Annotated in this window: 147 protein-coding genes, 13 tRNA genes and 1 pseudogene (1 of these 161 cut by a window edge); 19 read left to right on the top strand and 142 right to left on the bottom strand. The window is 34.0% G+C overall.

From position 1 onward, the window contains the following. Positions 1-615: 615 nt before the first annotated feature. The 5 genes from CACET_RS07790 to CACET_RS07770 all read right to left on the bottom strand — a co-directional run bounded on the left by CACET_RS07790 (position 616) and on the right by CACET_RS07770 (position 3,430). Entirely contained in the window at positions 616-1,188 is a 573-nt protein-coding gene (locus CACET_RS07790; protein WP_044823789.1) for a hypothetical protein, read from the bottom strand. Positions 1,189-1,267: 79 nt separating this feature from the next. Beyond that, positions 1,268-1,561: a hypothetical protein gene (locus CACET_RS07785; protein WP_044823788.1), complete on the bottom strand. Its 294-nt coding sequence runs from the start codon at positions 1,559-1,561 to the stop codon at positions 1,268-1,270. A gap of 189 nt (positions 1,562-1,750) precedes the next feature. Beyond that, positions 1,751-2,410, bottom strand: coding sequence for a CPBP family intramembrane glutamic endopeptidase (locus tag CACET_RS07780; protein WP_044823787.1), 660 nt, complete (start codon positions 2,408-2,410; stop codon positions 1,751-1,753). 244 nt (positions 2,411-2,654) lie between these two features. Further along, positions 2,655-2,813: a hypothetical protein gene (locus CACET_RS20705; RefSeq protein ID WP_169747285.1), complete on the bottom strand. Its 159-nt coding sequence runs from the start codon at positions 2,811-2,813 to the stop codon at positions 2,655-2,657. A 266-nt stretch (positions 2,814-3,079) separates the two neighbouring features. After that, a complete protein-coding gene (locus CACET_RS07770) occupies positions 3,080-3,430 on the bottom strand; it encodes a hypothetical protein (protein WP_144414742.1) in 351 nt (116 codons plus the stop codon). A gap of 18 nt (positions 3,431-3,448) precedes the next feature. Here CACET_RS07770 and CACET_RS07765 point away from each other — a divergent pair, with 18 nt between their 5' ends. Next, positions 3,449-3,769: a hypothetical protein gene (locus tag CACET_RS07765; protein WP_044823784.1), complete on the top strand. Its 321-nt coding sequence runs from the start codon at positions 3,449-3,451 to the stop codon at positions 3,767-3,769. 807 nt (positions 3,770-4,576) lie between these two features. Here CACET_RS07765 and yunB read toward each other — a convergent pair. The 57 genes from yunB to CACET_RS07510 form a co-directional block, all read right to left on the bottom strand. Beyond that, the gene (gene yunB / locus CACET_RS07760) at positions 4,577-4,990 is read right to left on the bottom strand and encodes a sporulation protein YunB (RefSeq protein ID WP_278287101.1); all 414 of its coding nucleotides are present in this window, start codon (positions 4,988-4,990) and stop codon (positions 4,577-4,579) included. Positions 4,991-5,122: 132 nt separating this feature from the next. Beyond that, positions 5,123-5,887, bottom strand: a complete 765-nt coding sequence (locus tag CACET_RS07755; protein ID WP_044823783.1) for a DNA adenine methylase — start codon at positions 5,885-5,887, stop codon at positions 5,123-5,125. A 62-nt stretch (positions 5,888-5,949) separates the two neighbouring features. Then, complete coding sequence (locus tag CACET_RS07750; protein ID WP_044823782.1) at positions 5,950-6,207, bottom strand: DUF5659 domain-containing protein; 258 nt, start codon at positions 6,205-6,207, stop codon at positions 5,950-5,952. 6 nt (positions 6,208-6,213) lie between these two features. Continuing rightward, positions 6,214-6,456, bottom strand: a complete 243-nt coding sequence (locus tag CACET_RS07745; RefSeq protein WP_044823781.1) for a hypothetical protein — start codon at positions 6,454-6,456, stop codon at positions 6,214-6,216. Between the two features lie 199 nt (positions 6,457-6,655). Next, complete coding sequence (locus CACET_RS07740; RefSeq protein ID WP_044823780.1) at positions 6,656-7,972, bottom strand: hypothetical protein; 1,317 nt, start codon at positions 7,970-7,972, stop codon at positions 6,656-6,658. A gap of 356 nt (positions 7,973-8,328) precedes the next feature. Then, positions 8,329-8,940 carry a hypothetical protein gene (locus tag CACET_RS07735; RefSeq protein WP_044823779.1) on the bottom strand — a complete coding sequence of 204 codons (612 nt, stop codon included), beginning with the start codon at positions 8,938-8,940 and terminating at the stop codon, positions 8,329-8,331. A gap of 101 nt (positions 8,941-9,041) precedes the next feature. Then, the gene (locus tag CACET_RS07730) at positions 9,042-9,329 is read right to left on the bottom strand and encodes a phage holin family protein (RefSeq protein ID WP_044823778.1); all 288 of its coding nucleotides are present in this window, start codon (positions 9,327-9,329) and stop codon (positions 9,042-9,044) included. 11 nt (positions 9,330-9,340) lie between these two features. Continuing rightward, on the bottom strand, positions 9,341-9,571 hold the full coding sequence (locus CACET_RS19835; RefSeq protein WP_158386017.1) for a copper amine oxidase N-terminal domain-containing protein: 231 nt from the start codon (positions 9,569-9,571) through the stop codon (positions 9,341-9,343). After that, positions 9,502-10,119, bottom strand: coding sequence for a C1 family peptidase (locus CACET_RS20455; protein WP_044823777.1), 618 nt, complete (start codon positions 10,117-10,119; stop codon positions 9,502-9,504). Before CACET_RS20455 ends, CACET_RS19835 begins: the two co-directional genes overlap by 70 nt. After that, positions 10,061-10,387, bottom strand: coding sequence for a hypothetical protein (locus CACET_RS07720; protein WP_044823776.1), 327 nt, complete (start codon positions 10,385-10,387; stop codon positions 10,061-10,063). The genes CACET_RS20455 and CACET_RS07720 overlap by 59 nt, the downstream gene beginning before the upstream one ends. Positions 10,388-10,389: 2 nt before the next feature. Further along, the gene (locus CACET_RS07715) at positions 10,390-11,169 is read right to left on the bottom strand and encodes an N-acetylmuramoyl-L-alanine amidase family protein (RefSeq protein WP_052661260.1); all 780 of its coding nucleotides are present in this window, start codon (positions 11,167-11,169) and stop codon (positions 10,390-10,392) included. Between the two features lie 13 nt (positions 11,170-11,182). Beyond that, complete coding sequence (locus tag CACET_RS07710) at positions 11,183-11,386, bottom strand: BhlA/UviB family holin-like peptide (protein WP_044823775.1); 204 nt, start codon at positions 11,384-11,386, stop codon at positions 11,183-11,185. Positions 11,387-11,527: 141 nt separating this feature from the next. Beyond that, positions 11,528-12,184, bottom strand: coding sequence for a HEPN domain-containing protein (locus tag CACET_RS07705; protein ID WP_044823774.1), 657 nt, complete (start codon positions 12,182-12,184; stop codon positions 11,528-11,530). Between the two features lie 75 nt (positions 12,185-12,259). Beyond that, the gene (locus CACET_RS21105; RefSeq protein WP_278287099.1) at positions 12,260-12,385 is read right to left on the bottom strand and encodes a hypothetical protein; all 126 of its coding nucleotides are present in this window, start codon (positions 12,383-12,385) and stop codon (positions 12,260-12,262) included. A gap of 1 nt (position 12,386) precedes the next feature. Continuing rightward, a complete protein-coding gene (locus tag CACET_RS07700) occupies positions 12,387-12,689 on the bottom strand; it encodes a hypothetical protein (RefSeq protein ID WP_044823773.1) in 303 nt (100 codons plus the stop codon). A gap of 11 nt (positions 12,690-12,700) precedes the next feature. After that, entirely contained in the window at positions 12,701-13,699 is a 999-nt protein-coding gene (locus CACET_RS19430) for a phage tail-collar fiber domain-containing protein (RefSeq protein WP_052661259.1), read from the bottom strand. A 1-nt stretch (position 13,700) separates the two neighbouring features. Then, positions 13,701-14,354: a phage tail protein I gene (locus CACET_RS07690; RefSeq protein WP_052661258.1), complete on the bottom strand. Its 654-nt coding sequence runs from the start codon at positions 14,352-14,354 to the stop codon at positions 13,701-13,703. Then, positions 14,347-15,492, bottom strand: coding sequence for a baseplate assembly protein (locus CACET_RS07685; protein ID WP_044823772.1), 1,146 nt, complete (start codon positions 15,490-15,492; stop codon positions 14,347-14,349). Before CACET_RS07685 ends, CACET_RS07690 begins: the two co-directional genes overlap by 8 nt. Then, positions 15,479-15,778 (bottom strand): GPW/gp25 family protein, encoded by a 300-nt coding sequence (locus CACET_RS07680; RefSeq protein WP_044823771.1) that lies wholly within the window; start codon positions 15,776-15,778, stop codon positions 15,479-15,481. The genes CACET_RS07685 and CACET_RS07680 overlap by 14 nt, the downstream gene beginning before the upstream one ends. A gap of 18 nt (positions 15,779-15,796) precedes the next feature. Beyond that, positions 15,797-16,429, bottom strand: a complete 633-nt coding sequence (locus CACET_RS19425) for a phage tail protein (RefSeq protein ID WP_052661257.1) — start codon at positions 16,427-16,429, stop codon at positions 15,797-15,799. A gap of 20 nt (positions 16,430-16,449) precedes the next feature. Beyond that, entirely contained in the window at positions 16,450-16,941 is a 492-nt protein-coding gene (locus tag CACET_RS07670) for a phage baseplate assembly protein V (RefSeq protein ID WP_044823770.1), read from the bottom strand. After that, entirely contained in the window at positions 16,941-17,963 is a 1,023-nt protein-coding gene (locus CACET_RS07665; RefSeq protein WP_052661256.1) for a phage late control D family protein, read from the bottom strand. The genes CACET_RS07670 and CACET_RS07665 overlap by 1 nt, the downstream gene beginning before the upstream one ends. Further along, positions 17,950-18,174: a tail protein X gene (locus CACET_RS07660; protein WP_044823769.1), complete on the bottom strand. Its 225-nt coding sequence runs from the start codon at positions 18,172-18,174 to the stop codon at positions 17,950-17,952. Before CACET_RS07660 ends, CACET_RS07665 begins: the two co-directional genes overlap by 14 nt. 15 nt (positions 18,175-18,189) lie before the next feature. Further along, positions 18,190-20,406, bottom strand: coding sequence for a phage tail tape measure protein (locus CACET_RS19420; RefSeq protein WP_052661255.1), 2,217 nt, complete (start codon positions 20,404-20,406; stop codon positions 18,190-18,192). Next, positions 20,396-20,527, bottom strand: coding sequence for a hypothetical protein (locus CACET_RS21100; RefSeq protein WP_278287098.1), 132 nt, complete (start codon positions 20,525-20,527; stop codon positions 20,396-20,398). Before CACET_RS21100 ends, CACET_RS19420 begins: the two co-directional genes overlap by 11 nt. A 23-nt stretch (positions 20,528-20,550) precedes the next feature. Then, positions 20,551-20,856: a phage tail assembly protein gene (locus CACET_RS07650; protein ID WP_044823768.1), complete on the bottom strand. Its 306-nt coding sequence runs from the start codon at positions 20,854-20,856 to the stop codon at positions 20,551-20,553. A gap of 15 nt (positions 20,857-20,871) precedes the next feature. Continuing rightward, complete coding sequence (locus tag CACET_RS07645) at positions 20,872-21,393, bottom strand: phage major tail tube protein (protein WP_044823767.1); 522 nt, start codon at positions 21,391-21,393, stop codon at positions 20,872-20,874. Beyond that, a complete protein-coding gene (locus CACET_RS07640; protein ID WP_044823766.1) occupies positions 21,393-22,856 on the bottom strand; it encodes a phage tail sheath family protein in 1,464 nt (487 codons plus the stop codon). Before CACET_RS07640 ends, CACET_RS07645 begins: the two co-directional genes overlap by 1 nt. Continuing rightward, a complete protein-coding gene (locus tag CACET_RS07635; RefSeq protein WP_044823765.1) occupies positions 22,856-23,134 on the bottom strand; it encodes a hypothetical protein in 279 nt (92 codons plus the stop codon). Before CACET_RS07635 ends, CACET_RS07640 begins: the two co-directional genes overlap by 1 nt. Continuing rightward, entirely contained in the window at positions 23,131-23,601 is a 471-nt protein-coding gene (locus CACET_RS07630; RefSeq protein WP_044823764.1) for a hypothetical protein, read from the bottom strand. Before CACET_RS07630 ends, CACET_RS07635 begins: the two co-directional genes overlap by 4 nt. After that, positions 23,598-24,152 (bottom strand): phage tail protein, encoded by a 555-nt coding sequence (locus CACET_RS07625; RefSeq protein ID WP_044823763.1) that lies wholly within the window; start codon positions 24,150-24,152, stop codon positions 23,598-23,600. The genes CACET_RS07630 and CACET_RS07625 overlap by 4 nt, the downstream gene beginning before the upstream one ends. Further along, entirely contained in the window at positions 24,149-24,481 is a 333-nt protein-coding gene (locus CACET_RS07620; protein WP_044823762.1) for a hypothetical protein, read from the bottom strand. Before CACET_RS07620 ends, CACET_RS07625 begins: the two co-directional genes overlap by 4 nt. A 51-nt stretch (positions 24,482-24,532) precedes the next feature. Continuing rightward, on the bottom strand, positions 24,533-24,715 hold the full coding sequence (locus CACET_RS07615) for a hypothetical protein (protein WP_044823761.1): 183 nt from the start codon (positions 24,713-24,715) through the stop codon (positions 24,533-24,535). Between the two features lie 13 nt (positions 24,716-24,728). Then, positions 24,729-25,754, bottom strand: a complete 1,026-nt coding sequence (locus CACET_RS07610; RefSeq protein ID WP_044823760.1) for a major capsid protein — start codon at positions 25,752-25,754, stop codon at positions 24,729-24,731. A 28-nt stretch (positions 25,755-25,782) separates the two neighbouring features. Then, entirely contained in the window at positions 25,783-26,145 is a 363-nt protein-coding gene (locus CACET_RS07605) for a head decoration protein (RefSeq protein ID WP_044823759.1), read from the bottom strand. Then, positions 26,145-27,191, bottom strand: coding sequence for a head maturation protease, ClpP-related (locus tag CACET_RS07600; RefSeq protein WP_082058115.1), 1,047 nt, complete (start codon positions 27,189-27,191; stop codon positions 26,145-26,147). Before CACET_RS07600 ends, CACET_RS07605 begins: the two co-directional genes overlap by 1 nt. Positions 27,192-27,221: 30 nt before the next feature. Further along, entirely contained in the window at positions 27,222-28,781 is a 1,560-nt protein-coding gene (locus tag CACET_RS07595) for a phage portal protein (protein WP_044823758.1), read from the bottom strand. A 17-nt stretch (positions 28,782-28,798) separates the two neighbouring features. Then, the gene (locus CACET_RS07590) at positions 28,799-29,029 is read right to left on the bottom strand and encodes a DUF6148 family protein (RefSeq protein WP_044823757.1); all 231 of its coding nucleotides are present in this window, start codon (positions 29,027-29,029) and stop codon (positions 28,799-28,801) included. Between the two features lie 53 nt (positions 29,030-29,082). Next, positions 29,083-30,927 (bottom strand): phage terminase large subunit family protein, encoded by a 1,845-nt coding sequence (locus tag CACET_RS07585; protein WP_044823756.1) that lies wholly within the window; start codon positions 30,925-30,927, stop codon positions 29,083-29,085. Next, positions 30,893-31,510: a hypothetical protein gene (locus CACET_RS07580; protein WP_044823755.1), complete on the bottom strand. Its 618-nt coding sequence runs from the start codon at positions 31,508-31,510 to the stop codon at positions 30,893-30,895. The genes CACET_RS07585 and CACET_RS07580 overlap by 35 nt, the downstream gene beginning before the upstream one ends. A gap of 247 nt (positions 31,511-31,757) precedes the next feature. Continuing rightward, entirely contained in the window at positions 31,758-32,327 is a 570-nt protein-coding gene (locus CACET_RS07575; RefSeq protein WP_044823754.1) for a tyrosine-type recombinase/integrase, read from the bottom strand. Between the two features lie 58 nt (positions 32,328-32,385). Further along, positions 32,386-32,652, bottom strand: a complete 267-nt coding sequence (locus CACET_RS07570; protein ID WP_144414740.1) for a hypothetical protein — start codon at positions 32,650-32,652, stop codon at positions 32,386-32,388. 79 nt (positions 32,653-32,731) lie between these two features. Then, positions 32,732-32,953, bottom strand: coding sequence for a hypothetical protein (locus tag CACET_RS07565; protein WP_044823752.1), 222 nt, complete (start codon positions 32,951-32,953; stop codon positions 32,732-32,734). 527 nt (positions 32,954-33,480) lie between these two features. Then, positions 33,481-34,023 carry a LuxR C-terminal-related transcriptional regulator gene (locus CACET_RS07560; protein WP_044823751.1) on the bottom strand — a complete coding sequence of 181 codons (543 nt, stop codon included), beginning with the start codon at positions 34,021-34,023 and terminating at the stop codon, positions 33,481-33,483. Between the two features lie 40 nt (positions 34,024-34,063). Continuing rightward, the gene (locus CACET_RS20125; RefSeq protein ID WP_144414739.1) at positions 34,064-34,201 is read right to left on the bottom strand and encodes a Com family DNA-binding transcriptional regulator; all 138 of its coding nucleotides are present in this window, start codon (positions 34,199-34,201) and stop codon (positions 34,064-34,066) included. A gap of 660 nt (positions 34,202-34,861) precedes the next feature. Then, positions 34,862-35,026 (bottom strand): hypothetical protein, encoded by a 165-nt coding sequence (locus CACET_RS20450; RefSeq protein ID WP_158386015.1) that lies wholly within the window; start codon positions 35,024-35,026, stop codon positions 34,862-34,864. Between the two features lie 66 nt (positions 35,027-35,092). Beyond that, a complete protein-coding gene (locus CACET_RS19415) occupies positions 35,093-36,187 on the bottom strand; it encodes a replication protein (protein WP_052661254.1) in 1,095 nt (364 codons plus the stop codon). 14 nt (positions 36,188-36,201) lie between these two features. Then, positions 36,202-36,423: a hypothetical protein gene (locus tag CACET_RS07545; RefSeq protein WP_044823749.1), complete on the bottom strand. Its 222-nt coding sequence runs from the start codon at positions 36,421-36,423 to the stop codon at positions 36,202-36,204. Positions 36,424-36,449: 26 nt separating this feature from the next. After that, positions 36,450-37,199: a hypothetical protein gene (locus CACET_RS07540; protein ID WP_044823748.1), complete on the bottom strand. Its 750-nt coding sequence runs from the start codon at positions 37,197-37,199 to the stop codon at positions 36,450-36,452. Positions 37,200-37,296: 97 nt separating this feature from the next. After that, the gene (locus CACET_RS19410) at positions 37,297-37,842 is read right to left on the bottom strand and encodes a helix-turn-helix domain-containing protein (protein WP_052661253.1); all 546 of its coding nucleotides are present in this window, start codon (positions 37,840-37,842) and stop codon (positions 37,297-37,299) included. Between the two features lie 68 nt (positions 37,843-37,910). Beyond that, positions 37,911-38,039, bottom strand: coding sequence for a hypothetical protein (locus tag CACET_RS21095; protein WP_278287097.1), 129 nt, complete (start codon positions 38,037-38,039; stop codon positions 37,911-37,913). Between the two features lie 35 nt (positions 38,040-38,074). Further along, positions 38,075-38,254, bottom strand: coding sequence for a BC1881 family protein (locus CACET_RS07530; protein ID WP_044823747.1), 180 nt, complete (start codon positions 38,252-38,254; stop codon positions 38,075-38,077). A gap of 12 nt (positions 38,255-38,266) precedes the next feature. Next, a complete protein-coding gene (locus tag CACET_RS07525) occupies positions 38,267-38,584 on the bottom strand; it encodes a hypothetical protein (protein WP_044823746.1) in 318 nt (105 codons plus the stop codon). 67 nt (positions 38,585-38,651) lie between these two features. Then, on the bottom strand, positions 38,652-38,987 hold the full coding sequence (locus CACET_RS07520; RefSeq protein WP_044823745.1) for a hypothetical protein: 336 nt from the start codon (positions 38,985-38,987) through the stop codon (positions 38,652-38,654). Then, a complete protein-coding gene (locus CACET_RS07515; protein WP_044823744.1) occupies positions 38,984-39,295 on the bottom strand; it encodes a hypothetical protein in 312 nt (103 codons plus the stop codon). The genes CACET_RS07520 and CACET_RS07515 overlap by 4 nt, the downstream gene beginning before the upstream one ends. Positions 39,296-39,366: 71 nt before the next feature. After that, entirely contained in the window at positions 39,367-39,534 is a 168-nt protein-coding gene (locus CACET_RS20445) for a hypothetical protein (RefSeq protein WP_158386013.1), read from the bottom strand. 75 nt (positions 39,535-39,609) lie between these two features. Continuing rightward, positions 39,610-39,837, bottom strand: coding sequence for a hypothetical protein (locus tag CACET_RS07510; protein WP_044823743.1), 228 nt, complete (start codon positions 39,835-39,837; stop codon positions 39,610-39,612). A 165-nt stretch (positions 39,838-40,002) separates the two neighbouring features. Here CACET_RS07510 and CACET_RS07505 point away from each other — a divergent pair, with 165 nt between their 5' ends. Beyond that, entirely contained in the window at positions 40,003-40,398 is a 396-nt protein-coding gene (locus tag CACET_RS07505) for a helix-turn-helix domain-containing protein (RefSeq protein WP_044823742.1), read from the top strand. Between the two features lie 147 nt (positions 40,399-40,545). Here CACET_RS07505 and CACET_RS07500 read toward each other — a convergent pair whose 3' ends face one another. After that, the gene (locus CACET_RS07500) at positions 40,546-40,785 is read right to left on the bottom strand and encodes a helix-turn-helix transcriptional regulator (RefSeq protein WP_144414738.1); all 240 of its coding nucleotides are present in this window, start codon (positions 40,783-40,785) and stop codon (positions 40,546-40,548) included. 192 nt (positions 40,786-40,977) lie between these two features. On the opposite strand from CACET_RS07500, the gene CACET_RS07495 reads away from it, so the two are divergent. The 4 genes from CACET_RS07495 to CACET_RS07480 all read left to right on the top strand — a co-directional run bounded on the left by CACET_RS07495 (position 40,978) and on the right by CACET_RS07480 (position 42,626). Beyond that, positions 40,978-41,424, top strand: coding sequence for a helix-turn-helix domain-containing protein (locus CACET_RS07495; protein WP_044823741.1), 447 nt, complete (start codon positions 40,978-40,980; stop codon positions 41,422-41,424). Positions 41,425-41,429: 5 nt separating this feature from the next. Further along, complete coding sequence (locus CACET_RS07490) at positions 41,430-41,783, top strand: hypothetical protein (RefSeq protein WP_044823740.1); 354 nt, start codon at positions 41,430-41,432, stop codon at positions 41,781-41,783. A gap of 26 nt (positions 41,784-41,809) precedes the next feature. Beyond that, on the top strand, positions 41,810-41,980 hold the full coding sequence (locus CACET_RS20795) for a hypothetical protein (RefSeq protein ID WP_201774908.1): 171 nt from the start codon (positions 41,810-41,812) through the stop codon (positions 41,978-41,980). 211 nt (positions 41,981-42,191) lie between these two features. Continuing rightward, the gene (locus CACET_RS07480) at positions 42,192-42,626 is read left to right on the top strand and encodes an ImmA/IrrE family metallo-endopeptidase (protein WP_044823739.1); all 435 of its coding nucleotides are present in this window, start codon (positions 42,192-42,194) and stop codon (positions 42,624-42,626) included. A gap of 347 nt (positions 42,627-42,973) precedes the next feature. Here CACET_RS07480 and CACET_RS07475 read toward each other — a convergent pair whose 3' ends face one another. The 8 genes from CACET_RS07475 to CACET_RS07440 form a co-directional block, all read right to left on the bottom strand. Beyond that, a complete protein-coding gene (locus tag CACET_RS07475) occupies positions 42,974-43,942 on the bottom strand; it encodes a restriction endonuclease (RefSeq protein ID WP_044823738.1) in 969 nt (322 codons plus the stop codon). A 77-nt stretch (positions 43,943-44,019) separates the two neighbouring features. Beyond that, positions 44,020-44,559 carry a hypothetical protein gene (locus tag CACET_RS07470; protein WP_044823737.1) on the bottom strand — a complete coding sequence of 180 codons (540 nt, stop codon included), beginning with the start codon at positions 44,557-44,559 and terminating at the stop codon, positions 44,020-44,022. Between the two features lie 212 nt (positions 44,560-44,771). Continuing rightward, the gene (locus CACET_RS07465; RefSeq protein WP_201774907.1) at positions 44,772-46,793 is read right to left on the bottom strand and encodes a hypothetical protein; all 2,022 of its coding nucleotides are present in this window, start codon (positions 46,791-46,793) and stop codon (positions 44,772-44,774) included. Positions 46,794-46,949: 156 nt separating this feature from the next. Further along, positions 46,950-48,266: a dGTP triphosphohydrolase gene (gene dgt, locus CACET_RS07460; RefSeq protein ID WP_044823736.1), complete on the bottom strand. Its 1,317-nt coding sequence runs from the start codon at positions 48,264-48,266 to the stop codon at positions 46,950-46,952. 341 nt (positions 48,267-48,607) lie between these two features. After that, positions 48,608-49,423 carry a hypothetical protein gene (locus CACET_RS07455; RefSeq protein ID WP_044823735.1) on the bottom strand — a complete coding sequence of 272 codons (816 nt, stop codon included), beginning with the start codon at positions 49,421-49,423 and terminating at the stop codon, positions 48,608-48,610. 554 nt (positions 49,424-49,977) lie between these two features. After that, positions 49,978-50,358, bottom strand: coding sequence for a hypothetical protein (locus tag CACET_RS07450; RefSeq protein ID WP_044823734.1), 381 nt, complete (start codon positions 50,356-50,358; stop codon positions 49,978-49,980). Between the two features lie 135 nt (positions 50,359-50,493). Further along, positions 50,494-51,024, bottom strand: coding sequence for a hypothetical protein (locus CACET_RS07445; RefSeq protein WP_044823733.1), 531 nt, complete (start codon positions 51,022-51,024; stop codon positions 50,494-50,496). Between the two features lie 4 nt (positions 51,025-51,028). Then, positions 51,029-51,613, bottom strand: a complete 585-nt coding sequence (locus CACET_RS07440) for a ComF family protein (RefSeq protein ID WP_052661252.1) — start codon at positions 51,611-51,613, stop codon at positions 51,029-51,031. A gap of 537 nt (positions 51,614-52,150) precedes the next feature. Here CACET_RS07440 and CACET_RS07435 point away from each other — a divergent pair. Next, a complete protein-coding gene (locus CACET_RS07435; protein ID WP_044823732.1) occupies positions 52,151-53,734 on the top strand; it encodes a recombinase family protein in 1,584 nt (527 codons plus the stop codon). Between the two features lie 23 nt (positions 53,735-53,757). Here the strand turns inward: CACET_RS07435 and CACET_RS07430 are convergent, their stop codons facing one another. Beyond that, positions 53,758-54,057, bottom strand: a complete 300-nt coding sequence (locus tag CACET_RS07430) for a hypothetical protein (protein WP_052661251.1) — start codon at positions 54,055-54,057, stop codon at positions 53,758-53,760. Positions 54,058-54,344: 287 nt separating this feature from the next. Here CACET_RS07430 and CACET_RS07425 point away from each other — a divergent pair, with 287 nt between their 5' ends. Continuing rightward, positions 54,345-56,930 carry a transglycosylase domain-containing protein gene (locus CACET_RS07425; protein ID WP_052661250.1) on the top strand — a complete coding sequence of 862 codons (2,586 nt, stop codon included), beginning with the start codon at positions 54,345-54,347 and terminating at the stop codon, positions 56,928-56,930. 45 nt (positions 56,931-56,975) lie between these two features. Here CACET_RS07425 and spoVAEA read toward each other — a convergent pair whose 3' ends face one another. From spoVAEA to spoIIAA, 10 genes are all read right to left on the bottom strand, one after another. Continuing rightward, the gene (gene spoVAEA, locus CACET_RS07420) at positions 56,976-57,551 is read right to left on the bottom strand and encodes a stage V sporulation protein SpoVABEA (protein ID WP_044823731.1); all 576 of its coding nucleotides are present in this window, start codon (positions 57,549-57,551) and stop codon (positions 56,976-56,978) included. A 127-nt stretch (positions 57,552-57,678) separates the two neighbouring features. Further along, complete coding sequence (spoVAE, locus tag CACET_RS07415) at positions 57,679-58,035, bottom strand: stage V sporulation protein AE (RefSeq protein ID WP_044823730.1); 357 nt, start codon at positions 58,033-58,035, stop codon at positions 57,679-57,681. 11 nt (positions 58,036-58,046) lie between these two features. Continuing rightward, positions 58,047-59,072, bottom strand: coding sequence for a stage V sporulation protein AD (gene spoVAD, locus CACET_RS07410; RefSeq protein ID WP_044823729.1), 1,026 nt, complete (start codon positions 59,070-59,072; stop codon positions 58,047-58,049). Positions 59,073-59,086: 14 nt separating this feature from the next. Then, positions 59,087-59,542, bottom strand: a complete 456-nt coding sequence (gene spoVAC / locus CACET_RS07405; protein ID WP_044823728.1) for a stage V sporulation protein AC — start codon at positions 59,540-59,542, stop codon at positions 59,087-59,089. 48 nt (positions 59,543-59,590) lie between these two features. Continuing rightward, complete coding sequence (locus tag CACET_RS20440; RefSeq protein ID WP_158386011.1) at positions 59,591-59,749, bottom strand: hypothetical protein; 159 nt, start codon at positions 59,747-59,749, stop codon at positions 59,591-59,593. Positions 59,750-59,770: 21 nt separating this feature from the next. Further along, positions 59,771-60,181, bottom strand: a complete 411-nt coding sequence (locus CACET_RS07400; RefSeq protein ID WP_044823727.1) for a stage V sporulation protein AB — start codon at positions 60,179-60,181, stop codon at positions 59,771-59,773. An 11-nt stretch (positions 60,182-60,192) separates the two neighbouring features. Then, positions 60,193-60,822, bottom strand: coding sequence for a stage V sporulation protein AA (locus tag CACET_RS21090; protein ID WP_044823726.1), 630 nt, complete (start codon positions 60,820-60,822; stop codon positions 60,193-60,195). 297 nt (positions 60,823-61,119) lie between these two features. Further along, positions 61,120-61,890: an RNA polymerase sporulation sigma factor SigF gene (sigF, locus tag CACET_RS07390; RefSeq protein ID WP_044823725.1), complete on the bottom strand. Its 771-nt coding sequence runs from the start codon at positions 61,888-61,890 to the stop codon at positions 61,120-61,122. A gap of 12 nt (positions 61,891-61,902) precedes the next feature. After that, a complete protein-coding gene (gene spoIIAB / locus CACET_RS07385) occupies positions 61,903-62,340 on the bottom strand; it encodes an anti-sigma F factor (RefSeq protein ID WP_044823724.1) in 438 nt (145 codons plus the stop codon). A gap of 15 nt (positions 62,341-62,355) precedes the next feature. Beyond that, complete coding sequence (gene spoIIAA / locus CACET_RS07380) at positions 62,356-62,691, bottom strand: anti-sigma F factor antagonist (protein WP_044823723.1); 336 nt, start codon at positions 62,689-62,691, stop codon at positions 62,356-62,358. A gap of 241 nt (positions 62,692-62,932) precedes the next feature. Here spoIIAA and pflB point away from each other — a divergent pair, with 241 nt between their 5' ends. The 3 genes from pflB to CACET_RS07365 all read left to right on the top strand — a co-directional run bounded on the left by pflB (position 62,933) and on the right by CACET_RS07365 (position 66,675). Then, positions 62,933-65,149, top strand: coding sequence for a formate C-acetyltransferase (gene pflB / locus CACET_RS07375; RefSeq protein WP_048407564.1), 2,217 nt, complete (start codon positions 62,933-62,935; stop codon positions 65,147-65,149). A 26-nt stretch (positions 65,150-65,175) separates the two neighbouring features. After that, positions 65,176-65,916 (top strand): pyruvate formate-lyase-activating protein, encoded by a 741-nt coding sequence (gene pflA, locus CACET_RS07370; protein WP_044823722.1) that lies wholly within the window; start codon positions 65,176-65,178, stop codon positions 65,914-65,916. Positions 65,917-66,171: 255 nt separating this feature from the next. Further along, positions 66,172-66,675 carry a MogA/MoaB family molybdenum cofactor biosynthesis protein gene (locus CACET_RS07365; RefSeq protein ID WP_044823721.1) on the top strand — a complete coding sequence of 168 codons (504 nt, stop codon included), beginning with the start codon at positions 66,172-66,174 and terminating at the stop codon, positions 66,673-66,675. Between the two features lie 18 nt (positions 66,676-66,693). On the opposite strand, the gene moaC is transcribed toward CACET_RS07365, so the two are convergent. The 4 genes from moaC to CACET_RS07345 form a co-directional block, all read right to left on the bottom strand. Then, entirely contained in the window at positions 66,694-67,176 is a 483-nt protein-coding gene (gene moaC / locus CACET_RS07360; RefSeq protein ID WP_044823720.1) for a cyclic pyranopterin monophosphate synthase MoaC, read from the bottom strand. A 27-nt stretch (positions 67,177-67,203) separates the two neighbouring features. Then, on the bottom strand, positions 67,204-68,379 hold the full coding sequence (thiI, locus tag CACET_RS07355) for a tRNA uracil 4-sulfurtransferase ThiI (RefSeq protein WP_044823719.1): 1,176 nt from the start codon (positions 68,377-68,379) through the stop codon (positions 67,204-67,206). 7 nt (positions 68,380-68,386) lie between these two features. Next, the gene (locus CACET_RS07350) at positions 68,387-69,544 is read right to left on the bottom strand and encodes a cysteine desulfurase family protein (protein WP_044823718.1); all 1,158 of its coding nucleotides are present in this window, start codon (positions 69,542-69,544) and stop codon (positions 68,387-68,389) included. A gap of 225 nt (positions 69,545-69,769) precedes the next feature. Continuing rightward, positions 69,770-70,381, bottom strand: a complete 612-nt coding sequence (locus tag CACET_RS07345; protein WP_044823717.1) for a lactate utilization protein — start codon at positions 70,379-70,381, stop codon at positions 69,770-69,772. A 480-nt stretch (positions 70,382-70,861) separates the two neighbouring features. Between CACET_RS07345 and CACET_RS07340 the strand changes: the two genes are divergently transcribed. Further along, a complete protein-coding gene (locus CACET_RS07340) occupies positions 70,862-71,854 on the top strand; it encodes an asparaginase (protein WP_044823716.1) in 993 nt (330 codons plus the stop codon). A 72-nt stretch (positions 71,855-71,926) separates the two neighbouring features. Here CACET_RS07340 and CACET_RS07335 read toward each other — a convergent pair. From CACET_RS07335 to CACET_RS07285, 11 genes are all read right to left on the bottom strand, one after another. Beyond that, a tRNA-Phe gene (locus tag CACET_RS07335) sits at positions 71,927-72,002 on the bottom strand. Between the two features lie 8 nt (positions 72,003-72,010). Then, positions 72,011-72,087, bottom strand: a tRNA-Ile gene (locus CACET_RS07330). A gap of 46 nt (positions 72,088-72,133) precedes the next feature. Further along, positions 72,134-72,209 (bottom strand) — tRNA-Trp (locus tag CACET_RS07325). Between the two features lie 92 nt (positions 72,210-72,301). Then, positions 72,302-72,378, bottom strand: a tRNA-Ile gene (locus tag CACET_RS07320). 26 nt (positions 72,379-72,404) lie between these two features. Then, positions 72,405-72,481: transfer RNA gene (locus CACET_RS07315), tRNA-Pro, on the bottom strand. Positions 72,482-72,485: 4 nt separating this feature from the next. Further along, positions 72,486-72,577, bottom strand: a tRNA-Ser gene (locus tag CACET_RS07310). A gap of 123 nt (positions 72,578-72,700) precedes the next feature. Beyond that, a tRNA-Ser gene (locus tag CACET_RS07305) sits at positions 72,701-72,789 on the bottom strand. A 127-nt stretch (positions 72,790-72,916) separates the two neighbouring features. Further along, a tRNA-Lys gene (locus CACET_RS07300) sits at positions 72,917-72,992 on the bottom strand. 12 nt (positions 72,993-73,004) lie between these two features. Beyond that, positions 73,005-73,078: transfer RNA gene (locus CACET_RS07295), tRNA-Gly, on the bottom strand. Positions 73,079-73,086: 8 nt separating this feature from the next. Continuing rightward, a tRNA-Leu gene (locus CACET_RS07290) sits at positions 73,087-73,175 on the bottom strand. A gap of 8 nt (positions 73,176-73,183) precedes the next feature. Beyond that, positions 73,184-73,258, bottom strand: a tRNA-Asn gene (locus CACET_RS07285). A gap of 511 nt (positions 73,259-73,769) precedes the next feature. Between CACET_RS07285 and CACET_RS07280 the strand changes: the two genes are divergently transcribed. Continuing rightward, positions 73,770-74,507, top strand: coding sequence for a hypothetical protein (locus tag CACET_RS07280; protein ID WP_158386009.1), 738 nt, complete (start codon positions 73,770-73,772; stop codon positions 74,505-74,507). A gap of 479 nt (positions 74,508-74,986) precedes the next feature. After that, the gene (locus tag CACET_RS07275) at positions 74,987-75,478 is read left to right on the top strand and encodes an AmiS/UreI family transporter (protein WP_044823714.1); all 492 of its coding nucleotides are present in this window, start codon (positions 74,987-74,989) and stop codon (positions 75,476-75,478) included. 183 nt (positions 75,479-75,661) lie between these two features. Here CACET_RS07275 and CACET_RS07270 read toward each other — a convergent pair whose 3' ends face one another. Further along, positions 75,662-76,111 carry a YaiI/YqxD family protein gene (locus CACET_RS07270; protein ID WP_044823713.1) on the bottom strand — a complete coding sequence of 150 codons (450 nt, stop codon included), beginning with the start codon at positions 76,109-76,111 and terminating at the stop codon, positions 75,662-75,664. 57 nt (positions 76,112-76,168) lie between these two features. Further along, entirely contained in the window at positions 76,169-76,417 is a 249-nt protein-coding gene (locus CACET_RS07265; protein WP_044823712.1) for a hypothetical protein, read from the bottom strand. 364 nt (positions 76,418-76,781) lie between these two features. Between CACET_RS07265 and CACET_RS07255 the strand changes: the two genes are divergently transcribed. Next, positions 76,782-77,555, top strand: coding sequence for an IclR family transcriptional regulator (locus CACET_RS07255; RefSeq protein WP_044823710.1), 774 nt, complete (start codon positions 76,782-76,784; stop codon positions 77,553-77,555). A gap of 307 nt (positions 77,556-77,862) precedes the next feature. On the opposite strand, the gene CACET_RS07250 is transcribed toward CACET_RS07255, so the two are convergent. The 33 genes and pseudogenes from CACET_RS07250 to CACET_RS07130 form a co-directional block, all read right to left on the bottom strand. Beyond that, positions 77,863-78,777, bottom strand: coding sequence for a dihydrodipicolinate synthase family protein (locus CACET_RS07250; RefSeq protein ID WP_044823709.1), 915 nt, complete (start codon positions 78,775-78,777; stop codon positions 77,863-77,865). A gap of 170 nt (positions 78,778-78,947) precedes the next feature. Continuing rightward, positions 78,948-80,108 carry a UxaA family hydrolase gene (locus CACET_RS07245; protein ID WP_044823708.1) on the bottom strand — a complete coding sequence of 387 codons (1,161 nt, stop codon included), beginning with the start codon at positions 80,106-80,108 and terminating at the stop codon, positions 78,948-78,950. 34 nt (positions 80,109-80,142) lie between these two features. Beyond that, positions 80,143-80,424 (bottom strand): UxaA family hydrolase, encoded by a 282-nt coding sequence (locus tag CACET_RS07240; protein WP_044823707.1) that lies wholly within the window; start codon positions 80,422-80,424, stop codon positions 80,143-80,145. A gap of 81 nt (positions 80,425-80,505) precedes the next feature. Further along, on the bottom strand, positions 80,506-81,474 hold the full coding sequence (locus CACET_RS07235; protein ID WP_044823706.1) for a 2-keto-3-deoxygluconate permease: 969 nt from the start codon (positions 81,472-81,474) through the stop codon (positions 80,506-80,508). A gap of 897 nt (positions 81,475-82,371) precedes the next feature. Further along, positions 82,372-82,566, bottom strand: coding sequence for a YwbE family protein (locus tag CACET_RS07230; RefSeq protein ID WP_044823705.1), 195 nt, complete (start codon positions 82,564-82,566; stop codon positions 82,372-82,374). Between the two features lie 116 nt (positions 82,567-82,682). Continuing rightward, positions 82,683-84,806, bottom strand: coding sequence for an amino acid permease (locus tag CACET_RS07225; protein ID WP_048407533.1), 2,124 nt, complete (start codon positions 84,804-84,806; stop codon positions 82,683-82,685). 331 nt (positions 84,807-85,137) lie between these two features. Beyond that, positions 85,138-86,196 carry a recombinase family protein gene (locus tag CACET_RS20790; RefSeq protein WP_052661249.1) on the bottom strand — a complete coding sequence of 353 codons (1,059 nt, stop codon included), beginning with the start codon at positions 86,194-86,196 and terminating at the stop codon, positions 85,138-85,140. 67 nt (positions 86,197-86,263) lie between these two features. Then, positions 86,264-86,776, bottom strand: a complete 513-nt coding sequence (locus tag CACET_RS20785) for a recombinase family protein (protein WP_052661248.1) — start codon at positions 86,774-86,776, stop codon at positions 86,264-86,266. A 56-nt stretch (positions 86,777-86,832) separates the two neighbouring features. Then, on the bottom strand, positions 86,833-86,997 hold the full coding sequence (locus CACET_RS20700; protein WP_169747284.1) for an SHOCT domain-containing protein: 165 nt from the start codon (positions 86,995-86,997) through the stop codon (positions 86,833-86,835). A 64-nt stretch (positions 86,998-87,061) separates the two neighbouring features. Further along, complete coding sequence (locus tag CACET_RS07215) at positions 87,062-87,733, bottom strand: hypothetical protein (RefSeq protein WP_044823702.1); 672 nt, start codon at positions 87,731-87,733, stop codon at positions 87,062-87,064. 113 nt (positions 87,734-87,846) lie between these two features. Beyond that, on the bottom strand, positions 87,847-88,011 hold the full coding sequence (locus tag CACET_RS20435; protein WP_158386007.1) for a hypothetical protein: 165 nt from the start codon (positions 88,009-88,011) through the stop codon (positions 87,847-87,849). Positions 88,012-88,223: 212 nt separating this feature from the next. Beyond that, positions 88,224-88,391, bottom strand: a complete 168-nt coding sequence (locus CACET_RS20430) for a PF20097 family protein (protein WP_242846893.1) — start codon at positions 88,389-88,391, stop codon at positions 88,224-88,226. A gap of 127 nt (positions 88,392-88,518) precedes the next feature. Then, positions 88,519-88,752 carry a DUF6897 domain-containing protein gene (locus CACET_RS07210; protein ID WP_242849930.1) on the bottom strand — a complete coding sequence of 78 codons (234 nt, stop codon included), beginning with the start codon at positions 88,750-88,752 and terminating at the stop codon, positions 88,519-88,521. A 185-nt stretch (positions 88,753-88,937) separates the two neighbouring features. Beyond that, complete coding sequence (locus CACET_RS07205; protein ID WP_044824056.1) at positions 88,938-89,633, bottom strand: hypothetical protein; 696 nt, start codon at positions 89,631-89,633, stop codon at positions 88,938-88,940. 90 nt (positions 89,634-89,723) lie between these two features. Next, the gene (locus tag CACET_RS20425) at positions 89,724-89,888 is read right to left on the bottom strand and encodes a hypothetical protein (RefSeq protein WP_158386003.1); all 165 of its coding nucleotides are present in this window, start codon (positions 89,886-89,888) and stop codon (positions 89,724-89,726) included. Positions 89,889-90,009: 121 nt separating this feature from the next. Further along, positions 90,010-90,195: a hypothetical protein gene (locus CACET_RS07200; protein ID WP_044823701.1), complete on the bottom strand. Its 186-nt coding sequence runs from the start codon at positions 90,193-90,195 to the stop codon at positions 90,010-90,012. Between the two features lie 315 nt (positions 90,196-90,510). Then, positions 90,511-90,597, bottom strand: a pseudogene (locus tag CACET_RS20900) (IS3 family transposase); the annotation flags it as partial. Between the two features lie 410 nt (positions 90,598-91,007). Beyond that, entirely contained in the window at positions 91,008-91,745 is a 738-nt protein-coding gene (locus CACET_RS07195) for a tetratricopeptide repeat protein (RefSeq protein WP_044823700.1), read from the bottom strand. Positions 91,746-91,772: 27 nt separating this feature from the next. Then, the gene (locus tag CACET_RS07190) at positions 91,773-91,967 is read right to left on the bottom strand and encodes a hypothetical protein (protein ID WP_044823699.1); all 195 of its coding nucleotides are present in this window, start codon (positions 91,965-91,967) and stop codon (positions 91,773-91,775) included. Positions 91,968-92,037: 70 nt separating this feature from the next. Continuing rightward, complete coding sequence (locus CACET_RS07185) at positions 92,038-92,253, bottom strand: hypothetical protein (RefSeq protein ID WP_044823698.1); 216 nt, start codon at positions 92,251-92,253, stop codon at positions 92,038-92,040. 320 nt (positions 92,254-92,573) lie between these two features. Then, complete coding sequence (locus CACET_RS07180) at positions 92,574-93,626, bottom strand: hypothetical protein (RefSeq protein WP_044823697.1); 1,053 nt, start codon at positions 93,624-93,626, stop codon at positions 92,574-92,576. After that, on the bottom strand, positions 93,623-94,180 hold the full coding sequence (locus CACET_RS07175; RefSeq protein WP_341412210.1) for an RNA polymerase sigma factor: 558 nt from the start codon (positions 94,178-94,180) through the stop codon (positions 93,623-93,625). The genes CACET_RS07180 and CACET_RS07175 overlap by 4 nt, the downstream gene beginning before the upstream one ends. 539 nt (positions 94,181-94,719) lie before the next feature. Next, positions 94,720-94,914 carry a YwbE family protein gene (locus tag CACET_RS07170; protein WP_044823695.1) on the bottom strand — a complete coding sequence of 65 codons (195 nt, stop codon included), beginning with the start codon at positions 94,912-94,914 and terminating at the stop codon, positions 94,720-94,722. Positions 94,915-95,104: 190 nt separating this feature from the next. Further along, positions 95,105-95,189 (bottom strand) — tRNA-Leu (locus tag CACET_RS07165). Between the two features lie 237 nt (positions 95,190-95,426). Continuing rightward, on the bottom strand, positions 95,427-97,052 hold the full coding sequence (locus tag CACET_RS07160) for a peptide ABC transporter substrate-binding protein (RefSeq protein WP_044823694.1): 1,626 nt from the start codon (positions 97,050-97,052) through the stop codon (positions 95,427-95,429). A gap of 108 nt (positions 97,053-97,160) precedes the next feature. Beyond that, positions 97,161-97,733, bottom strand: a complete 573-nt coding sequence (locus CACET_RS07155; RefSeq protein WP_082058135.1) for a lytic transglycosylase domain-containing protein — start codon at positions 97,731-97,733, stop codon at positions 97,161-97,163. Positions 97,734-97,750: 17 nt separating this feature from the next. Further along, positions 97,751-98,350: a dephospho-CoA kinase gene (gene coaE, locus CACET_RS07150; protein WP_044823693.1), complete on the bottom strand. Its 600-nt coding sequence runs from the start codon at positions 98,348-98,350 to the stop codon at positions 97,751-97,753. 15 nt (positions 98,351-98,365) lie between these two features. After that, positions 98,366-101,056, bottom strand: a complete 2,691-nt coding sequence (gene polA, locus CACET_RS07145; protein WP_044823692.1) for a DNA polymerase I — start codon at positions 101,054-101,056, stop codon at positions 98,366-98,368. Beyond that, complete coding sequence (locus CACET_RS21085) at positions 101,029-101,157, bottom strand: hypothetical protein (protein ID WP_278287096.1); 129 nt, start codon at positions 101,155-101,157, stop codon at positions 101,029-101,031. The genes polA and CACET_RS21085 overlap by 28 nt, the downstream gene beginning before the upstream one ends. Before the next feature lie 25 nt (positions 101,158-101,182). Then, positions 101,183-102,442 carry a DUF4349 domain-containing protein gene (locus tag CACET_RS07140; protein WP_044823691.1) on the bottom strand — a complete coding sequence of 420 codons (1,260 nt, stop codon included), beginning with the start codon at positions 102,440-102,442 and terminating at the stop codon, positions 101,183-101,185. A gap of 13 nt (positions 102,443-102,455) precedes the next feature. Next, on the bottom strand, positions 102,456-102,695 hold the full coding sequence (locus tag CACET_RS21080; RefSeq protein ID WP_278287095.1) for a sigma-70 family RNA polymerase sigma factor: 240 nt from the start codon (positions 102,693-102,695) through the stop codon (positions 102,456-102,458). Further along, positions 102,692-103,030: an RNA polymerase sigma factor gene (locus CACET_RS21075; RefSeq protein WP_278287094.1), complete on the bottom strand. Its 339-nt coding sequence runs from the start codon at positions 103,028-103,030 to the stop codon at positions 102,692-102,694. Before CACET_RS21075 ends, CACET_RS21080 begins: the two co-directional genes overlap by 4 nt. Positions 103,031-103,147: 117 nt before the next feature. Further along, positions 103,148-104,107, bottom strand: coding sequence for a metal-dependent hydrolase (locus CACET_RS07130; protein ID WP_044823689.1), 960 nt, complete (start codon positions 104,105-104,107; stop codon positions 103,148-103,150). A 164-nt stretch (positions 104,108-104,271) separates the two neighbouring features. On the opposite strand from CACET_RS07130, the gene CACET_RS07125 reads away from it, so the two are divergent. Continuing rightward, positions 104,272-104,358 (top strand) — tRNA-Leu (locus CACET_RS07125). A gap of 13 nt (positions 104,359-104,371) precedes the next feature. On the opposite strand, the gene CACET_RS20420 is transcribed toward CACET_RS07125, so the two are convergent. The 3 genes from CACET_RS20420 to CACET_RS07115 all read right to left on the bottom strand — a co-directional run bounded on the left by CACET_RS20420 (position 104,372) and on the right by CACET_RS07115 (position 105,994). Next, positions 104,372-104,626, bottom strand: coding sequence for a hypothetical protein (locus tag CACET_RS20420; RefSeq protein ID WP_158386001.1), 255 nt, complete (start codon positions 104,624-104,626; stop codon positions 104,372-104,374). A gap of 2 nt (positions 104,627-104,628) precedes the next feature. Then, entirely contained in the window at positions 104,629-104,877 is a 249-nt protein-coding gene (locus CACET_RS20415; protein WP_158385999.1) for a site-specific integrase, read from the bottom strand. Between the two features lie 910 nt (positions 104,878-105,787). Next, positions 105,788-105,994: a hypothetical protein gene (locus CACET_RS07115; RefSeq protein WP_044823688.1), complete on the bottom strand. Its 207-nt coding sequence runs from the start codon at positions 105,992-105,994 to the stop codon at positions 105,788-105,790. Positions 105,995-106,196: 202 nt separating this feature from the next. On the opposite strand from CACET_RS07115, the gene CACET_RS20410 reads away from it, so the two are divergent. After that, positions 106,197-106,352 (top strand): hypothetical protein, encoded by a 156-nt coding sequence (locus CACET_RS20410; RefSeq protein ID WP_158385997.1) that lies wholly within the window; start codon positions 106,197-106,199, stop codon positions 106,350-106,352. 52 nt (positions 106,353-106,404) lie between these two features. Here the strand turns inward: CACET_RS20410 and CACET_RS07110 are convergent, their stop codons facing one another. After that, positions 106,405-106,854 (bottom strand): hypothetical protein, encoded by a 450-nt coding sequence (locus CACET_RS07110; RefSeq protein WP_044823687.1) that lies wholly within the window; start codon positions 106,852-106,854, stop codon positions 106,405-106,407. A gap of 142 nt (positions 106,855-106,996) precedes the next feature. On the opposite strand from CACET_RS07110, the gene CACET_RS07105 reads away from it, so the two are divergent. Then, complete coding sequence (locus CACET_RS07105; protein ID WP_044823686.1) at positions 106,997-107,923, top strand: cation diffusion facilitator family transporter; 927 nt, start codon at positions 106,997-106,999, stop codon at positions 107,921-107,923. 57 nt (positions 107,924-107,980) lie between these two features. Next, a complete protein-coding gene (locus tag CACET_RS07100) occupies positions 107,981-108,880 on the top strand; it encodes a selenium metabolism-associated LysR family transcriptional regulator (protein ID WP_044823685.1) in 900 nt (299 codons plus the stop codon). A gap of 43 nt (positions 108,881-108,923) precedes the next feature. Here CACET_RS07100 and CACET_RS07095 read toward each other — a convergent pair whose 3' ends face one another. The 6 genes from CACET_RS07095 to CACET_RS07075 all read right to left on the bottom strand — a co-directional run. Then, entirely contained in the window at positions 108,924-109,748 is an 825-nt protein-coding gene (locus CACET_RS07095) for a DegV family protein (protein ID WP_044823684.1), read from the bottom strand. A gap of 171 nt (positions 109,749-109,919) precedes the next feature. Continuing rightward, a complete protein-coding gene (locus CACET_RS07090) occupies positions 109,920-110,564 on the bottom strand; it encodes a response regulator (RefSeq protein ID WP_044823683.1) in 645 nt (214 codons plus the stop codon). Positions 110,565-110,596: 32 nt separating this feature from the next. Then, entirely contained in the window at positions 110,597-111,742 is a 1,146-nt protein-coding gene (locus tag CACET_RS07085) for a sensor histidine kinase (protein WP_044823682.1), read from the bottom strand. 233 nt (positions 111,743-111,975) lie between these two features. After that, positions 111,976-112,461, bottom strand: coding sequence for a hypothetical protein (locus CACET_RS07080; RefSeq protein ID WP_044823681.1), 486 nt, complete (start codon positions 112,459-112,461; stop codon positions 111,976-111,978). A gap of 178 nt (positions 112,462-112,639) precedes the next feature. Further along, complete coding sequence (locus tag CACET_RS19810) at positions 112,640-112,810, bottom strand: DUF896 domain-containing protein (protein ID WP_082058112.1); 171 nt, start codon at positions 112,808-112,810, stop codon at positions 112,640-112,642. 71 nt (positions 112,811-112,881) lie between these two features. Next, positions 112,882-113,518, bottom strand: the 3' portion of a protein-coding gene (locus CACET_RS07075; protein WP_044823680.1) for a hypothetical protein. The gene runs 200 nt beyond the window's last position; 637 of the gene's 837 nt are visible here — the last part of the coding sequence; its start codon lies beyond the right edge, outside the window; the stop codon is at positions 112,882-112,884.

Raw genomic sequence — 113,518 nt, 5'->3', positions numbered from 1 at the left:
CTCAGGTATTCGACATTTAACAATTGAAAAATGCTATCCATATATTCTTCATTTAATAGTTGATACATTTTTTTAGCATTATTAATAAATATAGTCGACCATATAATAAACAATACAGACCAAACAAATCCAAATGTTAGGTTGGTTAAACTTCTATTCAGTCTGATAATCTCTTTGTTTTTTCTCTGGTTTCTATCAAATTCACACTTGAAAATATTAGTGACTGTGAAAGTAATTATACAAATAATAAGTATAATAAATCCTTTTTCAATGTCTATTTAAATCACCTCCTAAATCAAGCTTTTTATTGCCATAATTCCATGCTATGTTTTTCTGTTACAGCTTTAATATTAACTGTGCAGTAATATAAAATTTTGCTAATAAGAAGAACATCCTATTCATAAATCCACGTGGCTGATGAAAATAGAAAATAATACTAATTTCATTATAAGAGACCATCATTTAATGGTGATATTCTAAGCAAAAGATACCTCCTAAAGTATAACTGCCTTACATAGACGGCAAATGTTCCTACAAATATTTCTCCTCGAACTAGAATAGCTATTATAGTAATAGATATGGTCAATAAACCAGTATATAGCCATCTGACAGGATTTACTCATTATCTTCTACATTTAAAAAATAACCAGAATTCCCGCTAAATCCTTGATGTACCCACTCTCCCTCTTCATCCATTCTATAAAAATTTTTTCTACGATACCCTAATCCAAGTGCTATAGACCCTGCTTCTTCTATTACTAGTTCTTCTTCCTCCATTTTTGGTTTTTTTCTAGTATGTGCATTCAAAATATATGCACTTTCTTGATATATAGTGGGGAAGTAAGCACCTTTTTTTACTATCAATCCGTATTCTTCACTTTCCTCTAGAAAACTGTCAAAATAATTTACTGCTGCATGTTCCGCCATAGTGGTAGAAAAAAATGCTATCAGACTCTCTCTATTTTGTATATATACTGGTGGCAAAATGATATCATTGACTTCATCTACTATAACATCATGATTAAAGGTCTCTATAGGACTCCAAGTTTTTTCAAGGATTTGCCTTGCTTCATGCTTATCAAACGCTACTATTTCATATCTATTTTCATACAAATGATAGCCATTACGTCCTAGTATCACTATCCACATAAGTATCATAATGATTTTTCCTTTGGTTTCTTTTTTCATTTATGATGTCTCCCCTCTAAAGTCTTTTTACCTTTGTTTTATAAGAAACTGTTATCCTTAATTTTTCTATAATCCCTTTTTATTCTGGCAGATTTATAGGATCATACAATACAGTTATCGGTAAATATTTTGAAGTTATTAGAAAACTATAAACGATCTCATCACTATCCTGAAATACTGCAAAATAATCTCCATGAACAGAAGAAAACTCCATACGCATAAAAGTTAGTCCCATATTCCCATGATTCTTTTCTACATAATTTATGGCAGCCATTTTTCCTATCTGTTGAGGAATTATACCTCCTACCCATAATCCTAAGATCAATATCCCAATCGTAACTGCAATTTTCTTTTTTAACTTGGTATCCCTCATCTTATATACCCCCACTTTTGCTGACTTTCCAAGTATACAAATAAAAGCGCATATCTATAATTGAATGCCTTGACTTAAATTTTTCTATCATTGATTATCTCCTTGTATATGAGACATTTTGAAAAAAGATAATATGAAGTAACTTTACTTGTTTATTAATTTAATGATATTTGAAGGTAATCATAAAAGTTATTTATTTATTATATACAGTAAGGTCCAAGGGATAGCATCGGCAAAAAAATGTATGATTATTGCTGGTATTAGTCCATTTTTATAATAAACATATGCCAGTATTACTCCATAGGCAATAACAAAAATATTCATGCCACCATGCATTAATCCGAATAATAATGACGATATAATCATTCCCAGTATCATAGATTTTTTTTGTGAATCAATTTCTTTATTTGCTAAATATGTCACTGTTGTAAAAACAAAGAGTCTAAAAAGTATTTCTTCATGTAGTCCCGCTCTCAGTGAAACTAACACTATTTCTTTAAAGTTTGCGAAATCAATCCAAGGAACAGTTGCTACCAAGTCTTGATTTAAATAATACATTAAAGTATTAGGAATAATTATGAGTAAACCTAAAGCAATTAGAACAAATAATTGTTTTGCCAAAGATATACTAGTATCTCTATTCCACCATAAAGGGAATCCAACTTTTGATATGAAGTATTTGCCTATAAAACCTGTTATTATAATAATGACAGCATCAGTTAAAAGTTTTCCAACAACATTTTCATTAAGTTTGTCTTGAGTAAATGATGTTAATCCTATATTTATAATCGAAATACTAAGTGCAACTAATATTATATCCAAATTCCAAAGTGGTTTTTTTACCTCCACATACACTCCCTCCACTCAAGCTTCTTACACAGAATACATTGGTCAAGTCTTTAAAATTCCCTATATCCTTGATTAACCTTACCTAGTCCCCTAACACAGATTTTCTTTCTAGCAAAAGGTATAGTATACAGGTCTTTCCTACAAAGCCTTCACCAAATGCCCTCATATAAACATTTTACTATCTTTTGTCCAGTATTTAGAATCTGTTAACTCATGACAAAACTATATATTTTTCAGACGCCACCTACAATCTTTTATCAGACAAAACAAGTGCTAGGGTAGCAATAGGTCCTAAAAATATAGATAGTAAAAACCAGCTTAATCCCGATCTATTCTTCCCTTGTGCCAGTCCAGCGTTAATTAAAGCTAATGTTCCCCAACCTACATAATATTCCGTATTCATCATCATCCTCCATACAAGTTGAATTTACTAAACCTTCTATATATTAAGCTATACATCCTTTATAGGACAAGGTTAATGGAAAGAATTTTTTCTATTGGCATAGCTCCTTTGTTTTTTCCAGCCTTTTGGTTAGGAAGATACTTTGCCATTTTATTTCCTGCAGATCAAGCTAAAATGCCGGTCACTTTACTTTCAGATCCAAATTTAATGTCATGCTTGGCATCTAACATACTTTTAAAAGATACTTTGTATTAATATTCACCTATCTACCGTCTAAAAATTACATGTATGATGCAAGCCAAAATAACTGGAAGTAAGCTTAAAGCTATATAAAACAAATTTTTTTTCCATAAATACTGCAGAGTAGTATAAAAACTTTCTTCCTCTTTTTTATTTCCATAACGGCGAAATTCCCACCAATACTGCCTATAGACTGCTCCAATACCAACCAAGACTATAAAAACACCCATTAGTCCATGAAATATAATATCTATGATACTTGATGCCATGTTGTTCCCCCACCTTTTTCTAGTCTCTGCACCAATCTTAAAACAATATAAGCTTTCTGCAAGATTGACTGTAAGTTTTTTCCATGATACTATTATTATAATCTTCATTTATTTGGGAGGTATTTTATGTCTGATAAATTTCTAACTTTTAAAAGAGATTCTGCCTTTAATCTAATGGGAAGAATTTTTTCTATTGGCATAGCTCCTTTGTTTTTTCCAGCCTTTTGGTTAGGAAGATACTTTGCCATTTTATTTCCTGCAGATTATCAAATTCCAGCTGAAACACCTGGGTTTGTCACCTTCACGTCTGGGCCTAATGTCATGCTTGGTATCTTAGTGGGAGCAGGTGTTTTGGCTATCTCCATCATGATTTGGAAGGTTGTTTGTCAAGCGTTACTCATCGTGCTTGAGGCTTTCGAGGCCTATACAAGTCGTCCTAATGAGTAAGACTAGCTTTTTAGGTGCAATTTAATATTGTGCCTTTTTTATTTGGTGTATTAAAGCTCCTTTGATTATATACTAAATCATCTACCCGCAACGGCATCATTAAATCAGATTTGTTTAGTACTCGCCTTTAATGGAGCTGCGTTTTCATGGTTTTATTTTTAATCTATTATGGCTTTCTTTTTATAACACAAAAGTGTATATGTGCTCAGACATATCTGAATTATACTTAAGATCATAAAATCATAAACTCCCAATAATTTGCTATTAATTTTTTGTTTCACTTTTACCTCCTTGTTGGAATACAATATTGGATGAAGTTCTCTGCTCCATGGAGCAGGACTCAGCTATGACTTGTTAATTTTATTACATTCACTTATGCTGTTAGCAGAGCATTACTGAAACGTATTAAGTAATCTTCCCTTTATCTTAATTGTAGTACTTTTTCTTCTGTTCAGATTCCAAATTAGACAAACTGTAAAAATGTTCGACGAAATGCTCCAAAACAGTATATAAAATAAATATTTTTTCATATCTGAGAAAACTAGATTGCTTAATCCCAATGGCAGCCCCTACCTTTAAGCATATTATGTTTATGATAAATGGTTGGAGTGATCCGAATGAAAATAACTACCTTTTCACTTTTCAAAAAAACAAATAGCAATTTATAAAGAATATGTCAAAAGATCATTTGGATCCTAGACGACTTTCTATCTATGAATAAGGCTACTTAAAAGAGCTGATGCTTCTGCCCTTTTAAGTAGCCTTATAAAATGTATTTCAATTCCAAGTTTCATTGAATTAAATTCTCTATTCTCCATACAATGGTGTTATATTTAGAAACTGGTCTTTAGGTACATTAATATAGTTCATAGGTACTCTTCCAACAATAATCGTTTCAGCTACTGGCATATAGGTGGTGACTTCAATAGTATTGGAGCTAAAAGGTATGATTACTCTTACCTTTGTATTTACAATTAAAAATATACGATGGCGCGTTTGATTGATACCCGACTGTTCAAACTCCGTACCGAAGTTTACATCTACCATACCTAGAGGAGTAACCACTAGTTTAATTTTAGGCCCATACTGAGCTAATAACTGACTGCCAATAGCATTTCCTAAAGGAATACGGTCAGCAGTTGTCTGAATTTGTTTTAAATGTTCTTGTATTGTCAATGCTACATCTGAAGCTACTTTATTCATCATCATGGTGTTAGCTATGATTACAAAATTATAACTTATTATTGTGTCCCATACAGCATTTATTATGCTATTTACTTTGAAATTTATTCTATACTATTTTATAAATTCCTTTTATTATTGCCACAACTATAGGGATAGATTTCTCTATCCCTATGAACTATAATTTGTTATAATCAATTCCTTAAAACTTCTTCTACCCTTAGCCTCTCTACATACAGAGTATCCTACTTCCACTTCCTGTATATTAAACTCTTGATACCATTCTCTGACTTCAGGATGATCGTTAATAGTCACAAGAAATTTTCCTTTGATGTGCTTCAACATATCCAATAATTTTAGGTGATCTTCCCGGTGAAACTTATCTTTGTATTGAGCAAGCTTATGATAAGGGGGGTCACAGAAGAAAAAGCTGCCCTGGGAATCATACTTTTCAATCAATGTTTCAAAAGATAGGTTCTCTACATAACAATTCCTTAGTCGATCCCTTACTTCTTGAACAAACCCCGTATTAAAAATAGCTTTATTAGGATCTTTACTGGTACCATATCCAAAATTATCTCCCTTGCTGGCAAAGCTGTATTTTATCAGGTAAAAAAATTTTACAGCCCTTTGGATATCTGTCATATATTGAGGTAGCGCATCATGGTATGCTGCAAATATCTCTCTGCTTGCAACATCCTTTTCAATCCAGGCCTTAAATTCTTCAGAATGATATTTTAATACTCTAAAGAAGTTTACTAACTCACTGTTTATATCATTATAAACTTCTACTTTTGAAGGTTGTTTTCCAAAGAAAACCCAACCAGCACCACCAAAGACTTCTATGTAGCAGGTATGGTCCTCAGGTATTAATTCTATGATTTTTTTCCTTAGTCTGTACTTGCCACCCATCCAGGATAATGGACTCTTTAACATTTTCATCACTCCTTATATTTTTTGAGTGATGAAAGAAGCAGCTGAAAGATGAATGTTATCATTTAGTTAATTTCTTTGGTCTTATTAAAATACAGCAGATTCTTTATTCTTTTTTCTGCAGCTAGGTAGTCACTTATATTTACATCTCCTACCCTATTAACATAATCTAAAATCGCCTTATCTAACTCTTCAGTGTTTTTAAATGTAACAACACTTCTATTTTTAGAGCTATCCTTATCCGAAGCAATAATTTCAAATCCTCTTGCAGATAAATATGTTATTAGATCCTTGTCTGTTAATTTTATAGTGTTGTTTTGCAATTGCTATCACACTCCTGTAGTTCTGCTAGCTCTAATATAATTTTCTTGTATTCCTACAATCGTAGCTGCTAAAATACTATCTTTCTTAAATATTCTATTAGCCCTCCTCTTGAAACAATAAGCTATTATTTTGTTGTCCTCTATTTTCAAGACTTTAATTCTTCTTTGTGTGATTTCTAAACCCTTCTGATACATTATAGTGACTGGTACTTTATTTTCCAATGAATACTTTAAAGAAAAATCAACCATAAAATCACCTCACTTAAGCCATTTAAACCCTTTCTGTATCTTCTATAATTATATCAGAACGTATGTTTGGTGTAAAGGCAAAAAAATAGAAGCTGGGAAATGAATCCAGCCCTTATCTTCATATTTTTCTTATAAAGTGTAACTTGTTTATTTATTATACTATGTCTTTAATATCCTTAGTTACTAATAAAAAACCTTTCTAAAAGAGAAATTCCTCTAATTCATCTTTACGTTCACAATAATAATGATATAGAGCATCTAAGCATATTAGTAAAGGTATTGATAACCTTTTATTTCTTTTTATATCATCAATTACACTTGGAATTTCATTAATATTTGCAATATAAAATTCATTTTCCTCACTTCTATTAAATGTTGTATCTACAACTTCGTTACAATTTGGCTTCATATCATGAGATGATATATTTAATTTCGTTATACCTACAAATTCAGGTTTTCCCCCTCTGCGTATCCACCTAAAAAAACCTAAAATTTTTGTAGTTCCAACATCTTTATAGGATTTACTTAGCAAGTCTTTCCCACTTTCTTCCCATAATTCTCTTTGCATCGCATTTATAATTACTTGATTAAAGTCATTGCTTTGTAAGTCCTTTAAATCACATGATCCACTTCCAGTTGGAACAAATAGATCAGAGTTAATTTGTGTCCTTTGGTTTTGTTTCCATATTATTAGATAATTATCGTTTGTAAATCCAATTGTAGATATTCCTATGTGATTATTCATTCTGGCTTTTGTAATTTCGTATAAAGTTAAATTATTTCTGTCTTTTAAATTTATAGGGAATAACTCTCTTCCTTTAAACAAAATATATTCTTCGTGATCTTGAAGTAATTTTGTAGAAATTTCATTAGTTAAAAATGAGTCAAAGTATCCTCCTTTATGACACACTACTTCTTGCTTTTTAAAATCAATATCGCTTGATAAACACAGTTTTTTTTCATTAATAAAAACTTTTTTGTTTGCTAAGGAATATCTTAACTGATAGCCTAGTACTGGTATTAGATGGGATTTGTTTTTAGTGATTAATCGTTTTATGCTCTTTTCTGCATTACTACTCATTATTAAATTTAATTTATTATCCCAAAGATACTTATTTAAATGCCTTGACATAAATATAGGCTCGTTATTTACTATACTTTTCTCAAAATAATTTATAGCTTCTTTCCTACTAGGCACTATATTCTTTAATTCTTCTAAAAATTGCATATCATTCTCTAAAAAAATATTATCACTAATTCCTAGATAATTTTTTATTTCTACTGTTCTTTCATAAACACTCCATATAATATTAAATAGAGAAAAAACAAATATAAATACAATTGACATATTAATATCATACAAAGAAGAAAAACCACTATCTTCACTCATAAATAAAATAATAGAGAAAATAAATATCCCTAAGTTAATAACTATAGAGATACTATCTCTTCCTTGAACTGAAAAGACATACATTAAATAATTAATATGCGATCTAAATTTTTGCTGTATATTCACGCATTCTCCCCCCACTCCATATAATACTTACTTCTGTATAGGGGAAAAAAATCCTGCTAAAAATGAAAAAACAGACCCAAAATTACCAGCCTTTTTCATATTTTTCTAGCATTCGCCACATTTCTTCTCTTGCAATTGAATTTTTTGTCTTAATCTATCGCTTATTTATCAAACACCCACTTTGAGTCTAGGTCATTAGTCCAACTTTTACCTTACTTACATCCGTATATTCTATATCAGGTCATCTATATATTCCCTTTACTAGAGTCTTAACATATTTCATTTGATACTCTTCACCTACCATAGACTTTCCTTCTTTCATGTTATCCAAATAAGATTTATAAAAGTAAAACATATCATTCTTTTGCCTTATTTATTATTTTTTCTAAATACTGTTTTTCGCACTTGCCAATATAAAAATTAATTCCTTTTTTAGTTGATGGTCTATAAATGCTTATATAATAATATACACAAACTACCGCTAACAGTATTTGTAAACTTGCACCTATAAGAATAATAGTACTAACTAAAGAACTTCCTCCCTGTATTTCTTCAATAGTCAAATAAAATACTGTACTCGATATCATTCCTGTTATAACAGCAAACGCTATTAATCTAAAAAATTCTGTGAAACTATGTTCAAGTTTATAAAATCGTTCTAGGCATAGGAACATATCTTTGTTCCAACCATTATTTGTATAGATTTCTTGGATTTTTTCTATTACTGCTTCCACATGCTCTTCCGTATAGTTATTTTTTAAGTCTTGGATTTTTTCTTCTATGGCATACTGTCTTCCACTACAACACTGCATAACTTTTTCCTTATGCATTACTAAAAACCACAGAACTATATAACTTATAAGAATTATACTACATAAAATATAGTAGCCTATACTAGCTGGAATTATCATTGTTAACATTAGGACTAAAAAGGTAGTATATGCATGTTTTAAAAACCATTCTCTCATTATGGTACCCACCACTCTATAATTATTTTATTTATGTAACTATATACTTAAAATTCTATATAGGTTTGAAAAGTCCTCTAATAATAGAAAGAGACTGGAAATTAATCCAGCCCTTTTAATAGTTCTATACTATTTTTTAAATGTTCATAAAACCCTATAATCATGTAGGACATCAAAAGACCAATGATAAGTCCTCCTAGGGACCATTCTATTAGAAAGATGCCCAAAGCCCCACCTAGTACTAATAAAATCCATGGGATTAGTTTATTGTTTAAATTACTATGCTCCTTAAGCATGTATCCTACCACCCAAAGACCACCAAATACTAATAACCATGGATTAACTAAAAATACTTTTAAAACTTCTATAATACTATCTAATTCATACATTGTATCTCCTCCTATTTGTAAATATCTACTCTTTGTTCTTTTTCATCCCAGGCTACTTTTATGTCTAACTGATCACTTATGAATTTTAATAGTACCATGGTGCGGCTGTTCTTTGTTTCAGGAGCTGCATCCAGTTTGATTTCTTTTCCCTCTACTCTAGCTACATCTTTTCCTATCCACAGAAAATGCTTGCTTTTTCTTCTACAGTTACTGGGACAGGTTGATGAAACTCTATTGCCCATGCCTCCATGAAGGTAAGCCCTTCGAGGATGTCTAGGGATAAAGGCCATTTTTGATAAGCATATGATATAAAGTATCTCCCTTGATTTGCCCATTCTTTTCCCCAGCTGTTTTGCCCTTCTTGATAGCCTATTAAATCGGCGAATTTATAGTAATTATCAAAGCTCATTAGAAAGGTTGCATGTCCCCCCAGTAGGGTGCCATCTGGTTTATTAAGATGTCCTTTGTTTTTATCAATGTTTGTTTTCCAGTTGTTTTCTGTCACCATGGTTCCAACAGCTACATACATGCCATTTGCTATGGCATTTTTAATTTCTTCTAACCCCTGCAACTGATAATAAGCTTTGATTTTGTATTGAGCCGCTTGTCTCATCATGGTATCTGTAAGAACTGTGTTCTTTACCCCTTTCCCACTGGGACAAAATTTTTCAGGGCAAAGACCGTACTTTTGAATAATTTTCATGGCTACACGGATGTAAGTACCAGGGGTATTAGGGATACCATCCTCTTTTTTTGCACATAGCGTAAAGCCAACTCCAGGAAAATCCACCCTCCGGCATTTTTCCTAAGGCATGAAAAAAGGCATTGAAAACACCTGCTACAGTAGCTCCTACACATTCAGGTTCTGCCCCTTGGTTAATGACAAAGGGTGGATAGGGGAGTTTTGCATTGTTTGTAGTTACTTTAGATGCTAAAGGCGATGTGCTTAAAGCGTAGTCCCTGGGATCTGGAGGGGAGGGAAGGACTGCTGAGTTAGGACACTGTTTTTTGATTTCCTCAATTCTTTTTAGCCATTTAGAGTATTCTTTTCCAAACATGATTATTGCTCCTTTCTGTATTCAATTTCTACATTTGTTCCGTGCCCAGTAACTTTATAACCTAATTCTCTTAGAAAAGTAACCGGTACATAGTTTTTATTCTCATAAAAAATACCTTCAACTTGTGAAGGCATGCCGTGAATATTTAGCTTAATATTTTGTTTTTCAACGATGTTTTGCTTCTTCAATGGATAGACCTCCTTCATGCCTTTTAATAGAGCTTCAGCTAGTTTTTGTCTGAAGGCTGGTGTTTTTAATAGGGCTTCTTCTCTTGGGTTGGAGTGAAAACCCATCTCTACGAGAATTGCTGGCATGTTGCTTCTTCTGATGACTGCATAATAGTCTTTCCCATGGATGGGTGAGGTTGGATTGTCTACTAGTCTTGTTTTGATCCCTCTATCCCTTAATCCTGTAGCTTCAACTAAATTCCTTTGAAAGATTTCTGCTGCTCTTTTTGCCTCTTGATGATGTTGTTTGTTTTGCCATTCATTGTTTAAGGTGTAGAAGGTTTCTATTCCATTTGAGGTTTCAGTTCCAGCATTGGTATGAAGGCTGATGAAAAGCCTCCCCTGCCATTTATTAGCCATTTGGGTTCTGTCATAAAGTGCTACTGTTTCATCCTTTTCTCTCGTCATTTTTATTGGGTAACCTTCTTTTATCAACAACTCTTTTAGTCTAAGACCAATATCCAAAACACCGTCTGCTTCTACATATCCAGTAGGGCCTTTATTGGCCCTATCCTCTCCACCGTGTCCTGGATCGGCAGTAATTATCTTTTCCATCATTTATCCTCCCTTATCTGAAAACTTTGTTCTTGATCTCTTTAACATCCTTTTGTACATCTTCAATGATGTTGAATCTGCCACTTAAGTCTTGAATAATCTCTTGATACTTTATTTCTCTTTTACTGTTTTCTTTTAATACGTAAAAAAGCAAATAGCCAAAGAGTATAGCAAATACTCCTTGACCTATCAGCATTTTGATAACCTCATTTTCCATAGCCCACCTACTTTCTCAAGTTATAGAATTGTTTTTAGCGCATAAAAATGACACGCTTTTCTAGCATGTTTATATCGTATAAATTTCCAAATAGGTACGAGAATAAGAAAAGCCAACATTAGTATGTTGACCTTTTACGTCCTATCGCTCATCCTTAAAAATAAAAACTCCATCATTTTTAGCACTCTCTGTTTGATAAAACCGCTCCATAACACCTCCATTTTCAACAGTTTTTATTTGATATACTTTTTGATTTTGCTCAATTAAGCTCTGTTTTGATGTTTTATTCAATATGAAGTTCTTATCATATAGTAAGTCATACTTTTCTTCAAGATGTGAATGGTATTCTGATTTTAGTTCGTAACCAGAATAGTGTACCTTAAAACTATTTAAGATGGTAATAGCTGTAAGGTCTAGTTCTGCTAAAGTTTTATACTGTGCTACTGATAACTTAAATCTTTTACTTGGTTTACTAAAAACTTCATTATCAAAGTATCGAAGGTCATATGCCTTTGCCAAGAAATCTATGAAATCTCTATTAATATGTGTACTTAAATTTGTATCAAATTCAATAGCTTCATCGAAAAGTTTATCAACCTTATGTGTTTTTTTAGGGCTACCGTTTAGAATGATAAATACTTTTAATAGTTTCTCTATTGAAGTAGCAGAAATAATAACTCCTCTATAGAGTAGCCCATTTATTAACAGGGTCCGAGCTGCAAGGTAATCTCTATATCCTACAGTTAAAAAACCTGATATCCTAGTAAACCTGTTTTCATCTAAATCGAACTTTTTCATAAGAATCCCCCTTTTCCTGCATTAATACTATTTTAGCAAAACAATAAAGGGATGTACATTAATATTAATTATGACTTAAATCTGCGGCGTTGCTATTATCATATTTGCTTCTTCTTGGCTAATAAAAGTCGGTACATAGGATAATACCTTTACTTGGTCAATTCTTCTCATAATCCACATATTTAATATAAATCCGTACATTCTACATTCCTCCCATCATAATAATATCCATTAACCCCAATAAAGCATCTTCTGTAATTTTCAATCGTTCTTCTAATATTTGCTCTTTTGTTTTAGGGTTGTTGATTTTGTCTAACTCTTTTAGCCAAGCTTGATGGTCATATTGATTCAAAGCATTGTCTAGTGTTTCCTGCTCAACTTCTGCTATCAATTCTTCTTTCTCTTCATCGTAAGTCCATCTATTGTTTTCTTTGCTTGGGTCTACCCCTGCATAGCTAAGGATATACCAATAATTATAATCTCTAGGACATTGAATTTTCGCCATTTTGACACCTCCTAAAACATCATGCAATCACATCTTATAACTCTAGTTGCACCTGTATTGTTTGTGATTTCAATAGTGTTATTTGTAGCATTGTGAGTAACAGTTACGTTTGTGATAGGGACTAAAACATTTATTTGCCAAGATGTGCCACTATTATTCGTTGACGTAATATATGCCAATCCACATGACCTACCGCTTGTCCCTGGTGACGAAGAATAGGCAACTAACATTCCTTGGTATTCACTGTCAAATCGATTAGGGTTAAATTCACTTATTGGTATAGCTATTTTACTACCTATTTCAAAGCTTGAACTGTCATTAAAAACTATAGGGGCAGGTCTAAAAAAATTATCATTTTTAGACAAGTGCCTGTCTGTACTTTTAGGTATTCTCAATTTTGAATTAGTATCAAACATAGCTATTCTATTTGCTGTTGGATTTACATTTGATGCGTGTGCCGTATTTTCAGCCAAGTGCATCGCAATAACATCTGCATTTCCTTTAACTGTTTCTGTTGTCCTACTTTCCCCAGCTAAGTTAATTAGCTCATCCGTAGTGACATATATTCCAGATTCAATTACTGCAGTAACATTTGCAGCATTGCCTACTACTGTAATTAAATTTAAAATAGACTCTACTATGTTAGCGCCAGTGCCAGCTGGCATGAAGTCAGATAGCAGACCTGCATTTGCTACACAGTATAGAATTTCACCTTGATCAGGGTCCGTAGCAAAGAGTCCAATTTCTCTGATATAAAATCCTTCAAGCAGTCCTTCATTTGTTACACTCGCTCTAACTCTTGATGTCCCATCTCCTATAACCTGTACTGATGTAATCCCTAAAGACTTTTTCTCATTAATTAGTGCTGTTAATTCATCTAGGTTTGTTCCATAGGGTAAGTTTCCATCCCCTACAGCTACCCGAGTAAATTGCAACTCCATTCCCGTTTGAGCCTTTGCTTGCAGCTGTCTGCCTAAGTTTGTTAATATCATTTGATTAAACTGAGCCAAACTAATTCACCTCCGTATAAATTGTAATTTCATTTGTTTGAGTACAAACAGCTCCTAAAAATATATTTGATTCTAGATTATAAGTATCTTTTAACAACTTGGATACTATAGTTATTTTGATACTTTGTTGCGTTACAGTACCAAGATTAACTCCTAAACGATTAGCTCGCTCAATAGCAATACTGTCTAGCCAACTTCTTGTATTCTTCACAGAATTTATAGCTTTAAATATTTGATTTAATTTTTGTGCGTCTTCTATTAAAGCCTCTGTTTTTATACGAAAATGATATGGTTCTCCACCATATTCCAACCATTCCTCTATCCAAGCATTATCAAATGCAGTGGTTATTACTTCCTCAACAGCAGACGGAGTACCTTTCCTTTTATGCCATTTAAGCGAGTTCTTTACTAATTGCCGCCTTTTCTCCAATGATAAGCTCGTATCATAAAAATCAACATGGAGTTCCCAGGCCAACAAATCTATGAGTTCGCTACCCAGTTCATCAATCCGTGGAAGAAGGATACAATTTTTAACTTCATCAATCAACAGCACAAATTCATCATCTAAAGCCTTAGATGCTGCTAAAATATCAGGATCATTTTTGAAATTAGGTGGCAAAATATCAATCAGCTTGATATTATATACATCAATCATCCTCTAACCCTCCATAGTTTACCGACACATTTACTTCTTTAGCAACTTCTATATTTTGTAGTTGTATAAAACTTGGTTGAATAATCTCAACCCTTTTAGCACCTGCATTTCTTATCCTAGCAACCAGTTCAGAAGGATTAATATCCCTGCCTATTTTAGTTTTCTGCCACAAGATATACTCATTTACTGCTTTCTGTATATTGCCTTGGATAGAAGTTACTGACGCAGCATTTTCAGACAAAATATAGTATGTTAACTCTATATCGTATTCAACTGCTTTAGGTGCTCCCACTATGACATGATCCGTTAAAGGTCTTATTGTCTTATCACTTAAAGATTCCTTAAGCCCCAGTAAAAAAGCCTCATTCGGTATTTCTCCATTTTCAAGCAGTACTCTTACATCCACAACCCCAGCAGAAGGTGAAAACACTCGCACATCTTGTATCGCAGAACTATATTTCTTAGCAAAAAACTCATAAGCCCCTGCTGGCCCAGCTACGCTGTAACTCTCAGGAGCTAATCTTATTCTTTCTCTAAAGTTTTCATCATCTTCTACATCAGATCCACCTTGACTTTCATCTAAGTTAACAGTGCTTTCTATAAAAGGAAGTGCATCTACCAGTATATTAATTTGTCCCGGCATAAATCCATTTCCTATCTTTCCTTCAGATGTGCACTCTAGCATTGCAGTTATTTCTATCTCTCCAATAGGGACTTCCATATTCTCTTTAACTTCAAAATATATATCACCTCCAGGACTCACCCGAGTACCTCGGGGAATTATTTGAACAACTGATTGAGGAGTATTTAATATAAACTTTTGAGAAACTTTTGCTGGACTTGCTGGAAGCTTTTCTACTTCTCGTAGTGCAGCTAAGTTTTCAAGAAATGGGCCTGTTGAATACTTTAGTAAATTTTGTTTAGCTGAAAAATCTATAATTTGTCTTAGTTGAAATTCCCTTAGAGCTTGAGTATATAAAAATATACGAATCGGATCACCTGGATACAGTTTCTTCTTTTTTCCATGCTGCTGAAAATACGCTTCCTCATATCCTGCTATAGTATCAGCAAGGATTGCCTTTATATCCTTCTGTGCAAATTCTACTTCTGGCAGATTATTTAAATCAATCAATTGCATCAACCCTCACTTTCACCCTGGGGATTAATTTATTTTCTTTATATTCAAAGAAAACTTCTGTGACCTTAGCCCGTGGTTCATAGCGTTGCGCTTTTCTTACATACTCAACAGTTATTTTTCCTCGTGCTAAATTCACAGGCTCGTCAACTATACTAAAATCTACACCAAAGCCTCTATCAAAGGGCACAGTTCCTTGTGGCGTAGTGAATAGCACCCTTAAGTTTCTAATAACCTCTTCAGCAGCATTATCTGGAGATATAAATTCAACCGCAAATAGATCTATCATTCCTAGTTACCTCCTAAACTAAATAAGCTTTATGTATGTAGCAGAAACATACCCCTTACCCTCTCCAAAGTTGATCCTGTGCCACTGTCCCTCTTGCCCAGTAATTGTAACTCTTGTATCTCTGGGAAGCTTGCCTATTATTTGATGATTCATCCCTGGACCATTTCTAACATTTAGTACAGAAGCTGTAACCACACCATATTTGGCGGAGGGTGCGCTAGGTTCAGGAATCGCTATTTGAGGTTCAAATACTTCGATGCTTTCTACATATTCCTCTAGTGTTACATCAACTTTGGCTGAATATAAGACACCGCCATTTAAAACCACACCCCATGCCTCACTAACTTCTTTTACACACCATTTATCACTGCCAATTACTCTACTCCCTATTACCAGCACATCAGCCATGCCTTCATTGACCATATTAACCCATTTTTCAATCTCTTTTGAAGGCATCACACCAAAGTTACCATTCAAATTGATAGTAAATGTTATGACCTCTAAGTCTGGACCGATAAACTCGTTTGCAGGTTTTTGTCCTATCACCTCATGTTTTCCCCATCTTCCTACAGTGCTTTTGGTGAATCCACTAAAAGTTAATACTCTTGTATCGGAGCTTTCAAAGACGATGTCTCCAAAGTATCCAATCATAAATGCCAGCTACCTCCCCTCTAAGGATGATGTATAATGGGAACAGTTTTAACTTGACTGATAGCACTATTAAAATTCCCCGCTTTAGTAGTTAGGTTTCCATCAGCCTCTATCAAGATATCACCGCTAGATATTATTTTCAAATCACCTGCAGCTTTTATTGTAAGTTCTTTATTTATCTTGTCGTATTCGATACAAGTCCCATCTCCAAAGGCTTTATGGTATAAATTTTTATCTTGCACCGGTGGAGGATTAACGTTTGAATAAAAGGATCTTAGACAAAATCCCTCTTGAATACCATTAGGAAGGAATAAGCATAGTGCCTGTTGACCTACTTTGGGAAGATCATATTCTCTGTCTAGTATAGGCAGATCATTGCTGACTATTTTGTCTTTATCTTGAAAGCTTACCTTTACCGTTCCCTTTACTTCATCAACAGAATGAACTGTCCCAACACGTATTATATTCATCAAAATACTAATAACCTTCTTAGAATCTATATCATCAAACATTAATAACCCTCCAATACCTTGTGGCCTTCGATACTCACGCTATACCCACCATCATAATTGTGGATGGCTTTATCAACATAATATTTACCGCTAAATACGCCAAACTCCTCTAAATCAATGCAGCTGCCACCTACTATATTTATGTCTCCAGCGACTTCTAAAATCGTTCTGTACTCCTTCTTATTGATCTTTCTTAATGTTTTCTGCGCTAATCTTTTAGCTTCTTCCCCTGTCTTGACCCTTGCATTTAGTTCATATACTTTATCTTTCTCAGGGTCTATATCTTTCAAGGCAAATAGAAATTCTATATTCCTTCCTAATGCTGCATCATAGTATTTGACATTGCATCCGGCATAAGCCGTATCAGTAAATGTTGTCTTAAAGTTATACCTTTTCAAGGTACTGCTGCTTTCTTTAAATTTTGCTACACTAGGTCTTTTTTCATATTCTGCCTCATCAAATATTACTATTTTCTTATCAGTAACTTTAAACGCTAATCCTTCATTTTTGCATAACTCTGCTAAGAACTTCATATCTGATACCTCTGACTGCTCCTGCCTGGCATAGATAGGATTGCTCTTGCTATCAAAAAACAATGACAAACCAGCCTGATTTGCTATATCTTGAGCTATTGTTTTAAAGGTTATATTGTTCCATACTCTACTTTTATTGGTTGTTGTAAAATTGCTGTTTGCAGGGATAGATATGGCTTTTAGAGTTAATACTCTCGGCCTACCGCTATATTCTGGTTCATCTATAATGCTTGATCCACAGGGTAGGCTTTGCCTATCCCCATCAAATCTCCAATTCATTGTGTTAATCTCTGATTCTAAGCTATCACCCTTTTGTGGAAACCATTGGTTCAACCATTTAAGCTTGTTATCCTTCAGTAATATGCTTACATCATCTGCATTTTCTGAAGCATTATCTGTATAGGAAAACACTAGTAAATCTTTTTTTATATCTGAAGTAATATCAATACCGCTATATTTAACCGCTATATCAGCTCTACGTGCCAGCATATTCATTACCTCTTTTCCAAGGCGGCAACATTGATATTAACTCCCTTTTTTCTACTGCTGGAACATTTAACTCAATTCCTCCAGAAAATATAACAGTATAGATGTGTTTAGGATTTGCTTTTATCAAATCCCTTGCGTATGTTTCATCACCATACACCCTATAGGCTATCATATCCCATGTATCACCTAAAACAGTAATATATTTTTCCATGCTCCACCTCAATCATTAACCTATTGATACTCTTTTTTGATTTTCAATAAAATCCAGTGCTTGTCTTCTGAAATCCTGTTGATTTTGTTTATCAATCTTTCTTAGTTTTTCTATATCTGCATCACTTTGTATAATATACTGGGGGGAATAATGAAAGTGAATAGGCTGCTCATTATTTGTTGTTGAATTATTTACAGTAGAAGTATTTAGTAGGTTTTGTAATTTAGACAAAGGCAATATCGCTTCACTTTCACTACCTTCACCTACCATTGCCAGCGTAGGTCCTACAGCAATACCTCCTGTAGCTAACATGGGTACTTTAGGAATACTTACAGTTGGTATATTAGGAATTCCAAATTCATTTCCCCCCACACCTGGTACCCAATCAGGAATTTTAACACTTGGAATCTTATTGATTGCACTACCAACGCCATTAAGCATTTTTTCATAAGCCCCGATAATACCATTAGCAAAACCAATGATACTGTTAGCTGGTCCTCTGACTGCATCTTTAATGCCATTCCAAATTTTAGCTGACTTTTCTCCAACTGTATCCCAGTTCTTATACAAAGCAACTCCAGCAGCAATCAAGACACCTATAGCGATCACTATCATTCCTATAGGAGAAGTTGCAAAGGCTATAGCAGCACCAAATCCTTTAGTAACAACAGTCCCTATCCCTGCCACCACATTCCACGCACTTGTAGCTGCCACTTGAGCCCATGTTGCAGCTGTACTAGCCCCTCTTACAACTGCGTCTTTAACATATAAGGCTGTAAGGTAAAGTGTTTCTGCCTTATCTATAAGCTTAGCCTTGGTAGATGCAATCGTAGCAATAGTGTGTGCCTTCTTTACCTTAGTAGCAACAATTAGTGCAGTAGTAAACTTATATGTTTCCATCACTAAAGAAGCTAGTTTCCATGTGCCAAACGCAACGCCTATGCCCCATACGATAGGCTCTATGAATGTCCAATTATTGCTTATGAGTTCATATACATCCATAGCCCCATCAGCTACCCTTGCTAATACATCCACCGTTTTAGGCAAACCAGTTATAAACATCCATTCAATTGTTGGTTGTGCTGCCTCAAATGCCTGCCCTAAACCATTTTTTATTCTATCGCCTAACACCAACGCTAAATCCCTGACTCTTTCAAGTGTAGGAATATTGTTTGTCACTGCCTGTCTTATATTAAGAAATGTTGTTATGCCAACACTTGCCAACCAACTAAATTTTTCTGTAACACTGTCAATATAAGGGTTAAACTGCTGTAAATTCCCTGTTAATCTAGTAATATGAGGACTTATTTTATTAAATCCTCCTGCAATAAAGTCAATTCCTCTAGTCAATCTATCGGTTAAACCTAATATGCTCCCTTGAATCCTAGGTATTTTGGTGAAAAACCAGCCTGCAAACCTAGCTTGAACACTTAACACTTTTTTACCTACTTCTTCCTTCATATCTCCCCAAGCGTTGGTCATCTGCTGTATTTTTCCTTGATCTGTCTTGGCTAGAGCTTCGTTTACACCACCAACATTTTGTTCCAAAACCTCAGCCAGAACTTTAGCTCTGGTCATCTGATCTCCAAACTTAATCGCCTCAGCCTGTGCATCTGTAAAACTGATCCCCACACGAGACAAAGCACCTACTTGACCATCCATAACTTTACCAATCATATTTGCCACACCAACAGCGTCTTGTTGCGATGCATTTAAACCCTTTTGCTGTGCTAATAGATCTAACATCCCTTTTGATAATACGCCAATCTCTTTTTGACTCATCTGAAATGTGGCTAATTGCTGCATACCTGCTATAGTAACCTCATCACCTATAACACCTACATTTTGGAGCTGAGATGCAAGACCCAATAACTCTACTTGGGCTTTTTTATAGGCTTCTGGGCCTTCCTTTTGTAGAGATTTAACGTTTTTAAGTACAGCTTCTAGCTTTTCTTCCACTTCTATTTGAGCTTTGGCAGCTTCTACACTCTCATTAGCAAAAGCCTTCATCGCCCTATAACCTACATAAGCTCCTGCTGCACCTGCTAACATCTTCAAACCTTTGCTTAAACCACTTACAGCTCTTGTAGTTATACCAGCTTGATTTTCAGTGTGCCTTAGTCCCTTATTAATACCATTTATATTTTTCTGTGCTGCACCAAAAGCATTACCCATAGACGATTGAACTTTTGCACCTAACTGGAAGGCTATCTCGTATTTCCTACCCGCCACTTTTCATCACCGCCTTAATATCGTTGGCTACCATTAGCAGGTCCATTATCGCTAGATTTGAAAAGTATTCTATGCTTCCAATTCCTCTGCAAGAAAAATGGACAGCCGCTTTTCTTAGCACCTGCCCATCTCCTGGCTTAAAATCTATTCGTAAAAAAAACTTACTACTATATTTTTAACTTTGATCCCTTCATTTGCTGGCAATCCCTGAAAAAATTCTAATGGCTTATGACTGGCTTTACTAGCAATAATACACGCATAACCCACCGACATTTCATTCATCCCTGCAACATTTCCTTCAGAAGCAAATATCTTATCAGCTTCAACCAGATCGTTAGTAGTAAGTTTTTCTATCCCTGACAAATCAACCTCAGTATATGTTTTTCCTTCAAACTCATAAGGCTTTCTAAACGTTACATGATATTTGTTTTTCTTATTAATTACAACCATAATTATTTACCCCCTCTATATTTGGTTTCTAACATCTGCAAGAACATCTACTCCATTCACTACATAAACAAAATTTAATTTATCTAATTCTAGAAGCGTCTTTCTGTTTTCCTCAATCTTGATATAAATAACTTCCAGTGTGTTTTTAGTTTCTGTCATTTTTCCAGCAGCAATTTTCCCGAGGTCTAACCCCTTAGGCAGCACTTTTAAAGTTATTTTTAAAGCCCTGTACTGTATCCTTCCTGCAGCTATATCATAACTTTGCTGTGATGCCCTTAACACAATTGTCCTTCCTCCCGGACTCATCATTTTAAAAGAAGCATCATAGATCACTTTAAAAGGAATCTCCATCGTTATACTGCTAAAATGACCCGGTGTAGGGCTTTCGTATTCCCCTGCTATCCCTGCACCAGATATTGTTTCTGTCATAGACTCCAAGTTAGGTAGCGTTACTTCCTCAGATACACCTACAATTTTTTCATTTTCATCGTAAACATTATAGGCTACAACTTTTTCAGGCATGGCATTTACTGACATTATTGATCACCTCCAAATAAAGCATCTGAAAGAATCGTTGGATCAAATTCAAGGATATTAACAATATCCTCAGCTGGTGGAAAAGCTCCTATCTTTTGTATGAAAGTAATTTTCCCATTCAGTATGTCTGTCATTGGATTTTCTGCTTCTAGAAATTCTATTTTTGCCCCTGCAATTTGTCCTTTTGCTTGAAGGCCATTGCCTCTGATGTTTTCAGAGTCTACTATACTCTCAATTAATCTATAGTTAGTGGGTTCATCAACCTTTTGAAAATAAGTTTGTATAAAGGTATTCCCCCACCAGTTAAACACCCTCCTAATAGGAATGAACCTATCCTTAGGGTCTGTTGAAGCAGGATATACCGCTGTATTGTTACCCCATGAACGCCAACCATTTATATTAATAGCTGTAATAATTCCAGCTCCATTTAAGAAGTTTCCTTGTAACTGATCTAAAAACACTTCGGTACCATCTGCTAGTACAGTCCCCGTAATAGGCAGTCTTTTGTTTGATGGAGATTTATAAGGCACATCATCGTTCTGTGCATCTGTATAAGCTGTCAAAGCTGCAATAATAGCACTGTACCAATATTTCCTTTCTCCTATTTGCACTTTTGGGTAGCAAACCATAGAAAATTGTGAAGTATAACTATGATTGTTTTTCCATTCACGTGCATCTTGGTAACTTACTACCTCTTCAGAGTCAATATCCAGCACATTCATACAGTTGAAATTTCCATTGATTTTAATACTTTTAGCATCTATTACTGAAGCTACCTCTGGGATATGACTCCATCCAGGAGCCAATAATAGTCCAGGTACTACCCCAAACTTTGGATAGACTTGGTTTACTAATTCAAGCCCATAATATTTATTTACAGCTGCATCATACCCTCCTATAATGTCCAGTTTCGTTACCTTCTTGGGATCTAGTTTTGTGTAGTTTAGTTTTAATTCTGCTATACCTTGCTGAATATTACCACCTTCAAGAATGTTAATGACTACATTTCCATCTTTATCAAAGCCAGCATCATAATCAACATCCTTCTCATAGGTTGTAGCAGCATCAGTGCCTTTCACCACTATAGAGTCCAGCAAAACCCCCTGAACCTCTAATCCTGCTACTTTATTGACTATGTTTACTGTTTCATTCTCTTTATCTTCTTTATGCACTTTGGGGTCCAATACGTTTATAAAAATCACTGGTGCTACATTAAATCTCCTATAGCTTACATCCATAGACTGACATAATGTGAACTTATCCCAATCATCGCTATACCCCAAGTTTTCAACCGCCTCGCCCCATGAGTAGGTTATAATAGGGTTATTTACTGCTCTTGTATAATCTTTTGCTAAATGAATAGGAGCAGTACCTACAACTACTTGAACCCCTGCCGATGTTTGAATCGGTGGTATCACAGGGGTAGGTCTTTCTAAAATACTAATGCCGTGTTGATAAGACATTATTCCCTCACTCCCTTTGCATACTCCACAGTTTCTTTAAAGAGTTTGTTTTCTCTAGTTCCCAGTATCTCTATATTTTTTCTTACATCTGCTATATTTTCTGGGCTCACCATCATAGATCTTAACGCTGGACATTTTTCCATATGCTGCTTTACATGTTTTGGAAAGCCCTTTTTAAATATGGTATATTGCTGTAATATGCCATTAGGTAGACTAGCACCACAATACATTACAGTTCCAAGACCTTGTTCTTCTTGCGGTATCTTTACTTTACTCAAATCATTCCCTCCTCATCTTCCATTCTTATTCCAGGTAAAGTCCAGTTTGTTTCTATCCCACCAAAATAAAAGGGATATACATCCTCTTCGTTTACCGCCCATTGCAACGGATACTCAAGAATAAACTGTCCTGCAACCATTCTCTTTTTTAATAAGAACTGACGAATTTTTTCTATAACATTCATCACATCTTTGTATCCTTGATATCTATCATCCTCATCGTACAATCCTATAATTAACATAATCTTACAGGATGCTGGTTGATTTTCTTCGCTATCATCCCCATCCAATACTCTTGCGATAATATATGGATAATGCTGTTCATCATCTTCATCCTCTTTTGCTGGAAGGTACTGAGAATAAATGTTTATTGGTACCCTTTCATCTCTGCTGTTTTTAAAAAGCATGCCACCCAATATATCTTGCAACTCCTTGATTAAACAATCTTGTAAAAAGGTAACTATCATTGATTAACCTCCAAAACCCTTTTAATCTCACGTTCCAGTCTTTTATCAAATGTTTTTAGAGCCTCTATTTCAATATAAACTCTTACATCTATATTGTTTAACATCTGGGGAACAGCAGGACCAAATAGCTCCTTTATCGGCAGCCTTTTGCTTTTTTTTCTTCTAAATATCTTATTACCTCTGAGGTCAGCCACAAATGCTCCTATCACCTTTTTTAACCCTCCTTTTTTCACTGCTGCTTTTAAAACCTTAGGAGGTTTCTTAGGGTCTACTTGTTTAGGAGTTACTTTAAATTTTATCAGTGGCGTTCCTTTCCCGCTTGATTTTACTAAAGCACCTAAAGTCTGTTTGTTAGCTTTTGTTATTTTAATTGTATCTTTAACATCTTGAGCTTTAATATTATATTCTGCTCTGGCTTTTCTAACTGCGTTTGCCTGTACATTACTTGCAGTACGATTTAAAGCCCAAGAAATGACAGTAGGAGCCTTATTTGAAAAGCTCCCCAACTGTTTTTCCACCTTTTTTATTTTTTTAGCATCTATCTTAATCATGCCTTATTCCTCACAATCGTAATGGTGTACATCCCTTCTTCTTCCTGGAAATCACTAATACGATATAGTTTACCATCAAACTTTAATATTTTCCCTATTGCAGGGCGCCCTTCGTATACTTTTGCCATTACATGAAAAAGAATATCCCCTACATATACTCCATCTGAAGGCTTTGATGTTCTTGAGCTTAGTTTTCTTTCTGTGAGTGCATCATTATCTACAATAACCTTCATTTCTTTTCCATCAACTGTATGGGTTTCTGCAAATTCATCTTCATTGAAGAAAACATTATCTAAGTCGGATGAAAGAAAATCCTTAAAATTTCCCATAAATACGCTCATCCTCTCTTCTCTTTCTCGCTCTATAAATTATCCTATGCCTTACTTTTTTTTATCATCTTCCTCTGTACTTTGTGATGCTTTACCTTCTTCAGCTACACCTAAGTCTATCAATCTAGCTGCTTCTTTTTTATCAAGACCTTTTATTTCTTCCCCTTGTTTAAATTCAACAAGGTTTCCTTCTTTATCACGATTCGTTACTGTAGACTTAGCTATCAATGCCAATCACATCACCCCCTTATTTAACAATGGCATTATGCCAACTATCAACATCCTCAGGTACTGGAAGTGGTCTAGTGGCTATTCTAAGTTTTCTTACCTCATTGTCCTCATCAACCCAAGATTTAGGAATCCTTATTCCTTCGATAGTTACAAACTGACCATTCTCGATTTGAGTGACAGCACCATAAAGTCTCTTCATTGAGCCAGTAACCCCCATAAGCACATGCTTTTCCGGCACCATTGGTTGTTCTTCGCCGGTATCGTCAAGGAACCACTCATCATAACTATATATTTCTAAGCCCAGCAAAGGTAATTTCCCAATAAAAGTAATACCTTCAGCTTTTACTGAAGGCTCAATAGCTCCTATATTTAATCTTTGAATATCTAATAATTTTTGCACCTTGCCGTGGTTAATAAATGTATCTACAACATCAGATGCCATAATACAAATATTTGGAGTCATACCCGTCTTTTGAATAATCTTAAGTCTCCATCTCTTCATATCTGCAATCGGATCAGATGTATCAGCCGTCCATAGAGCCCCCGCTGCCAATATTTCTTTATTAGTAAAATTGAAATCTAGCACCTGTTCAAAACCTTCACCTTTCATAACCACCTTACCGCCAAATAATACCTCTCTACACATCCATTCCTCTCTTCTAGTAATATAATCATCCAATTCAATTAAGTCCTGGGCCAGCAATTCCCTAGCCCTTTCTTCAGGTGTTCTTGTACTATATACATCCTCCCCCATCACTCTTCTAGAAATATCATCCTGTGTTGTCACTCTTGTAGGAGCAATTTTAGGTGTTTTATAGGTATTGGTCACATAACCCTCCCTATCCATTATCACGCCGCCAACTCTAGGTGCCACAAAAGGAGCCATCTTTCTTTTTCCCTTCTTATAGTCTACATCCACATGCTCAGTTAGAAAGGTTTCGTACTTAGGAAAAAAAGTATCTCTTAAGAATGTTCGTACAGGTTTCATTAGCTTGATGGCCTTCATCATGGTTCTGGTGCTGTAAATATTTATATTGCCCATAGTTTTTTTCTCCTCCTCATTCTTTTATCTAAAGACTTTCTTTTAAGTAAATTCCTAGTTTTCTTAACTCAATTTCATGATCTGCAGCAGTATCTTCCCCACCAAAGATCAGGGCTTTTGCGTTAAACAGTCCACTAATATAACCTGTTGTGACTACATCATCTTCCCCAGTATCTACCGTATCTGTTAAAATGGCATAAGGATTTTGTGCTCCATCACTTTCAGACTTATCAGCAATTTTTCCTAATCCTGTAGCTGTGACAATCCCTACCACCGTACCTCTTAATAACACCCCTTGATCTTTTGCTAATGTAATTCCCTTAGTCAAAATGGGAAACTCGTTACCGGCAATAAGATTATCAGGTATAAATTCTCCTAAAACTTTGTACATTAGATTCCCCTCCTCTTGTTTACTGCATTAGCAAGCTCTTCAGCTTCTTTTTCCTCTTGTTGTGCCTTAGTTTCATGATTTTGTGGTGCTGGTGCACCGTCAATACCGTTGACATTTGAATCCTCTACATCCTTCTTTCTATTTTCTAGAAAGGCACTGCCTTTTGCTTTTTCTGCCTTAATGATCTGCATAGCAGCTTCTTCAGCAGTAATTCCACTTTCGTACTTTGCTTTATTAATAATTTCTTCATTGCCGGGCATCGCTAAATCATCTAGATTTTGCATCCTAGCTCTTTCATTTTGAATTCCTTGGTTTCTACCTTCATTAAGAATTTGGTTATACAGTTCTGGATGCTTGTTTTTCATTTCTTCTACTGTCATTACAGATTCCTCCTCATTCTTCTTATCCTCCACTACTGCTGCTTTGCCACTGTCTAAAGGTTTATGCATATAGTTTCTAATCTTATTTACTACCTCTTGTGGTAACACTGATGTATTGATACCGGCCACCAATTGGTTTGCATCATCAAACATAATCTCATCAGCAAAACCCAATTCCTTTGCTTGTTGGGCATTTAACCATGTTTCTTTGTTCATTAGCTCTAATAGCTGATTTTCATCCATATTAGTCTTTAGTCTGTAGGCATTAGCAATGGATGTGTTATAATTCTTTAAAACCTCTGATTGCTGCTGCATATCTCTGTAGTCACCCCATGCTCTTGATGACACATTATGTATCATGATTTGTGCTGTTGGAGATATTTTTATAGTTTTTGCTGCCATCGCTATTACACTCGCAGCACTAGCAGCTATTCCTAGTATTTTAGCTGTCACATTTCCCTGATAGTCTTTTAATAAGGTATAGATTTCTGATCCAGCAAATACTGAACCACCGCCACTATTAATTTCTAACTCTAAATCTTCACCATTAGCTTTTTCAATCGCATTACTTACATCCCTTGGACTTGTAGCATCCATTTCAAGCCATTCATATATCCATTTATCGTCATTTGATACTATCGTTCCTTTGATCTCTATCCTTGCCACGATTATTACCTCCCTGCTCTATAGCAGCCTTTAATCTTCTTCTAATTCTTTTGTTTCTAAAACTTGTTGACTTTTTTCATCTACGATCAAGCCTCCTTCCCTCCTCATTCTTTCTTCTTTTACTCTTTGTCTATGATTTCTCATCCAGTTACCACCAGTCAGTTCAATGGTTTCATCTACCCGTGTGCTATAACCACCCAAAACCCTTTCATTTGCGGCTCTGACTTCTTTTAGTGGGTCAATTTGCCCTTGAGATGGACCATTCCACTTGGCTCCTGAATAAGCTTTTCTTACCATCGGATCATTAAAAAAGCCAGGTGCACTCACCCGACCTTTTGCTACTGCTTCAACTAAAAATTCTTCATATACCGGCTGACAAAAATCAGATGCTAACCACGCTCTACGCATCCTAAACATCTTCCAAGCCTCAAGTAGTGCTGCTCTGCTTGCTGAATAAGAAGCTGTAAAATGTTTTATCAATAGTTCATAAGGTATTTCAAGAGCCGATCCGATTTGTCTGCTCACCGCTGTAACAAATCCTTCGAAGGCTGTGTTAGGTCTTCCTGGGTTGGCTTCTTTTATATCCTCACCTTCCCCTAGTGCAATAATGGCACCATTCCCTAGTTCATAACTATTCTCGTCCTTATCATCTACTCGATCTTCATCTAGAATTACCTGACCAAGCTGCCCCTCGGTAGGGTTTTCACTTTTAATAAAAACAGTATACATGCCTGAAATAACAGCTGCCATTAACTCAGCTTCCGTATATCTGCCTAGTTGTTTTAAACTTTCTATCACTGGTGCTAGTATTGGAACACCCCTATACTGCTCTGGTCTTTCGCTCTCCATTAAATGCAATACATTAGGTCTTCCCGTTTCTTTGCCAAACGCTTCAACCCTGATCCATTCATTTCTTAAGTTTGAATTTGATAAGGGATGTTTCTTTGAAATATAGTAAGCAAGCACCTCACCATGTCTTCCTATTTCAACACCACTTACTATCTTATCTTCATTCTTTTTATTGTATGGTGTAGAGACACGGTCAGCTTCTATCAGCTGTATTCTTAAATCATAGGGCATGTTGGGTCGTGATATAACCGGCAGCAATACTACACAATCCCCTGACATTAGCCATGATAAAAATGCCAGTTGTTGAAGCTCATAGAAATTATTAAGCCTTTGGGCATCACAATGTACTGAATCTGCCCAAAGAGAAAACTCTCTTTCTACCTTCTCTTCCCATTCATCCGCCTCTTCATCGGACATTCCAAGAAATTTAGCATCAATTTGTGCCTTCAGTTTTAAGCCACTGCCTACAACATTAGTTCGTGTAGTCTTAATAGCACCTGTCGCCAAAGGAACGCCCATAAATAAATCTCTTGATCGCTCTCTAAGTAATGCCAAATTATCAGCAATATCTTCCTTTGCAGAGCCACCTGTGCTGAGCCACCCCAACAGACTTTTCTTTGTCCTGCTGGCTCCATGATGGGAATATCCTGAGTTTAAGACTTCCAAATGTTTTCTTGCAACGGTGCGTCTTAAAGCCTCTTTAGGAGCTATTACAGCATACATTTTGTCAATGATGTTCAAACTTTCACCCCCTAACTTTATAAATCTCTAGGAACTATCCTCATGACACGCCTAGGGCCCTTTGAATTTGGCTTTAATTTTTCAACCTCTGTCCTCCAAAACTTTATCTGTCCTTTAATTTCACTTAAATTTGCTCTAGTAAGTTGTCTACTGCCTATCTTATAGCTTTGTCCTGTCGATACCGCTAATTCTGCCTTAAGCCATGCATTCAAGTGCTTTTTTGCTATTTCTAATGTCCATGCAGCCATATATCCAACACCAACTTTCTTAAATAAAATAAAAAGCCCTGGACTAGGACCTATTAAACACCTTTTGATATTGTTCTTCTCTTTTTTTTTGCACTTCCTTGTAAGGATTTGCTTTGATCACTTATCTTACCTTTTTTATACATTTTCTGTAGAATTTCAAAATTAGGATTCAATATCTCAAGAGCTGCACCAGCGTAGTTTCTTAAGTCTAAGGGTTCATTCCGAACTCCTGACTTTTTAATCCACTCAATTTTAGGTCTCCCTTTGGAATACCTAATGACTCTTCTCTCGCTGCAAAGCCCCTTAAAATATTCTTCGTTATAACCTTTTTCCTGTTCAATCGGATAGTGACAGTATCCTGGTCCTTCAAAAGCCACTTTAATCCTAGAAATAATTAGTTCCTTCCCTTTATCTACCCCTAAAGGAAACAAAGCAACTTTTTCTCTATTGCTCCTGGATGGTTTCCCTATAAAAGCTTTATCTGAACCACCATATCCTTTGATAGCAAATATCCTGCGATGTTCTCTAGCTTTACAAAATTTATATACTTCGTTAGTATAATGACCGCCAGAGTCAATGCAAACACAAGAAATGCCAACATCTTCTCCATTTCCAAAACTCCATTCATGCATTAGATATTGGTCTAGTTCATTCCATACAAAATCTTGTCCAGGATCACCATAAAAAATTTTATACTCAATACCCCAGCTTTCTTTGCCGACTCCCCAACCAACAACTTCTACCTCCAGCCTATCATCTTGAACGTCTACGCCAGCTGTAAGCAGTAATACACCTTCTGGAACCGGGCATCCATATCTTTCTCTACGCTTGATTAAAGCTTCCTCATCATTCACTTCTCCTTCTAAGTCTTCCCAGCTCTCTCCTAGATAGGTATTGACAAAAGTCTTTAACGCTTCTCTTCCTTTTGCTTTAGCGTCTTTAAACTCTTTTATAATGGTTTCCCATCGTTCCCAAGGACTAGCTAAGGCATTTAAATGAAAACCCCTCTTGGTTTTGATTTTATCCTCATCCTGAGCAACCCACTTGCCTTTGCCAGCCTTCCATTCAAACTCTGTAAATCTTTCCCGACAGAACTTGCACTCCATTGTTGTATCCTCAAACTTGATCTGTGCCCATTTAAGTGGCTGGTGTCTACCACATAAGGGGCAAGGCAAACACCATTCTTCTTTGCTGCTGCCCTCGTACTCTGACTCAATCCTTGAAATACCTTTTTCTGTTGGTGTTGATACAAATACTTTTTTCTTATTCCAGAAGGTTTTGGTTCTTTTTTCTGCCAAGCTAAGGGGATCACCCTCCGATCCGGCACTGGCTGGAAATCTGTCCACCTCATCAGCTAAGAGTATTCTTATAGGTCTACTGGATAACCCTGTTGGAGAGTTAGCACCTACCAAAGCAATATATCCTCCTGGGAATCCTTTTTCTAGTAATGTATTGTCACTATCCCTACTTTTAGAGTCTTTTACTTTTCCTCTAAGGGCTGGAGTATCCCTTAGCATAGTAGCTAATCTTTTCTTTGAGTAAGTCTGTGCTAAATCAAGTGTTGGCATCAGAAGTAAAATAGGTGCTGGATCATAATCTATGTAGTAGCCAATGATATTATTGATTATTTCTGTTTTACCTACTTGTGATGAAGACATAATTACAATTGTTTCAACTGTAGGCTGGTTTAGTGCATCCATGATTTCCTTCTGATAAGGTGCTCTATCTGTTCTCCATTGCCCCGGCTCTGCCGATGATTCAGGAGAAAGCTTTCTATACGTATCTGCCCACTCCGATACTAATAGCTTTGGTGGTGGAGCCATGATTTTAACAATATTTTCAAATACCTTTATGGTTTTGCTCTTAATCTTCCTCGATGTTTTCTTCCTTCTCAACATTTTTATCACCCCTATTACCCTGCACTTCTATATCCATATCATCATCACATACATCAATATAATCTTCACCATAAAAAGCTGCTGGATCATAACTAGATAGCTCATCTAACACTTCAAAACATTCTTTTTTGATAAGCTCTTGAATTATCCCTATATCGTCTCTAGCGATCAGTGCTGGAGCTAGCTTTGAAGCCATCGCTAAAATTTTGCTTCTAAAAGAAGTTAGCATATCATTCATCACTCTTTTAACATCTTCTGAATGATGCATCTCACCCCTCATGGCAGCAAGCTTTAATTCAGCAATTTCTCTTTTGGTTTTTTCATGAAGAGCTTTTTCTTCTTCTAGATCTACTGCAGCTTCACTTTTACTGTCTTGTATATCTTGGTTTGTCTTGATATGAATAATATAGTTTTTTACACTATCAGCTAAACTGTATCGCCCTCTTTTAACTTTGACCAAAATACCCTCTTCACTTAGCTGCCTTACTCTTCTATCAGTCAAACTAAAAAGATCAGCAAGCACACCACTGGATACAGTTACACTATCAACAGATTCAACTTTTTTAGAGTTTATTTCTTTCATAACATCCCCTCCTTGGTAGTGGAAATGGCAAATAAATTTTTTTTGAATCTAGACGGATTTTGGGGTCGAGAGTACCCGCTGGTCTTCGACTTTTCCAGAAGGACCCGTGTTTTTTTCTTATTTGAATGTAATAAAACAGTGATATTTTTACATTCGCAAATATTTTTTGCTACTTATATATGTCCAGTATTTTTATCAGCCAATGTAATGTCGTCTTTTTTTATTACATTAAAGACATAAGAAGAAATTACTTCCGCTTTTGGCTTATATAGTCCCCCAACTTCTTCACATGCTTATCAACCATATCCTGTCTCACACCAATATATCTTAAAGCTGACGAAACATCCCCTTGGTTCAGTGCTTCTTTTACTGCTACAGGATCTTTCTCTGATAAGATATAAATAATATATCCGTGAGTTTTTCTCATGGAATGTGTTGCAACACATTCTACTCCAAAAGCTTTTGCTGCACCCTTAATTATCCTCCATGCCTGTACTGCACTTATTGGTTGATTTGTTCCTTTCCGTGACTTGAAAAGATACTCGTAGTTTTCTTTATCATGAATATACTCATTTATGATTTGCCTTAAATCATAATGCAAAATAATCTTTCTTTCTTTTTTTCTTTTCTTTTCCCTCAAGTAGATAAACTCTTTGTCTTTTACATCTCTCACCCTCAGCTTCAAAATATCAGAGATTCTTAATCCAGTATGAATTCCAAACATCCACATCACATAGTCTCTCTGATTTCGTACTCTAAGGTATTCAGCAATATCATATACCACATCTATATCCCTGATCGGCTCAACTGTATTCATTGACACCACCTACTATTTCAAAATTAACGCCATAAAAAAAGAGCTCCATAGCCCACTGTTAAAAAACTTTCTTTGAGTAATTATAATTCTTTTTGTATAGTGCCTTAGCAAATTCTTTCAACTTATCCGAGGCATTACAATGCTTATCATTTATTATTTTAGTAATATCATTAGAAATATATTTTCTATTACCTTTACCAGTGTTGACTCTATAGCCTTTTTGATTCAACCATTTTGATGTGTCAGCCACACTTTGTAGTTCTAAATACTTTTTCAATATTATCTCTTCTAGCGTACTACTGGTAGTCAGTATTAGTTCTTTCATTTCTTCTAAATACTTTATTTGCTTCTCTGTATTACTTTTGATTTCTTTGATTTTATCATCAATTTTTTTAATATAAATGTTAAATCAACTCCTTTTCTCTTTCATCTATTGATCTATCAGTTTGTTTATTGATACATCTTGGCATCATACAAAATAACTTCACACCAGTCCAGGTGCTATAAGGACACTTATAACAACTATTTTCTTGAAGCTCCTTGAACTGCTTTGTTTGCCTTTCTTTTTCTTCTCTGTTGATTTTATTTAAGTAGTTTACAAATACTCTCTTGCCTATTGCTCTCATAATATCACCTCTCAATAAAAAAACCCCGCTGAATTAATAACATTCAGTAGGGTTTATCAGGGGAAGTAGTATATTTAACTTGTTTACGGCTTTTCCACACTATCATAATAACATGGATACCAAGTGCCTGGAAGGACAACTTTCGGACACATTTCGGACAAATAAAAAAGGTCAAAAAGAAAAGCAGGCCAGCCCGCCTGCTTTTCTTTTTGTCAATTGAACCTCGGCAATTTTGTCTACTAGTAAGTAGACTTTACTTAATATTATTATACACTTTATTCACTTAATATACCCTACCTTTTAGTTTTATTTTACATGTAAAAAATCTCTACCTACCATATTTATGTAAAGCAGAAAAGCAGATGTTCACAGCACCTGCTTTTCTTTTGCCCCATTGAATCCAAAAGACTGATTAAGGAGTAAACTCCTTTATATTATTATACATCTTACTTGCTTACTATACTATACCGTTTATATTTTATTTTATATTTAAAAGTCTCTACCTCCATATTCATGTAAAGGAGTAACTACTCCAATGCATCAGCCCCAAACACCAATACCTGTATTTTGTTTATAAGATTTTTCCTATGTCTACTGACAGTTCTCTCACTTACATTTAACCTTTCAGCTATTTCCTTAACTTCAAGTTTTTCATCACTGAAGTATCTTAGCTCAATTAATTTATAGTACTGATGATTTTCAACACTCTTTAATGCCCTTTCGATTTTACTTAGTAATCTTTCGGTCCTTTCTTTAGCAGATCTATATGCTTCTAGTAATTCTGTATACTCCTCTTCTTCTCTTTTTCCTCCTCCCCCAGTACTATAAAATACAATAGACTTAGATCTATTTTGTGGTCCATATTTCTGTAGATACTGAATATCTGCTTCTTTTTGTTTTAGTGCTTCTTTTAGACTTGGATATGAATACAATAGTTTCTCCGTTTTTTGAAAAAAGCTGCTCCCATCCTTTTTGATTAATCGTGCTTTCTCTAATTCTTTGACAGTCTCCTGTGCTGTCTTTTTTATTACCTGATTTATATTTATCTCTTTCTTTTTAGCTACACTCATTTTACCCTCTCCCTTCTATAAAAAGCAAAAACCCAGAGTATCATTCACTCTGGGCTGCTTGAGCCGCTTCTTTTGTCTGTATATAATTCCAATGTCCACACTTTCTACACTTGATTTTTATCTTTCCTTCCAATTCACATAATGTCCTGCCACAATGTTTGCACTTAACTGTCTCCATACTTCCTCCCACTAACCTATCTTAAGTTCCTGTAAATTGTACTCTTGAACTGTTGTATACCCGCGCTCCCACACTTCTACAAAACACCTCGATCCTAGATTTGTATACAACTTAACCTTTTTCCCTGTCTCCTTAACTCTTATCTTACTTAAACATCTACTGCAGTAGTGTTTATGACCTATTCTTATTAGTCCTATTACATTTCTGACCGACCTCCCGCAAGCATGGCACTTCATCCTCTCCACCTTCTTTGCTTTATTTATTTTAACTATTTATTGAAGTGCGACATTAAATCTTATTTTAGTGCATAGTGTATTTAAAATTGCTATGCTATAATTAACTTACATTTTATTTGAAGGGTTGTGTTTGTTATGAATCTTTTATCACTATTTTTTTATCCAAGCCTCTCCATATTACTCCTCTATATGCTTGAAAGAAAATACTCATATAAAACCAAGTTAGTGAAATTTTTTGGCTCAACTACCAAATATAAAATAGCACTTGTAGTAATAGTGTTACCTGTTATATTTTTCTTGCGTTTTACTTATTATAAGACAACATATTTATCTACGATAATTAACACAATTCTTTTTTCTTATATGTATCTAGCAATTACTCCTAGAGAACCCCACTAAGGTACATAATGTCACATTTTCTAAACTATTCATCTATCTCGATAATCACCATGTCTAAATCTGTAGACAGTCCAATACTAGTTATATGCCTACGCAATACCTTTTTACCGTTTTTATCAAATGTTTCCACCTGTATACTTGCATCTTCTTTTACTATCTGCAATATTTTCATTAAATCTTTAGCATCCACTAAACATTCCCCCTTCCTGCCATTCCGTTGAGTTCAACGATAATGCTATTCTCAAATTCATTCCCCCTATGCTTGGACTCTCTCTTTCTTCAGCAATTTTTCCTCAAGTTCATCGTTGGTATAATTGCTTCCCCTGCTCTCAACTAAATGAAACCTAGTGCTGTATTTTTTAGGTCCAGATGTACTTTTGTTCTTAAAATCTTTGTTGTCTTGCTGTACAGGTGCTGCATTTTTACTAGCCTCTCGTATTTGATATTTCTCCCACTCATCCTCGAGGATTGGTACAAAATAGCTGAAACTTTTTATTGTGATCTTGCCATTACGCTCCTTATTCTGCTTAACAGCATGTTCTATGCAGGACAAAATAAAGTCAGTCGGATATTTACGATAGGCTTCTAGTATCAGTTTCAAGTCAACACTGCCTATTATATTTCGCCTTAAGACATTAGCAGCATAATAACCTTCTATTTCTCTTAAGCGATTTACGTTTTTCTCCTCTACCTCACTTTCTGCTGGTTGAAAGTCACCAGTGCCTTGGGAATCTTTTTCTAATTCATCTGACTGGGTTTCCTTAATAGTAATAGTAGTATTACTTTCTTTAATAATTTCTTTATACACGCCTTCACCCTTTGAAACCACTGGGTTTGACGACTTTAAAACTTCCTCTTTTGGGAAGTTACTTCCCCTCTCTAAATGGGAACTTTCTTCCCCTTTTGGGAAGTCACTTCCCATTTTAGGAAGTTCTTCTGTTTTTAAAGTTTCTTTATCCACATGGTTATCAACAGGTTTATCCACAGTGTTTTTGACATTTAAATAGATTAATTCTGCTAAGAAATTTCTATCATATCCCTTTACTATAGAAATTTTCCATTCTTCATAGTTCTTGTTGAACCAAAATTGATTGGTTGATTCTTCCCAGAATATTACTCTAGCATTGACTAAATAAGTGATCTCTGATTTGATTTTAGTTTGTGGTATTCCGCAAAGCTCAAAATACCTCAGCTTTGGTATAATAGCTTCTTTTTTATTGCATCCCCATGAAAGCCTTAAAACTAAGTCTAAGATACTCCGCTGTCTTTTAGTGAAATCCCTCATCATAATTTCTTCTGTTATAACATGGGCAATTCTTAGGTGTGCATCTGTTGGTTGTGGATTTGCCATAATAATACTCCCCCTTATAAAGCTGTTTGTCTTTCTGCTTTCTTAAATACTAAGCATGGATTACCGCCCTTTTTCCCATAACATTCTCCCCTATTAAATAGGCTGTATTTACATTCATGACACTCTAGATTCATATTCTGTTTGATATGAAGAGCAGCCAAATCTCGTTTTGACTCAGGAACATTTTTATTTTCTAGTATCTTAATATAATCATTGATTTTTTTAACCCTCTGCATCACTTCTCCCCCTCTATAAAATAAATCTAGATACATAAGCCTAAATCTTCAAATGAAAGCTGCTGTGCTGGCTGTATCGATGGTGTTTGTACAATCTCTTTTTTAGGTGCTTTGGTAGGGGGAGTGACCTTCTGTGTAGTCTTTTGTTTATTGTAATTAGGCGTACTCTTGATACCCCTACCTATGGTTTCTATCATCACGCTTAAGCCTGCATCATTTAAAAACGCTTTTATTGCCCTTGCTGTGCTATTTGTTAAAGCTCTATAGTTATAATTAGATATGTTGTACCTATTCTCTTCTGACCCAATACATAGGATTGCTCTATAACAAGCAGGGTTATCATCTGCCCACTTTTCATCTATAAACAATTTTTCATTAGGCGTATCCGTAAACTCTACAGAGAGTTTACGGAATAACTTGCCTAATTCTTCTCTAACATCCTTTTCAAGAAACAGGGTGTAGCCTTGATAACCAGACCTTTTTCCTATAACAAAATATCTCCCATCGATGCAAATATAGTTGTGATCTGCTGCTCTTGCTTCTTTGGTGCTTTTAATCTCAGTCTTTAATTCCTTCACAGTATCCTTTATCTGTAATTCGTATTCTCTTTTCCTGGCAGCATTATTTTCATTGTATGTAGTATAAAAATTAAGCCCTTTTTTTAAGTTTTCTTCATATAAGCACTTTTCTCCCAAAATATAGTCCTGATCTTTTTTAATACACTTGGCTTCATCTGAGCATTTTTTAAAATCATTGCAACAGCCTATGATTCCCATAGCCATCCTCCGATCTTCTTATTACAGCACACATATGGTCTTTATCTAAACTGCTAAGTATGCTATAATAAAGATACAAATATTATCAATTTACTTACTAAATAGCCGATACAGTTGCCGCTGGTCGGTTATTTTCTTTTATGACGTACTTTTCTCTTATACATTTCTCATTATGCTGTTTAATAAGCTCCCCTACATTTAGAAAATCCCAAAGTCTTAGCTTAAAGGTTTCTATAACATGTTCTAAGTCAAGCAATTCAAGTCCCCAATGCCTTATTTCCTCAAGCTCTTCCTTGGTGCAATCTGCTTCACCTTTTTTATTTAGCATCAGCTCAGTTAATCGATCTAAGCCTTCTTGTGCTTCTTTAGCCTCCTGTCGATACTTTGTAAGGATTGCCATAGGTGATAGATCCACATTGTTTAATATTTCGTAGCAGTATTTCTTCCCTATAGGACACTCTTCTTTGCAGTACCACATGCTTAAATGGCGTACTCCGTAGACATCATTCATTTTATCCGCTACTGCTGGCAATGGAGTCATTTCTCCATGCTCAATTTTGGCTATTGTTCTCTCGCATATTGGCAAATACTCAGCTGCCTGTTCTCTTGTCAGCCCAGCCTTTTCTCTTGCAAATCTATACATGTTTTCCCCTTCCTTCCTGCATAAATGTTCATGGTAAAGACTTGACTCAGGTGATATAGTGTAAATAATTAATTTATCTTTCCTGCTTTCTCTTTCTCTCCTCTAAGATAAGTTTTCAAATCTTTTACTTTCCCTGTAAAACAATAGATTTTAATACTCTCTCCTTTAATTACGGGTGTTCTATCGAAGGTAATCATGGGACACCTCCCTTCAAAGCTATTTCTAGCACCAACTATGCCTCCTCTCTGATCACTAGTACTACGGCAGGTCCCTTTTCCCTAATTCTCTTTTGATTGTTTTTCACTTGGAATACTTGATGCTTGTCCGCTTTTAGAATACTGGTATGCTTTCTACATACAATCTCTTTGACAAGCTCCTCTATGGAATAATCACTTAACTTTTTACCAAACATCGCTTCTCCCCCTTAATTTTTTACAATACAATCTACTAATTGCTCATAATATTCCTTTGCCCTGGGGTCATTATCTTCTATTAATTGAAATAGCTTGTTGAATTTGATCTCTGCAAAAACAGCAGCTATTTTCTGCCCCACTTCATTTTGTTCCTCAAGAGATAAATCTTCAAATTTGGTGTCTCCTATATAAATATTTACCTTCACATCCCCCACCCCCGTACTAAACACTATGAAAATACTTGGTTGTACTATTCTAGGTATTTGTGGTACTGCTTGCCAATTTAGTTTTTTCCAGCTTTTTTCTAAAGCTTTAACCTTTTGCTCCAAAGAAACACCACTCCCCCCTAAGATGGTTTTGATTGTCGCTATTTTGGGAACGCTTTACAGCAAAACCCTAGAGCTGACCCTTCTGGATGTTCTGTACTTCTTCAAGATTCATTTTCATTGTTGAATGAATGTGAAATACATACAATCCTCTATATACTCCATATTCATTCGGTGTACTTAGAGCTGGTTCTAACAGCATTTCAGCATATTCAAGCATTTTTGTATAAAGTTGTTCTTTTTCTTCGCCTGTAAATTTTTCATCTTCCTTATCTGCTCTAACTACTGACGAATTCCACATTTCCATTGCATATGCAACATCTTTGCAAAGTGCCTCCTTGGGATTTTTCATCTGCATATGAATATGTTTTTCTATCATTTCAGCAAGTTCCTTATATTTTTTCATCTATCCTCATCTCCTTTTTCTAAGTCTACTGATACCTTCTTAGGAGTTATCAGTCTAGATAACATAGTATTTTCTAGCGAAAGTTTAGTTGTCTCTAAAACTTCTTGCGCTAATCCAAAGGATGCCCCGTTACGTTTTAATACACCTATAATTTCTTTTCTAACTGCTTTCGTCCATAGACTCTCTTGAGATAGTCTTGATAAATAATCGGGCTTTATTTCTTTAATTAGCTGTGCTGGAACTCGTTCTTCCAGTTCAGCCACCTTCTTTTCCAACTCTTCAACCCTTTGTTTTAATTTTTCCTCCATCCTTCACCCCTCCTTTCCTAATCACACCCCACAGAGACACCAAAGAAACTATAGTAAAATTGATTTACCTGCTAAAGATTAAACAGTTTAGCTATCTCAACCATAGCTAAAACATTTTTTGTTATGAGTTCAGGCTCATACTTTTCCTCACTTGTTTTTGGAGCTGTTAACCTTATATTTATCTCTGCTAGCAATTCCAACTGTTTAAATAAAATGTCCTTTATCTCTTCACATGGCATTTATTTTCATCCTCCTTATATTGGTTTTGATTGTCGGTATTTGGCAAATGATTTGCAAAGGTCTATCTTATTTCTTTAACCCCTTGTATGTATCAACAGTACTTGAGAATAAAGTATGGTATCTATTGCAGCACCATCTTTAATCCCATGTTCTTGCATCTTTCTAAGAATTGTTTCTATAGTTTTTAAAATATTTAACGCTTCTCTAAGTGAATAACTTTTTAGCAAATCCTTTGTTATATACTCAACAATTACTCGCTGTGCAGGAACTTGCTCTTCCAGTTTAACAACCTTCTTTTCCACCCTCTCACCCCTCCTTTCCTAAACCTTTTTACTCACACCCCCACAGAGATACCAAAGAAGCACCTCCCCCACCCTCCTTATGCTGACTCTGTCGAAATTTGTAATTCGTTTTTTGCAGGTATCCTTTAATTAATGTAGAACTTTAAACACGAAGGGGGTGCCATTATGCTAAACTTTTTAAAAAATATTGTTAAGTCTGTTTCAAAATATAAAGAAGAAACTAAAAACAACTCAACAGAGAAACAAAATTATTCAGTAGATTTTCAATTTAAAACTACAGGTGTAACTGCGTACAATGTAAAACGTGCCAAAATTGCTCCTAAAATTTTTTATATAGACGATGATCTTTTCTATATACGTACTAATGTTATAAAGATTAGGGAAAAGAAAAAGATTACTCAAAAAGAATTATGCACACGCTTAGGGCTTAAAAGCACAAGTTTTATTTCAAGGCTTGAAAGGGGTGACTCAAGTAAAATTACTCACGAGCAAGTTGAAAGTCTAGCTAAATCTCTAGAAATAGACATTAGTGATCTGCTTATAGGCTACATAAAAGCTTAATTTTAAAGTTTCAGCTTTATATGAATTTCCGTTGTGCTGGAACTCGTCCTTCCAGTTCAGCCACCTTCTTTTCTAACTCTATAATCCTTTGTTTTAATTTTTCCTCCATCCTTCATCTTTCCTCTCCTAAACCTACTAACCACACCCTTATGCTAGCTTTGATTGATTACCTATAGTTATTGCTCTCTTTTCGTGAACTTTGTTTCCAAAAAAAATATCATCAGTAGAAACATCGAAGTAATCTGCAAGCTTTCTTGCTCTTGCTAAGCTGGGAGTTCTTTGTCCTGTTTCATACATAGCTATTGAACTAACTGGAATCCCTGTCGCCTTGTGCAATTGTAGTTGAGTCATATTTTTCTGCTTTCTATATTCTGCTAATGGTTTCAAATCCTCACCTCATTTTGTTCACAATATGTGATCAATTATTTAAATACATTATATCACGTTGTGTGAACATGTCAATATATTTTTAAACATTCTTCCTTTTTCGTGAGCATACCTTATTTAAGTTGTCAACGCTCACACACAGTGATATATTTAGACTAAAATATATAATAAAATATAAAAGGAGGCTTAAATTTGGAATCTATATTAAAAAAGCTAAGACAAGAGAAAGACTTAACACAAAGAGAATTAGCCAAATTATTAAGCTTATCTCCAAGTACCGTTGCTATGTATGAAACGGGTCAAAGAAAGCCTGATTCAGATACATTAAAAGTTTTAGCTGATTTTTTTAATGTTACAATCGACTACCTCCTTGGCAGATCCGATATAAAAAATCCTAAAATAGATAATAAAATTAATAGTGACCTAACCGAAAAAGATGAAAAAGATATTGCTAAAGAACTTGAAAAAATGATGAAACAACTAGAAAGCCAAGGTGCTCTCATGTTTGATGGAGAACCCCTTGACGATGAATCTAGGGAAGCTCTTAGATTATCCCTTGAAAACTCAATGAGAATCACTAAAATAACAAATAAAAAATATACTCCTAAGAAATATAGAAAAAACAATAAGGAGGATTAGTTTTCATGGAAAAGATATTGCAGGAAGTTTTGAATGAACTAAAAGAGTTAAAAAAAGAAACCAGTGATAGATTTGACAAGTTAGAAGCTAAAGTTGATAAGCTAGGTACTAAAATAGATGATATTGAAGCAGCTAATGGTGCAAAGCATATAGAAATCCCCACTAAGCTTAATACGCTTTGTGACGATGTGAAATTCATAAAGCATAAGCAGTTTCAAAATGAACAGGAATTATTTCATTTAAGAACTCGACTTGAAACTAATGAAAAGCTTGATAGTATTATTGATAAATTAAATGCTGTTGAAGCTGTGACAAAAGAAAATCTTTATGATATTGCTAAGCTGAAGCTTATAAAATAGCCAATAAAATATACTGGGTGATGAAAATGAGTAACGAAGATAAACTATTTGACTTTATTACGAAGATGTATTCTGAAATGAAAGAAGGATTTAAAAAGATAGATGATAGATTTGAAGTACTGGAAAATCAAGTAGCTGGTCTCCAACAAGAAATATCTAGCATTAAACAAACAGTAACCAAGATAGAAAATGACTAAGGTAAAAAGCTAGCTGCTTTACTTGATGGATATAAGCAAGACTCCCAAAAGCTAGATCGTATAGAGCGTGAAGTATCTGGGCATGAAGAAATGATTTTCAGAAGAGTAAGATAGGATTGCAAGACAATAAATAAAAAACAAAACAATCTACTACAGAAATCCAAAGAAAGATTAGATAATAATAAAGGTACAAAGGGGACGGGGGAATCTTATGGACATTTGTGCTTATGTTAAGCAGATTATAGAAAAACATAAAACAAATAACCCTTTTGAAATTGCTAAAGAGAAAAATATAATAGTTATCTTTGAGAAACTTGCAAAGATCAGGGGCTATTATGAATACAATAAGCGCTGCAAATACATTCATATCAATGAAGACCTACCTTCAGAAGAGCAGCACCTTGTCTGTGCCCACGAATTAGGCCATGCCCTGCTGCACCCTAAGGTAAATATCATCTTCATTACATCAAATACTTTATTTGTAAAAAATAAGTTTGAGATAGAAGCTAATAAGTTTGCAGCAGAGCTTTTGATCCAAGATGATTTGCTCCATAATTATGAGGGGCTATCTATAGAGCAAATTGCTGTGGCTGAAAATTTGAATATGGAATTATTGAAGCTCAAATTTGATTTGGGTTGTTTTTAAAGAGTTATGTGGAATAATTTTCTTATATAGTTAAATTCTACTTTACCCTTTTGAAATTGAAACTATAAAAAAGTTAAATCAATAATAAAATCAAACTAAGGGGTGGCATTTTGGAAATTACTAATGATACCTTTGATAAGTTAATGAAAATGAAAAAGAAATTTACTAGAACACTGTCAGTGATGACAATGAGTTGGTGTCACATAAGTTCATAAGTTAGTGTCATGGTGTCAGGCACTAACCTTATGTTCTAACCTTATGTTGGCGGTGCTTGTCACCCGGTGAAAAGGTTTGGGTCGGAACATAGCGGAGCCAGCAATGCATTGTTATCCGATTTATTATTTGTCTTACCATTTACTCGCTATTTTGTGCCAAGTTTTTTCATCGGTCTTATTATAAAGATCAAGCATACTGCAAAATCTTTCTATATCATATAGTTCAAACATATCAAGCCGTTTTTCATTAATTAAGTCATCTCTTACTTTTATGCTTGGCTTTGTGAAATGATCTGCTGTTGAAACAATAATTCCCTTTCTTTTATTTTCAATAAACATAGTTCCTAATAAATCTCTAACAGTTGACACTGACTCAGTTCCATCTTTTTTTGTTCTTCTTTTTACCTGCACTAGAATAGGCTCATCTTTTTGAACAATAATTAAGTCTTTACCACCGTCAGCAGTTTTTCCTACGTGTTTTACTTCGCAGTTAAAATATTGAGTAAACACGTGTTGAACTAATTTTTCCATCTTGTAAAAATGTATGTCATATAGTATATCTTGATTTTTCTTAAGTTCTTCAAGAAGTACATCAAGAGGTAGGTCTTTATCTTTTTCATCAAATTTTTTCAGAATTGCATAATTTAACTCTTCAATATGGTATGAATCAACCTTAGTGATGTAATCATATTCCTCAATTGAATCTTCGAAAGACTCCCACCATCCACATTTTGGGCACTCCCAGATTCTTTTTAAAGTAAAATAGTCTTTACTCATGGTCATCGAATCACTTTTATCAAATACAAGTTTTGCATGTATTTTGCATAATGGACATTCTCCACGTCTAGAATAAAAATTCTTTATTTCTTGTGGCAATTTATGTTTTTCCAACTTTATATCTTTAACATCTCCTTTTTTGCTATATTCGTATCTATCTTTTAGATAATCTAAATAACTATATATCATATTTTCTCCTTTAATAATATTGCGGATAACGTCTCTGCCATTCCCGACGCCTTCGAACTGCGAACTGGACCCCAAAGGAATACCCCTTGGCGGTGCTTGCCACCCAGAATAAGTTGGTGTCATGGTGTCAGGCACCGACACTAAACCTCCACTTCGAACTTGTGCATAAATGCATAAATACACCTTTATGACTTCTAAATATAAGAATAATACTATAATAATATAATTTTTTTTATTTCTGATTCAAGTTTTGGCATTACCATTTTTAACATTTCCATTAGTTGATGCTTAATTGATAAATTACCATAACACTCATTAATGTCACCATATAAACTATATGCAGCCAAAAAACCAATTAAATTAAAATTATTTTGCTTTAACAAAGAATAAAAGCTTTTATAATAACAAGTCTCTTCCTCAGCTATAACTTGTATTATACTTTCAATCTCGATAGCAGAATATTGATCAAAATATTTAATGTGTATCCCATCAAGTATCGCTGATGTGAGGTCATTATCTTCAGAAAGGATTAGTCCCGAATTCCATACAATTAATAAGTCATATAAGAAATGAACTAAATTCTCATTAATATCTAAATTATTTAAATCAGCAAGTTGTTTTGAGCAGGCAAAAGAGCAATCATAAATAATATTTGCTACATTTGAGTAGCTTTTTATATTTATACCGAATTTCTCTTTTACATATAAAAATGCAGGGTTTTTATTGTCATCAACAAGAATTCCAAAATACATAAGAAGCACCTCCATGTTTTTAAATTGAAATTGATGAAAATAAGTTGAGTCCAGTAGGCGGAAATAAGTTGGAAAAGTTCATTAGTGCCAGGCACTAATCATATCTCTAGCAAAAATTATTGGTTGAAGTATTAAGCATTAGTAGCCTATATTATTAAAAATTGTTTTACATACAGTAGATAAAAGAGCCAAAGGACTATTGACTCTTTTCGTTAGTTCTCCCTTTTTAGTATAGAAGGTATATTAGATATTCTCAACAAATCACCAAAATGACTTGTTATACCTATATTACCAACTAGCTCTATGCCAATATTTTTGTCCTTATATAATTCAATCTTTTCTCTTAAATGATCTAATCCATCTTTAACAGAAACTTTTTCATAATAAGAAGGGTTTCCATCAACTATTACTCTCTGACCATCTGTACCTCTTTCATTATTAACTATCAACTGATTTAATTGTACTACCCATACGTTTACACCATCATATACCCATTCAATGGATACATGACCTAATTTATTGTAATGAATTCTTATCTGGTCATTTAGATTTTTAACAGCATTAATAACATGGATAGGCAGAATTTCTTTGTTTCTTTCGCCAACCATAAACTTATCGCCTTTACCTGCGACACCTTCGATTAAATCATTTTTTTCATCTGCTCTAACAAATGAAGCTCCAGAAAATACTGCCTCAACAGCATCTTGAGATAATATAGAAGCTAAATTAATTTCTTCTACTCCTTTGGCTTCCTCAACTCTCATTAGCTCAAAAGGATCCGTCCAATTTAACCCAGTATAGTATTTCCCAGGTTCTTTTTTAATTGGACAAGTTCTAATCCATTTTTCCTTTAATCCAGTTTCTACTCCGAATGAAAATGGTGCAATTTTTCTGGAAATAACAGTCGTCTTAGGTACTGGTAGTCCAAATACATCAGCAATTAATAAACCAAATACTTTGTCTCCTATGAATTTCGAAAACCTATTCGGCCAGAAAATCCTGCTGTTACTATTGATATTTTCATAATATTCATACTCCCAAATTATCGTATGTTGCCTATTAACTCCTTGTCTACTCGGGTGAATACTGAACTCTATTCTATAGTTTGTGTCAAAATTAATATCTGGAGTAAAACCATACACTGTTCTCAATATTTTTAAAGCGATAGTTCGGGGCAAAGAGCAAACTCCTTCTTTATCAACACATTTAGGTGTATCTTCAGGAGAAAATTCGATAACATCACCCAATGCAACACCAGAAACTCCTCCATCATTAATGTTAATATTTTCATTAATAATAGAATGCTTTCCATCTAAAGAATTCTCTTTAACAGTGTTCATAATACAATCAATCTCTTTTATGGTTTTATTAAAAACTAAACGATTACCTTTCATAGCTTCTGGGCTAAAACTTCTTATATTTACAGACTTTGAAGGTGCTGACAAAATTAGTTCTTCTATCACTTTTTCAGTAGTATTGACCTTCTCATTTTGGAAGCCATTAATATGAACATGCTTAGGTACTAAATTTGTATTAGGTTCAAAGCTAATAAACTGTGCGATATTTGCTATTTTATTAGATATTAGAAAATGCAATTTTTCATCTTTCATTACTAAGTGATCACTTTTATTCAAAAACTGTTTTTTATCATTCTCTTCATATTTCAAAAGCTTGCTTAGAATATTACTAATCTTATAAGCTTCTTGTAATTGGTAAGACTCATACATATTTATACTCATGCTCATTTTTCTTTTTGCTTCTGCTAAACTTAGCACTTCCATATTTGAGTTATACGCTTTAATATTGTTCTCAACCGCTGACAGGTATTCATGACAACATCCAATGCTATATTCCCAGCCATCAAGAAAAACAATTTCATCAACTAAATCTTTAATAACTCTATCCCAAAATTGGTAAAACTCATCTTGGGTCCACTGTAGTAAGTCATCTTCTAGATTTGTTGGATCTATAATTAATTTATTCGTAGCTTTTCTTATATTTTCAATACATTTTTTTGCATTTTCTATATTGGGATAAACTACATTATTTTTCATTTCTTTACTATATTTCCTACTCTCTCTATCTAAGTTTTTACCGATAGAATCATACCAGTCAATAAATCTTTGTCCAGTAGTAATAGGGGTAGAGATATATAAAAGTTCATTGCCTGCAAATAAATTTTTTGTAATCAAAAAAAAATTCTCAATAGATAGTTTGCTCTCATCCATAATCAATCCCACCCTCCTCAATTTAATATATTTTATTATTTAGGACTTTCAGCCATATCTCACTAATGCTTTACCTATTATATTTCATTAATCTCTTCATTTAATTTTATTAAATTAATATCTGTGTACTTTTAATATACTACTAACTTCTCTATATAATGTTTATTTATAATTAATTCCTCTAGATAAGAATAACTCATCATATACCCTATATGCATATCTATCAGTCATACATGCTATATGATCAGCAATTACTCTACATTTATTACCTTCTGCTTCTATCTTCTTTTGAGTTTTCCATGGAAGTAAATGTACCTTGGTTTCATACTTGTGAAATATTTCTGATATCATGCACTCCGCTCTCTCATCCATTCTTGCAACAGTAGGACTTTGTGCATAAATCTGTCCAAGAAGATCTCTAGCCTTTAGTACTTGTCTTCTATATTCTTTTTCAAAATTGACAACTAATGAATTTAATAAAATTTCTTTTTTATTTGCATCTTGTTTACCCTTACATAGATTGCATTTATGCTCCATCATATTGCTTTCAGTTAATTTTATGATATCTCTAGATTCATTTATGTTACTATTCTTTAATGTATTAAAAGTATAGCTTACCAAATTTTCATGTAGATTTCTTATTAAATCTCTTAATTCCCAATTATTATCTTCCCTGCCAGTAAGATAATTCATAATTTCCTGCAACTCTTTTACTTCGTCTTTTTTTTCTTTGATAGCTTCATCATATAAGCCACTAGTTTTAAAATCATCCCAATCATGGCTTAAATATGCAATTTTATCTGCCCAATAAGCAATTTGTGCTTCTATACCTCCAGGTCTTTCTGGATTCAATGAACTACAATTCCATTGTTTACTTTGATTTTCACCAAAATCAGATTTAAATATATCTGTATCATGTTTTAATATACCCTCTCTTACTTGAATGCATAAATTTAAACCTTGTTCTCCCTTATGAGTAGCAAGATGCTCAACATATCTTGCACTTTGTATTGCATGAGAAAAACAACCTTGGTCTTTAGATAGCAATATTTTATTAAGTACCCTTTCAACAGCATGTCCAAATGGAGTATGTCCTAAATCATGCCCTAATGCTATTGCTTCTGCTAAATCTCTATTAGCTCCCAATGCATCTGCAATACTCATTGCTAATTGCTGTACTTCCAAAGTATGAGTTAAGCGTGTTCTATAATGGTCGCCCGCTGAATTTACTAGAACTTGTGTTTTATATTGTAGTCGCCTGAAAGCTGTTGAATACAAAATTCTATCTCTATCTCTTCTATAATTAGTTCTATATGTTTCATCATCTTCTTGCTCCTCAACCTCTCTATCAGCTTCACTATACTTTGTAGCCCACGGTTGTAAAATCAACTCATCATTTCTTCTCTCTAGCTCTTTGCTCTTTATTGGCTCCTTAATAGGTTCTCTTTTCTCTACTTGTTTGTTACTTGCATCAATCATTTTTATCCCCCTAAATTTCAATTTATTTGGCCCTTCCCCAAGGCTTACCCTTTCAGTATATCAGCTAGTTCTCTCTAAAATACACCCTTAAGTACAATTACTATAATACTATCATGAGAGCTTTTACAATACAATATTTATAGTATTTATAGTATTTATAGTATTTATAGTATTTATAGTATTTATAGCAATACTTATTTAATAATCTTCTATCAATTTTTTCATCACTCTCCCTTACGATAGGTAATACCTGAAATCAAATTAGAAACAGAAGTTGGTGCCTGGCACCAAACAAATTAAAAACAGTAAATAAGTTGGCGTCAGGCACCGGCATCTTTCTTTTATGTTAAACTGCTCCTGTTATTTAACTTTTTAACAATCTTTGGAATCATTAATAATACAATTAGATGTAACATTACCACGATCTTTACTATTAACTTATACTTGATTATATTTAAAGTAGGTAACAATAATATTGGACCTAAAGCCACAGAATATAATAGACTCCACTCAGTTTTTGTAAAATTCCATCTTTTTATCTGTTGTGCATCATGAAGATATACAACTTGGAAAAAGATAAGAAACATATAGAAAAACGGTATGTTTACATAAAACAGCTCCAGTAAACCTTTATCATATGATTTAGTAAATGATAATAACAATAAAGATAAAAGAAATAATGAAATGAATACATTAATTATAGAAATAAAAATAGTTTTCAAACCAGATTTATAAAACCACTCATTAATCATACTTATAATAGAAAAATTTTCATGATTAAATGTGTAACTTTGCTGACACTTTAAATCTACTATACCTTTGTTCAATTTTTCTTGTATATTCTCAATATCTTCCTTTTCCCAGTTCATTAATTCTTTAGTGAAATCCAGAGATATAAAGGGTAATATTTTACTAATAGTTAGGTTAATATTAGTCTTTATCTTCTCATCGGTAAGATCTAATTTCAAGTAGCATATTAAAGTATAATAGTTTTCTATTGTGACGTCTATTTTTTTTATTTTCTCATGCTCTACTTCTTCAACTCTTTTTTTGATATTAATGAATAGCCAACTACTTATTATTAGTAAACTTGTATAAAATATATAATCAAATTCATTATTGAAGAAGTTACTTAGTGCTTCTAGAAAATATTCCATTTTTTTCCCTCCTTTAAGTTCATCTTTACAGTCAATCAACCATTTAGCTCACTATAAATCGGTGACTCTCTCCGGTGATTACTTAGACCTAAAACCATTCTGTCAAGAAGGGTTTCATATAAGTCTCACATTTACAACTTTCCTGAACTATACCCACAAAATTCTACTTTTATAGCGGTGCTTGCACCCAGTAAAGAGGTGGCATAGCGAACGGACTCTTCGATTTCTGCCATCTGTGAAGAATAAGTTGGTGTCAGGCACCAAAATTCTACCCCAAAATTCTACCAAAATTCTACTAGAAATTTGGTAACCTCCATTATAGACCTCCGTCGCTTATTGTTGATTTAACTAACTTATGTAGTATATTTCCTATGCAAAATAATTCTACTCAAAATATTATTCGTTATAAAAGTTTTCCTCCTTTTATCTATTGCTCAAATCATATAAAAACTATATATGCTCAGAAAACATATATAGTGTATACGAATCGTTGCCCATCTTGAGAAACATTTGGTTAGTAGCACTCTGTTTTTGTTTTCTACATTTATATACATTTATAAGTTGGTGCCTGGCGCCGACACCTGTCTTTCTTCTAACAAATCAAGTCCTAGGTCATGGCCATTAGACTGCCTTTTATCAGCCAATTTTCTAAATTTATTATAGGATAAAGCTGTGTTCGTTAAATCCCCCATTATATTCATTATATGAGATTCAACCCCAGTAATTCGATGTTTTATGTCAGTATACAAATCTCTAGGAATTGTCTTTTTCTTGTCATTTCGCAAATCTCTTTCCTCAATAATGCTATCTAATTCATCTATATATCTTTTATAGTCCTTTACATGCCTATATGTGCTCATAATCAATTTTCTTAAATAAACTATAAAATCTTCTTTTTTCTGTAATTTAAAACTCTTTAGATTCTCTTGACCCATTATACACCTCTCAAATCATTCATATTTTTTTGTAGTTGATTTAACATAACGTCTCGAGGCTTAGCGACGTCGGACTTTCCTATGAAAGCTACTTTCCGATGTTGCTAAGCCTCTGTTATGCGAAGTATATGGATCCTATATATTTAACATCATTTGTTCATTTTGTTTTGAGAGGTTTGAAAAATTCTTTTTTGTTATCTCATCGCAACTTCCAACAAAAGTTTCAATTTCACTAATATTTTTTATTGTATAAAACTTTCGATTGGGAGTGAAGTATACTAATGCTTTTTTATTATAACTTGCAAGATTGATAAGGTTGTTTAATGTTCCTTTGCTTTTGCCGTTCCATATCATAAAACCATAATCAGCTACTTTAGCCATTTCTTTGTCTTTAGCTGAATAGTATTCAAAATCTTTTGTACTTGAAGATACCATTACTTTTACAACTTCCCAATTACCAATGTTATTTCTAGCCTTACCGTTAGTTGCATACACATTAACATTATAATAATTACTCTCATAGCAATGCTTTTGTATTGCTTTATCTATACCATTCGCATCTCCAACCAATACTGTGTAATTATCACGAAAAATATTATTTAATCTTTCTTTAATGTCTTGATTTAACCTAGATATTGCTCTAGGACCTCCAATAAAAATTTTCATAACTTTATCTCCTTGTTTTCGTCATAGTTAAAACATATACCTTTTTAACATTTGAATCTTTCTTTAAAGCTTTAGTAGCATCTTTCAATGTAGTTCCTGATTGATATAAATCATCTACTAATAGGATGTTAACTTCCCTTGTAAATCTCTTCATTAACTGAATTGTACCTGCTATTTTATTTTTCTCCACTGAGCTTAATTCTTTGCACTCTGTTCGGTTAGTTTTCTCAAGTACACCTGTGTGAGTACTAATTCCAAGTACATTACTTAAAGCATCTGTTATCTCAAAAACTGGTTGAAATGCACGTTCTAATTTTGAAGGTGGAACAGGGATTATAATATCTATCTTTTCTCCAATATTCCACTCTTTCAAAAATGGACTTATTAAATTAATTATATCATCTACTTTACTTTTATTACAACTATACTTCAACTCATAAACTAATTGACCTATATCACTTCTTATAGTATCAAATTGTTTACGTCCGCATTCATCTTCTCCTAAATATTCACTACTTAAAGTATGTACATCTAATGCAAATCCTTCTTCCCACTCTCCATTAATTTTAATTGGATTGATTTTCATCATTACTCATCCCCCATATAGCATATTTTATTCTAAAAATGAATACTTTATTTCGAATAACTCTTGTATTCACCACTCTAAGTTCCCAAATCTCCTTGAAATTCAAGATGTTTACGAACTTTCATTCTCTAACCTTTACCCATATAACCCTATAATAACACCATATGGAATATTTTGGTGTCGATATTTGTAGCCTAGTAAGCAATATTGTAGAATCTTCCACCCACTCCAATTGTATAATTTTCCTCCCCTCCAGCCTCCAAATTAGACAAACTGTAAAAATATTCGGTGAAATGCCCTAAACGATACATAAAAAATACCTATTTAAGGCTTTGGAAAAAAATAAAATTCAATTACTCCACTTTTATATAACAGCAGTTAAACAACATCTCACTTACCATTTCCTTCCTAACCATGCTATAATAAAACAAACGTTCTATTTCTTATCTGAGTTAACGGTTAACTAAAATGATTAATCCCAATGGTAAACCCCATCCCTTAAGCATATTATGTTTATGATAAATAATTGAGGTGATTCAAATGAAAATAGCTATCTATTCAAGAAAGTCAAAGTTCACCGGCAAGGGTGAGTCTATTGAGAATCAAATACAGATGTGTAAGGAATATGCCAGAAATCATTTTGAGGCTAGAGAGTTTTCTATCTATGAAGATGAGGGGTTCTCTGGTGGGAATATAGACCGACCTGAGTTTAAAAGATTGGTGAAGGATGCTGAGAAGAAAAAATATGATGTTTTGATATGCTATAGGCTGGACCGTATCAGTCGTAATGTATCTGATTTTTCTAATACACTTGAGCTACTACAGAAGAATAATATAGCCTTCGTTTCCATCAAAGAGCAGTTTGATACCTCTACCCCTATGGGTCGTGCTATGCTGTATATAGCCAGTGTCTTTGCACAGCTAGAAAGGGAGACTATCGCAGAGCGTATCAGGGATAATATGCACCAGTTGGCCCGTACTGGAAGGTGGTTAGGTGGGATTTATCCTACTGGTTTTACTAGCGAACCTATCATCTATATCGATCAAAATATGAAGGAAAGAAAACTGTTTAAGCTGATCCCTGTTGAGGAAGAGTTGGAGATAATAAAAACTATTTTTCAGAAGTACTTGGAGCTTCAATCCCTACAGAAATTAGAAACCTACTGCTTAATTAATAAGATTAAAACCAAAAATGGCAATGACTTTCAGAAGCAGTCTTTAAAACAAATCCTGCATAATCCAGTCTACGCCATAGCTGATGAGGATATCTATGCCTACTTAAAAACAAATGATGCTGATATCTGTAATGCTAAAGAAGAATTTTCAGGGAAATATGCGGTGATTGGTTATAATAAAAGGGATTTAAAAAACACTCGGATGGGTCGATACAATGAAAAGTCTGATTGGATCGTTGCTATTGGTAAGCACAAAGGGGTTATTCCTGGTAGGGATTGGGTGAAGGTGCAGCAGATATTTGAACAGAATAAGGATAAGGCCCCCAGAGCCGGCACTTCTGCTGCTGCCCTTTTAAGCGGTCTTATAAGATGTTCCTGTGGTAGTTTTATGCGGGTTTTATTTGGTCCTAAGAAGCCAAATAGTGAAGAAAGATACCATTACTATGTCTGTAATAAAAAAGTCATTTCTAAAGGTGTTATATGTGATTCTAAGAGACTCAATGGTATGAAAACAGATAAAGAAGTCATTGAAAAAATCGAAAGCATTATTACCTCTACCACCTTCGATCAGTTGGAGTCTATGAAAAAGAAAAACAAAGATAAGGATCTGCAAAATAAACTGATCGTAGAAAAAATAGATAAGAATAAAAAGTCTATAGAAAACCTCGTAAGACAGATCGCTGGCAAAGAAGATTCTTTTGCTGCAGAGTATCTTATGGCAGAAGTTGAAAAGCTTGCTAAGGAAAATAAAACCTTGGAAGGAAATCTGGTGGAGGATGATTCTGATAGGGTGAATTTTAATATTGACCTTTTTAAGGAAGCACTATTGGAGTTTAAAAGTAAGATTCATATCGTTGATTTTCAAGAACAGAGAATACTTCTTAAGACTATTGTCAATTATGTTGAATGGGACGATAAGGAGTTGAAGGTTCAGATACTGAAATTTTAAGCCTTGTAGCAATACGAGGCTATTTATAATTTTGTAATCATTGCATTAGCCTGCATAAATGTAATATTACCTTCTTCATCTTCTTTTATAGATATTAAATCTTCATAAGTAATATCCTGTTTTACTACAATGCTAACAGACTCATTAATAGCTCTTGTTGTAATCTCTTGGGCTTTTAGTTCACCGATTGCTTGTACCGTAGGCATAATTTTATTATCAATATAGATAAATGCAGTTGTACAGACCATGAAGATGAAGATGATTAGTAGATAGATTTTATATTTGAAGTATTTCTTCCTTTTATTTCTTTTTTTTATGTACAAAAAAATCATCTCCTTCTATACAGTATATGTAAAGAGAGAAAATATTGTGTAATATTTCATTTTAACTTTGACTTTTTTATGCAAATTATGTATAGTAACATAGATAGTTTAACAGTTTATATATTTTATGTTATAATATTAGTGTTATCCTAGCCCTTATATGCTGTATTGAAAATATTAGTTTATATTGTTGTATTAGCATTAAAGTGGATATATTGATTATTACTTTTATTAACAGTTACTTTAAAAAAGTATATCCTTTTAACTTTAAGGATGGAGGTATTTATATGTCACAAAAAAAACAATCAGAAAACACCACTAACAAAACTACTAAAAAAAGCAAAAAAGTTAACAAAAAGAAAGTATTTCTTATATTTATTACTGTTATGGTTCTGCTTGGTTTTATCGTGGGAGGAGCAGCGGTTGGTATTGTAGTAGGTATTATTAAAGATGCTGATCCAATTGATGCAACCAACATCTATGATTTACTTGACGAAAGTTCTTTTATTCTAGATAGCGAAGGACAGGTGTTGGAGAAAGTTCAAACCACTGATTATCGATCTATCACTGATTACTCTAAAATGCCACCTCATTTGATAGATGCCTTTGTTGCTATTGAAGATGAGCGATTTTGGACTCACAGCGGTCTAGATATTAGACGTATTTTCGGTGTTCTTTGGATCAATTTTCGTACAGGTTCTAGACAGGGGGCCAGTACTATTAATCAACAGCTTGCTAAAAATCTATATTTAACCCATGAACAGACCATTACTAGAAAAATTCAAGATATGTATTATGGTATTCAGCTGGACAGACAGTTGTCTAAAGAGCAAATTTTAGAGGCCTACTTAAACACTATTTATTTAGGTAGCAGTGCCTATGGTGTACAGGCAGCCTCACAAGTGTATTTCTCAAAAGATGTATCAGAACTAACCATTGCCGAGGCAGCTCTTATTGCAGGAGTTACGAGAAATCCTTCTAGGTACTCTCCTATAAGGACTTTAGAAAAACATCAAATAAATGAAGATACACATTATGTTTTAAACGATAGTGATTCTATCTACACCATTGTATTTAACGAGAGCACCATACCAAGGCAACGTTTGGTTTTAAGCATCATGAGAAGATTAGAAATGATTACTGAAAGTGAATATCAAGCTGCCTTAGAAGAAGATATCAAAGCTAATCTTAAGCCAAATCGATTAACAGCAGATGCATTTACTTCCTATTTTGGAGATTTGGTGAAAGATGATGTTATAAAAGCTTTTGTAAAAAAGGGATATTCTAGGGAAGAAGCAATGAATACACTTTATTCCGGTGGTCTAAGAATTTATAGCACCATGAATACAAATTTCCAACGAATTTTAGATGAAGAATTTGAAAAACAAAGTAATTTTGTGGACCTGCAAGGAAGACCTTTGTTAACTGTGGGAGAAGATGGTAATGTTCAACCCCAAGCAGCAATGGTGATTATGGATCCTACCACAGGAGAAATCAAAGCACTTATTGGTGGTCGAGGAATTAGTGGTCGAAAAATATATAATCGAGCCCTCAACCCAAGACAACCTGGGTCCTCTATTAAACCAATTGCTGTCTATACCCCCGCATTAGATTTAGGCTTTACCGCTGCTACAGTTATTGATGATGTACCAGTATACTTTGATAGAGGTAATTCCACTAGACGCTATCCAAGTAATCACAATAACAGATATAACGGTCTTATTCCTATGAGGGAAGCTATTAGAGATTCAAGTAATGTAGGGGCTGTAGTGACTATCTATGAATTAGCTAATAATAATGATAGTAGAGCTTTTAACATTATGTTTGATTATATGGAGAAAATGGGAATATCTACAGTAGTACGACCTGAAAATCCTTATGTAGCACCTAACGGTCGAAGAAGTTCGGATGCTACCTATTCAACAGCTTTAGGAGGTATGACTCATGGTGTTTCACCATTAGAAATGACTTCTGCCTTCGCTTCTCTAGCTAATGAAGGAGTTTATACAGAGCCTATTACCTTTACAAAAATTACTGATCGACGAGGTAACTTAATTCTCGAGAACAACTCAGAAAAGCACCGTGTTGTTTCTCCAGAGGCATCCTATATCCTGACAGATATGCTAAGAACAGCTGTTACTTCTGGTACAGGATCACCTGCTAGATTCGATCAAGGTAATAATAGAATTCCTGTAGCCGGCAAAACTGGTACAACCACCAATAATAAAGATGCTTGGTTTGTAGGATATACCCCTTACTATGTTGGTGCTACTTGGGTAGGATATGATACACCAGATAAATTGCCTGGTGGTGGTGGTAGAATGGCAGGTACCGTATGGAAAAACGTGATGCAGCGTATTCATCAAGAACTTAGTCCTAAAAACTTTGAAGCACCTAGTAATATCGTAAGAATTAATGTATGTAATGTGTCTGGCAAACTGCCTACAGAGTACTGCTCACTAGATCCTCGCGGCAGTAGAGTTCGTTCAGAAATCTTTGTTCGTGGCACTGAACCTAAAGACTATTGTGATGTCCATGTAAGAGCAGATATTCATGTGCCTACTGGTAAGTTAGCTACAGAACACACTCCCCCTTGGGAAGTTGAGTCAAGAATATTTATTGACCGGCCTGTTCCTTACTACCCTGGATCCCATGGTGGTATTGTGCCGACTGACTATGCCTATACACTGCCAAGAAGTCATTATGACCCATTGGAGGATGGAGGTAGTGTCCCCCCTTTTTTGGACGACTCTACCGATGGTTTAATAGATGATGATGGATGGCTTGATGATTCTACAGAGCCAGACACATCCTCCCCTTACGACTATGATGACCTTATAGACAACTCATTAATAGACTCTATAATAAATTAAAACAAAAGAGCTTTATGCTCTTTTGTTTTTTTATTAGATATTTTATCATTGCTTTTCATCTAACATTTCACTTCTATTGAGTATTTCCTGCAGTGCTTTTGTAATAATGGGTGCACCTTTTTTACTATCATCCTTCCCCTGCATTTTTCCAACATCTCCTATACCTATAATTATCGGCACTTTGCATTTTTCTACAATATCTACGGTATCTCCGTAGAGCACCTTTTCTACTGTTGGATTTCCATCTTTGTCTACCGCTTCATCAATAATATTGCCGTCGCCATCAATACAAAAGTCCGGATGCACACCATCTACATCTTTTGTATTTGATGCTACTACAACAACACCTAATACTTCTATCGTAGGATGATTCACTAGTTTACACAGAATCTTTTCCCCTATACCTATGTTTTCGTTACCTTCGTCATCTACCATTACAATTACTGGGTCATTGTTTGCTTCTTTTATAAGATCTATGATTTCTTCTGCTGTAATAGGTGTAGGATTTCCACCAGAGCGTGAAATGCACCTACCACCAATATTTTTTGCAGCTACCTCTATTGCCTTTTTTGCACATCGATCTCCATCTGTAATTAATATAACTTTTCTTCTCTCATTCATTTTTAACTCCTTTTGTCAAATATTTTTCTGAATCAAATTGTTCCTTTTAGGTAAGTAAGCTTTGAAGCTGCTGCTGTAAAATCCTGACCTTATTTTTTTCAGATGCAGCTTTACTTAGGGGAGTTTTCTATGGCTTTGTTTTAGGGTCAAATATAACGGCCATAATATATCCAAATACAATCGCCGCTGTAATTCCTCCTGATGTGGCTTCAACACCACCAATAAAAGCGCCCAATAGTCCATTCTCTTTTACACCTTTAAAAGCACCTTTAGCTAGTGAGTAACCAAAACCTGGTAAAGGGATTGTTGCTCCTGCACCCCCTACCCTTACTAATGGTTCATAAATTCCTAGAGCTGTTAAAATAACACCTGATGTAACAAAAATAATTAATACATGAGCTGGCGCTAACTTTGTCGCATCCATCAACACCTGGCCGATTAAGCAGATTAGCCCACCTACTAAAAACGCACTAACATAGTCCATTACTTAACCTCCTAGCCTTTCAACTGACCTTCTATAGCCACTGCATGTGCTATACTAGGAATAGACTCCCCCTGTTGAATACTTGTGGGGGATAGTAAGGCCCCTGTAGAAACAAGTAAAATTTTTTTAAATATGTCTTTCTTCAATAATTTATATAAATAGCCACAAAAAACCACTGCAGAACATCCACATCCACTGCCACCAGCATGTGTATCTTGTTTTGCGTGGTCAAAGATTTCCACACCACAATCCTTCAATGTTTTATTAATAGGCATCCCTTCTTTCCTTAATAAGTCTATTGCAATTTCATTGCCTATCCTTCCTAAATCTCCTGTAACGATTAAGTCAAAGTCATTTGGAGATTCTCCTGTATCTTGAAAATATGCTTTAATCGTATCTACTGCTGCTGGTGCCATAGCCGCCCCCATATTGTTGGCATCTTTAATGCCATAATCAATTACCCTGCCAGTGGTAATACGTGTTATATATGGTCCTTTTTCTTCAGTAGGTGCCAATATAGCTGCCCCTGCCCCTGTAACTGTCCACTGTGAAGTAAGAGGTCTCTGGTTTCCTAATTCCAGTGGAAATCTGAACTGTCTTTCTGCAGAGGAGAAATGACTTGAAGTAGTAGCTACTACATAGTCAGCGAAACCACCCTCAATCATTATAGCTGCCAAGCTCAAAGATTCTGCCATAGTAGAACAGGCACCAAATAATCCGAAGTAGGGTATTCTTAAATCCCTAGCAGCAAAGGAGGAGGACATCAGCTGATTTAATAAATCTCCCGCAAATAAGTAATCAATATCTTCTAAGTGCAGTTTTTTTTGCATAGCTGCCAATTTTACTGCTTCTTTAACCATCTTACTTTCTGCTTTTTCCCAGCTATCCTCTCCATATAAATCATCATCTAGAATAATGTCAAAATATTGAGATAAAGGTCCTTTTCCTTCCTTAGGCCCTACAATAGAGGTAGTGGAAATAATAGAAGGAGGGTCTATAAATTGAATTGTCTGTTTACCAATTTTTTTCTTAGCCATGTATTCACATCCTCCTATTTTTGAATAAAATAATAAAGGATTCCTACTATAACAGATGTGGTAATGCCATAGACCAAGACAGGTCCTGCCAATACAAACATTTTAGCTGCCACACCAAAGACATAACCTTCTCTTTTAAACTCCATCGCTGGAGCTACAATAGAATTGGCAAAACCTGTAATAGGCACGATAGAACCTGCCCCAGCCCGTTTACCCAGCTGATCATAAACCCCTAATCCTGTAAACAATGCTCCAAGGAAAATCATCACTAGTATTGTTGCATTGGTTGCACTTAAATGATCTAGGTTTAAAATTCTCTCTATTTGATTATGCACAAACTGCCCTATTACACATATACTGCCTCCCACCACAAAGGCCCAGATACAATTCTTAAAATAATTGTGCTTAGGAGACTTTTCTTGTACATATTTTTCATAATCCTCTTTGTTATGAAATAAATTGTTTGACATTTTTTATCTCCCCCTAGGTTTTAGTGAGGCTACTTCTCCTTACATGATTTATCTTATTTCATTTATCGTTTTCTTGCCTTTTAATCTTTCTGGATCTATTTCTATAGATCTATTCTCGTATTGATGAATCACTTGTTTTTCTTCTATATTTTCAAATCTTATAGGATGAATTTCTAGACTTTGAACATACTTTTTATCACTTTTCATACCTTTTCTCCTTTTTTTAGGTTAATGAAGTATTAGCCAATGTATAAAAGAACCTATCGTTTTTCCTAAAATTAATGAATAAACAATATAAAATACGTACTCTTCTATCTTAAACCTTCTAATTAATACAGGTATAACATTCATTACTTCTGCTAACGCAGATGCCAGTAGTCCTACAAAAGTGCCCATGGCAAATCCTATTAAAATAACAAAAATCGCACCCGTATTGATCCCCTTATTAATCAGCGAAAGGAAGGCAGCTATTGTTGCCCCCCCTATAATTGCATTTTGATAAGCTACTGTGAATTTGTAGGTTTTTGTCAGTTGCCCTAGCCTTGGTACAATATCTAATAATGTTATCAGAGCAACAATGCCACTTCCTACGACAATACCATTTGAAAAACCTATTAATGGAATGATAATATATGACATTTTAACCCCTTCTATCTATTATGTTTCTCACTCATATTTTTTATGTATTGATCCATGTTCTCTTGATATAGGTGCACCTCTACTTCTAGAGGACTAGGCTCATTATTAATTCTCTTTTTGAAGATATGGTTAAAGAATATCGACATTCCTGCACCAATACCTAATGAATAAGGAATCTGTAAAAGCAAAAGTTGATCTGTCTCTCGCCCTGTAATAATTCTATAAATCGTTTTTTGTGTTTGAGGCATATCCACATCAGAATGAAAGTTAATAATGGCAGTAGCAGACCCCACAAATAGTAAAAAGCATATACAAATTACCTTTATCAATTTTGTTCTATCTCTGTTTTCCACTTCAATATCTGTAAAAACCATCAATATATCTGGTTCTCCAAGAACATATACTGTAATGCTTGGAAATTTATTCTTTATTAGAGATATGATAGATAACATAGAGATTACATAGGTTGTCTGCCCTTGAGCACCATTCATTTTGTACTCTATATCATTTATTTTATTTCTTGTGCCCTGATCTTCTATTGAAACATCTATTAAATCCTTTAATAAAATCACTTCTTTTGAATTACACCTGACTTTTCCTTTAGATTGTAAAAATATTTCCTGTGGCTGTTTCTTTTCCATCGCTACATCCCCACATTTTCTAAGAAAATTGAGTGTAAAACTAAATCTGCTCTTTCAGGCGCTTCTTTCATCCTTCTACTCATCAAAAAGTACCATGAACTAAATATAAGTATAACAATTGATACGATGATAATGTACTTTTTATATTTTTTCATAAAATCTATCATAAGAAATATCACCTTCCTCAACCTTATTATTATCTAAAAAAGATTTTTAATTCTTTGTATAAGGATAGAGAAATATTTAACTGTATTTACTCATTGTACTAGAAGGCAATAAAAAAAGAAGACCTAGAAATCAAGCCTTCTTCATTAGTTCTTTCATAGACTGCAAAACCTTTTTTTCAATTCTTGATACTTGTACCTGAGATATTCCCAAAATTTCAGCAATCTCTGTTTGGGTTTTATCTTTAAAGTATCTGAGCAAAATAATTTGGCGTTCTCTAGGTTCCAATTTTGCCAATGTATCCTGCAACACTAATCTATCAATCACATCAGTATCATTTAAAGAATCATCTTTAGTAATTTTATCTATTAGATATATGGGTGCACCATCATCATGATGAATCACATCATATAAGTATTCAGGATGTGCGTTAGAATCCAGTGCTAAAACAATATCCTCCTTCTCGATATTTAATTCATCAGCAATTTCTTGCAATGTTGCTTCTCTTCCAAACTCTTTAAATAATCTTTCCTTTGTCATTTTGACTTTAGAAGCTGTCTGTTTTAAATTTCTGGAAACCTTAATAATTCCATCATCACGCAAAAAACGCTTTATTTCACCGACAATCATTGGAACTGCATAAGTAGAAAACTTAACATCATAGCTAGAATCAAATTTTTTAATCGCCTTAATTAATCCTATACACCCCAACTGGAACAAATCTTCTCTCTCATAGCCTCTATTGGTAAATCTATTAATCATGCTTCTTACAAGCCCAAGATTATGACTTACCAAAATTTCCTGTGCCTGCACATCACCATTTTGTGCTTTTTTTATAAGCTTCATAGTTTCTTCATGTTCTAGTATTTCATTGTGTTCCCCTGAAAATGCTGGTATATTCATCTTATCTACCCCTTAATCTTCACTCAGGCTTTTGAACTTTTTTATCATTGTTACTTTTGTTCCCTTTCCTATTTCAGAATATACATTTACTTTATCCATAAAGGTTTCCATTACTGTAAAACCCATCCCTGAACGTTCGAGTTCAGGTTTGGATGTATATAAGGGTTCTCTAGCCTGCTGTATATCTTCAATACCTTTGCCCTTATCTTCTACTATAATTTCCAATTCCTGATCATTTATTCTACATATTACTGTGATAAGGTCACTCTTATCTTCATAACCATGAATAATTGCATTTGTTACTGCTTCTGAAACAGCCGTTTTTATATCCGAAATTTCTTCGATTGTAGGGTCTAATTGTGCTGCAAAAGCAGCTACAACAACCCTTGCAAAGGCTTCATTTTGAGATTTACTATAGAATTCCATTTTCATATAGTTGTTATATTCCATATTAATTACACTCCTTTATATGCATTTAAGAGCATCTTCTGAGGTTTCATATTTGCTAATAATACGATACAAACCAGCTAAGCTAAATATTTTATCTACCTTATTAGATGTTTGTACTACCGCTACCTTGCCCCCCAGTTTTTGAATACTTTTATATCGTCCAATAATTACACCAATGCCAGAGCTGTCCATAAAGTTCATATCTTTTAAGTCAAATATAAGATTTTTTGAACGTTTATTTGAAATCACTTCATCTAGTTCCACTCTTATTCTTTCAGCAACATGATGATCAAGTTCACCCTTTAGTTTAACAACAAGTGTGTTTCCTATAGTTTCATAGTGTATTTGCAAAGTTTTTCCCTCCTTATCTGTGTGATTAAATAGTAATTCTCCTTCCCCTTTATTAAGTCCTTCGAAGAAAAAGCACTAGTTTTGTAGTTTTGCTTCTATTTTTGTTGAACGAATTTTTAAACTTTTACAGTTAAGCAAAAATTTCACAAAATCTTGTATACAATATACCGTATTTTGTGTTATAATCTTCTTAAGAAATAAAAGTATATCATAAGGAGTGAGCCAATTGATAAATAACGGTATGTTTAAAAAAGGAAAGTGGACGAAAACAATAGATACAAGAGACTTTATCCAAACCAATTATTCTCCTTATTATGGGGATGAAAGTTTCTTAAGTGATGCTACTGATACTACAAAAAAACTTTGGGAAGAAGTTTTACAGATAATGGAGGCAGAACGTAAAAACAACGGTACTTTAGATGTTGACGCCAGTACAATTTCTACCATCATTTCTCACAAGCCAGGTTATATCAATAAAAACTTAGAAAAAATTGTGGGTCTTCAAACAGATGCACCTTTAAAAAGAGCTATTATACCTAATGGTGGTATCCGAGTAGTTGAAAGTGCATGTGAAGCCTATGGCTATGAATTAGATCCACAGGTAAAAGAAATTTTCCATAAATATAGAAAAACCCATAACGCTGGTGTTTTCGATGCCTATACAGGAGAAATGCTGGCCGCCAGAAAAGCTGGTATCATTACAGGTCTTCCTGATGCTTACGGGAGAGGAAGAATTATCGGAGACTATAGAAGAGTTGCTCTTTATGGAACAGACTTATTGATCGAAGATAAAAAACAACAGAAAAAATCTTTAGAAGTAGATTTTATGAATGAAGAAACCATCCGTCTTCGTGAGGAAATTCAGGAACAAATTAGAGCTTTAGAAGAATTAAAGGATATGGCTAAATCCTATGGTTTTGATATTTCTAAACCAGCTGCAAATGCCTTTGAAGCTATCCAATGGCTATACTTAGGCTACTTAGCTGCAGTAAAAGAACAAAATGGAGCAGCTATGAGTTTAGGTAGAGTTTCTAACTTTTTAGATATTTATATTGAAAAAGATCTTGCTGAAGGCAGTCTTACAGAGGAAGAAGCACAAGAGTTGATTGATCATTTTGTTATGAAGTTAAGGATGGTAAGATTTTTAAGATCTCCTGAATATAACGATCTTTTCAGTGGTGATCCTGCTTGGGTTACAGAGTCTATTGGAGGAGTAGGAGTAGATGGAAGACCTTTAGTCACCAAAACCGCCTTTAGAATCCTTCATACTCTGTATAATTTAGGTCCAGCACCTGAGCCAAACTTAACAATATTATGGTCTCAACAGTTGCCTGAACCCTTTAAAAAGTATTGTTCTAAGGTATCTATAGATACCAGTTCCTTACAATATGAAAATGATGATTTAATGCGCTCCTATTGGGGTGACGATTATGGTATCGCCTGCTGTGTATCTGCTATGCCAATCGGTAAACAAATGCAGTTTTTTGGAGCTAGATGTAATTTAGCTAAGGCTCTTCTTTATTCTATTAATGGCGGAAGAGACGAAGTATCTGGAGTACAAGTCGGTCCTAAATTCCAAGAAATTACTTCTGAGTACCTTGATTATAAAGAAGTAATGGAAAAGTTTAATACCTTTATCGACTGGATTGCAAAGGTATATGTTAATACCTTAAATGTTATTCATTACATGCATGACAAATATGCTTATGAAAGAATCCAAATGGCTCTTCACGATCGTGATGTTATTAGAACCATGGCCTGCGGTATTGCAGGATTATCAGTGTGTGCAGATTCTTTAAGTGCTATTAAGTATGCAAAGGTGAAGCCTATTAGAAATGCAGAAGGTCTTGTAGTTGATTTTGAGATCCAAGGAGATTTTCCTAAATACGGTAACAATGATGACAATGTTGATACAATTGCAGAGGCTCTTGTTAAAAGATTCATGGAGGCTATAAGAAAAAATCATACTTACAGAAACGCCATCCCTACTCAATCTGTTTTAACTATTACTTCTAATGTTGTCTACGGTAAAAAGACTGGAAGTACACCAGATGGAAGAAAAGCAGGTGAACTCTTTGCTCCTGGCGCCAACCCAATGCATGGACGTGATACAAAAGGTGCACTAGCTTCTTTATCCTCTGTGGCTAAGCTTCCTTATGAAGATTCTCAAGATGGTATTTCTTATACCTTCTCTATTGTGCCAAAGGCCTTAGGAAAAACCCCTGACGTTCGAGTCAATATTTTAACTTCTTTACTTGATGGCTACTTTATGCAGGGAGGCCACCATGTAAATATCAATGTATTTGATCGTGAAACTTTAATAGACGCTATGGAACATCCTGAAAAATATCCTCAATTAACGATTCGTGTTTCTGGATATGCGGTTAACTTCATTAAATTAACAAAAGAACAACAATTAGATGTTATTCATAGAACTTTCCATGAAGCTGTTCACTAGACATTTTTGAAAGGCAGGTGCTTCTTATGACTGTAAAAGGAAGAATTCATTCTGTTGAAACCTTTGGTACTGTTGATGGTCCAGGAATTCGCTATGTGATCTTTTTTCAAGGTTGTCCTTTAAGATGTAAGTTTTGCCATAATAGGGACACTTGGAATCTATCAGATGGTAAAGAGATGAGTGTAGATGACTTAGTTGAAGACATTAAAAAATATATACCCTTCATTAAAGCATCTGGAGGGGGCGTTACAATCAGTGGTGGAGAACCTACTATGCAGCCAGAGTTTTTGCTAAGTTTACTAAAAGAATTAAAAAAACTTCATATTCATACTTGCTTAGATACTTCTGGTTTCATTTCTTCTCATATGAATATAGAGGAAATGTTAAAGTATATAGATTTGGTTCTCTTGGACTTAAAACACATCGGCCCTGATGAGCATAAAGATTTGACAGGTGTTGACAATAGCAGGATTTTGTCTTTTGCTAAGTCTTTAGATCATAAGAATATCCCTATATGGATTCGACATGTTGTTATTCCTACGATTACAGATGAAGAAGAATCATTAAGAGCACTAGCAGAGTTTGTTTTGACACTTAAGTCCGTGAAAAAAGTAGATTTACTCCCCTATCACTCTATGGGTAAATTCAAATGGAAAGAGTACAGTAGTTCTTATCCTTTAGAAGGAATTCCTGATGCCAGTGAAGAAGATATTGCTAAGGCTAGAATGATATTTGATAAGTATAGTAAATATATTCTTACTGCTTAGTTTAAGAAAAGCATTATCATATATTGAAACCTCCTATGGATTATATAATCTATAGGAGGTTTTTTTATTTATTTAACACCCTTTGCACTTTAGCAAAGGATAAGCTATACTAATACTATATTCTATAGATAAGCAATTTTATACCTTAACAAAATCTACCCTTCTGTAGCTTGGGAAATGCATAGGGTCTGCATTTTGTTAAGCTTTGCAGTTGATTATCTACAAATATCTTTACATACTTAAGGAGGAAATAATATGACATTTACAATCGGAGTAATTACTGCTAGTGATAAAGGTTCTGTAGGTGAACGCCAAGATACCAGCGGTCCATTGATTGCTGAGATAATGAAAGAAATTGGCGGAGTTTTAAAAGAATACGTTATTGTGCCAGATGAAAGAGAAAAACTAGCCAGTGCCTTGATAGCTATGTGCGATGAAGCAAAACTAGATATTGTTTTCACCACTGGTGGCACAGGCTTTTCTCCTAGAGATGTTACACCCGAAGCTACATTAGATGTGGTTGATAGATTAGCTCCTGGTATATCTGAAGCCATTCGTATGAAAAGCCTCAGCATTACCCCTAAGGCTATGCTCTCCCGTGCTGTAGCAGGTATTCGTAAACAGACCTTAATCATCAATCTACCCGGCAGTCCTAAAGGGGTAAAAGAAAGTTTAGAAGTCATTCTCCCTGCTCTTTCTCATGGCATAGGAATACTTAAAGGTATCGAAGGTGAATGTGGTGGTAGCCATAAAAAATAAGCACATTGTGCTTATTTTTTATTCTTCATCTCTTATAAAGTCTCCTGACTTTCCACCTGTTTTCTTAACTAATTTAATATCAGTAATTTCCATACCTCTATCTACTGCTTTGCACATATCATAAATAGTAAGTGCTGCTGTTGAAACTGCATTCAGTGCTTCTATTTCAACCCCTGTTTTTCCTGTAGTTCTAACAGTGGCTTGGATATCAATCTTATTGTTCTCTTTATCCACATTAAAGTGAATGTCTGCTCCAGTAAGTATAATGTTATGACACATTGGAATCATATCACTTGTTTTTTTAGCAGCCATAATCCCCGCAACTTGCGATACCGCTAATACATCCCCTTTGCTAATTTCATGGTCAACTATTTTGTTTAAAGTTTCAGGCATCATATAAATACTTCCTGTTGCTACAGCCTCTCGCTTTGTATTTAGCTTGTTGCCTACCTCCACCATCTTAGCTCTTCCTTCTTCATTGAAGTGAGTAAATTGATCCATTGTTGTTCCTCCCTAAAATAAATTTTTTTAAATTTCAAGTGTATTTATTACTTCCATTTCATCAATAGCACTCTCTATTAATTCCTCTACATCCAATAACTCCTCTGAGTATAATATTTTTTCCAGCTTCGGCTTAGTCACTGGATGTTTAGGTAAAAATACAGTACAACAATCTTCAAAGGGCAGTATAGAAGTTTCATAGGTGCCAATTTTTTTAGCTAATTCTATGATATCCACTTTATCCATGGCTATTAATGGTCTAAATACTGGTATATTTACTGCCGCATTGGTTACATGAAGACTTTTTACTGTCTGGCTGGCAACTTGTCCAATACTTTCTCCCGTCACTAATGCATCACACTCAAATTTCAAGGCTATTTTTTCAGCAATTTTCATCATAAACCGTCTTGATAGAATTGTCATTTCCTCTTCAGGACATTTTTCATTGATTTCCTTTTGTATTGGTAATAGGTTTATAGAGTAAATCTTGAATTCTCCACAATATGAAGCCACAATTTTAGCTAAATCCATCACCTTTTCCTTTGCTCTTTCACTGGTGAAGGGATAACTGTGAAAATGAATGGCTTCAATCTCTACACCTCTTTTCCCCACTAACCAACCAGCTACAGGGCTATCAATACCTCCAGAAAGTAGTAACAGTGCCTTTCCATTGGTTTCTAGCGGCAAGCCTCCAAAACCTTCTATTTTTTCACTATGTACAAAAGCAGTGTCACTTCTGACTTCTACGTGCACAGAAATATCTGGACGATGTACATCTACAGATATTTCTTCTATGTTCTGTAAGACAAATCCTCCTATTTCTCTACTAATTTCGGGGGATTTCATAGGAAATTTTTTATCGGCTCTTTTACTCTCTATTTTAAAGGTCTTTACACCGTATTTTTCCACTTTTTCTCGAATTTCTTGGATCACTACTTTTTTGATTTCCTCCATATCTACAGGAAATCGCTTTGCTGGACTAATAGAAACAACACCAAAAACCCTCTTAACTCTATCAATAATCTCTTGTGGATTATAATCATCTACATCTACATAAATCCTACTGTGCTCCTTATAAACCTTTGGCTTTCCTAAATCTACTAACGCATGCCGAATATGCTTTGCAAGTTTATCTTCAAAAAATTTTTTGTTGAGTCCCTTTAAAATAATCTCACCGTAACGAATGATTATAACATCTTTCACTACGCTATCACCTCCTAATAATTTTCCTTAAGCTATTGAGATGTTTTTTAATGCTGCCCACTGCATAATCTATTTCTTCTACTGTATTGATATAACTCAAACTAATCCTTATGGCACTATCTATATGGTTTTCCTTCATACCCATTGCTTCTAAGACATGACTATAACCTCTCTTTTTAGAAGAACATGCAGACCCTGAAGATATATAGATACCATCTGATTCCAAACTATGTAGCATGATTTCGCTTCTTACTCCTTTTAAAGAAACATTAACAATATGGGGTGCATATTGTTCACTTTCTTCCGTAGATATATGGATATCCTCTAGATTTTCTTTTAGTGTATCAATTAAGTACTTCTTCAACTTTCTTATCTTATCTATTTTCTTCTCTTGCTCTTCGAAGGATAGCCTTACTGCTTCACCTAGACCAAAAATACCAGGCACATTCTCAGTCCCTGCTCGAAGCTCTGATTCTTGTCCACCACCTACCATTAAAGGCATCATTCTTACATTATTTTTTATATAAAGTGCACCAATTCCCTTGGGTCCATGAAATTTATGTGCACTAATAGAAAGACTGTCTACTTCTAAATCTTTAACAGAATATTTTAGCTTTCCAAAGGATTGCACACCATCAATATGTATTCTTGTATCGGAGTTTTTTCCCTTTATGATTTTTACAATTTCCTTAATAGGTTGTATACTACCCACTTCATTATTTACCTGCATAACACTTACCAAAATTGTATCCTTTGTAACCGACTCTTCTAATTTCTCCAGAGAGATAAATCCTTTTGCATCAACATCTAAGTAAGTAACTTTATATCCCTCTTCTTCTAACTGTTGAAATAGACTGAGCACCGATTTATGTTCTATTTTTGATGTAATAAGATGATTACCTTTTCTGCTATTTGCCTTCACCAATCCTCTTATAGCTAAATTATTTGCTTCTGTGCCTCCAGAAGTAAAAATCACTTCTTTTTCATTGCAACCTAGAGCCTTTGCTAACAGCTTTCTAACTTTTTTAATTTCTTTTTCTACCTCTACACCCTTTCTGTGTAACGAAGATGGGTTGCCATACATCACCTTAAGAGATTTTACCATGGCATCTACAACCTCGTCTGCAGGTTTTGTTGTAGCAGCATTATCTAAATATACTTCCATTCCACTTCAACCTCGCTCATTTATTACTATAGATGTACACACTAAATTTTAATATCCCAAGGGCTACTTTTAGCTTATAAAGTTCGCCTTAATTTTTAGTTTTACCTAATATAGTGAAGCAATACATATCCTAGTTGTAAAAGATTGCATATAATGAAAATCAAAACAGACCAGCACCCTATGTACAATAGATAGCATCTGAGTGCTGGTTTAATATGGATTGATCTAATAACCCAATGACTCGCCAATAATATATACGCTTAAGTCTACAGTCATAGGTTTATGATTTATAATAACTGTTATATTACACATTCTAGCCTCACTTAAACAATCATTACAGTTTCCCGTAACACCACATGGCGTCTTTAATCCTAATCTTTTAGCATTTGGAGGACAGGCTTCTTTTTTAATTCTATCCATTGCCGAAATCATATCACTACAAATTTTATTTGTACCACATAGAACAATCACTTTTTTAGGGCCATAGTACATAGCACTAACTCTATTTCCTATACCATCAATATTAATTAATTCTCCAGCTTCTGTTAAAGCATTGGTACTGGTCAAATAAACATCTGCTTGATTAGCTAACTGCCGAACTTCACTTACTTTTTCTTTTTCTGCCAACCAGTGCCAGTATATTTCTTTGTTCTCTTGAAGCAATGCTTCGTATAGTCCCATTTCCTTCACTGTCATAGAACCACCAATCCCTATACTGCTATAGGATTGAACTTCCTTTAAGATTTCCTCTTTAGCTTCTTCTTTTGTTTGAAAAAACTTAGCTTTTATTTTTCTTTTTTCTAGGTTCTCTATTATTGTACTCACGACCTTATCCAACGACTATCCCACCTTTACAATATTATCTCATCTTATTATATACTATATAAGACATTAATCCAAATACCCTTTATACAAATTTCCCTTAAACTACTTGATTAAATTTTTAACAAATAAAAATTATTTGTTAAAAAAAATTATAAATATTTTTTCGTCAAATCATTGCATCTTTTGTCGTAATTTGTTATAATCTTACTATGGTTATCCCCCTGATAACCTCGTAAATATAATCTCTATTCCCAATACCCCTTTTAAACAATTTTTATTTTATTTTCCGGGCCTAGCCCGGATTTTTTTTTGTTTTTATTGCTAACACTATACTTGTTGCTGTATAATTAATAATATTTCTCTCGCTTTTATCTTCTCCATAATGCACTTTTTCACCTCTTAGGACTTATAATGATAAAATAATAATAAAACAAAATCTAAATTTAAATAAAAATTATTTTTAAATAATTAATATTAGTTAGGAGGTATTCTATGAAAAAACCTAAAGTTGCGATTATTTTTACAGGGGGAACAATTTCTATGTCAATAGATCCTAGAATTGGTGCAGCAATTCCCGCCTTATCCAACCAAGAAATTATGTCCTTGGTAACCAATATTGATAAGTTTGCAGAAATTGAGGCTATCAATTTTTCCACTCTGCCTGGTCCGCATATCGACCCTCTACTTATGATGGAACTACAAAAGCTTGTTTTCAAAACAATACATAGGAAAGAAATCACCGGCGTAGTCATCACCCACGGTACAGATACATTAGAAGAGACAGCTTACTTGTTGGATTTAACTATTAAGTGCGACAAACCTATTGTAGTTGTTGGTGCTATGAGGAATAGTTCCGAACTTGGTTATGATGGTCCAAGCAATTTGGCGGCCGCTGTATGTACTGCTATCTCTCCTCATGCAAAAAACAAAGGAGTGTTGGTGGTAATGAATAACGAAGTAAACGCCGCAAGCGAAGTAACAAAAACCAATACTTTAAGCTTAGATACTTTTAAATCCATATCCTTTGGTGCTTTAGGAATCGTAGATAATGATCGGGTGATCTTTCACCGAGAAGTCATCGATCGACAGCATATCCCCGCAACCTCTATCATAACAAATGTTGACTTAATCAAATGTGCTGCTGGTATGGATTCACGCCTTTTAAAGCACTGTGTCGATTCTAATGCAGAGGGGATTGTTATTGAAGCTTTGGGTAGAGGCAATATTCCACCCCAGATGTTGGAGGGTATTCAATACGCTATTGATAAAAAGGTAGCTGTTGTTATCGTTTCAAGATGTCCTACTGGCCGTGTACTAGACTCCTATGGTTATCAGGGAGGGGGCAGACAACTACGAATATTGGGTGTTATTTTTTGCGGAGATTTGCCTGGACAAAAAGCTCGAATTAAATTAATGTTAGCCCTTAGCGTAACAAAAGACTTGCATACCTTGAGAAATATTATGGAAAATGACCAATATCAGTAAATGTGGAATTTAGGATTTTCATTACCTTACCAAATAGAAAAACTAGTACAAAATTGTACTAGTTTTTCTATTTGGTGCCCAGAGGCGGAATCGAACCACCGACACGGGGATTTTCAGTCCCCTGCTCTACCGACTGAGCTATCTGGGCAAATCTATTGGTGGGCTCAAGTGGACTCGAACCACCGACCTCACGCTTATCAGGCGTGCGCTCTAACCTGCTGAGCTATGAGCCCTAACTTTCAATGTAGAATATGGAACTTTAGGAATTTACTTTTATTTTGGCAGGGGCGACAGGACTTGAACCCACGACATGCGGTTTTGGAGACCGCCGTTCTACCAACTGAACTACACCCCTGCATTTTTGAAATAAAAAATGAAAAATCAATGGTCTTATTCATTTTCATGAACTTTTCTAACCCACTGACCTCTTGACCTGTGATTTTTAAGTGGTGGGCCTTCAGGGACTCGAACCCCGGACCTGCCGGTTATGAGCCGGACGCTCTGACCAACTGAGCTAAAGGCCCTAATTATTTAGGTTGCTAAAAACCACTGGTCCGGGTGGAGAGATTCGAACTCCCGACCCCATGGTCCCAAACCATGTGCGCTACCAAACTGCGCTACACCCGGAAATTGGCGGAGAAGGCGGGATTCGAACCCGCGCGCCGCTTACACGACCTAACGGTTTAGCAAACCGTCCTCTTCAGCCTACTTGAGTACTTCTCCCTTTTGGAAGCCAGATGTCAGTTTGCCCGTCTGCCAGTTTTTAAACCAAAACTTCTAAAGAAATTTATGATTTATCTTTTGGGGTTTTTGGGCACTCTGCTTTCTACCTTCTGATTTCTAACTTGGCGGAGAGGGTGGGATTCGAACCCACGGCCCCTTTCGGAGTCACTGGTTTTCAAGACCAGCTCCTTAAACCACTCGGACACCTCTCCTTATTATATGTGGGAAACCGGATATCAGTTTGCCAGGTTTGAATAAAATCAATTAAAAGAAAATCAATTTAATTCATTTTCTACTATCTCTCTGGACCGCTAGCACTCTGATCTCTGACTTCTAGTATGGTGATCCATCCGCGACTCGAACGCGGGACACCCTGATTAAAAGTCAGGTGCTCTACCGACTGAGCTAATGGATCTTAATTTTTAAATGGAGCGGGTGAAGGGAATCGAACCCTCGCGGTCAGCTTGGAAGGCTGAAGTTCTACCACTGAACTACACCCGCATAAATTGTGGTGCCGAAGACCGGAATCGAACCGGTACGATCTTGAAGGACCGCAGGATTTTAAGTCCTGTGCGTCTGCCAGTTCCGCCACTTCGGCACTTTCTTTGGCTCCAGAGAGAGGACTCGAACCTCCAACCTACCGGTTAACAGCCGGGTGCTCCACCATTGAGCTACTCTGGAATAGTAATTAACTCATAGAAATATATAATCATATATTTTGCTATTTGTCAATAATTTTCTTGTTACTATTATTTTATTCCAATATCCACCATATTTTTTTGTTTTTTACATAAAAATCAGGAACATTTAAAATAACGACAAATTCAATTATACACTTTTTTTCACCTTTGTCAACTAGCTTTTGAATGTTTTAAAATTTGATTGTAAAGTTTTACAGCTAAAACAGTTTCTGTGATTCATTGTTAACAGATTCTTTTATTTTCATACATTCCTCTTAAGAGTTTCTTCATACATCCATTAATTACTTCTATATTTCACAGGCTCTTTACTAAAAATAGATTTGAACAGAAACTTAATTATGAGAATATAATTATAGTCTCAGCTAGTATTTATAATTTATTTGCAAAGAAAACAAAACTTTTCTTTAACAAGTTTATTGAAATATCTTCTTTAAAACCAATAATAAAAATTCTAACTTACTTCTAAATATTATAAAGTTAATAAATTACTATTGGTTTTAAAAAAACTATACTTTTTATCTTTAGAGGTGGTGATATTTATTAGCAAAATCCTTAACTTTAATAATCAGTTAATAAGCAACGCTTTATTGTTAGAAGGAGAATTTTCCAGCAATCACTATTTAGGAAGAAACTATAATTGTCTATTTAAATATAAAGAAGGTGTTATTCCTATTATTATTTCTGCTCCTCATGCTGTGAAACAAGTAAGAAATGGCTTAATCAAAAATCCAGATATCTTTACAGGAAGTTTAGCATTAATATTAGCTCAACGTACAAAATGTCATGCTATTTATCGAACCTTTACAGGTAATGGTGACTCTAATAGCGATTCAATTTGTTCTTATAAAGATTATTTAGTTAAGAAGATCATGCAGTACCCCTTACGCTGTTTGATTGATCTACATGGTCTTCATAAAAAAAGACCCTTTATGATTGATGTAGGTACACTCAATGGTAAATCAATTTCAAAAGAAATTGAAAACTTAATTATCGAAACATTTTTGGAAGAAGATATTCGAGATGTAAGATTTAACTATTTATTTAATGCCAATAAAGAAGGAACCGTTGTTAAAACAATATGGGAAAAAACCAACATCCCCTCTTTTCAATTAGAAATCAATGGACTTTATCGTGATCTTAGTTATATAGAAAGTTGGAATAAGTTTCAACAAATTGTTATTACTTTAGAAAAACTCATCTATCGGTTGAATAAAACACTGAGTAATTAATGAAGAAATAATATAGATAAGCAAGTTCAAACTTTAATTTTGATATACACGGTCTACGGTTTCGCCCCAAAACCGTGGGCTGCAAATGTAGCCCTTAGTATATCAAAATTAAGTCCTGATGTTGTTTATCTATATAATCAGGTTATAATTCAGTAGCTTATTTTAAGACTATCTCATGTTTATAAAAAGTTCTACAACTTAATCCTGCTACATCTTCAAGTTAGTAAGTAAAATACTTTGGGCTTTATAATTAATGTCCAAAGTATTTTACTTTGAAAACCTTTTCATTTTTTTTATAAAATAAGAAGGATTTTTTGATTTTTAACAGAATATGTTATATTAATTAATAATTAGAAAATAATGATAATTCTTACATATTCGTTTTTATAGTTTTTAAATAGTCTATCAATTAAGTTTTTAATTTTAAGGTTAATAGAGGGGAGAGATAAAAAATTATATTTCAAGAGGGGGTTTTTTAAATGGTAATACCCGGTCTTATAATGATTAGCTTAATGTGGTTTACAGTAGCTCTTTTAAACTTAGGTTATGGAGAAGCTAAAGGCACAGGATTTATATGTGGTATCGTAGGTCTTCTTACAGTAATATGTGGCCTAATTGATGGTGTTAAAGGAGATGTGTTGGGGGCTGGTCTACTTTTTGCTCATGGTCTTCTTTATATTTGTATTGCATACGCTCTTTTATATGGACTTGAAAACCTAAAGTCTATTGGAAACGTAAGTCTTACCGTGGCATTCATTTCTACTATTTATTCATTCATTAATTTTTCAGGTGGAGACATTTATATGGGTTTAGTAACAGGCGGTTATGCTGTGCTTACTTATATGGTATGGTTAAACTTTTACGGTAAATTATCAAATAGAGTGGTAGCCTGTTCTCTCATCGTGTGGATCCCTATAGGCCTTTGGATTCCTGCATTTTTATTAGGACTAGGAAAAGCTTTGCCATTTTAGTTAAAATACATTTTAATTATTTTCATAATTACATGTAATACCTGATTCAATGAAATAAACCTCTCCTCTCTATATAATCTTAATTTCTTAATTTTATAGCAAAAACAACTCCCTTTATATTGTGTTATTTACAAAGGGAGTTACTTTATGTAAAGTGGGTTCTAATAAATTTTACTAGTCATTCTATTTCTTGTTCGATAATATATGCGTGATCACTTCTCTAAGTTTAACTTCAAAGTTCAAGTTATCTTCTTTCTTCCTCTTGGATGTTTTAGTATATTTTTTATGCTTTCTTCTCATTTCTTGATTAAAGTGTCTTTTCGCCAACAACTCATCTATATTTTCATTTGTATACAACCAGCCATTTTGATTAATAACGATAGCCTTTTTTGCAAGGGCCAAAGCAGCTACGCCATAATCTTGAGTAACTACGATATCTCCCTCTGCTGTGCGATTAATAAGTACGATATCTGCCATATCGCTACCTTGGTCTACTGTTATGATTTCTGCATAATCGTCATCAATTTGGTGACAAATATTTTTTATCATTATTAGTTGTATCTTATTTTCTTTTGCTACTTTAAGTATAATGTCCTTTACAGGACATCCATCTGCATCTACTAATATTCTCATTTATCTCATCCCTCACTGATCATTTTCTTCTCTGTAAAAATTTTGCTGCTACCTATATTAGTTTTCTTGAGGATTCTCCACTTTCTTTTGGATTGGAGCATTTCTAAGTAATAAAAGGGTTATTAAAGTAATAATTGTAAAAATCATTACAAGAAAATAAATATTATGTATTCCCTCAACTGCAACACTTTTTATAGCAATGATTAAATCGTCAAATATACTTTGTAAAAAAGTAGGTATTTGAAGACGTATTGTCTGAATTCTTCCTTGATCTAAAAGAATATTAGAATTTGTGATTTCCTTCAATACTTCTGGCGAAAAGGTGTGATACAGCTCTCCTGATACTATACTTTTTGTTTGCTTTAACCATGTGTAGTTGTATACTAGACCTAATATTGATAATGTAATGATTCCCCCTTAGTCTTCTACCATCAAGCTGATATTTTAACTCTTTTCTACGTATAAACATAGAAAACCTCTATTTGATTTGGCAAAATTTTAAAATTTTTTCAATAAAAAAGAAGCTCCTAACTAATTAGCTGCTTTGAAGCTTCTTCTATCTCATATATTCTCTTGTTGACTCATTTCTCCTTATGTATTAACATAGAATCATCAGGGTTTTTTATTTAATAAGGAGTTTTGTTATAAGAATTAATCGGGAGGAAATTTAATGTCAACTCATCGTTCAACTTCAAGAGTACTAGACGTGCTAGAACTTGTTTCATCAAATACAGAAGGCTTTACGCTTACGGAGATCTCTACAATTTTAGATGCTCCTAAAAGTAGTATGTTTCCTATCATTCATACATTGCTAGATAGAAAATACATTTCTATTGATAAAAACACTTCAAAATATAAAATTGGTTCAGCTGCTTATAGAGTTGGTTCTACTTATTTAGATCATTTTAGTATACTTGATACGATTAAAGAAGAGATGGAACACATAGTAAATGTTTGCTCAGAAACTTGTCAGTTTGGTATTCTTAGAGGAGGTGAAGTTTTATATCTTCTAAAAGTTGATTCTCCTGAAGCCATTCGAATGATTTCTCATGTAGGGAAGCTTATTCCTGCCTATTGTACGGCTCTTGGTAAATCTTTACTTTGTGATTGTGAAATCGACGAACTTAAGAAAATTTATTCTAATGGCTTAAAACCCTTAACTGAAAATAGCATTACAGACTTTAGTGCTCTATATGAGCAACTAAAAAAAGTGAGGGTAGAAGATATTTCCTATGAGTATGAAGAATGTACCAATCATATAAGCTGTATAGCCGTACCCATTAGGAAAGACGGAAAAGTTGTGGCAGCTCTAAGTATTAGTATACCTACCTTTAGGATTACTTCAGAAAAAAATCAACTCATTTCTCATCTTCTTCTCAATTCTAAGAATAGAATCGAAAAGCTGATTAAAGATTTTGATATTAACATTGCTAACTTTAGCTAAATTTCATTAGCGTTAACTTAAGCCATAATTTGTCATCTTGAGTGGAGCAAAGCGGAGTCGAAGGATCTTAGCGTTAGTAAAATTCTTGGTTACTCCAAGATTCTTCGTTACGCTTAGGATGACAGTTCAAGAGAATTTTGCTAATAATTGTATTAAGTTAACGCCTATGAGCTAAATATTAAAGAGTTTAAATAAAAACCAAAAACCTTATCATATGAAGAATATGATAAGGTTTTTGATTTTTAGCAACTTTATACTTAACAACACTGCTTTTATTCACTAGAGGCTTTAAACTAAGGAACATATTTTAGTTTGCTGCAACCAACATTTTCTCTTCTATTTCCTTCATGATCGCTTTAATAGCCTTTGTTTGTTCCTCATTTGCAGTAATGAAGGGCTTTGTACAATAATCTTGCATTTCAACCCCTCTAATCATCATTGCCTTTTTGATAATAGGAATAAATGGTGTTCCAACACTATATAAATCCATCATTTTGTCAACAATTTTCTGGATTGCAGATACCTTCTCTATATCTCTTGCATCCATTGCCTTCACCCATTCTGCAAAAACCTCTGGGTAAAGATTGGAAAGCCCCCCGATACATCCACTACCACCAGAAAGGATATTATGTGCAAAGTTTTCGTCAAATCCCGATAGGACAACGAAATCTGGAAATTCATCCTGCACAGTTGTAATTAGATTTCTAGTATGTCCCATTTCTGTAACTGTATCTTTAAAACCTACGATATTTTTATGTTTTCTTAAAAGTCTAAGAGTAACTTCTGGGCTCAAGTCATGAGCTGTTCTTGCTGGAAAATTGTAAAGGTAAATATCACCTTTTACTTGTTTTGCAATTTCATCGTAGAAAAATTCAATACTTGCATCTGAAAGTGTAAAGTAGTAAGGACTAATAATCATTACAGCATCCGCACCTGCTTCAATTGCATAGTTTGAAAGTTCAACTGTATCTTCAACGGACATACAGCTTGTTCCAATATATACTTTTGTTCTTTTGTCTACATAACCTACAGCTAGATCAATTAGCTCTTTTTTTTGTGCTGTTGTCATAGTAAAAAACTCACCTGTACTACCCATAATAACTAGTCCATCTACGCCACCATTGATAAGGTGATCAAAAATGTTTTTGTTTGCCTGTATATCTAAATTTCCTTCCATATCAAAAGCTGTTACAACAGGCGTTAAAAAATTTGCTTTTTTCATTAAACCCACTCCTCCAATTACGAATATCTATTCTGCTATATTGTTAACTTTTACTATTTTTATAAATAAGAAGCTTTCTACAAACAGCAAAAATACTTTCTAATGTTTCAAATATCAAAGAATTGATACAAGCAGACCACAAACTTCAGGTCTGCCTGTACTTAAGTTTTTTATACGTAGTTACATAGTCTTGCAATAGCTATTTCGGTATAGCCTAATGATTCAGCTTTTGTTTTCTTACCATTTGCTACTTCAATAACCTCTTCTAAGAAAGCATCCGCTAGTTCGTCCATTGTCTGTGGTCCGTAGATTACTGGACTGGCATCTACATCGATATTATCCATCATGTTATTAAAGGTGATCTTGTTTCCTGTTATTTTTATAACTGGAGAAATTGGATTGCCTGTAGGTGTTCCTCTTCCAGTTGAAAAAACAATGATTTGAGCACCGCCAGCAACCATAGCTGCTACAGATGATGGGTCATTACCCGGTGTATCCATAATTACAAGTCCCTTTTCACTGACCTGCTTAGCATAATCATATACAGCTGTAATCTCTGTATGTCCACCCTTATGAATACATCCAAGAGACTTTTCTTCAAGTGTTGTAATACCACCCGCCTTGTTACCAGGAGATGGATTACCTTCTCTAACTTCTTCCCCTACTGACTGTAATGCTTTTTCATATCTGTCAACAATTTCATAAATTCTATCTCTAATTTCTGGCGTTTTAGCACGTTCAGCAAGAAGGTGTTCTGCCCCTATAAGTTCTGTTGTTTCTGATAAGATAGAAGTTGCTCCATGAGCTACTAATCTATCACTTAACTCTCCAATTAATGGGTTTGAAGCTAAACCGCTTGTTGGGTCAGATCCACCACATTCTGTACCAATGATTAATTCTGAAATAGGGAATTCTTCTCTTCTAAGCACACTTGCCTCTTGAGCCATTTTTCTAGCAGCACGAACTGCTCTTTCTATGGTTGTTAATGTACCACCGTTTTCTTGAATAATGAAGGTTGCCATCGGTTTATTGGTTCTTTCTTTAATTGCATCAACAACTAAGTCCATCTGACAGTTTTCACAACCAAGAGAAACAATAACTGTACCATAAACATTAGGATTAGCAGCAAAGCCTGCCATAACGTCCATTGTAAGCTGTTGATCTCCTTCAACCTGAGCACATCCATTTTGATTGTTAAATGTAACAGCATCTTCTACTTGAGATGCAACAATTCTTGTTGTATCCGACGCACAAATACTTGCAGGTAAAATTAATATATGATTTCTTACACCTACTCTACCATCTGGTCTTTTATATCCATAAAAATTCATTTAAAGGTCCCTCCCAAATTATTGTAATTTATTGCTACGCACTTTTTTTCTTGCTTACTACATTGTGCTCATGCACATGCTGACCAGTTTTAATGTCACAAGCTGCAACACCAATGTATTGACCGTACTTTCTAATTGGTTCATCCTTTGCAATATCCTTTGTAGCCAACTTATGATAAATAATAATATCTTCTAAAGCTGTAACCGTTATGATAGAACCATCGTTCATCTTACAGCTAACCTCTGTACCTTTTGTAATTGGTTCAATTGAAACTGCTACGTTATCTTTTTCATTAATAATTAAAGCATTACCCATGATTTTCACTCCTCTTAAATATTAGTAACCTATATTAGATGTAAAAAACATTTTTCTCTGTTGCATATTTATTATATCTCTTTAAGTTGCAGATTTCTGATCCCCTAATGGGATTTTAGGACAACCATATTTTCTTGCCCACCAGTCAGTGATGAATGGTACTAAAATCGCTGTCATTACTGTCGCAGCTGCAACCTGTGTTGTAGCTGTAGCTACATATGGCTGCCATGCTGGGTCGATTAAAGCTACTGCTGCTGGAACCGCAACTGCATTCCCGGCTGTTGTTGATACCGCCCATGCTGCATAACCTGGTCGACCTCCGATAAATCGATCACAAGCTAAAATGAAGATTCCTCCTACAAAAGTACATATTACACCAAGAAGAATTCCTTGTGGTCCACCTTTAACAATATTGGTGATATTGATACCAGCCCCCAAAGCAAATCCTACGAAAGGTATAAGGATAGTACCAGCTGGAGCTAAGAAATCTTTTAAATCTTTATCAATATTACCTAAGATCATACCTACAATAATAGGTACAACAGCTGCTAAAAGAGAAATCAGCGGAATATTTGCAAGACCCGAAGCACCAAGAGCTACTAAGGTGAAGAAAGGTCCATCATTAAGAGCTAGAAGAGCCATAGCTGCACAATCTGTTTCATCTCCGTAGGTATTCATTAAAGAAAGGTACACACTACCATTACTGTTTGTTACTGCACTGATTATAGATAATGTAGTTAGTCCTAAAATCCCTGCCATACCAAATATTTTTCCAATTGCAATACCAATAGTTGCACCAATGATAAACTTTGATAAAAGTAATATTCCACCACGTTTAAAAACTTTAGGCATTTCCTTAAACTGTAATGTTGTTCCTAAACAAAATAACTGTATCCCAATGGCAGTAGCTGCACCTGCACTGGTAAAAACTGCAGTTGTAAAGGATCCGATTTGCACTATTTGTGGAACAAAGGTATTGATAAGTGATGCAATAAGCATAGGTACAATCATCATACCTGCAGGGACTTTCTTAAGAAATTTCATAATCATAGCGTTTTCCTCCTTGGGCTTTATATAGATTTTATTTCATATTAAATGATGATAAATAAATAATTTTTCTTATATGAGAACTTGATTTATTTTTGCAAATTACCATTCTAATATTATCATACTTTTTTAGCTATTAATATAAGTACTTGACCCTTCATCTGAAATAATTATTTCTTTATCATATCCTTCTGATACTTCCTTGCAATTTTGTTAATAATTACCGACATAATACTTCATTACAAATTTCTCCAGCTTAAAAATAGTATTATCTTTCTGTGAAAAATTTCTTAGTCTTTGCTTTTTTGTTTTTAGTATGTACTAACTTTACACCACCTTTGGTTCTTATATAAGAACGTAGTTTTTTTATATGAATTATTGTCTAAATATTATCATGTTTTTTTTGCACTGTCAAGATGAATAATTAATAATTTTTCTTAAATAATTGATTTGTTTTTATATTTTCTATATTTTGCACATACGTAACCTCTGAGTAGATTAGGATATCTTTACCTTCTTAGATCTATCATCAACTTGCCGTCAAAAAATAATTAAAGGTGACTGTCTTTCTTATATCTTTTAGAAGTTTTTATCTAAAAAACACAGTAAGAGAGAACACTTCACCATCATCCAGCAATTCACATTTTAAATTGACTTTGCCATATGTGTTTCCACCTAGCACCACACATTTACCATCCCCTTGTTACCGGCGATCTATTTTGAATAAATTTTGCTATGTAAAATTTATCCAATAGGAATTAATAAATTATTTTTTGACATAAATCTTTATTTTTCCTCCCTTGGCCTGAAATTCCTCAAACTTTCGTCCCCCATACTTCGATATTCAACCATAATAAAAAGCACCTACTTAAGCAGATGCTCTTCACTATACCTAAATTTTTAATTTACTACTTCCTTAACCCTACCAACAACTCCACCCTCCAGCATCACTTTAATGCCATGAGGATGCGTATGGGAGTTTGTAAGGATCTTTATAACCACACCTTCTGTTAGTTTTCCAGAGCGCTGATCCTGTTTTTGTACAACTCTTACTCTTATACCTTGCTTAATATTTTTTCGTATAGTTCCATCCATATTGTTATCCTCTTTCTTTATTTGCGATATAGTTTTACCAGCGATTCCACATGTGTGGAGACGGTAAAAGGGATATAAGGCAATAGGTTAGTCTAAGCATTTTGGTATTCTAAAACTTAAACTAATGCATTTTCTAGTCCAGAATCAGCAACAAATAGTATACTGCTTGGAACTAGGTTCATAATTTTCACTATATACTCAAAATTTATTTCATCATTATAGGTAGGCATACCCAAAATATTTAAATCAGTAGATTCATTAGTAATAACATCTTCGAAATTTCCACATTTAACCATAATTCTAGTATTGGTAGGAAGCCGCGCATCCTTTATAAATTCCTTTAATTCTTCTTCAACCTGTCTAATATTAGCTGTACTACTAACAATTCTACATAGAGTTACTTTAGCTGACCAATTTTTGCTAATTTGAAGAGCACTCAGAACAGCTAAGTTATTATTGGGACTTTTATCTCTAAGCCACAAATTGATTTTTTTACTTTGTCCATAGCCATACTTAGAATGTATATGTAAACACATTAAACCTATTTTTAAATGTCTAATCGTATCAAATGTATTATTTAACTTTTTTTGTTTATCTGGGTCATCACTTATAGTAAAAAAGATGCTATTAGGAGGCAGAAATGTGCTAGATAAACTCTGTAATACAACTGAAATATCTGAGTCAAAGGTTCCCCCTTCTATAAATACTTCATGAGCAAATAAGTTTTCTTCTTTTAATGGCTCTAAGACAGTTTTTATTGCTTGTTTTGTATCTTCAATTTTATCACCATTTTTATCAATAGTTAAATAATAAACTCTGCCAGAAGGATAAATAAAACTCCTTATAAAATGAGTAATTCTTTTGAAATCCTCTGGTGTTTCTACAGGCACTACAATAGAAGGTTTCCATAGCTTGGGGTGATAGGGCATAGCCATAGCTTTTTGGGCTGCCCATTCTGCAATAGAATGAAAAATACCTCCTCTTACATCTCCCCATGGAGAGATAATTTTGTTTTTTTGTAGGGTATAGTAAATAATTGCAATAATTGCAAATGTGATGATTGTAAAAAATTTATTGATTAAAATCATACTAAGCAAACAACCTATCAAACCAACAATAGGTATCATAATGGAAATAGATAAGCTGGGTCTAAAGCTTGCAATTCCAATGACTTGCTCTAAAAACACCACCAAATTAATCATTCCGTAGGTCGTTAGAAAGAATAATGTCAACAGACTTGCTAGTCCATCTAAGTTTCCCAACAAAAGAACAATGGCAGAAAATATTGAAGAAATAATTATAGCATTTTTAGGTTCTCCATTTTTTCCTTTTATAGATAAAAAGCCATACGCAGGAACAGATCTATTCTCAGCCAATGCCCCTAAAGTTCTTGGTGCACTTATAAGAGTAGAAAGAGCAGAAGACAACACTGCCCCCATAAGACCTGCAACAACCGCTACCTTTGAAAAGCTAATATCTAATATAATCAAGTTATTTTCCAACAAACTCTGTGTAGGTGCTTTATACGAAAATAAAACAGCAATACCACTATATGTAATGAATCCAGTAAGGACTGCTGCTAATGTTCCTATAATAATACTCTTTCTTGGATTTTTCAATTCACCTGACATTGTGGCACCAGTAAGAATTCCTGTAACAGCAGGAAAGAAAATGGCAAATGTTTGCCAAAAACCAGCGTTTTGAAAATTTCCTAACAATTGCATATTTGATTCACCGACAGAACCTCCTGTAATAAAAGAAATAATTGATAAAACCACAGCTACAAAAATAAAGTATTGAACTTTGAAAGCAAGTTTTGTACTGTAAATAGACAGCCCTGATAATATCACCCAGGTTATTAAAGCAACTATCTTTATTGGATGATTAGGAAAAAAAGTTGCCCAAAGTTCTGTGAAGCCAGTGATATAAAAAGCAACAGATATAGCCTGAGAAATATATAAAGGAATACCTATAGCACCACCCATTTCAAATCCTAATGATTGAGAAACAATAGAATAAGCGCCTCCTGCTCCCACTTTAATATTACTAAGCATCGATGCCATGGAAAGCGTTGTGGAAATAGTGATAAGATGAGCTATTCCTATAATTGCTAGAGCTCCTATTATCCCTGCATTTCCCACTATCCAGCCAAGTCTAAGATACATTATAACCCCTAAAATTGTTAATACCGTTGGAACATAAACACCTTCTATTGTTTTTAATCCTTTGCTGTTATTCATGCTTAACCCCTTTCATTTTATTTATATTCCATATTCCCCTAAACTTTTTAATTTAGCTTTTTGTCCTAGTTAAATATAAATTGTAATCAAAATGCTGCACTAATTTTTTACTGCTAAATACAGAATACGCTTAAACAAGCAATCTTAATAATTAGAGGTTGATTAGCACAACAAGTTAACTTATGATGCTTAAACTTCTTAAGACAACCTTTGTGTATTGAAAGTAATTTCAATATATACACAGTTTGTTAATAAATTACATCTATTTAAAGAAAAAATCTACATAAACTTATAAATATGCTCACATCTTACTTAGATACTTCTTCCATTTTTACATTTTTTCCTTAACTCCTTCCATCATTAACAATCTTTTATTAATTTCTACCCTAACCCCACTCTTCAAAACAAAAACAAAATGCCTTGGTTCAAGAATTTCTATCTTCTCAACCAAAGCATTAAATATTTCATCATTAAATTCTTCTAATAATCCGTCCATACTATCCAATATTTCAATAATCTCTTTGACCCTATCCTTAAATTCCTCCTCAGCCTCATTTGCCCTTTCAAATTTAGCCTTCTCTTTTCTTAAGCCTTCTAATTCTTGAGATATCCTGATATATTCCTCATTATAAACTTCTCCATCCATTTGCCCACTGGTTTGTAGTTTTACCAGTGCCTTTAATTCATTCTTTATATTTTCTATATTTTTGTCTATTTTTTCTATCTCATCACCTTTGGCTCTCTTCTTAAGCACCTTCTCTATATTCTCCAATAGCGTCTTTGTAAAACCTTCTTTATTTTCCTGCATATCGTTAAGAACCTTTATAAAAGCATCCTTTAGCACATCTTCATCTACTGCCTTCATATAACAGGCATCTTTTCCCTGGTGAATATAAGTCTTACACTGCCATACAATTTTCTTGCTTTGATTATTACTGTTCCAAGTCCTTCTTCTAAAGGTATTCCCACAATCTCCACAAATAACTTTGCCACTAAAGGGATACTTGCTGGAGTATTTTCCTCTATCTCCTTTTACATTGTTCTTAAGCAAGGCTCTTCTTTCTTTTTCCTCTTGAACCTTGTCCCACATTTCCTTGGGAATAATGGCTTCATGGTTATCCTCTATAAAATACTGGTCTGCAAAGCCTTGATTCTTCACTCTCTTATGGGTTAGAAAATCTACTGTCACTGTCTTTTGTTGAAGTAATGCTCCGTAGTATTTTTCATTGGTTAGAATTATGGTTACTGTACTATTCCACCATTTTTTATTACCTGTCACTGTAGGTATTTTATCTTTTTCTAAGCCATTTGCGATAGCCTGATAGCTTTTTCCCTCTAAATATTCCTGATAGATTCTTTTTACTATTTCTGCTTCCTCTTTATTAATCACTAGATTACCATTCTCATCTTTATCATATCCAAGGAACCTAGTAGTGTTGCAAAATACCTTACCATCTTTAAAATCCTTTTACAATACCCCATCTAGAGTTTTCTGAAATGCTTCTTGATTCTTCCTGTGCCAAAGAACTAAAGATGGTCATCATGACCTCCCCTGAAACTTCTAGGGTATTTATTCTTTCTCTCTCAAACTCTATTGCCACACCTATTCCCTTTAACATCCTTGCATATTTTAAAACATCCTCTGTATTCCTAGCAAATCTTGAAATAGTTTTTGTAAGAATTAAATCAATCTTTCCTGCTTTAGCCTCCGTTATCATTCTTTGAAACTCAGGTCTATTTTTTGAATTGGTTCCTGATATCCCCTCATCGGCAAAAACTTCAATAAGCTCCCACTCAGGGTTATTCTGAATGAGAGCTGTATAATGAGATACTTGTGCTTGATAACTATTAAGTTGTTCTTCGTGATTGGTGCTTACCCGACAGTAGGCTGCTACTCTTTTTATTTCATTCTTTGACCTTCCATTGAACTGCTTATACTCTGTAGGTTTTAATATCACTGCTTTTGCCATAAAATCCATCCCTTCAAATATATTCTTTTGGGTGTGTCAATGATATAATTCATTCATCAACTAATCAAGTGAATTCCTTGATTTTTAGCTATTTGAAAGGACTTTTTATTCTCTGTATTAATCTCTCTAAACTCTTCTTCTGTAATAAGATTTCTATCCCTTAACTGTCTCAAAATATGTACACTTAATAGATAAACTACGCTTTTGTTTCCCCATTCCATTCTATATAACTACCCCCTAGTCTTTGATAAAAATTAAAGACCCACAAAAATGTGAGCCTTTGACCTATAATATACTTCTAATGGTTATTTCCTTTATACTATAAACTTCACCATCATCCACCAATTCACATTTTAAATTGACTTTGCCATATGTGTTTCCACCTAGCACCACACATTTACCATCCCCTTGGCTAATAATGGCTGCATTGTTACTTGGTGCACCTAAACTCCATGTAACCTCTTTATCCTCAACTACTTCTCCAGTATCAACAATGGTTACAGTTGCAGTAAACTCCCTTTCTCTACCGTAATAAATCATATCACTTCCATTGATTGTGATGTTATAATTTCCATCGATTTCTACTGGATTAACAATTTTGTCTTTATCAGCAATTTCATTTTCCTTATCATCATTTACTCCGAATGAGTTCTTTTCGCAGTACAGTGTAATAAGTCCTAGTTTGGTTTTATCTACCCCTACTACCTTCCATGCTGTACCCATTTTAATAAAACGCATATCCACACTTATCTTATTTGAAACAATATCCGCAGGAAGGGTTACTTGGATTTTTCCATCCTGTAAATTCATAAATTTTCCTTCGTCTATTCCAAAGCTGACTCCTTCAATAATTGTATTAAACTCACATACTTCTTCATCTACTACTATTTTAATAGGATAATTTATCCTTCTAATCCTCCCTAGAATTGTCTTTATTTTTATATAGGTATATTGCATAATCTACGATTACATGGTTATACTTTTCTGGGATATTGGAAATATTACAGTAACCCTTGATGATAATTTGAGCTTTAGATAGGAAGTGTTAAAGAAGAGTATCTTTAGAAGTCTCATCTATTCTTATAGATAGAGGCGTGGATTGGGGAAACCTCCATGGTGTCTCCTATTTCTTTTATTTCTGTTCCAAACTTTATGTTCTCTAAAAGTTTGATTAGTGTCATGTTTTTAGCTTTGGATTTATTTTCTTCAGTCATCAACCTCATCTTTTCTTTCATATTTAAATTTTAGTAAAGATCCGTGTTAACTTTTACAAAAAAATAAGGAATGGATATACTGCTGACATTTTAAGCAAGTATGTCCATTCCTTTAACCTGTATTTGACTATTTCAGTAAATTTATGGCATTTAAAGAAGATGATATCTCTCATTTCAAATTTATGAATCGTATTCAAATGTAACAATCTTACACGCTTCGCATCTATAAGCTACTACTTTTTCATCTTAAATCCTGACAAACCTACTAATGTTTCATCTCCTATAGCGGTAATTTTAGTATTATTATTATCAGCCCACATTATTTGATGTGGAGAATATATGTATCCATTTTTCATTTTTTGTCCACATTTAGGACAACTTACATTATCTACTTTCCTCATTGATCCCACCCTTTGTACTCCTGCTTTACGCATTATATAAAACTACTAGCCACTCTAAGCAATTCTTCCATTGTCAAATCCAATTATTTGTTACTACACATTTAAAAGAGAGTGCATCTTTATGCTATTATGAATTTATTTTGATATTCTGTATAAATTCTGCATTTACAAGTTCATTGCCTTTTTTAGTTTCAACTTCAATCCAGTTTTCATTTACATCAATTATTTTCCCTACTATAGTTGTTCCAAATGACCCTGTGCTTATTTTGCAACTTTTCCCAATATACTTTTTGATTACTTCGTTCATTATATTTTTCAACCCCCTTTTTTTCTTTCTTTTTATCATTACTGCTTTTCGCATTTCATGTTGTTGCGTAAAAATAACAAAAAATGTTATAAACACCGATGCGTATATACCAGGATTCAACTAACATCACTCCCTCACATCTTTTTCTACTTCTGTTGCACATAATTCATATGTGACAACTAAAAAAGAAAGTGTGCCATACGAAACAATTTAGGTAATACTCATAGTCTTTTGTGAAATTAGGAGCCCATCTTTTCCTCGAACTCTTCCAATTTATCAAAAACACCATTTACCCATTCTTCGTTTTCCCATAAATTAGGATTGTTTATCTCTCTGCCCGCAGGATGCCCTGTGGCATATGTATCCACTCCATCCTTAATTCCATAGTATAGGTCAATAAGCTTTAAATGGTTATTTTCTGTGGTTATCAGCATTTTACATATCATCTCTGAGCCTTCAAATTCGAATGGCAACTCAAGATAGCAAATATTATCTCCGATATGTTGCAATTTAGCTTGTTTAAACTCATTTTTCAACCCGTAATTTACAAAATTACGACCTTGCAACTCCTGTTTTTGTGTTAGTTCCAACATTTTATCTGTAAACCTAAGCAGATTTTTGTTTGAAATATATTTTTCAAAGGATATTTTTTTTCCTTCTGCAACCGCACCATTATATAAATTTACAAATGCTTTCCCAAAATCTACAATCATTTTGTCATCTATCTCGCGTAGATTTTCTCCTTGAATAGAGAAGTCTTGGTTTACAAGTTGGTTCAGTAAATCCTCTCTTGATTGCTCTACCTTACTGTTTTCTACTGGGTCTGATTGAGTTGTACTGCTTAAAGCAATATCCTTTGTATCATGAGTTTGATTGCATGCTATCAATAGCATAATCGAAAATATCATGAAAACCGCTATTATTTTCTTTTTCATACCAGCACCTCCTGTCTTGAATAAGGTATTCACTGTTTCGTATTATAAATCTACTAAGTCTTAAAAATATAATATAAAGTAAATGTTTAACTACATATTACTTAATTTTCTTATTTTTTCCCATAACTTAATTAAAAAATTTCCTATCCTAAAGGTATTCCCAATATGATTTGCGAATTTCATCCAAATTCTTGTGATTACTATAACTATAAAAAATACCATTGATAGTGCTAAACCCGCTTGAATATACTCCATAAGTTATTCCCCCTACAAGTAGTCGATAAATCAATAAGCTTAAATGTGCAAAATTCATCTGTTACACCTTTAAAAGATGATGCGACATTCAACTTTAGCCTTAAATAAAGCTAATCTCGCTTTATTGTCTTTGTTTGCATACTTTCTTACTTACTAAACTCACTATCTTTAGTCCACTCCAAATCACAAATAAAATCGCTGAGAAATTATTCATTTCAAATACATTTAAGCCAATAAGCAATGCCGTTATAATAAATACAACATCAAAAATGCTATTGATAGCAGCTAACTTTTTATTAGATTTCATTTTTTCTATATTCTTCTCCTTGTATAATTCATTTTATAGGATATATCACAATACATTATATACAATACTATAGCTTTCTATATAAAAACTTAAAAATCCTTTAAAATATTAACTATTTAAAAACAATAGAGTCTACATAACAAAGTAAAAAGGGATAGCTGCTAAGAGCCATCCCCCATTTATACTCCTACAATTCTTCATTAACTTTTGCAATAAAAATACTATCTATTTTCTCAAATGAAGGTAGAGCAATTTCTGAAGCAATGGTCTGCACATTCACTGGATGAGGCTCCTTAATAGTAGTAATGGCAACCCCATAGAGTTAAATGATTTTCCATAGAACATCTCTGTTTTCAAGATGCCAAAGAATCCTTCCATCAGGCCGTTGTCAATACATTTTCCAACCTATGACATGCTTTGTTGCATCTGGACTTCATCGATCTTGCTTTTGAAAACGCTATTGGTATACTCGACTAAAGAAAAAGGAGTTTTTCAAATTTGTAATTTCGGGTGTCTGACGATTTTTATTCTCCTAAGGTTGATGAGAGTATTATCATCAGTCATGAATACCCAAGGTTTCCCATCTTTGGAATCCCAGTATCTGTTTAATCGCCACCATTTGTTTTTATTGGGGTGACGGTGTCTAGCCCATAGATGCAGTAGGTGATAAAGTGTATTATTAACATTGGTCTAATTTTGATTAATTAGACTGTCTACTTTGGAGGTATCATATCAGTAATTCAACTCATTCATTTTATCAATACTAACTAAATTTTTTACAACGGATTTCTCAGTGGTTTAATCCAAGCTTTCTACATCTGCTCTAGTTGTTTTTTAGCCTGTACTGCTATCCATAACTTATTACCATGATCCGCTACTTCTTTATATTGCTTCTGTGCAGATATTGTATCTACAATTTTTTCATTTACTTGTGCTAGTCTATATAATATTCCTAACTGTATTCGTTTACTTATTTTCATCTTAAGCAATTGATGAAAACTCTCCTTACTTTCTTCAAGTCTATTTAAAAAGAAGAATCTTTCTGCAACAAGTAATTTCATAGCTTGAATCATCTTTTTATTAACTGGTGGCAATATTGGAACCTGTGTTTCAAATAATTCCTCCGCCTCAGAAATTTCTCCCAATTCATATAGACAAGAAATCAAATTAATTGTATACGCTAGTAAAGTACCATTTTTAGCAGATAAATAAGATTTATCAATTGAAAATAGAACTTCTTTTGCTCTTTGAAATTCTCCCATTAAAATAAGTCCTGCTGCTTTATCAATATTTAAATATGCATTTATTTTTCGATCTGTACCAGTTATATTTCTTTGCCTTTCTGTAGCTTCTAGAAAAGCCTGTGGATCACATTGTTCCTCAATCAAATTAACTCTTTTTATGCTACGTACATATGATATAACAATATAACCAATAATTACAACAATAAAGGTAATTACTCCTGCTACAACAACATTCTTTATCAATACAGCTAAAGTAAGCATTATTATAAACGTACTAATGATAAATTTGATTCGACTTACAAGCATGTTTTAATCTCCTTATCCCTATTGTAATCAGTTTGTACCTTTAAACTTTTCTGGTTGATCTACTTTCATTTCTAATATGTACCCGCATTCTGTACAAATATCTGCTATAATATCCGATCCCAAAGAAAAGAACTTATCAATAGGTCTCATTACCGCATGGCCAGACAATTTTCCTTTCCCAATTTCTTTGCATCCACATTTTGGACAATGATTATTTTCCATAGAAACACCTCTTATGTTTTTTAGATAATTATATCATAGATAGTATATCAAAAGGAAAAGAGCCGATTTCTCAGCCCCTAGCTTTTTCTACTGTTTCCGCTATCGTCATGCCCCAGTCTACACCAGTAAGTTTTCCATCCTCATCCCAAAACATTTCTAGATCATTTACCATATCAATAATCCTTTGAATATCCTCTTGAGCATCTTCCCATCCCAGCACATATATCTTCTCAACTTCTGTAGCAATGATTCCTTCCATCATGATATTCAGTTTTAGCTTTGTCATCGAAATCTCCACCTTTCCATACTTGGTTAGGTAGTACATTACCTCTACACTGCCTAAAAGTAAAGTTGAAATATATATCCATTTCATCCATTTATTGCTTCGCCTGCGTTGGCTTTACATTTTCAGTAGGATTAATAATACTACCACTCTAGGTAATATAAAGCCTTACAAGGAAAATTAGGACAAGAAGAAGTTTGCCTTTCAGGGAATTTTTAAAACCAAAGCGATAGTAACCTATTCTACCGTTTCCTTACTTTTAAGTGTGCCATTACATTCTTGAAGTGTTTTTTAGGAATATGCTTGATCTTCATACCAAAACTTTACTGTGTTACCGTCATATCTTCGTATTCAATAGGGAATGTTACTTGCCAATCTCCCTTTGTTAAAGAGTTGCAAGTCCAGAAATGACCGTAGAGTTCGTAATTATTGATTTCATTAGGTGAAACATCAAAAATATATTCTTGATAACTTCCGCTCCTTTCTGAATCCCAAAAGGCAACAGAGGCTTCACTTCTAATTTCGTCACCGTCAGCGTTCACTAAATAGACATAACCATGATTGTCAGTTTCAAGGATGTTCTCATAATATGCCTGAACGTGGAGCTTTTCAGCAATAAAGCCAATACCTGTAACAGTGACACCGTCCACTGGAGAAAAAGATCCTTCGGAAGTTGCCGTTAAATAGTCAATGTATTCCGGCTTTTCGCTGATATTGCCACTAAAACTCCAACCTCTCACATTCACATCGCTCTGCGTCTGCGGAGAGAGGTTTACTGTATTTAAATCAATCTGTGAAATTTTATCATGGAATTCCTGCTTGTTGCTAAGAAATTTATCAACTGTAAATGTGATTTTTTTTCCGCCAATTTCTTTTTGCCCCCATTGTGTGATGCTAATCAAAAAAGTTACTGTATTGGTTTCTTCATCATAGCTTATCCTCTCACAGGTTGCGCTACTGGAAAAAGGACGATTGATACTATAGCTGTCATATAGGTCGGTTGTTTCGTCAATTCGTTCGCCGGTCATGTCTTGCATAGAAATGTATATATAGGCTTTATCACCCTTGATATAGGCAGAAATGACTTCCATCTTTATATCGCCATCTTCGCTGGACAGCCTTACCGGTTTGAGTTCCTGAGCAATTTTCGGAGATACCGCATACAGGATTTCATAAGCTGCTTGCACATCTGCTGCCGCCAGTGCAGGTACAGCAAGAGTAAAAAATAGAGCAACAGAAGCAACCAACACAACTATTTTATTTGCGGAAAACCGTTTGGGTGCAAAAGAAATATTTTGCGGCGAATAGCTCGCAGCTTCTTGTATATGCCGAGTGCTGATATTCCCGACAGCATGTGAAATATCTTCACGCTTCATATTTCAAAACCTGCCTTTCGTAAATAAATTTGTAATTTGTTCCGAGTACGGAAAAGACGGACAGTAACATTGTTACTACTGTACTGAAACCTTACTGCAATATCAGCTATGGAATCTGAATACCAATAGCGGCGCACAAACATCATGCGATTTTCTTTATCTAAGGTATCAAGAAAACTATCTAATAGCAGCGTTAATTCCTTTGCGGTTAATTCCGTTTCTACATTGACCGGCGACGCAAGACAATCCTCCAACTCATCCAATGTAGCATCATAAAAACTATTTCGCTTAAGAGCAGTGTTCTTATGATATTTTTTGACCGAGAGGTTTCGGACAATACGGCAAATATATGTCAGCAAAGGATTTGGGTTTTGAGGCGGTATACTATTCCATGCTCCTAAAAAGGAGTCGTTGACACATTCTTCTGCGTCAAGATCGTTGTTCAAAATATTTCTGGCGACTTTTCTACATACTGAGCCATATTTTTTTGATAATTCCATGATTGCCTGCTCCGAGCGCTCATAGAACAAGTCAATGATTTCATTATCGAGCAATATTACATCACCTTCCTTTCTATCTCACTCATGTACTACTGATTAAAAGCAAAACATTACATCAAATTTTTAAAAAATTGCTCTATTTTGCGAAATCCCTACTCCTACACAACCTTTTGTCCCCTCAAAAAGCTTTCTTATTTGTTTGGTTCCGGGAACAACCGCAAATAATATGTATAGATAAATATATGGGATAGGATTGAAATACACACCCGAATGTTCTTTGACAATTTAAATCTATCGCTTAGATGAATTAGTGACACTTACAGTTAAAATTTCTAAACATCGTGCTATAATCTCTTTGTCAGAGAGATAGATATGCATTCCCTATAAATCTTCCTTTTTTAAAAGAAGTCTTATTCGTAAATTAGCATGTATATCCGCAAGGTCGACTTGATATCCTATAAACTAGGCTCCGTATCATACAAAAATCACGTGCATCCCCACTTAAATAGTTCAGATTTCCCTTGCCTAAAAATCAAATTAACCATAACAAAAAACACCTACCTAAGCAGATGCCCTTTACTATACCTAAATTTTCAACTTAATATTTCCTTAACCCTACCAACAACCCCACCCTCCAGCATCACTTTAATACCATGAGGATGCGTCTGGGAGTTTGTAAGAACTTTTAAAACTACACCTTCTGTTAGTTTTCCAGAGCGTTGATCCTGTTTTTGTACAACTCTTACTTTTGTACCCTGCTTAATATTTTCTCGTATAGTTCCATCCATATTATTGCCCTCTTTCTTTACTTCCGATATGACTTTACCACCGATTCCACATGCTGTGTATGAGGAACGATATTCTGTCTGCTAAAAATTATCTTACATTACAGATAATTCCTCCCTAAAATACTAAAAACACTCCTATAATTAGTACTTATTAAAAAGCAAAAACTACCTTATCAGGTAGTTAGTTTTTTGGTGCGGTAGATGGGACTTGAACCCATACGTCTGTTGACACACGCCCCTCAAACGTGCCTGTCTGCCGATTCCAGCACTACCGCCTATATTGATTGTGCTGATTTTTCTAATACATTTATGAGGGTATCCCCCAGCAGTTATCATCACAAGATAGTGGGCCTACTGGTTCCCCCCACATCCGCATATTTCTTTAAGTTATCACGCTTATCCATTATAATATGATTCTTAGTACGTGTCAACTATCTAATCAGTATTGACTTATAAAAAGAAAATATTCAGTAGGAAGCTACATAAATGTAACTTTCTACTGAAGTAAACTACTATTTTGTATTGATGAACCAACCTTCTATTCCATTAAATAGATTATAATTGTTTGGTGCAAAATCTCCTTTTATTCTATCTCTTACTGCAATAGCACCATTTCTAAAAAATAAACTGGCATAAGGTAGTTCTTCTACAATATGTTGCTGCAAGTCACTATAGGCTTGCTGTCTTTCTACTGGGGCCGTAGCTCTAAGACTTGCTTCTATAAGTTGATCCATTTCCTCATCTCTATAGGAAATGAAATTGCTTCCCCCTACCCTTGAAGAATGAAAAGCAAAGGATAGATCTGGAAGATAAGACAGCTCCCATCCCCCCAACATTAGGTCAAAGTTGCCTCTATTGATCCTTTCATTGTACTCTTCCCATTCTAATATCTCAACATTTATTTTTATACCTAGCTTCTCTAACTCATCTTCAATAAAAAAAGCAGTTTTTTCTCTTAAAATATTTTCTTTATTGGTGATCAAGGTAAAGATTAAGGGGTTACCATTTTCATTAGATTGGATATTATCCTGCCCATGATAGGAATATCCACTGTTATTCAATAGTTCTAGTGCTTGATTTGAGTTGTAGCCATATCTCAGACTGGCTTCATCATAGATGCCTGATAAAGGATATACGGGTACATCTACTACAGTGCCGTGTCCTAAATAAATATTATTGATTAGCTTGTGTCGATCAATACCATAGGCGATGGCTTGTCTTATATTTTTGTCCTGCAAAAGAGGATTTCTGAAGTTAAAACCTAAAAATTCATAGTCATGGGAAACATACTCATATACTTTCATCCTTCTGTTCTCTGTATATTTTGCCCAATCAATGGATGTTGGCTGTACTAGATCAATGTCACCATTTTCAAAAACCGCTAGTTGTGCTTCCAAATCTGGAACAATCACCGCCTGCACTTCCTCAATATAAGGTTTTTGTCCCCAGTAGTTACTATTTCTCATTAATTTAATGCTTCTCATCGTCTCATACTCTTTTAGTTGATAAGGACCAGTACCAATTATAGGAAAATCCGTAGCATTTATTTTACTTATATTATTTCCTTCAAATAAATGTTGGGGCAAAATAGGAAAAGTCATCATCTCTAAATTATTGCTAATAGGTCTAGAGAAGTTGATAAGAATAATCCCTTCTCTTACTTCTTTTACATCAGACACTAGTTGTAGACTTTGCCTAAAAGTAGAGGTGGCAGTAGCATTTCTTATGTTACCTTTAATTAAATTAATAGTAAAAATCACATCTTCTGCTGTAAAGGGGGTACCGTCATGCCAAGTAACATTTTGCCGCAGAGTCATTTCAAGGCTTTGACCATCTTCAGCAATTCTCCAGCTTTCCGCTAGCAAAGGATTCACATTCATGTTTTGATCAAAGGTCAGCAAACCTTCGTAGATTAAATGTTGTAGCTGAAATAAACTATACTTACTATTATAAATTGGATTTAAAGTATTAAACCTAGTAACAGATACTTTTAAAGTCCCTCCATCAGCTGGTTCATAGTTTTCTATGATTTCTTCTTCATCTTCCAATTGCTCTTCTACTTCTTCTGTATCACAGGCCATCATCAAGAAAGCCATTGTGATTATTAAAAATATCGCTAAATATTTTTTTATACCCATGAAATGCCCTCCCTTCATAAAACTATTTCAAACTACATTTACTACTATATCAAAAAAACAAGGCTTTTACACCTTATTTTTATGTTGAAACTTTATAATCAAATTCATTTACTTTCTATAAACCCATTGATAAATTTTGTAATCTCTAAGGACTTTTTTAAGATAGATTCTTGTTTCACCAAAGGGAATTTCATCCAAAGTCTTACCATCTTTACTATACTGTGGATTTTGTAGCCACTTTGTCACATTTCCATTTCCCGCATTATAGGCAGCAACAATCAGTTCTAGACTATCATCGAATTCCTTATGCAATATATCTAGATACCAACAACCTATCTTAATATTTAAATCAGGATCATAGAGCATTTCCTCATGATAGTTTTCAATAGCAAGTCTTTCTGAAGCCCATTGCCCCGTTATAGGAGCAATCTGCATCAATCCTCTAGCTTCTCTCCTAGATATGGCATTGGGATTAAATTTACTTTCATTGCGTATAATCGCCGCCACAAGATAAGGATCAACATTATACTCTTGGGCGTGACTCTCAATAAGATCTCTATAATGCATTGGATAAACAATCCTGATTAACCATCTTCCATTTTGAAGGGCAACTACTATCACAATGATAAAGAAGATAGTTGCAATAAAACGCATAAATTTTTTTGATAGAATAATTAGCAAAAATAATCCCTCCAAAACTATGTCTTTTCCATCATCTCCCATATTTTTTTCACTTGTTTTTCTAATTCCTCATAACTCCCCTGGTTACTTATGAGTTTATGGGCATAGGACAACTTTTCACCTATAGCCATTTGAGCCGTGATACGATCCTCTGCTTCCTTGGCTGTTAGTTGATCCCGTTCCATAAGCCTATGTTTCTGCTGTTCTTCTGATACTACTACAAGCCAAACTTCTTCTACAATATCCTTTAAATTTGTCTCTATCAATAAAGCAGCATCTACTATTATAACATGATTAGGCTGATATTGTTTATACCAATTTATTTCTTTCAGTATTTCCTCTTTAATCCTACTATGAGTAATTTCATTTAGTTTTTTTAAAGCTAAAGGTTCCTTAAAAACAATACTTCCCAGCTTTTTTCTATTTAGTTCCCCATTTTCTAATAGTACTTCTTCTCCAAAGTATGCCACGATATCTTTGAGGGCTGGTTTACCCTTTTCAACAATTTTCCTTGCTATTATATCCGCATCTATAATTACAGCCCCTAAATTTTCTAATATCTTAGATACAGTGCTTTTTCCACTGGCAATGCCACCAGTCAATCCTATGATCTTCATCTTTGAAACGACCCCTTATTTTGTATCATACCACGTCTGACCATAAGCTAAATCTACTTTTAGCGGTACCTTCATGCTCATAGCTTCCTCCATAGACTCTTTTACTATGCTAGATACTTTTTCTAATTCCTCATCTATAGCCTCAACCATTAATTCATCATGCACCTGTAGAATTAACTTTGACTTAAAGTTTCCTTCTTGTAATCTTCTATATACCTTTACCATAGCTATTTTTATAATATCCGCAGCACTTCCTTGAATAGGTGTGTTCATAGCTACTCTTTCTCCGAAAGATCGGATATTAAAGTTTCTAGAATGAATCTCTGGCAAATACCTTCTGCGACTCAGCAAAGTCAATACATAACCCTTTTCTTTTGCTGTTTTCACTGCTTCTTCCATATATTTTTGAACAGAAGCATATTTCTCAAGGTAGCTGTCTATATATTTTTTTGCATCATATCTAGAAATTTTTAAGTTTTCTGCCAATCCGAAGTCACTTATACCATAAACAATTCCAAAGTTTACAGCTTTTGCACTACTTCTCATTGAAGATGTAACCTCCTCAAGCGGCACATTAAAAATCTCTGATGCTGTTCTGGTATGTACATCTTGATCCTTTAGAAAGGATTCTAAAAGATTTTTATCCTCAGAAATATGTGCTAATACCCTTAATTCTATCTGTGAGTAATCCGCATCGATAAGTTTGTATCCTTCTTCTGCTCGAAATACTTTTCTAAGAACCCTTCCCATCTCTAATTTTATAGGTATATTTTGCAAATTAGGTTCTGTACTGGAAATCCTGCCAGTAGTAGTTACCGTCTGATGAAAACTAGAGTGGATTCTTCCTGTAATAGGGTTGATAATGTTTAACAGCCCATCAATATAAGTGGTTTTAAGCTTTGTCACCTGTCTGTATTCTAAGATTTTTGGTATAATAATATGTTTATCATAAAGCTTCTCTAATACTTCTACGTTGGTAGAATAACCTGTTTTTGTTTTCTTGATAGGAGGTAGCTGCAACTTATCAAATAAAATTTCTCCTAATTGCTTAGGGGAATTAATATTAAAGACATCACCAGCCAAATCATAAATTTCTGCTGTTAGTTGATCGACCTTATCTTTAAATTCTATTTTCAAATTCTCCAACATATGCTTATCTACTTTAATCCCTCTAAATTCCATAGAGGCCAACACTTCTGTCAGCGGCAATTCCACCTGATAATACAGTTCTGTTAGCTGTAGTTCTTCTATCTTTTTTTCAAGCAGATTCTTTAGACGATAGCTCACCTTCACCTGCTGACATAAGTACTTTCTTAGCTTTTCTCTAGGTATATCTGCTATCTCTACTTTAGCTTTGCCTTTTCCTGTTAATTCTTCTTCATCCAGTAAATTTTCTCCGAAGTATTGTGCCGCCAGTTCTTTTATACTATAACTCGACTTAGAGGGATCTACTAAATATTCTCCAATCATGGTATCAAAAACAAAGTTCTTTACTTGAATCTCATAGGGATAAAAGTGTAGTAGTTCTTTTTTTACATCATGACTTATTTTTTCAATAGATTCTTCTTCTAATAAGGTTTTTAACTGCTGTATTACTTTATCTTTATCTTCAAAATCTCTTAAATCTATGTAGTAGTGCTTACCATCAGCAATACCTATTCCTATAGCAATAATATTATTATTAACAATATTTTTTTCTTCTGTTATTGACTTTAATAGTATTTGTCTATTGGCTTGGACTTGTTGTATCATCTGACTTAGTGCTTCAAAACCTTTTATATCAATGACATCTACACTACTCTCTTCTTGGTAATCCTCTTTAATATCTTCTTCTTTCTGTGCCCCTACCAATTTGTTGATTAGAGTATTAAATTCATACTTACTAAAAACCTCCAACACCTTTTCCTTTTGAAACTCTTCCACCTTTAGATTTTCTACTTGAATTTCCACCGGAACATCAGTGACAATAGTGGCTAATCGCTTACTTAAAATAGCCTGTTGTATATTGGTCTCAATTTTTTCTCTCAGCTTCGCAGCAGAGATTTTTTCGGTATTTTGTACTAGGTTTTCTATAGAACCAAATTCCTTGATTAATTTCACCGCTGTTTTTTCCCCTACCCCTGGTACTCCCGGGATATTATCAGACTTGTCCCCCATCAGCCCTTTTAAGTCTATAAACTGTAAAGGTGTTACTTCAAAATCCTCCACCACTTTTTGATCATCATAAATTTCTAAGCTAGAAATACCTTTTTTAGTAAAAAGAACCTTTGTACTAGAAGAGGTAAGCTGCAGTGCATCTCTGTCTCCGGTTACAATAAGACTTTCAAAATCCTGCCCTTCACAGTATTTAGCTAAAGTACCAATTAAGTCATCTGCTTCAAAACCTTCGATTTCTATTCTATAGATATTAAGAGCATCTAACACCTCTTTTAATGGCTCCATTTGCTCTGCCAACTCTGGAGGCATCTTTTTTCTTCCTGCTTTGTAGTCTCCATATTCTTTATGGCGAAAAGTTGGTGCTTTTTTATCAAAAGCCACGCCTATGTACTGTGGATGATACTCTTCTATAACCTTAAATAACATCGTCATAAAACCATAAATAGCGTTAGTATGTTGCCCTTCCTTTGTAGTTAAGGGTGGCAGTGCATAAAATGCTCTATTGATCAAACTATTCCCATCTATAATAACAATACGTTTTTTTTCCATACTTTTTCTTCCCTTCCTTCTATCTTTATAAACATTTTAACATGTATTCCCACCATAGTAAAATTGTAATGAATCTCTTCAATAGTATTAGCATACCCCATAAAAAAATGAGCTCCTTTAAGGAACTCATTTTCTCTTTAAAAGTTTTTTATAGGAAAAATAACCTAATGGTGCGAAGATCCCTAATAACATGAGGGGTGGTAACATGCCTAAAAAGACAACAAATAATCTTTCAAACAAAATCAACATACGATTGATAGAGTGAATAAAGCTATTCTTACCTCTACTCCATAATCCTTCATTAATAGATTGTATTGCTACACTTGTATCTCTAACTTGTGTAATATTCAAGCTTATAGTAGACATATCCACAAGATGATCATAGTTTTTCAGGGTACCAGTTAAATGATTAATCTCAGTTCTTATTCTATTCAGTTCATTTTCTATCTGTAATAAATCCTCTACCTTCTCTGCTTGCTGTAAAATGGTTCTTAATCTTTCTTCCTGAACCTGTAGGTTTTTTACCTGATTTTCAATATCCATATAGCTTTCTGTAATATCTTTTGCAGAAGTATTTTCCTCCACCACATTGCCTAGCGCTTTCAACTCTGCAAATACATTATTAAACTGCTTATTAGGTATTTTCAGCTCCATAGCAGCACTTTTTAAAGATTCCTCTGGATTTTCCCGATGGAAAAAGTGGTAATACACGTCATTGTGCTGCACATAACCATTTGTAGACTCTACCAATGTCAAAACTTTTTCATGTACTTCTTCGAAGTTTTCTACCTGTAGTGTGATACGTCCTTTTTGGATAACTTTTCGGAAGGCTTCAGCGGTAGTTATGGTACCATCTAAAGTTTCCTGATGAAAGTCTAACATTTGTTCTTCCTTTTCTACAGCCATCGTATTTCTATTCATTCCAAAGGTTTGTGGAGCACTTTCCTCTCTAGATCCTGTCATCACCATACCAGCGTCAGCTTCTTCATTTATCAAATCTCTAGAAGATTTAGTAGAAAAATTATTCAACATTGTAGCAGACATTGTCATAATCAACAAGCCAGCAGCGATCCCCCCTATAACTCTCCATTTTTTAAAGGGCTTTTTAGATATATCTTTTTTCTTTAGATCAAGACTGCTATCTGTACTTTCTTCATCCTTAACAGCTTCTTCCCTTAGCTTTTCTCCTAATTGCATCGTAAAATTCTTAGGTAAGGGTACTTCTTCTATTTCGTGAACACAGTCTAATATAAGGTTTAAGTTGTCATATTGAGCTTTACAGGCTTCACACTGATTTATATGTTTTTCAAAATCTTCTTTTTCCTGCTTTGTAAGATAGCCATCTATATAAGATGAGATATAATTATCTATATTTTTACAATCCATTTTATCCCTCCTTTCAAGAAGTCACTTTCATTCCTTCACTGATTAATAGTTTTAGATGATTCCTCCCACGATTGATGCGGGACTTCACCGTACCTACAGAAATTTCAAGCATTTCAGCTATTTGTTGATAACTAAAACCTTGAATATCTCTTAAAACAATAATTGTTCTTTGCTCATAGTTCAATTGATTAATTGCGTCATGTACCATTCTTTTTACTTCATTTTTTTCAAATAAACACTCCGGAGTATTCATTTCATCTGGTAGTTCTTTTGTATAAGCTCCTTGTTCTTGTTGGCCATCAATATAAAGAAGCTTTGCTTTTTTATTTTTCTTATAAAATCTATACAAACATTATTTACAATAGAATAAAGCCATGTAGAAAAACTACTGTTGCCTTTAAAATTGTGAATCGATCGATAGACTTTTACTAAGGCTTCCTGGGTCACATCATTTGCATCTTCCAAGTTCCCCAGTATACGATAAGCTATATTAAAGGCTTTTTTCTGATAAGCTTCAATTAACAACTCAAAGCTCTCGATATCTCCTCGTCTAGCCTTTTCTATTAAAACATCTTCTTGATGTTGCAACTAACTCACTCCCTTCCCCTTCTCTTTCTCTTCTAAATTATTAGACGCATAAAATTTTCTTTTGTTCCTTATCTGTTAAGATCCTATTCCTCTATTTTAACATAAAAAAAACAGCGGCTATCCACTGATTTTTTTACAATCTATTTCTATAGCATTGCTTTCACTAAAGGGATGAAAAACGCTTTTCAATAGATTCTCATCCAGACTATAGTAAAAACTTGCGTGATGTTTAAATTCATTTTTTATTCGATATCTTAAATCCGTCATTTTTACAATAAGCTTCTCTTTTTCTTTAATTAAATCTACATGAAAAACAGGTGTAAACTCTTTAAAATAAATTCCTAATTGATGTTTTAGCGATCGGTCGATTATAGGTGATACTACTTTTCTCAGTTTTTTGATAATACTATTTCTACTGGTAATGCTATTAATTTCCCCTACAATATAGTGGCTATCCGTATCTACAATATAATCCCATTTCAGAAGATTAAAGTCTGAAGGAAAAACATTTATGTTTTTTATCTTATATTGGTTGTTAAAACGTCTCACCAGCTTTTTTCTTAGTCTACTTCTGTCTAAATATCGGCATGCTAGATAGAAAAATGTAATCATTCCCATGCTAAAATACTGTACTGCTGTCCTTGGCATGAAAAATATACTATATAGGGATAAAAGAATTATGACTGGATCATAAATCATTAACAGATTTAATGAATATTTTTTTCTAGTGAAGGGATATAATAAAGATACCCCATAGGAATTAAGATAGTCCATGAAGGAGTGGGATATCCCCCCTATAAATGTCCATAAAAAAACTTCATAAAATGAAAATGAAGAATAAAAAAAAGATAGTAATATGGTAATCATTCCTGATAATATTACAACTCCGGGAATAGAATGGGTTTCTACACGATGATGGTTTAAAAACACATAATCTCCTTTAACTCTTGTTATAATATCTATATCTGGGGAAATACTACCAATTACAGCACCTACACAGGCAGCACTGGTGATAGTAGGTGAATTTTGCAGACTATATAGTGCTAAACCAATGACACCATGAGATATTGGATCCATGCTTATTCCCCCTTTAGTTTATATTCACTTAAACGACTTCTGTTGGTTTACAGTGTTTTTATTATATCAAAGGTTTTGTGATATTTATAGTTGTATATTTTTCTATTATTTTTTTGTTGACATTATTTTTTGCCTGTGTTATTATATTTCTTGTAGCTTGATATGCCGTGGTGGCGGAACTGGCAGACGCAGCAGACTCAAAATCTGCCGATGGCAACATCGTGGGGGTTCGATTCCCTTCCACGGCACCAAAAGATAAGTCCTTTAAAAAGCCGTAATAATGCGGATTTTAAAGGATTTTTTATTTTGCTGAAAATTAATTCTCGTATAGACGCACAAGATTTTTAGGCTATAATTCTCTTCCAGTTCTCTCTCAGTTCTTCCTGATTTTTTTGGTATTTTAAGGATATTACTCATAAGATTTGTAGACTCAACCTTTTCACTATAGTCTAGATGAGCGTAAATATTAGCTGTCGTGAAAAAATCACTATGTCCTAACCATTCTTGTATGGCCTTCATTTTTACTCCATTTGTAAGAAGCAGTGTTGCACAACATGACGTAGATCATGAAACCTAATTTTTCTCAGCTCATGTTTTTTTAGGACTAATGCAAAATGCTGTGTTATATATCCTGGCTTAATCCTGTTCCCCATAGGATCAACATAGATATATTCCATAAACTCCCTATTGTAGGAATTGCCACAAATCTCTTTGTTGTACTCTTGCTCCTCCTTCAATCTTAATAGAAGATCTTCAAATTGAGAAACCAAAGGAAGGATTCTATAACTAGACTTGTTTTTTGTACGATCTTCTTCCAGTCTCGCAATTTTCCCATGCAGGCTCCTTCATGTAAATAGTTCGCTTCGCCAAATCTCTATTTTATAGTTTTTTCAATGGTAATTTTTTAAGGTTTTATATTTTTTATATGCGACAACTATCCTAACACATAGGGCCTAGATTACATTGATCATAGGTTCGATGTTGAATGGATATAAACCACCTTTGATTTAGTATGGGTTAACTCGGACTAAGATATCGCTCCATTAAGAAAGAAACCGCCTGTACCTGAGAAAGTATCAAAATTTTATGTACGTCAAAATTTTTTCTACATATGTTGAATACTTCTTAGTAGTTATGGTATATTATAAATAAGACAGTATAATTGTAAAGCGAGCCAATTATATTCACTAAATGAAAAAAGCAGGTGTGGCGACACCTGCTTTTTTCGTGCTACTTATCTTACTGCAGCAACTAGAGTAGCTATAGCTGTAATTAAAGCTGCAACTGCTGTTATCACCATTGCTATGTACTCTGCTTTTTCTTTTGTTATGCGTGCCAATCATATTCACCTCCCTCCTTGGAAGGATGTATTTATTATAACACATAAAAACATACGTGCCAGAGGAATCGTCCCCATGACTCCGCTATCTCACACTAAGTTGTAAAAGTTTTATTGTAACTTAAAAATATCATTTATGATAAGATTTTATATGATATTTATAGTTTTCATCTTAAATGATAAGCTTTAAAGTATTCCTATTAATAAAATTCTGCAATAATCACCATTAGTCATTATATTCCTTTTAATAGTACTAGGCATTTTAAAGGATTTTGATGTGAAGGAATACAGGATCTCTATTCTATGAATACCTAAATCAAGAGAAGCAAAAAAGCCGGAAATTAATCCAGCTTTTCTTGCTTTTCATTAGCCATCTGTCTTTCTGCCTCTTCAATGATTTCTCTAGGTATAAGGTCACCACCGTCTACATACATAAATTCATCGTCTATATAATCATAGTCACGTGTTGCTATTTCAGTGCTCATTTCTTGCTTAAAATCTTCTATAGCTTTTAGTGCGTTAGGGTCTAATCTTTTTCTTGTAGTCAAAATAGCTCACCTCTTTCAAGTAATTTATCCTTATTATTTTCTGTACAAAACTTTCTTAAATACGAGGTAATTTAAGGTGAAGTTAATAGACATCCATAACATTCTAATTTTTCATAAGTTATATCTTTTTTCTTTTACGGTTTTCTTTAAAATAAAAGTGGGTATAGATATTAAAAATAACTTATTCTAAGGAGGGAATGGTATGATTAAATTAACAAGTGAAAAAAGGATTTGTTTTATAGGTAAGTCTGGTGATCTGCTGCTATTCCTAAAGGAATTAAGTTTTAATCATAAAGAGTTTAAAGAACTTCAAACTGTCAAAAGTTATTCCCATAAATCTATAGAGATTCTAAAATAATTTTCCCTGTCCCAGAAAAAGACTTCTAGTTCACCTTACTAGAAGTCTTTTTCTATACTAAGTAAATATTTTCTGGCATAATCTTCAATAAGCTTTGTAATCCTTCTTCAATAATATTTTCTATTTCTTTTTCTACAAAAAGCTTATTCGGGCTGTTTAAATAATTATCTTCAAAGATTTCCAATACTTTTATAAGGGTATTTTTAAATAAATATTTATTTTCTTCATTATCTAGTACCAATCCTTCAGAAAAATGTTCACATACTTCACTATTTTTTATAAATACTGTTACAATAAAAGTAATAATGGGTAACTTAAAGTAGTCAACATTTTCATGATGAAAATCATATCTGTTGCATAGGTCAATAAATTCCTCTTCAAACTGTACCAAGACATTATCTAATTGATTATCTAAGCTTTCATTAAAAAAGTAGTAAATATTAGTGATAAGCTGTCTTTGTTTTGTAATTTTATAATCATTCAAGCTAATAATACGAGCCATTATATTGCCTCCTACCATTTGTTTATGGATATACGCCTAGACGCATATTTATATAGTAAAAGTATTTGCATATAGTTGCAATTGTATTCAGATAATATGTATTGTAGTTATTTTAAAGAACTTTAAGAAGGAAGGTGCTTTTATGCAGGATCAAGCAAGATATCAGGAAGCCAAAAGGGTCTCTATCATTAGTTTAGTGATAAATATTTTTTTAACTGTCATTAAGGCATTTATTGGAGTCTTAGCTGGAAGTACTGCTTTAGTAGCAGATGCCTTTCACTCTGCGTCAGATTTATTTGGTACAATTATTTTATTACAAGGTTTAAAGATTGCCCATAAACCCCCTGATGCATCCCATCCTTATGGTCATCACAGAGCAGAAACAATTACATCTAAAATTTTGGCTATTATTTTAATTCTTACAGCTGTAGGTATTGGCTACGAAGCTTTAAAAGTCTTACAGGACCCTGGCATTACCCCTCCTGATTCCATGGCTATTTATATTGCTCTTGTTTCTATTATATCTAAAGAAGCTTTGTATCGATATACAGTAAAAATAGGTAGAAAGATTAATAGCCCCGCTGTTATAGCTGATGCTTGGCATAATAGAAGCGATGCTTTTTCCTCTATAGCTGCTTTAATAGGGATAACAGGAGCCCGTTTTGGCTATACAGTAATGGACCCTTTAGCAGGGATTTTTGTATCTATCCTTATACTAAAAACAGGGATTTCTATTTATAAACAGGCTATTCTTACCTTGATGGATACAGCACCTTCAAAAGAAGTGCTAGAGCAAATTAGAGAAGCTGCTTTTCAGGCTAAAGGCATTAAAGAGGTGCAGGATATTAGGGTACGACAGTATGGCTCAAAACTTATTGTAGATATGAAGGTTTGCGTTAATCCTAATATTACTGTAGAAGAAGGCCACGGAGCTGCTGCTAGAGCGAAGGAAAATCTTATGAAAAGTAACTATGATATTCAGGATGTACTTATTCATGTTAACCCTTGTAGAAAAATAGAATTAGAGAATTGTGAAGAATGTAATATGAAATATAAATCCCAAGATTGAATTTTTTGTTTTACCATGTTACTATTGGACTATGTAAAATAGTAAGGAGGACTTCTTATGGACCTTAAACAACTTGAGTCTTTTGTAATTATTGCAAAGCTCAAAAGCTTTTCAAAAGCTGCAGATTATTTATACTTAACACAGCCCACCATCAGCAGCCATATTATTAATCTAGAAAAGGAATTAAATACTACCCTCATTAATAGAACCAACAAAAAAATTTCTCTTACGAAGGCAGGAGAAGTTTTGTATGAGTATGCTGTCAATATTATTAATTTAAAGGAAAATGCCAAGTTTAAACTGGAGGAATTCAAAGGAAAAATTACAGGTAATATTGAAATAGCCTGCAGCACTATACCCGAACAGTATATTCTCCCTGATATCATTTGTGAGTTCAGTAAGTTTTATCCTGATGTTACCTTCAATATGTCTCATTATGATTCAAAACAAGTGGTAGAAGGGATTCTACAAGGAGAAGTAGACTTTGGTGTAGTAGGAGCAAAAATAAGCCATAGTCAGCTTAAGTATTTAGAACTACTTACCGATGAAATTGTGTTAGTTACTCCCTTTAGTGAACCCTATGGGTCTTTTGAAACAGAGGTCAACCTCAAAGATATATTACAAGAAAATTTTATCTTTCGTGAGCGAGGTTCTGGCACAAGGACATTATTAGAATCTACTTTAAAAAAGCACAAAATAAATGCAAATGATTTAAAGATTATTGCTTACATTGAAAATACTGAAGCTATTAAACAATGTATAAGAAAAGGACTGGGCATATCTTTTTTGTCTAAATATGCTATTGAAAATGAAGTGAAGCATAATCTACTAAAGACCTTTAAAATTAAGGATGTAAATCTAGATCGGAGTTTTTATTTAGTTTGTCATAAATACCGCTCCCCTTCTCCTTTAGAAACGGTCTTTCAAAAATTTGTGTGGGATTATTTTAAAATATAAATAGAAAAGTGCCTTCAGAGTAAGTCGAAAGCACTTTTCTTCATTAGAAGCAAACTAAAAGACCACCTAACCCTGAATGGCTACCAATTACTGGACCCATCGTAGTAACCATGACTTCAGCTGGGTTAAACTTCTCGATAATTTCTTCTTTTAATTTCAAAGCCTCCTCTAAGCAATCACAATGTGTAATACCTATGATACGATCCTTAAAGCTTATATTTTTTTCTTCCATCATATCAAGCATTGTTCTCATAGCCTTCTTCTTTCCACGTACTGTTTTTAATATTCTTACGTAGCCTTCTTCTACATGTACAATTGGTTTTAGATTCAGCAGGTTAGCAACAATTTCCTTTGTTTTTGTTACTCTGCCTCCTTTAACTGCATTTTCTAAAGTTTCTAGGTAAACAATCACCTTCATTTCTTCCCTATACTCTTTTAGTTTCTCCATGATTTTTTCTACACTGAACCCCTCTTTGGCTAATTGAGAAGCCTTTAACACCTGTAGACCTAGACCTAACGACCCACTCAAAGAATCAAAAACTTCAATTTTTTCATTTACCATATCCTTAGCCATCATCGCAGTGCTATATGTACCACTTAATTTAGAGGATAGATGAATACTAAGGACTTCACCATATTTTTGTAGCCCTTCTTTAAAGGCATCTATGAACCTTTGAGGTGACGGCTGAGAAGTCTTTGGAATATTATTGGAGGCTGCCATTTTTTTATAGAAATCATGGTGACTTAAGTCAATACAATCAATATAATCATTGCCATCAATTTCTATACCTAAAGGTACTACTAAAATGCCATGCTCCTTCAACAACTCCTGAGGCAAATCACAGGAACTATCAGTTATAATTTTCATAAAACTTTACCTCCATTATTTTTATTCATACCTACTTTTATATTTATATCATTAGCGTTAACTCAAACCATAATTTGTCATTCTTCGTTATCCCAAGATCCTTCGCTACGCTCAGGATGACAGTTCGAGAGAATTTTGGTAATAACTGTGTTAGGTTAACGCCTATGATATTTATATTTTCTTTATATTGTGTTTATATGCATAAATTGCAGCTTGAGTTCGATCATTTACATCAATTTTCTTAAATATGTTTGAAACATGATTTTTTACTGTCTTTTCACTTATAAAAAGATTACAGGCAATCTCCTTGTTGTTTAATCCATCAGCAATCAAGGTTAATACCTCATATTCCCTCCTAGTTAACTTTGTTTCTTCCCCTTCTTTGATCGTTCTATTACTAAACTCTCTTACTAAATCCGTTGCTATACTAGGATGTATATAAGCCACACCACTGTGTACATCCCTAATAGCCTTTATTAAGCTATCTCCTTCTGCATCCTTTAATACATAACCATTAGCACCTAGATTAATTGTCTCACAAATGTATTCTCTATCTTCATGAAAAGTTAACATAATCACTTTTGTTGTGCTGTCCATATCCTTCAGCCGCCTTAATGTATGTATTCCATTTAATTTAGGCATATTTATATCTAATAAAGTCACATCCGGCTTTAATTGCTGCACTTTCAATATAGCTTCTTCCCCATCGCCTGCCTGCCCCACTACTTGTAGATCACTTTCTAATTCTAATATTTGTTTTAATCCTTGTCTTACTAACGAGTGATCATCTACTAATAATATTCTAATCTTATCCATATATATTCCTCACTTCCATCCTTTGTTTAATCTTATATCGGTATTGTTATCGAAATTTTTGTACCTTTATTAAGTTCACTCTTAATATCCACATTACCACTTAGCAAACCCACTCTTTCTTGAATACTAAGTAACCCGAACCCACTTTCTTCTTCTTGCCTAAGTTTTATTTGTTCAGTGTCAAAGCCAATTCCATTGTCTAAGATATTTAAAAATATCTCTTCTTGCTTCATTTCAATATAAATTTTTATATTGGTAGCTTTTGCGTGCTTTCTTACATTATTCAAAGCTTCTTGTACAATCCGAAATAGACATAAACTTTTAGTCGAATCATCTAGGCTAAAATCAGATAATATAATAAATTCTACTACAATATTGGTTTCACTCTGATATTTTTCTATATATCGTTGGATCGTTGGTATAAAACCCACATCGTCTATAGACATAGGTTGCAAATTATAAATAATCTTTCGAATGTCTTTAATACTTTCTCTAATACATTTTTTTAGATCTTGTAGCTCTTCTTTACTTCTCTCCACATCTACCTCTAACAATTTCTCACACACTTCTGCCTTAATGACTAAATTTGCTAAAGATTGAGCAGGACCATCATGAATATCTCGTGCTACTCTTCTACGTTCTTCTTCCTGAGTATGAATAATTTTTCGTCCTAAAACATGTTTTTGTTTTATATCTTCTAGGGTATTATTGATATCCTGCAGGTTTCCTTGTAAGAAGTCCTGAACAACCCCAATCTTTGATGTAAGCCCTTCTGCTTTTTCCAATGTCTTTTTTGTATTTTTTAGCCTTATTTCTATCTCAGTTCTTTTTTTTATAAATTCACTTTCTTGTTGTCTTTTTATTATTAGCTGTATTTGCAGCGTATTGGCTTTTTCATAGGCTTGACGTATATCTTCTTCTCTATGTTCTTTAAAGTTCTTGCTTACTTTTAAAAGTTCTCTTCTGCTTTGTTTCTCTAATCCTTGTAGTTCGTCTACTTCTTTGATAAGTTGACGTATATTTTCTTGGATGTCTACTAATTGTTTCTCAAACTCACTACATTCTCTTCTGATATTTTCAGCAACATCAAAAATCTCCGATTTACTTTCTTCTATTGACATTAATATTTTAGTAAAAATCTCATTCATCTTGGTTATGCCTAGTATGTGATTGTTCATATTACGTTCTTCCTCTCATAAAAACCTTTCTAGCTATAACTATTTCTACAAAGTGTGACATAATTCCTTTTTTTAAGTAATACAATTATTTTATAGTTGCCAGGAAATTATTTACTCTTAAAAAAATACCTTCTTCCATAAATGAAAATATTTGTATGTTTGCACAGATTATTCTGCCGTAATAATTTTTATAGTGGTAGCAATTTCTCCATAAAAAAAAGGAGATTTCTCTCCTATAATGGTTCTATATTTAATTGATAATCACTCAGCATCCATTTGTTTTTAATATGAAGCATCTCCACTATATATTCTACTTCCTCATAAGTAAATTCATCATAGCTTTGTATCCCCCAAAAAATCCTTACTAGATAAGTTCCTTTAGTTCCATTGGCTTTGATCGTTTCACAATGCATCACATTTACTTCTTTAATAATTTCATAGGAACTAGGATGATTCATAATGCTTTCATAAGTACTGATATCGATGGCCAGCAAAGGCTCCGTAGTATAGTCTTCTAAGTCTCTCCGTATAGCCTCCAGTGAAGAATACTTCCCTACCATAAAATCATTCCATACATCAATTCTTTCATCAAAAATTTCTTGTAAATGTTGTTGTATTTCCTCTTCTGATACCTCTTGACTTTCATAGGAAGCAAAGATAAAGTTTTCATGTCCTATTAATAAAACAACAAAGAAAAAAAGTACTACTATTTTTTTCACAATTGAATCCCCCTTCTTTTGTTCAATAATTAATACTCATTATAAAGAAGGAGGATTAAAAAATTTAGTTTATTTTGGTACAAGTCACTAAAAAACGTTCAACATTTAGTGTCATTTTTTTTTATCCATCCTACATTCTACAATATGTTGTAGCTTGTTGTTGAAGAGACACTAAATTTCAATCTACGATTTCTATAGAATCCAATTGTTTCCTAAAGGATTTTCTAAAAACTTCTATATATTCTTTTCTTAAATCATCTTGTTCCTTTTTTTCCTCTAAACTAAGGCCTCTTGCCTTCGAAAGTTTCGCTAATTCATTAATTCTTTGGATTTTTTCTTTTGATAACATGAATAAAACAGCTCCTTAACAATTTTTCGCTAGTAACAATATATCACAAATTCTTTATTCTTTAAAGCCTATTAGCTATCTATTACTTTATTTTCTTCTTCCTTGGAATCTTCTTCCTCTGAAAGAGAACCTTCTAATTTTTTCTCTTCCTCTGGGGAAGAAGCTGCTTTTTCATTAGAAGGAGGATTATTCAAACTACCGCTAACCGCTTTAGCAATTTGCATCATTTTCATTAAAGAATCTCTCTGCTGTGGTTCTATATAAGGAGAAATCACATGAATCAGATCTTCTTCGTTTAAAGTGCCCTTTTCATCCAAAGATTTTATCACCTTAAAAACACTAGTAATCTTTTTAATATCCTTTGTTTTATCCTTCATTTCTCCTTCCAATAAAGGCTCTACTATATCTATAAACTTTTCGACACTTTGAAGGTTCATACCACTCTGGCTAAGCTCACCTAACTCCCGTAATTTTTTTTCGATATTTCTTGTTTTCATATCCAAATCAATCACTGTATGAATGATTTCTCTGTGATCTCCCTGCATATGCTTACTTAGGTCCAGTAGCATATTTCTCTTTCTTTCCTCCAGGCTTAGGGAGTGGTATGCTACTTCGGCGCTATGTAACTGTGGTGACTCCGTTAATAGTTTTACTTTGCTAAGAATTTGCAAGATCACTTCTGCCCTATGAACAATATACTGTTCTTCT

This window comes from Clostridium aceticum (genome assembly GCF_001042715.1).
GTDB classification, from domain to species: domain Bacteria; phylum Bacillota; class Clostridia; order Peptostreptococcales; family Natronincolaceae; genus Andreesenella; species Andreesenella acetica.
This window is presented reverse-complemented; position numbering and strand designations above follow the sequence as displayed.

Bases quoted from the DNA above. Each gene is read 5' to 3' on its own strand.
- CACET_RS07790 (WP_044823789.1), bottom strand. From the start codon at position 1,188: ATGAAAAAAGAAACCAAAGGAAAAATCATTATGATACTTATGTGGATA.
- CACET_RS07785 (WP_044823788.1), bottom strand. From the start codon at position 1,561: ATGAGGGATACCAAGTTAAAAAAGAAAATTGCAGTTACGATTGGGATA.
- CACET_RS20705 (WP_169747285.1), bottom strand. From the start codon at position 2,813: ATGAATACGGAATATTATGTAGGTTGGGGAACATTAGCTTTAATTAAC.
- CACET_RS07770 (WP_144414742.1), bottom strand. From the start codon at position 3,430: ATGAAGATTATAATAATAGTATCATGGAAAAAACTTACAGTCAATCTT.
- CACET_RS07765 (WP_044823784.1), top strand. From the start codon at position 3,449: ATGTCTGATAAATTTCTAACTTTTAAAAGAGATTCTGCCTTTAATCTA.
- CACET_RS07755 (WP_044823783.1), bottom strand. From the start codon at position 5,887: ATGTTAAAGAGTCCATTATCCTGGATGGGTGGCAAGTACAGACTAAGG.
- CACET_RS07745 (WP_044823781.1), bottom strand. From the start codon at position 6,456: ATGGTTGATTTTTCTTTAAAGTATTCATTGGAAAATAAAGTACCAGTC.
- CACET_RS07735 (WP_044823779.1), bottom strand. From the start codon at position 8,940: ATGAGAGAATGGTTTTTAAAACATGCATATACTACCTTTTTAGTCCTA.
- CACET_RS07730 (WP_044823778.1), bottom strand. From the start codon at position 9,329: ATGTATGAATTAGATAGTATTATAGAAGTTTTAAAAGTATTTTTAGTT.
- CACET_RS19835 (WP_158386017.1), bottom strand. From the start codon at position 9,571: ATGGGCAATAGAGTTTCATCAACCTGTCCCAGTAACTGTAGAAGAAAA.
- CACET_RS07720 (WP_044823776.1), bottom strand. From the start codon at position 10,387: ATGTTTGGAAAAGAATACTCTAAATGGCTAAAAAGAATTGAGGAAATC.
- CACET_RS07715 (WP_052661260.1), bottom strand. From the start codon at position 11,169: ATGGAAAAGATAATTACTGCCGATCCAGGACACGGTGGAGAGGATAGG.
- CACET_RS07710 (WP_044823775.1), bottom strand. From the start codon at position 11,386: ATGGAAAATGAGGTTATCAAAATGCTGATAGGTCAAGGAGTATTTGCT.
- CACET_RS07705 (WP_044823774.1), bottom strand. From the start codon at position 12,184: ATGAAAAAGTTCGATTTAGATGAAAACAGGTTTACTAGGATATCAGGT.
- CACET_RS21105 (WP_278287099.1), bottom strand. From the start codon at position 12,385: ATGTACGGATTTATATTAAATATGTGGATTATGAGAAGAATTGACCAA.
- CACET_RS07700 (WP_044823773.1), bottom strand. From the start codon at position 12,689: ATGGCGAAAATTCAATGTCCTAGAGATTATAATTATTGGTATATCCTT.
- CACET_RS07690 (WP_052661258.1), bottom strand. From the start codon at position 14,354: ATGATTGATGTATATAATATCAAGCTGATTGATATTTTGCCACCTAAT.
- CACET_RS07685 (WP_044823772.1), bottom strand. From the start codon at position 15,492: ATGCAATTGATTGATTTAAATAATCTGCCAGAAGTAGAATTTGCACAG.
- CACET_RS07680 (WP_044823771.1), bottom strand. From the start codon at position 15,778: ATGATAGATCTATTTGCGGTTGAATTTATATCTCCAGATAATGCTGCT.
- CACET_RS19425 (WP_052661257.1), bottom strand. From the start codon at position 16,429: ATGATTGGATACTTTGGAGACATCGTCTTTGAAAGCTCCGATACAAGA.
- CACET_RS07670 (WP_044823770.1), bottom strand. From the start codon at position 16,941: ATGTTTGATGATATAGATTCTAAGAAGGTTATTAGTATTTTGATGAAT.
- CACET_RS07665 (WP_052661256.1), bottom strand. From the start codon at position 17,963: ATGCTGGCACGTAGAGCTGATATAGCGGTTAAATATAGCGGTATTGAT.
- CACET_RS07660 (WP_044823769.1), bottom strand. From the start codon at position 18,174: ATGGAAAAATATATTACTGTTTTAGGTGATACATGGGATATGATAGCC.
- CACET_RS07650 (WP_044823768.1), bottom strand. From the start codon at position 20,856: ATGGTTGTAATTAATAAGAAAAACAAATATCATGTAACGTTTAGAAAG.
- CACET_RS07645 (WP_044823767.1), bottom strand. From the start codon at position 21,393: ATGTCAGTAAATGCCATGCCTGAAAAAGTTGTAGCCTATAATGTTTAC.
- CACET_RS07640 (WP_044823766.1), bottom strand. From the start codon at position 22,856: ATGTCTTATCAACACGGCATTAGTATTTTAGAAAGACCTACCCCTGTG.
- CACET_RS07630 (WP_044823764.1), bottom strand. From the start codon at position 23,601: ATGATAGTTACCTTTTTACAAGATTGTTTAATCAAGGAGTTGCAAGAT.
- CACET_RS07625 (WP_044823763.1), bottom strand. From the start codon at position 24,152: ATGATTAAGATAGATGCTAAAAAAATAAAAAAGGTGGAAAAACAGTTG.
- CACET_RS07620 (WP_044823762.1), bottom strand. From the start codon at position 24,481: ATGGGAAATTTTAAGGATTTTCTTTCATCCGACTTAGATAATGTTTTC.
- CACET_RS07610 (WP_044823760.1), bottom strand. From the start codon at position 25,754: ATGGGCAATATAAATATTTACAGCACCAGAACCATGATGAAGGCCATC.
- CACET_RS07605 (WP_044823759.1), bottom strand. From the start codon at position 26,145: ATGTACAAAGTTTTAGGAGAATTTATACCTGATAATCTTATTGCCGGT.
- CACET_RS07590 (WP_044823757.1), bottom strand. From the start codon at position 29,029: ATGGCTGCATGGACATTAGAAATAGCAAAAAAGCACTTGAATGCATGG.
- CACET_RS07585 (WP_044823756.1), bottom strand. From the start codon at position 30,927: ATGTTGAGAAGGAAGAAAACATCGAGGAAGATTAAGAGCAAAACCATA.
- CACET_RS07580 (WP_044823755.1), bottom strand. From the start codon at position 31,510: ATGAAAGAAATAAACTCTAAAAAAGTTGAATCTGTTGATAGTGTAACT.
- CACET_RS07575 (WP_044823754.1), bottom strand. From the start codon at position 32,327: ATGAATACAGTTGAGCCGATCAGGGATATAGATGTGGTATATGATATT.
- CACET_RS07570 (WP_144414740.1), bottom strand. From the start codon at position 32,652: ATGAAAGAACTAATACTGACTACCAGTAGTACGCTAGAAGAGATAATA.
- CACET_RS07565 (WP_044823752.1), bottom strand. From the start codon at position 32,953: ATGAGAGCAATAGGCAAGAGAGTATTTGTAAACTACTTAAATAAAATC.
- CACET_RS07560 (WP_044823751.1), bottom strand. From the start codon at position 34,023: ATGAGTGTAGCTAAAAAGAAAGAGATAAATATAAATCAGGTAATAAAA.
- CACET_RS20125 (WP_144414739.1), bottom strand. From the start codon at position 34,201: ATGGAGACAGTTAAGTGCAAACATTGTGGCAGGACATTATGTGAATTG.
- CACET_RS19415 (WP_052661254.1), bottom strand. From the start codon at position 36,187: ATGGCAAATCCACAACCAACAGATGCACACCTAAGAATTGCCCATGTT.
- CACET_RS07545 (WP_044823749.1), bottom strand. From the start codon at position 36,423: ATGCAGAGGGTTAAAAAAATCAATGATTATATTAAGATACTAGAAAAT.
- CACET_RS07540 (WP_044823748.1), bottom strand. From the start codon at position 37,199: ATGGGAATCATAGGCTGTTGCAATGATTTTAAAAAATGCTCAGATGAA.
- CACET_RS19410 (WP_052661253.1), bottom strand. From the start codon at position 37,842: ATGTATAGATTTGCAAGAGAAAAGGCTGGGCTGACAAGAGAACAGGCA.
- CACET_RS21095 (WP_278287097.1), bottom strand. From the start codon at position 38,039: ATGATTACCTTCGATAGAACACCCGTAATTAAAGGAGAGAGTATTAAA.
- CACET_RS07530 (WP_044823747.1), bottom strand. From the start codon at position 38,254: ATGTTTGGTAAAAAGTTAAGTGATTATTCCATAGAGGAGCTTGTCAAA.
- CACET_RS07520 (WP_044823745.1), bottom strand. From the start codon at position 38,987: ATGAAAAAATATAAGGAACTTGCTGAAATGATAGAAAAACATATTCAT.
- CACET_RS07515 (WP_044823744.1), bottom strand. From the start codon at position 39,295: ATGGAGGAAAAATTAAAACAAAGGGTTGAAGAGTTGGAAAAGAAGGTG.
- CACET_RS20445 (WP_158386013.1), bottom strand. From the start codon at position 39,534: ATGCCATGTGAAGAGATAAAGGACATTTTATTTAAACAGTTGGAATTG.
- CACET_RS07505 (WP_044823742.1), top strand. From the start codon at position 40,003: ATGCTAAACTTTTTAAAAAATATTGTTAAGTCTGTTTCAAAATATAAA.
- CACET_RS07490 (WP_044823740.1), top strand. From the start codon at position 41,430: ATGGAAAAGATATTGCAGGAAGTTTTGAATGAACTAAAAGAGTTAAAA.
- CACET_RS20795 (WP_201774908.1), top strand. From the start codon at position 41,810: ATGAGTAACGAAGATAAACTATTTGACTTTATTACGAAGATGTATTCT.
- CACET_RS07480 (WP_044823739.1), top strand. From the start codon at position 42,192: ATGGACATTTGTGCTTATGTTAAGCAGATTATAGAAAAACATAAAACA.
- CACET_RS07470 (WP_044823737.1), bottom strand. From the start codon at position 44,559: ATGTATTTTGGAATTCTTGTTGATGACAATAAAAACCCTGCATTTTTA.
- dgt (WP_044823736.1), bottom strand. From the start codon at position 48,266: ATGATTGATGCAAGTAACAAACAAGTAGAGAAAAGAGAACCTATTAAG.
- CACET_RS07455 (WP_044823735.1), bottom strand. From the start codon at position 49,423: ATGGAATATTTTCTAGAAGCACTAAGTAACTTCTTCAATAATGAATTT.
- CACET_RS07450 (WP_044823734.1), bottom strand. From the start codon at position 50,358: ATGGGTCAAGAGAATCTAAAGAGTTTTAAATTACAGAAAAAAGAAGAT.
- CACET_RS07445 (WP_044823733.1), bottom strand. From the start codon at position 51,024: ATGAAAATTTTTATTGGAGGTCCTAGAGCAATATCTAGGTTAAATCAA.
- CACET_RS07440 (WP_052661252.1), bottom strand. From the start codon at position 51,613: ATGATGAAAATCAATCCAATTAAAATTAATGGAGAGTGGGAAGAAGGA.
- CACET_RS07435 (WP_044823732.1), top strand. From the start codon at position 52,151: ATGAAAATAGCTATCTATTCAAGAAAGTCAAAGTTCACCGGCAAGGGT.
- CACET_RS07425 (WP_052661250.1), top strand. From the start codon at position 54,345: ATGTCACAAAAAAAACAATCAGAAAACACCACTAACAAAACTACTAAA.
- spoVAEA (WP_044823731.1), bottom strand. From the start codon at position 57,551: ATGAATGAGAGAAGAAAAGTTATATTAATTACAGATGGAGATCGATGT.
- spoVAE (WP_044823730.1), bottom strand. From the start codon at position 58,035: ATGGACTATGTTAGTGCGTTTTTAGTAGGTGGGCTAATCTGCTTAATC.
- spoVAD (WP_044823729.1), bottom strand. From the start codon at position 59,072: ATGGCTAAGAAAAAAATTGGTAAACAGACAATTCAATTTATAGACCCT.
- spoVAC (WP_044823728.1), bottom strand. From the start codon at position 59,542: ATGTCAAACAATTTATTTCATAACAAAGAGGATTATGAAAAATATGTA.
- CACET_RS20440 (WP_158386011.1), bottom strand. From the start codon at position 59,749: ATGAAAAGTGATAAAAAGTATGTTCAAAGTCTAGAAATTCATCCTATA.
- CACET_RS07400 (WP_044823727.1), bottom strand. From the start codon at position 60,181: ATGTCATATATTATCATTCCATTAATAGGTTTTTCAAATGGTATTGTC.
- CACET_RS21090 (WP_044823726.1), bottom strand. From the start codon at position 60,822: ATGGAAAAGAAACAGCCACAGGAAATATTTTTACAATCTAAAGGAAAA.
- sigF (WP_044823725.1), bottom strand. From the start codon at position 61,890: ATGAATATACCAGCATTTTCAGGGGAACACAATGAAATACTAGAACAT.
- spoIIAB (WP_044823724.1), bottom strand. From the start codon at position 62,340: ATGGAATATAACAACTATATGAAAATGGAATTCTATAGTAAATCTCAA.
- pflB (WP_048407564.1), top strand. From the start codon at position 62,933: ATGTTTAAAAAAGGAAAGTGGACGAAAACAATAGATACAAGAGACTTT.
- pflA (WP_044823722.1), top strand. From the start codon at position 65,176: ATGACTGTAAAAGGAAGAATTCATTCTGTTGAAACCTTTGGTACTGTT.
- CACET_RS07365 (WP_044823721.1), top strand. From the start codon at position 66,172: ATGACATTTACAATCGGAGTAATTACTGCTAGTGATAAAGGTTCTGTA.
- moaC (WP_044823720.1), bottom strand. From the start codon at position 67,176: ATGGATCAATTTACTCACTTCAATGAAGAAGGAAGAGCTAAGATGGTG.
- CACET_RS07350 (WP_044823718.1), bottom strand. From the start codon at position 69,544: ATGGAAGTATATTTAGATAATGCTGCTACAACAAAACCTGCAGACGAG.
- CACET_RS07340 (WP_044823716.1), top strand. From the start codon at position 70,862: ATGAAAAAACCTAAAGTTGCGATTATTTTTACAGGGGGAACAATTTCT.
- CACET_RS07275 (WP_044823714.1), top strand. From the start codon at position 74,987: ATGGTAATACCCGGTCTTATAATGATTAGCTTAATGTGGTTTACAGTA.
- CACET_RS07270 (WP_044823713.1), bottom strand. From the start codon at position 76,111: ATGAGAATATTAGTAGATGCAGATGGATGTCCTGTAAAGGACATTATA.
- CACET_RS07255 (WP_044823710.1), top strand. From the start codon at position 76,782: ATGTCAACTCATCGTTCAACTTCAAGAGTACTAGACGTGCTAGAACTT.
- CACET_RS07250 (WP_044823709.1), bottom strand. From the start codon at position 78,777: ATGAAAAAAGCAAATTTTTTAACGCCTGTTGTAACAGCTTTTGATATG.
- CACET_RS07245 (WP_044823708.1), bottom strand. From the start codon at position 80,108: ATGAATTTTTATGGATATAAAAGACCAGATGGTAGAGTAGGTGTAAGA.
- CACET_RS07240 (WP_044823707.1), bottom strand. From the start codon at position 80,424: ATGGGTAATGCTTTAATTATTAATGAAAAAGATAACGTAGCAGTTTCA.
- CACET_RS07235 (WP_044823706.1), bottom strand. From the start codon at position 81,474: ATGATTATGAAATTTCTTAAGAAAGTCCCTGCAGGTATGATGATTGTA.
- CACET_RS07230 (WP_044823705.1), bottom strand. From the start codon at position 82,566: ATGGATGGAACTATACGAAAAAATATTAAGCAAGGTATAAGAGTAAGA.
- CACET_RS07225 (WP_048407533.1), bottom strand. From the start codon at position 84,806: ATGAATAACAGCAAAGGATTAAAAACAATAGAAGGTGTTTATGTTCCA.
- CACET_RS20785 (WP_052661248.1), bottom strand. From the start codon at position 86,776: ATGGCAAAAGCAGTGATATTAAAACCTACAGAGTATAAGCAGTTCAAT.
- CACET_RS20700 (WP_169747284.1), bottom strand. From the start codon at position 86,997: ATGGAATGGGGAAACAAAAGCGTAGTTTATCTATTAAGTGTACATATT.
- CACET_RS07215 (WP_044823702.1), bottom strand. From the start codon at position 87,733: ATGCAATATACCTATATAAAAATAAAGACAATTCTAGGGAGGATTAGA.
- CACET_RS20435 (WP_158386007.1), bottom strand. From the start codon at position 88,011: ATGAAAGAAAAGATGAGGTTGATGACTGAAGAAAATAAATCCAAAGCT.
- CACET_RS20430 (WP_242846893.1), bottom strand. From the start codon at position 88,391: ATGAGGAAAGTAGATAATGTAAGTTGTCCTAAATGTGGACAAAAAATG.
- CACET_RS07210 (WP_242849930.1), bottom strand. From the start codon at position 88,752: ATGCGAAAAGCAGTAATGATAAAAAGAAAGAAAAAAAGGGGGTTGAAA.
- CACET_RS07205 (WP_044824056.1), bottom strand. From the start codon at position 89,633: ATGAAAAAGAAAATAATAGCGGTTTTCATGATATTTTCGATTATGCTA.
- CACET_RS20425 (WP_158386003.1), bottom strand. From the start codon at position 89,888: ATGGAGTATATTCAAGCGGGTTTAGCACTATCAATGGTATTTTTTATA.
- CACET_RS07200 (WP_044823701.1), bottom strand. From the start codon at position 90,195: ATGAAATCTAATAAAAAGTTAGCTGCTATCAATAGCATTTTTGATGTT.
- CACET_RS07195 (WP_044823700.1), bottom strand. From the start codon at position 91,745: ATGCTTGTAAGTCGAATCAAATTTATCATTAGTACGTTTATAATAATG.
- CACET_RS07190 (WP_044823699.1), bottom strand. From the start codon at position 91,967: ATGGAAAATAATCATTGTCCAAAATGTGGATGCAAAGAAATTGGGAAA.
- CACET_RS07185 (WP_044823698.1), bottom strand. From the start codon at position 92,253: ATGACAAAGCTAAAACTGAATATCATGATGGAAGGAATCATTGCTACA.
- CACET_RS07180 (WP_044823697.1), bottom strand. From the start codon at position 93,626: ATGAAGCGTGAAGATATTTCACATGCTGTCGGGAATATCAGCACTCGG.
- CACET_RS07170 (WP_044823695.1), bottom strand. From the start codon at position 94,914: ATGGATGGAACTATACGAGAAAATATTAAGCAGGGTACAAAAGTAAGA.
- CACET_RS07160 (WP_044823694.1), bottom strand. From the start codon at position 97,052: ATGGGTATAAAAAAATATTTAGCGATATTTTTAATAATCACAATGGCT.
- coaE (WP_044823693.1), bottom strand. From the start codon at position 98,350: ATGAAGATCATAGGATTGACTGGTGGCATTGCCAGTGGAAAAAGCACT.
- polA (WP_044823692.1), bottom strand. From the start codon at position 101,056: ATGGAAAAAAAACGTATTGTTATTATAGATGGGAATAGTTTGATCAAT.
- CACET_RS21085 (WP_278287096.1), bottom strand. From the start codon at position 101,157: ATGGGGTATGCTAATACTATTGAAGAGATTCATTACAATTTTACTATG.
- CACET_RS07140 (WP_044823691.1), bottom strand. From the start codon at position 102,442: ATGGATTGTAAAAATATAGATAATTATATCTCATCTTATATAGATGGC.
- CACET_RS21080 (WP_278287095.1), bottom strand. From the start codon at position 102,695: ATGAATACTCCGGAGTGTTTATTTGAAAAAAATGAAGTAAAAAGAATG.
- CACET_RS07130 (WP_044823689.1), bottom strand. From the start codon at position 104,107: ATGGATCCAATATCTCATGGTGTCATTGGTTTAGCACTATATAGTCTG.
- CACET_RS20420 (WP_158386001.1), bottom strand. From the start codon at position 104,626: ATGAAGGCCATACAAGAATGGTTAGGACATAGTGATTTTTTCACGACA.
- CACET_RS20410 (WP_158385997.1), top strand. From the start codon at position 106,197: ATGATTAAATTAACAAGTGAAAAAAGGATTTGTTTTATAGGTAAGTCT.
- CACET_RS07110 (WP_044823687.1), bottom strand. From the start codon at position 106,854: ATGGCTCGTATTATTAGCTTGAATGATTATAAAATTACAAAACAAAGA.
- CACET_RS07105 (WP_044823686.1), top strand. From the start codon at position 106,997: ATGCAGGATCAAGCAAGATATCAGGAAGCCAAAAGGGTCTCTATCATT.
- CACET_RS07100 (WP_044823685.1), top strand. From the start codon at position 107,981: ATGGACCTTAAACAACTTGAGTCTTTTGTAATTATTGCAAAGCTCAAA.
- CACET_RS07095 (WP_044823684.1), bottom strand. From the start codon at position 109,748: ATGAAAATTATAACTGATAGTTCCTGTGATTTGCCTCAGGAGTTGTTG.
- CACET_RS07090 (WP_044823683.1), bottom strand. From the start codon at position 110,564: ATGGATAAGATTAGAATATTATTAGTAGATGATCACTCGTTAGTAAGA.
- CACET_RS07085 (WP_044823682.1), bottom strand. From the start codon at position 111,742: ATGAACAATCACATACTAGGCATAACCAAGATGAATGAGATTTTTACT.
- CACET_RS19810 (WP_082058112.1), bottom strand. From the start codon at position 112,810: ATGTTATCAAAAGAAAAAATCCAAAGAATTAATGAATTAGCGAAACTT.